At 70.8% G+C, this 115343-nt stretch carries 101 protein-coding genes and 1 tRNA gene (1 of these 102 running past the window's edge); 9 read left to right on the top strand and 93 right to left on the bottom strand.

The features are described from left to right. From ITJ56_RS08570 to polA, 7 genes are all read right to left on the bottom strand, one after another. Positions 1-782, bottom strand: the 5' portion of a protein-coding gene (locus ITJ56_RS08570; RefSeq protein ID WP_194629687.1) for an acyltransferase. The gene continues 499 nt to the left of window position 1, outside the view; 782 of the gene's 1281 nt are visible here — the first part of the coding sequence; its start codon is at positions 780-782; its stop codon lies beyond the left edge, outside the window. Beyond that, positions 779-2275, bottom strand: a complete 1497-nt coding sequence (locus tag ITJ56_RS08565; RefSeq protein WP_194629685.1) for a class I adenylate-forming enzyme family protein — start codon at positions 2273-2275, stop codon at positions 779-781. Before ITJ56_RS08565 ends, ITJ56_RS08570 begins: the two co-directional genes overlap by 4 nt. A gap of 22 nt (positions 2276-2297) precedes the next feature. Continuing rightward, on the bottom strand, positions 2298-3395 hold the full coding sequence (locus tag ITJ56_RS08560) for a BPSS1187 family protein (protein ID WP_194629684.1): 1098 nt from the start codon (positions 3393-3395) through the stop codon (positions 2298-2300). Next, a complete protein-coding gene (gene coaE / locus ITJ56_RS08555) occupies positions 3392-3994 on the bottom strand; it encodes a dephospho-CoA kinase (RefSeq protein WP_194629682.1) in 603 nt (200 codons plus the stop codon). Before coaE ends, ITJ56_RS08560 begins: the two co-directional genes overlap by 4 nt. A gap of 92 nt (positions 3995-4086) precedes the next feature. Next, a complete protein-coding gene (gene rpsA / locus ITJ56_RS08550) occupies positions 4087-5556 on the bottom strand; it encodes a 30S ribosomal protein S1 (protein WP_194629680.1) in 1470 nt (489 codons plus the stop codon). Positions 5557-5715: 159 nt separating this feature from the next. Continuing rightward, a complete protein-coding gene (locus tag ITJ56_RS08545) occupies positions 5716-7395 on the bottom strand; it encodes a DUF885 domain-containing protein (RefSeq protein WP_194629678.1) in 1680 nt (559 codons plus the stop codon). 40 nt (positions 7396-7435) lie between these two features. Beyond that, positions 7436-10105, bottom strand: a complete 2670-nt coding sequence (polA, locus tag ITJ56_RS08540) for a DNA polymerase I (protein WP_194629676.1) — start codon at positions 10103-10105, stop codon at positions 7436-7438. A gap of 101 nt (positions 10106-10206) precedes the next feature. On the opposite strand from polA, the gene ITJ56_RS08535 reads away from it, so the two are divergent. After that, positions 10207-10575: a PaaI family thioesterase gene (locus ITJ56_RS08535; RefSeq protein WP_194629898.1), complete on the top strand. Its 369-nt coding sequence runs from the start codon at positions 10207-10209 to the stop codon at positions 10573-10575. A 16-nt stretch (positions 10576-10591) separates the two neighbouring features. Here the strand turns inward: ITJ56_RS08535 and ITJ56_RS08530 are convergent, their stop codons facing one another. From ITJ56_RS08530 to ITJ56_RS08505, 6 genes are all read right to left on the bottom strand, one after another. Then, entirely contained in the window at positions 10592-11062 is a 471-nt protein-coding gene (locus ITJ56_RS08530) for a GNAT family N-acetyltransferase (protein WP_194629674.1), read from the bottom strand. 110 nt (positions 11063-11172) lie between these two features. Next, positions 11173-11778, bottom strand: a complete 606-nt coding sequence (locus ITJ56_RS08525) for an ANTAR domain-containing response regulator (protein ID WP_017887240.1) — start codon at positions 11776-11778, stop codon at positions 11173-11175. A gap of 72 nt (positions 11779-11850) precedes the next feature. Further along, positions 11851-11935, bottom strand: a tRNA-Leu gene (locus ITJ56_RS08520). 55 nt (positions 11936-11990) lie between these two features. After that, positions 11991-13163, bottom strand: coding sequence for a GAF domain-containing protein (locus ITJ56_RS08515; protein ID WP_194629672.1), 1173 nt, complete (start codon positions 13161-13163; stop codon positions 11991-11993). A 53-nt stretch (positions 13164-13216) separates the two neighbouring features. Then, complete coding sequence (locus ITJ56_RS08510; protein ID WP_194629671.1) at positions 13217-13615, bottom strand: DUF779 domain-containing protein; 399 nt, start codon at positions 13613-13615, stop codon at positions 13217-13219. Beyond that, positions 13615-15156, bottom strand: coding sequence for an aldehyde dehydrogenase family protein (locus tag ITJ56_RS08505; RefSeq protein ID WP_194629669.1), 1542 nt, complete (start codon positions 15154-15156; stop codon positions 13615-13617). The genes ITJ56_RS08510 and ITJ56_RS08505 overlap by 1 nt, the downstream gene beginning before the upstream one ends. Positions 15157-15306: 150 nt before the next feature. On the opposite strand from ITJ56_RS08505, the gene ITJ56_RS08500 reads away from it, so the two are divergent. Further along, positions 15307-15846, top strand: a complete 540-nt coding sequence (locus ITJ56_RS08500; protein WP_194629667.1) for an HdeD family acid-resistance protein — start codon at positions 15307-15309, stop codon at positions 15844-15846. Here ITJ56_RS08500 and ITJ56_RS08495 read toward each other — a convergent pair. The 18 genes from ITJ56_RS08495 to ITJ56_RS08410 all read right to left on the bottom strand — a co-directional run bounded on the left by ITJ56_RS08495 (position 15843) and on the right by ITJ56_RS08410 (position 37058). Then, a complete protein-coding gene (locus ITJ56_RS08495) occupies positions 15843-16937 on the bottom strand; it encodes a VIT1/CCC1 transporter family protein (protein ID WP_194629665.1) in 1095 nt (364 codons plus the stop codon). The genes ITJ56_RS08500 and ITJ56_RS08495 overlap by 4 nt on opposite strands. Positions 16938-17066: 129 nt before the next feature. Then, the gene (gene pyk / locus ITJ56_RS08490; RefSeq protein ID WP_194629663.1) at positions 17067-18512 is read right to left on the bottom strand and encodes a pyruvate kinase; all 1446 of its coding nucleotides are present in this window, start codon (positions 18510-18512) and stop codon (positions 17067-17069) included. A gap of 143 nt (positions 18513-18655) precedes the next feature. Then, complete coding sequence (locus tag ITJ56_RS08485) at positions 18656-20113, bottom strand: glutamate synthase subunit beta (protein WP_194629661.1); 1458 nt, start codon at positions 20111-20113, stop codon at positions 18656-18658. After that, complete coding sequence (gltB, locus tag ITJ56_RS08480; RefSeq protein ID WP_416354762.1) at positions 20106-24713, bottom strand: glutamate synthase large subunit; 4608 nt, start codon at positions 24711-24713, stop codon at positions 20106-20108. Before gltB ends, ITJ56_RS08485 begins: the two co-directional genes overlap by 8 nt. Positions 24714-24934: 221 nt before the next feature. Next, a complete protein-coding gene (gene lgt / locus ITJ56_RS08475) occupies positions 24935-25921 on the bottom strand; it encodes a prolipoprotein diacylglyceryl transferase (RefSeq protein WP_194629659.1) in 987 nt (328 codons plus the stop codon). A 96-nt stretch (positions 25922-26017) separates the two neighbouring features. Continuing rightward, complete coding sequence (gene trpA / locus ITJ56_RS08470) at positions 26018-26812, bottom strand: tryptophan synthase subunit alpha (protein WP_194629657.1); 795 nt, start codon at positions 26810-26812, stop codon at positions 26018-26020. Then, complete coding sequence (trpB, locus tag ITJ56_RS08465) at positions 26809-28023, bottom strand: tryptophan synthase subunit beta (protein WP_194629655.1); 1215 nt, start codon at positions 28021-28023, stop codon at positions 26809-26811. The genes trpA and trpB overlap by 4 nt, the downstream gene beginning before the upstream one ends. Before the next feature lie 96 nt (positions 28024-28119). Beyond that, positions 28120-28905: an indole-3-glycerol phosphate synthase TrpC gene (gene trpC, locus ITJ56_RS08460; protein ID WP_194629888.1), complete on the bottom strand. Its 786-nt coding sequence runs from the start codon at positions 28903-28905 to the stop codon at positions 28120-28122. 17 nt (positions 28906-28922) lie between these two features. After that, the gene (locus ITJ56_RS08455) at positions 28923-29162 is read right to left on the bottom strand and encodes an HGxxPAAW family protein (protein WP_194629653.1); all 240 of its coding nucleotides are present in this window, start codon (positions 29160-29162) and stop codon (positions 28923-28925) included. Next, positions 29159-29857, bottom strand: a complete 699-nt coding sequence (locus ITJ56_RS08450; RefSeq protein WP_194629651.1) for a Trp biosynthesis-associated membrane protein — start codon at positions 29855-29857, stop codon at positions 29159-29161. Before ITJ56_RS08450 ends, ITJ56_RS08455 begins: the two co-directional genes overlap by 4 nt. Further along, on the bottom strand, positions 29854-31398 hold the full coding sequence (locus tag ITJ56_RS08445; RefSeq protein WP_194629649.1) for an anthranilate synthase component I: 1545 nt from the start codon (positions 31396-31398) through the stop codon (positions 29854-29856). Before ITJ56_RS08445 ends, ITJ56_RS08450 begins: the two co-directional genes overlap by 4 nt. Then, complete coding sequence (gene hisI / locus ITJ56_RS08440; protein ID WP_194629647.1) at positions 31395-31793, bottom strand: phosphoribosyl-AMP cyclohydrolase; 399 nt, start codon at positions 31791-31793, stop codon at positions 31395-31397. The genes ITJ56_RS08445 and hisI overlap by 4 nt, the downstream gene beginning before the upstream one ends. A 25-nt stretch (positions 31794-31818) precedes the next feature. Further along, complete coding sequence (gene hisF, locus ITJ56_RS08435; RefSeq protein ID WP_194629645.1) at positions 31819-32616, bottom strand: imidazole glycerol phosphate synthase subunit HisF; 798 nt, start codon at positions 32614-32616, stop codon at positions 31819-31821. Continuing rightward, entirely contained in the window at positions 32613-33452 is an 840-nt protein-coding gene (gene hisG / locus ITJ56_RS08430) for an ATP phosphoribosyltransferase (RefSeq protein ID WP_194629643.1), read from the bottom strand. The genes hisF and hisG overlap by 4 nt, the downstream gene beginning before the upstream one ends. Before the next feature lie 69 nt (positions 33453-33521). Further along, positions 33522-33785 (bottom strand): phosphoribosyl-ATP diphosphatase, encoded by a 264-nt coding sequence (locus ITJ56_RS08425; protein WP_194629641.1) that lies wholly within the window; start codon positions 33783-33785, stop codon positions 33522-33524. Between the two features lie 59 nt (positions 33786-33844). After that, positions 33845-34504, bottom strand: a complete 660-nt coding sequence (rpe, locus tag ITJ56_RS08420; RefSeq protein WP_194629640.1) for a ribulose-phosphate 3-epimerase — start codon at positions 34502-34504, stop codon at positions 33845-33847. Between the two features lie 35 nt (positions 34505-34539). Beyond that, the gene (locus tag ITJ56_RS08415) at positions 34540-36126 is read right to left on the bottom strand and encodes an RsmB/NOP family class I SAM-dependent RNA methyltransferase (RefSeq protein WP_228517378.1); all 1587 of its coding nucleotides are present in this window, start codon (positions 36124-36126) and stop codon (positions 34540-34542) included. Next, positions 36123-37058, bottom strand: a complete 936-nt coding sequence (locus tag ITJ56_RS08410) for a methionyl-tRNA formyltransferase (RefSeq protein WP_194629638.1) — start codon at positions 37056-37058, stop codon at positions 36123-36125. Before ITJ56_RS08410 ends, ITJ56_RS08415 begins: the two co-directional genes overlap by 4 nt. 134 nt (positions 37059-37192) lie before the next feature. Here ITJ56_RS08410 and ITJ56_RS08405 point away from each other — a divergent pair, with 134 nt between their 5' ends. Further along, on the top strand, positions 37193-37525 hold the full coding sequence (locus tag ITJ56_RS08405) for a hypothetical protein (protein WP_194629636.1): 333 nt from the start codon (positions 37193-37195) through the stop codon (positions 37523-37525). Continuing rightward, a complete protein-coding gene (locus ITJ56_RS08400; RefSeq protein WP_194629634.1) occupies positions 37522-37977 on the top strand; it encodes a DUF4383 domain-containing protein in 456 nt (151 codons plus the stop codon). The genes ITJ56_RS08405 and ITJ56_RS08400 overlap by 4 nt, the downstream gene beginning before the upstream one ends. Before the next feature lie 93 nt (positions 37978-38070). On the opposite strand, the gene ITJ56_RS08395 is transcribed toward ITJ56_RS08400, so the two are convergent. From ITJ56_RS08395 to ITJ56_RS08285, 23 genes are all read right to left on the bottom strand, one after another. After that, entirely contained in the window at positions 38071-40053 is a 1983-nt protein-coding gene (locus ITJ56_RS08395) for a primosomal protein N' (protein ID WP_194629632.1), read from the bottom strand. A gap of 8 nt (positions 40054-40061) precedes the next feature. Then, complete coding sequence (gene metK, locus ITJ56_RS08390) at positions 40062-41273, bottom strand: methionine adenosyltransferase (protein ID WP_194629630.1); 1212 nt, start codon at positions 41271-41273, stop codon at positions 40062-40064. A 5-nt stretch (positions 41274-41278) separates the two neighbouring features. Then, complete coding sequence (rpoZ, locus tag ITJ56_RS08385) at positions 41279-41542, bottom strand: DNA-directed RNA polymerase subunit omega (protein WP_114849971.1); 264 nt, start codon at positions 41540-41542, stop codon at positions 41279-41281. Positions 41543-41569: 27 nt separating this feature from the next. After that, the gene (gmk, locus tag ITJ56_RS08380) at positions 41570-42493 is read right to left on the bottom strand and encodes a guanylate kinase (protein WP_323749760.1); all 924 of its coding nucleotides are present in this window, start codon (positions 42491-42493) and stop codon (positions 41570-41572) included. Next, positions 42490-43365, bottom strand: a complete 876-nt coding sequence (gene pyrF, locus ITJ56_RS08375; RefSeq protein ID WP_416354765.1) for an orotidine-5'-phosphate decarboxylase — start codon at positions 43363-43365, stop codon at positions 42490-42492. Before pyrF ends, gmk begins: the two co-directional genes overlap by 4 nt. Positions 43366-43385: 20 nt before the next feature. Beyond that, on the bottom strand, positions 43386-46679 hold the full coding sequence (gene carB, locus ITJ56_RS08370; protein ID WP_194629626.1) for a carbamoyl-phosphate synthase large subunit: 3294 nt from the start codon (positions 46677-46679) through the stop codon (positions 43386-43388). Then, positions 46679-47923: a glutamine-hydrolyzing carbamoyl-phosphate synthase small subunit gene (carA, locus tag ITJ56_RS08365; protein WP_194629618.1), complete on the bottom strand. Its 1245-nt coding sequence runs from the start codon at positions 47921-47923 to the stop codon at positions 46679-46681. Before carA ends, carB begins: the two co-directional genes overlap by 1 nt. Then, the gene (locus tag ITJ56_RS08360; protein WP_194629608.1) at positions 47920-48483 is read right to left on the bottom strand and encodes a hypothetical protein; all 564 of its coding nucleotides are present in this window, start codon (positions 48481-48483) and stop codon (positions 47920-47922) included. Before ITJ56_RS08360 ends, carA begins: the two co-directional genes overlap by 4 nt. Then, a complete protein-coding gene (locus ITJ56_RS08355) occupies positions 48480-49838 on the bottom strand; it encodes a dihydroorotase (protein ID WP_194629606.1) in 1359 nt (452 codons plus the stop codon). Before ITJ56_RS08355 ends, ITJ56_RS08360 begins: the two co-directional genes overlap by 4 nt. Next, complete coding sequence (locus ITJ56_RS08350; protein ID WP_194629882.1) at positions 49835-50809, bottom strand: aspartate carbamoyltransferase catalytic subunit; 975 nt, start codon at positions 50807-50809, stop codon at positions 49835-49837. The genes ITJ56_RS08355 and ITJ56_RS08350 overlap by 4 nt, the downstream gene beginning before the upstream one ends. Then, positions 50809-51408 carry a bifunctional pyr operon transcriptional regulator/uracil phosphoribosyltransferase PyrR gene (gene pyrR, locus ITJ56_RS08345; protein WP_228517377.1) on the bottom strand — a complete coding sequence of 200 codons (600 nt, stop codon included), beginning with the start codon at positions 51406-51408 and terminating at the stop codon, positions 50809-50811. Before pyrR ends, ITJ56_RS08350 begins: the two co-directional genes overlap by 1 nt. Positions 51409-51432: 24 nt before the next feature. Beyond that, on the bottom strand, positions 51433-51885 hold the full coding sequence (gene nusB, locus ITJ56_RS08340; RefSeq protein ID WP_194629602.1) for a transcription antitermination factor NusB: 453 nt from the start codon (positions 51883-51885) through the stop codon (positions 51433-51435). 11 nt (positions 51886-51896) lie between these two features. Continuing rightward, positions 51897-52460: an elongation factor P gene (efp, locus tag ITJ56_RS08335; protein ID WP_022906721.1), complete on the bottom strand. Its 564-nt coding sequence runs from the start codon at positions 52458-52460 to the stop codon at positions 51897-51899. Positions 52461-52596: 136 nt separating this feature from the next. Then, positions 52597-54288 (bottom strand): ABC1 kinase family protein, encoded by a 1692-nt coding sequence (locus tag ITJ56_RS08330; protein WP_194629600.1) that lies wholly within the window; start codon positions 54286-54288, stop codon positions 52597-52599. Positions 54289-54507: 219 nt separating this feature from the next. Beyond that, positions 54508-55605 carry a 3-dehydroquinate synthase gene (gene aroB, locus ITJ56_RS08325; RefSeq protein WP_194629598.1) on the bottom strand — a complete coding sequence of 366 codons (1098 nt, stop codon included), beginning with the start codon at positions 55603-55605 and terminating at the stop codon, positions 54508-54510. After that, positions 55602-56258, bottom strand: a complete 657-nt coding sequence (locus ITJ56_RS08320; protein ID WP_323749758.1) for a shikimate kinase — start codon at positions 56256-56258, stop codon at positions 55602-55604. Before ITJ56_RS08320 ends, aroB begins: the two co-directional genes overlap by 4 nt. Next, on the bottom strand, positions 56255-57475 hold the full coding sequence (aroC, locus tag ITJ56_RS08315; protein WP_194629597.1) for a chorismate synthase: 1221 nt from the start codon (positions 57473-57475) through the stop codon (positions 56255-56257). The genes ITJ56_RS08320 and aroC overlap by 4 nt, the downstream gene beginning before the upstream one ends. A gap of 42 nt (positions 57476-57517) precedes the next feature. Further along, on the bottom strand, positions 57518-59056 hold the full coding sequence (gene mltG / locus ITJ56_RS08310; protein ID WP_228517376.1) for an endolytic transglycosylase MltG: 1539 nt from the start codon (positions 59054-59056) through the stop codon (positions 57518-57520). 92 nt (positions 59057-59148) lie between these two features. Then, positions 59149-59601 carry a Holliday junction resolvase RuvX gene (ruvX, locus tag ITJ56_RS08305; protein ID WP_194629879.1) on the bottom strand — a complete coding sequence of 151 codons (453 nt, stop codon included), beginning with the start codon at positions 59599-59601 and terminating at the stop codon, positions 59149-59151. Next, on the bottom strand, positions 59601-62258 hold the full coding sequence (alaS, locus tag ITJ56_RS08300; protein WP_194629591.1) for an alanine--tRNA ligase: 2658 nt from the start codon (positions 62256-62258) through the stop codon (positions 59601-59603). Before alaS ends, ruvX begins: the two co-directional genes overlap by 1 nt. A 60-nt stretch (positions 62259-62318) precedes the next feature. After that, positions 62319-62501, bottom strand: a complete 183-nt coding sequence (locus ITJ56_RS08295) for a hypothetical protein (RefSeq protein WP_194629589.1) — start codon at positions 62499-62501, stop codon at positions 62319-62321. Positions 62502-62624: 123 nt separating this feature from the next. Then, positions 62625-63254 (bottom strand): 30S ribosomal protein S4, encoded by a 630-nt coding sequence (gene rpsD / locus ITJ56_RS08290; protein ID WP_194629587.1) that lies wholly within the window; start codon positions 63252-63254, stop codon positions 62625-62627. 246 nt (positions 63255-63500) lie between these two features. Continuing rightward, positions 63501-64853: a replication-associated recombination protein A gene (locus ITJ56_RS08285; RefSeq protein ID WP_194629877.1), complete on the bottom strand. Its 1353-nt coding sequence runs from the start codon at positions 64851-64853 to the stop codon at positions 63501-63503. Between the two features lie 128 nt (positions 64854-64981). On the opposite strand from ITJ56_RS08285, the gene ITJ56_RS08280 reads away from it, so the two are divergent. Beyond that, positions 64982-65800, top strand: coding sequence for a peptidylprolyl isomerase (locus ITJ56_RS08280; protein ID WP_194629577.1), 819 nt, complete (start codon positions 64982-64984; stop codon positions 65798-65800). A 113-nt stretch (positions 65801-65913) separates the two neighbouring features. Further along, entirely contained in the window at positions 65914-67146 is a 1233-nt protein-coding gene (locus ITJ56_RS08275) for a DUF349 domain-containing protein (RefSeq protein ID WP_194629575.1), read from the top strand. A gap of 103 nt (positions 67147-67249) precedes the next feature. Here ITJ56_RS08275 and ITJ56_RS08270 read toward each other — a convergent pair whose 3' ends face one another. The 5 genes from ITJ56_RS08270 to ITJ56_RS08250 are packed head-to-tail and all read right to left on the bottom strand — an operon-like array spanning position 67250 to position 70509. Beyond that, positions 67250-68212 (bottom strand): bifunctional riboflavin kinase/FAD synthetase, encoded by a 963-nt coding sequence (locus ITJ56_RS08270; RefSeq protein ID WP_194629573.1) that lies wholly within the window; start codon positions 68210-68212, stop codon positions 67250-67252. Between the two features lie 8 nt (positions 68213-68220). Further along, entirely contained in the window at positions 68221-68670 is a 450-nt protein-coding gene (locus tag ITJ56_RS08265) for a hypothetical protein (protein WP_194629571.1), read from the bottom strand. Positions 68671-68715: 45 nt separating this feature from the next. Beyond that, a complete protein-coding gene (locus ITJ56_RS08260) occupies positions 68716-69081 on the bottom strand; it encodes a hypothetical protein (protein WP_194629569.1) in 366 nt (121 codons plus the stop codon). Continuing rightward, on the bottom strand, positions 69078-70040 hold the full coding sequence (gene truB, locus ITJ56_RS08255) for a tRNA pseudouridine(55) synthase TruB (RefSeq protein ID WP_194629567.1): 963 nt from the start codon (positions 70038-70040) through the stop codon (positions 69078-69080). The genes ITJ56_RS08260 and truB overlap by 4 nt, the downstream gene beginning before the upstream one ends. Before the next feature lie 22 nt (positions 70041-70062). After that, entirely contained in the window at positions 70063-70509 is a 447-nt protein-coding gene (locus ITJ56_RS08250) for a hypothetical protein (protein WP_194629565.1), read from the bottom strand. A gap of 118 nt (positions 70510-70627) precedes the next feature. Between ITJ56_RS08250 and ITJ56_RS08245 the strand changes: the two genes are divergently transcribed. Then, entirely contained in the window at positions 70628-71482 is an 855-nt protein-coding gene (locus ITJ56_RS08245; protein ID WP_194629875.1) for an A/G-specific adenine glycosylase, read from the top strand. On the opposite strand, the gene rbfA is transcribed toward ITJ56_RS08245, so the two are convergent. The 12 genes from rbfA to ITJ56_RS08185 form a co-directional block, all read right to left on the bottom strand. Next, positions 71479-71955, bottom strand: a complete 477-nt coding sequence (rbfA, locus tag ITJ56_RS08240; protein ID WP_194629563.1) for a 30S ribosome-binding factor RbfA — start codon at positions 71953-71955, stop codon at positions 71479-71481. The genes ITJ56_RS08245 and rbfA overlap by 4 nt on opposite strands. 113 nt (positions 71956-72068) lie before the next feature. Then, the gene (gene infB / locus ITJ56_RS08235; RefSeq protein ID WP_194629561.1) at positions 72069-74939 is read right to left on the bottom strand and encodes a translation initiation factor IF-2; all 2871 of its coding nucleotides are present in this window, start codon (positions 74937-74939) and stop codon (positions 72069-72071) included. 74 nt (positions 74940-75013) lie between these two features. Further along, a complete protein-coding gene (locus tag ITJ56_RS08230; protein ID WP_194629559.1) occupies positions 75014-75325 on the bottom strand; it encodes a DUF448 domain-containing protein in 312 nt (103 codons plus the stop codon). Positions 75326-75393: 68 nt separating this feature from the next. Beyond that, complete coding sequence (gene nusA / locus ITJ56_RS08225; protein ID WP_194629557.1) at positions 75394-76389, bottom strand: transcription termination factor NusA; 996 nt, start codon at positions 76387-76389, stop codon at positions 75394-75396. Between the two features lie 143 nt (positions 76390-76532). Then, entirely contained in the window at positions 76533-78284 is a 1752-nt protein-coding gene (locus tag ITJ56_RS08220; RefSeq protein WP_194629555.1) for a proline--tRNA ligase, read from the bottom strand. 196 nt (positions 78285-78480) lie between these two features. Then, the gene (gene ispG / locus ITJ56_RS08215; protein ID WP_194629553.1) at positions 78481-79635 is read right to left on the bottom strand and encodes a flavodoxin-dependent (E)-4-hydroxy-3-methylbut-2-enyl-diphosphate synthase; all 1155 of its coding nucleotides are present in this window, start codon (positions 79633-79635) and stop codon (positions 78481-78483) included. 57 nt (positions 79636-79692) lie between these two features. Continuing rightward, positions 79693-80253 (bottom strand): cysteine hydrolase family protein, encoded by a 561-nt coding sequence (locus ITJ56_RS08210; RefSeq protein ID WP_194629551.1) that lies wholly within the window; start codon positions 80251-80253, stop codon positions 79693-79695. Continuing rightward, complete coding sequence (locus ITJ56_RS08205; protein ID WP_194629549.1) at positions 80250-81728, bottom strand: purine-cytosine permease family protein; 1479 nt, start codon at positions 81726-81728, stop codon at positions 80250-80252. Before ITJ56_RS08205 ends, ITJ56_RS08210 begins: the two co-directional genes overlap by 4 nt. Before the next feature lie 26 nt (positions 81729-81754). Then, on the bottom strand, positions 81755-83089 hold the full coding sequence (locus tag ITJ56_RS08200; RefSeq protein ID WP_194629547.1) for a M50 family metallopeptidase: 1335 nt from the start codon (positions 83087-83089) through the stop codon (positions 81755-81757). Positions 83090-83209: 120 nt separating this feature from the next. After that, positions 83210-84292, bottom strand: a complete 1083-nt coding sequence (locus tag ITJ56_RS08195) for a 1-deoxy-D-xylulose-5-phosphate reductoisomerase (RefSeq protein WP_194629545.1) — start codon at positions 84290-84292, stop codon at positions 83210-83212. A 2-nt stretch (positions 84293-84294) separates the two neighbouring features. Then, complete coding sequence (locus tag ITJ56_RS18925; RefSeq protein ID WP_194629543.1) at positions 84295-85266, bottom strand: FKBP-type peptidyl-prolyl cis-trans isomerase; 972 nt, start codon at positions 85264-85266, stop codon at positions 84295-84297. Positions 85267-85272: 6 nt separating this feature from the next. Further along, positions 85273-85842: an OsmC family protein gene (locus ITJ56_RS08185; RefSeq protein ID WP_228517372.1), complete on the bottom strand. Its 570-nt coding sequence runs from the start codon at positions 85840-85842 to the stop codon at positions 85273-85275. A gap of 6 nt (positions 85843-85848) precedes the next feature. On the opposite strand from ITJ56_RS08185, the gene ITJ56_RS08180 reads away from it, so the two are divergent. Next, the gene (locus ITJ56_RS08180) at positions 85849-86841 is read left to right on the top strand and encodes an asparaginase (RefSeq protein ID WP_194629541.1); all 993 of its coding nucleotides are present in this window, start codon (positions 85849-85851) and stop codon (positions 86839-86841) included. Position 86842: 1 nt separating this feature from the next. On the opposite strand, the gene ITJ56_RS08175 is transcribed toward ITJ56_RS08180, so the two are convergent. From ITJ56_RS08175 to ITJ56_RS08070, 22 genes are all read right to left on the bottom strand, one after another. Further along, positions 86843-87589: a hypothetical protein gene (locus ITJ56_RS08175; protein WP_194629539.1), complete on the bottom strand. Its 747-nt coding sequence runs from the start codon at positions 87587-87589 to the stop codon at positions 86843-86845. Between the two features lie 79 nt (positions 87590-87668). After that, positions 87669-89648, bottom strand: a complete 1980-nt coding sequence (locus tag ITJ56_RS08170; protein WP_323749757.1) for a zinc-ribbon domain-containing protein — start codon at positions 89646-89648, stop codon at positions 87669-87671. Continuing rightward, positions 89645-92104, bottom strand: coding sequence for a DUF3488 domain-containing protein (locus tag ITJ56_RS08165; protein WP_194629535.1), 2460 nt, complete (start codon positions 92102-92104; stop codon positions 89645-89647). The genes ITJ56_RS08170 and ITJ56_RS08165 overlap by 4 nt, the downstream gene beginning before the upstream one ends. Further along, positions 92101-93414, bottom strand: coding sequence for a DUF58 domain-containing protein (locus ITJ56_RS08160; RefSeq protein ID WP_228517371.1), 1314 nt, complete (start codon positions 93412-93414; stop codon positions 92101-92103). The genes ITJ56_RS08165 and ITJ56_RS08160 overlap by 4 nt, the downstream gene beginning before the upstream one ends. A 98-nt stretch (positions 93415-93512) precedes the next feature. Further along, the gene (locus ITJ56_RS08155; RefSeq protein WP_194629531.1) at positions 93513-94484 is read right to left on the bottom strand and encodes an AAA family ATPase; all 972 of its coding nucleotides are present in this window, start codon (positions 94482-94484) and stop codon (positions 93513-93515) included. Positions 94485-94536: 52 nt separating this feature from the next. Further along, the gene (locus ITJ56_RS08150) at positions 94537-100407 is read right to left on the bottom strand and encodes an Ig-like domain-containing protein (RefSeq protein ID WP_194629529.1); all 5871 of its coding nucleotides are present in this window, start codon (positions 100405-100407) and stop codon (positions 94537-94539) included. Continuing rightward, positions 100404-101816 carry a serine/threonine-protein kinase gene (locus ITJ56_RS08145; RefSeq protein WP_194629527.1) on the bottom strand — a complete coding sequence of 471 codons (1413 nt, stop codon included), beginning with the start codon at positions 101814-101816 and terminating at the stop codon, positions 100404-100406. The genes ITJ56_RS08150 and ITJ56_RS08145 overlap by 4 nt, the downstream gene beginning before the upstream one ends. 130 nt (positions 101817-101946) lie before the next feature. Next, entirely contained in the window at positions 101947-102768 is an 822-nt protein-coding gene (locus ITJ56_RS08140) for a PP2C family protein-serine/threonine phosphatase (RefSeq protein WP_323749756.1), read from the bottom strand. A 3-nt stretch (positions 102769-102771) separates the two neighbouring features. Beyond that, entirely contained in the window at positions 102772-103620 is an 849-nt protein-coding gene (locus ITJ56_RS08135; protein WP_194629525.1) for an FHA domain-containing protein, read from the bottom strand. A gap of 55 nt (positions 103621-103675) precedes the next feature. Further along, entirely contained in the window at positions 103676-104233 is a 558-nt protein-coding gene (locus tag ITJ56_RS08130) for a hypothetical protein (RefSeq protein WP_194629523.1), read from the bottom strand. Positions 104234-104341: 108 nt separating this feature from the next. Next, the gene (locus ITJ56_RS08125; protein ID WP_228517391.1) at positions 104342-105094 is read right to left on the bottom strand and encodes a YaaA family protein; all 753 of its coding nucleotides are present in this window, start codon (positions 105092-105094) and stop codon (positions 104342-104344) included. Between the two features lie 14 nt (positions 105095-105108). Beyond that, positions 105109-105372, bottom strand: coding sequence for a F0F1 ATP synthase subunit epsilon (locus ITJ56_RS08120; protein ID WP_194629521.1), 264 nt, complete (start codon positions 105370-105372; stop codon positions 105109-105111). A 1-nt stretch (position 105373) separates the two neighbouring features. After that, the gene (gene atpD, locus ITJ56_RS08115; RefSeq protein WP_017885744.1) at positions 105374-106828 is read right to left on the bottom strand and encodes a F0F1 ATP synthase subunit beta; all 1455 of its coding nucleotides are present in this window, start codon (positions 106826-106828) and stop codon (positions 105374-105376) included. A 47-nt stretch (positions 106829-106875) separates the two neighbouring features. Beyond that, a complete protein-coding gene (locus ITJ56_RS08110) occupies positions 106876-107778 on the bottom strand; it encodes a F0F1 ATP synthase subunit gamma (RefSeq protein ID WP_194629519.1) in 903 nt (300 codons plus the stop codon). Then, complete coding sequence (gene atpA / locus ITJ56_RS08105; protein ID WP_194629517.1) at positions 107779-109407, bottom strand: F0F1 ATP synthase subunit alpha; 1629 nt, start codon at positions 109405-109407, stop codon at positions 107779-107781. Between the two features lie 108 nt (positions 109408-109515). Next, entirely contained in the window at positions 109516-110310 is a 795-nt protein-coding gene (locus ITJ56_RS08100; RefSeq protein WP_194629515.1) for a F0F1 ATP synthase subunit delta, read from the bottom strand. 2 nt (positions 110311-110312) lie between these two features. Next, a complete protein-coding gene (locus ITJ56_RS08095; protein ID WP_194629513.1) occupies positions 110313-110867 on the bottom strand; it encodes a F0F1 ATP synthase subunit B in 555 nt (184 codons plus the stop codon). 9 nt (positions 110868-110876) lie between these two features. Further along, a complete protein-coding gene (gene atpE, locus ITJ56_RS08090; RefSeq protein WP_017885749.1) occupies positions 110877-111119 on the bottom strand; it encodes an ATP synthase F0 subunit C in 243 nt (80 codons plus the stop codon). Between the two features lie 61 nt (positions 111120-111180). Beyond that, positions 111181-112041, bottom strand: a complete 861-nt coding sequence (gene atpB / locus ITJ56_RS08085) for a F0F1 ATP synthase subunit A (RefSeq protein WP_323749755.1) — start codon at positions 112039-112041, stop codon at positions 111181-111183. Positions 112042-112148: 107 nt separating this feature from the next. Further along, the gene (locus ITJ56_RS08080; RefSeq protein ID WP_323749754.1) at positions 112149-112640 is read right to left on the bottom strand and encodes a hypothetical protein; all 492 of its coding nucleotides are present in this window, start codon (positions 112638-112640) and stop codon (positions 112149-112151) included. Continuing rightward, a complete protein-coding gene (locus tag ITJ56_RS08075; protein ID WP_194629511.1) occupies positions 112637-113863 on the bottom strand; it encodes an MraY family glycosyltransferase in 1227 nt (408 codons plus the stop codon). The genes ITJ56_RS08080 and ITJ56_RS08075 overlap by 4 nt, the downstream gene beginning before the upstream one ends. Next, on the bottom strand, positions 113860-114534 hold the full coding sequence (locus ITJ56_RS08070) for an L-threonylcarbamoyladenylate synthase (protein WP_194629509.1): 675 nt from the start codon (positions 114532-114534) through the stop codon (positions 113860-113862). The genes ITJ56_RS08075 and ITJ56_RS08070 overlap by 4 nt, the downstream gene beginning before the upstream one ends. Before the next feature lie 37 nt (positions 114535-114571). Here ITJ56_RS08070 and ITJ56_RS18920 point away from each other — a divergent pair, with 37 nt between their 5' ends. After that, complete coding sequence (locus tag ITJ56_RS18920) at positions 114572-115225, top strand: HAD family hydrolase (RefSeq protein WP_194629507.1); 654 nt, start codon at positions 114572-114574, stop codon at positions 115223-115225. Positions 115226-115343: the final 118 nt, after the last annotated feature.

Below are 115343 nucleotides of genomic sequence, written 5' to 3'. Positions count from 1 at the left end.
GCGACCTGCACCGCCCACACGCCGAGGGTCAGCCCGCCGACACCGGCGAAGGCCCACAGCACGGCGCGACGGTGCACACGGATGAAGCGGAGGAAGGCGTCCGCGTGGTCGGCGGCGATCGCCCCCGAGACGATGAAGAACACGTACGAGAAGAAGAACTGCTTCTGGTAGCCGTGCATCCAGGCGTCGCTCGACGGGAAGTACTTGTACCCGGCGAAGACCACGAGCTGCACCAGCAGCGCCACCACGAGCGTGGCGACGTGGTGGCCGCGCGTCCGACGCACCAGCCAGACGATGACCGGCAGCAGGAGGTACACCTGCATCGTCACGAGCAGGAAGTACAGGTGGTACCACGAGGTGCCGGTGACGATGCCCTCGGCCGTGGTGCGGACCAGGTCGGGGACGTCACCACGGCGCGTCGAACTGAGCAGCCAGCTCGAGCCGACGTACACGAACGACCAGGCCAGGTACGGCACGCCGACGAGCAGGAACCGTTTCGGCCAGAACTGCGCCATCGGACGCGGCCGCAGCGTGTAGCTGTACACCAGCACGAACGCCGTCAGCGAGAAGAACACCAGCCGGGTGAAGTGCAGCAGGCCGAGCAGCGCGTTCAGCCCGACGTCGTCGGTGGCCACGGTGTGGCTCGTGGTGTGCACGCCGATGACGCACGCGAAGGTCAGGATCCGGAGGACGTCGACCTCGTACAGGTGCCGCGGCTTGCCCTCCGCCGTGCGGGTCGGGGTCCGGGTCCCGGGCTCGGTCGCCGCTGACGGCACGCTCACGACGGCTGCGCCATCGTCCGCACCTTCGCCCGCTGGACCTTGCCGGTCGGCGCGCGCGGCAGGTCGGGCACGACGATGACCTCGACGGGGCGGCGGAACCGGGTCAGGTGCGCCTCGGCACGTGCGACGAGGTCAGCGGCAAGCGCGGAGGAGTCGACCGGCTCGTCGGGCTGCGGGATCACGTAGGCGATCGGTACGGCGCCGAGCACGTCGTCGGGGCGGCCGACGACGACCGCCTCGAGCACCCGCGGGTCGCCGAGCAGGACGTCCTCGACCTCTGACGGGTACACCTTCTCGCCGCCGCGGTTGATCACGTCGTCGGAGCGTCCGGCCAGCGAGACCCAGCCATCGGCGGCGACCGAGCCGACGTCGCCCGTGTGCAACCAGCCGTGGGCGTCGAAACGCTCGGCGGCCCGGCCTCCGAGGTACCCCCGCACGATGCCCGGACCGCGCACCCACAGCGCACCGATCTCATCAGCGGGCAGCACGGAGCCGTCCTCACCACGGACCTGCACCTCGGAGCCCACGGGAACGCCCACGGTCCCCGGCCGGGCAGGGACATCGAGCGGCGTCGCGGTGATCTGCGACGCTCCCTCGGTCATGCCCCAGCTGACCACGAGCGCCACGTCGCCCAGGGCGGCGCGCACCGGGTCCGGCAGCGGGGCGGAGGCGCTCCGGACGAACCGCAGGGTCGGCGGGAACTCGAGGGGTCCGGTCTTCGCGAGCACGGCGAGGACCGCGGGGACGGCGTTCAGCCACGTGATGCTCCGCTGGGCGAGCAGTTCCCAGAACCCGGTGCGGCGGAAGCGCCGGTCGAGCACGAGCGTCGCGCCCGCGACCAGGGTGGCGAGCAGCCCGACGACCTCGGCGTTGACGTGGAACAGTGGCAGCGAGTTGAACCCGCGGTCCTCTGCCGTCAGCCGGTTGTGCCGGGCGACGGCCCGGGCGACGAAGAGCAGCTGCGTCTCCGGCAGCTCGACTCCCTTCGGCGTGCCGGTCGAACCCGAGGTGAAGAGCACGACGGAACCCTCGCCCGGCGCGTGTGGGCTCTCGGGGGGCAGGTCGCCGTCGCGGACACGGACCGGGAGGAACGTGGCCGGGTCGATCCCGCTGGCGGGTGCCCCGGGGACGGTCGCGTCCACCACACGGTCCGAGACCACCATGGACGCTCCACCGATCAAGTCGGCGAGACGACCGGGCTCGGTCGGCGGTTGCCCGGTGTCGACGGGGATCGCCCGACGGCCGGAGGCGACCGCGCTGAGGTGGACGACCGCGAACGCGAGCGGATCCCCGACGTCGACCAGGACGGCACCGGACGGCGCGACGCCGATCGCGTCGAAGGTGCGCGACCAGGCCGTCACAGCGTCGTCGAGCATGCGGAAGGTGAGGACGCGCTCGGAGCGGGCGTCCTCCAGGTAGTGGCGCTCGCCGCCGTCGGCCGCACGGGCCCGGATGAGCGAGCGCAGATCAGGTTCATCGCGAACGGGCTGCACGCAGTGAGGCTATTGCGCGTCCCTATGAGCCGTCGGAGGGAACGGCCGGATCGATCGGGAAACGATGCAGCATCCACTCCCAGAGCGGGAGCATGCGTGGTTCACCGTCACGCCCCATCGGGGTCGCGTCCTTGATGATCGCGGAGTGCGCGTTGCCGTCCCCGCCGATGTCGGTGCGGATCGCGTGCGGGTCGGCGCCGGCGAGCGGTGGCGCCGTGTCCGTCTCGAATGGTCCGTCCACGCCGTTCAACCCGAGCACATCCCAGGACCCGGTGATCCGGGGCCCGAAGGTGTCCCGGACGTCGTCGATCGCGTACATGCGGTCCACTGGTGTCTTGCCCGGTCGGTCCATCCACGCCGCGTGTGCCGGCCCGCGGGACTCGACGGGCGACGAGAACATCAGCGCTCCGCGGACGGATCGGATGTGGGCGATGTACGCAGCCTCACCACCGCCCTGGGAGTGTCCAGCGACGACGATGTCCTGCCAGACGATGTCGTCGTCGCCCTGCACGAACCGGCCCCAACCGCCATCGGGGTCGTGGTCGGCGAGGTAGGCGACGGCGTCCCGGAAGCGCGAGACGATGGAGCCCGCCGGGCTGACCGCACTGAACTCCGAGGGGCGGGTGCCGTCGAACCGGTTCCGCTGCACCATGCCGTAGCACCGAGCGTTCGCCTCGCAGGTGCCGGACAGGGTACGCCCGAGGTTCCAGTAGTCGAGCCCGAGCACGTGGTAGCCGTCAGCGAGGGCGGCTTCGAGGAACCGCTCGTACTCGGCCGGCCGGGAGCGGGTCGCCGGCAGGAACAACAGCAGCGGGCCGTCGGTCGAGGTCCGGGCGGCGAAGTCGTCGCGGTTCGGGGTGAGCCGCTCGCCGTTCACGGTGCCGAGGCGGAAGCGGTGGAACTCGCCCTCGGGGCCGTACTCGTCGCCCGAGGCCGGCTCGTCGACGACGGGGCCGTCCCCGGCGGCGGGTCGGCCGTCAGCGTCGGGTTCGGCATGCACCGCCACCCGGCCCTTGTCCGCGACACGCTGGGCGCCGAGGACGTTGGCCGCGACGAGGCTCCCCGCGCCGATCGCGACGAGCACGATCGCGGCGAGGAGCAGCAGCAGGCGGTGCCTCATGCCGTGATCCGCGACCACACCTGGTCGGCGGACCGGATCGTCTGCTCGAGCGTGCCCGTGGCATCCACCACGTGGTCGGCGAGGGCCAGCCGGTCGGCGTCGCTCGCCTGCGCGGCGACGCGGCGCTCCGCCTCGTCCCGCGGCATCCCGCGGTGCGCCACGAGCCGTTCGACGCGCTGCGCAGCGGGTGCATCGACCACGACAACCGCATCGAACCGCAGTGGCCGCGAGCCCCTCGCCTCGGCGAGCAGCGGCACGTCGTAGACGACGACCGAGTCGGGCCCTGCGGCCTCGGCGTCGTCGAAGGCCTGCTGGGCGAGACGCCAGACTTCCGGGTGGGTGATGCCCTCGAGGTCCCTGCGCGCCGCCGGGTCCGCGAACACGATCGCGCCGAGAGCCGGGCGGTCGAGGGAGCCGTCCGGTGCGATGACGGTCGGGCCGAACCGCGAGGCGACCTGCGCGAGCCCTGCGCTGCCCGGCGCGACGGCGTCCCGTGCGAGCTGGTCAGCGTCGACGATGACCGCGCCGTGCTCCGCCCAGCGTCGGGAGACCGTCGACTTGCCCGCCGCGATGCCGCCCGTGAGTCCGATGATTTGCACGGCAACAGGGTAACGACCCACACCGCCGAGAACGCCGGAAGCCCGGCACCCTGTCAGGGGCGCCGGGCTTCCGGTCTGGACGACTCGCTCGATCAGTTGGTCGAGCTGAGCTTCTCGCGGAGTGCTGCGAGCGACGCGTCGTCGGCCAGGGGGCTCGCGCCACCGGTCTCGCCGGCGAAGGACGCCGACGTCGAGGAGGACGCGCTGGCCGGGAGGTCGAAGCCGCCCTGCGCCTCGTCGGCGATGGTCTTCGCAACCTGCGCCTTGTGGGCTTCCCAACGCGCCTGGGCGGCCGCGTACTGGCCCTCCCACTCGGTGCGCTGGGTGTCGTAGCCCTCGAGCCACTCGTTCGTCTCCGGGTCGAAGCCGTCGGGGTACTTGTAGTCACCCTTCTCGTCGTACTCGGTCGGCATGCCGTAGAGCGCCGGGTCGAACTCGTCGCTCTCCGGGTCCACGCCCTCGTTCGCCTGCTTGAGGCTGAGCGAGATGCGGCGACGGTCGAGGTCGATGTCGATGATCTTGACGAAGACCTCGTCGTTGACCGAGACGACCTGCTCGGCGAGCTCGACGTGCTTGTTCGAGAGCTCCGAGATGTGCACGAGGCCCTCGATGCCGTCGGCAACGCGGACGAAGGCACCGAACGGCACGAGCTTCGTGACCTTGCCCGGTGCGATCTGACCGATCGCGTGGGTGCGGGCGAAGACCTGCCACGGGTCCTCCTGCGTCGCCTTGAGCGAGAGCGACACACGCTCGCGGTCCAGGTCGACCTCGAGGATCTCGACGGTGACTTCCTGACCGACCTCGACGACCTCGCTGGCGTGCTCGATGTGCTTCCAGCTGAGCTCGGAGACGTGGACGAGACCGTCGACGCCACCGAGGTCCACGAACGCACCGAAGTTGACGATCGAGGAGACGATGCCCTTGCGGACCTGGCCCTTGTGGAGGTTGTTGAGGAACGTCGTCCGGGACTCGGACTGCGTCTGCTCGAGGAGCGCACGGCGCGACAGGACCACGTTGTTGCGGTTCTTGTCGAGCTCGAGGATCTTGGCCTCGATCTCCTGGCCGAGGTACGGCGTGAGGTCGCGGACACGACGGAGCTCGATGAGCGAAGCGGGGAGGAAGCCGCGGAGGCCGATGTCGACGATGAGGCCGCCCTTGACGACCTCGATGACCGTCCCGGTCACGACGCCGTCGGACTCCTTGATCTTCTCGACGTCGCCCCACGCACGCTCGTACTGCGCGCGCTTCTTGGACAGGATGAGGCGACCTTCCTTGTCCTCCTTCTGGAGAACCAGGGCTTCGACCTCGTCGCCGACCTCGACGACCTCGTTGGGGTCGACGTCGTGCTTGATCGAGAGCTCGCGCGAGGGGATGACGCCCTCGGTCTTGTAACCGACGTCGAGGAGGACCTCGTCGCGGTCGATCTTCACGACGGTGCCGGAGATGAGATCACCGTCGTTGAAGAACTTCAGGGTCTTCTCGACCTCGGCCAGGAAGTCATCAGCCGAACCGATGTCGTTGATGGCGACCTGCTTAGGAGCCTTGGTCGTAGTGGTTGTCATGTAGAGATTGCTCCGAACGGACATGAGTCGGGCCGTGGTGTGCAGGGACTCTGGCCCCCGTGGTGCACCGCCATGGCGATTGATTGAGTGGCGCGGATTGCGCCGCACAAGTCTAACCGCACCGGCGGAGGCCTCACAACCGGGCGTGTCGACGGCGCGTCATCCGACGAGCGCGGTCCGCAGGGTGTCGAGGCCGATGCTGCCGAGCGCGAGCGCACGGTGGTGGAACGCCTTCAGGTCGAAGTCCGAGCCTTCGCGCGCAGCGACCTCGTCGCGGATCGACTCCCACACACGCTGGCCGACCTTGTACGACGGCGCCTGCCCCGGCCACCCGAAGTAGCGTGCCACTTCGAAACGGACGAACGCCGGGTCCATGTTGACGTTCTTCCCCATGAAGTCGAGGGCGTACTCCCATGTCCAGCCGCCGCCGTCGGGGTTCGTCTTCTGCAGGTGCACGCCGATGTCGAGCACCACGCGGGCCGCACGCATCCGCTGGCCGTCGAGCATGCCGAGCCGGTCGCCGTCGTCGTCCAGGAACCCGAGCTGCTCCATCAGGCGCTCGGCGTAGAGCGCCCACCCCTCGACGTGCCCGGAGGACCCGGACAGCTGCCGACGCCAGGTGTTCAGCTCGCCGCGGTTGTAGACCCCCTGGCTGATCTGCAGATGGTGTCCGGGGACGCCCTCGTGGTACACCGTGGTCTTCTCGCGCCAGGTCCCGAACTCGGTCACGCCCTCGGGGACCGACCACCACATCCGGCCGGCGCGTGAGAAGTCGTCCGAGGGGCCGCTGTAGTAGATCCCGCCCTCCTGGGTGGGCGCGATCCGACACTCCAGGCGACGGATGGGCTCCGGGATGTCGAAGTAGGTCCCGGCCATCGCGGCGATCGACGCGTCGCTCGTCTCCTGCATCCACCGCTGCAGCGCGTCCGTTCCGTGCAGGATCCGGGACGGGTCGGTGTCGAGCACCTCGATCGCCCGGGCGACGCTCGCGCCGGACTCGATGCGGTCGGCGATGCGCTCCTGCTCGTCCCGCATGCGCGCGAGTTCCTCGAGGCCCCACTCGTACGTCTCGTCGAGGTCGACGACCGCACCGAGGAACCGGCGCGAGTGCAGCTCGTAGGCTTCGCGACCGACCGCGTCGACCGGGGTGGCGAGCGGCAGCAGCTCGTGCTCCAGGAACTGCCCGAGGGAGCGGTACGCGGCCGAGGCGACCTGGGCTCCGCGGGTGAGCTCGGCGCGGAGCGTGTCCGGCACCGGCGAACCGTCGTCGAACGCGGCACCTTCGGCGAGGCGTGCGAAGAAGCCGTCCTCGGCACCGTTCCGGGCTGCCTGCTCGGCGACCAGGGCGACCTGGCGCTTGGCCGGGGTGACGTCTTCGCGGGTGCCCTCGAGCAGGGTCTCGCGGATGCCCTCGAGTGCGTCCGGCAGCGCGTGCAGGCGGCTCGCGATGTCCTGCCAGTCGCCCTCGGTGGCGGTCGGCATGAGGTCGAGGATCTCGCGCACGGACTGCGCCGGGCTCGCGATGACGTTGAGGTCGCGGAGGTGCAGCTTGCGGTCGTACGACTCCTGCACCAGGTCGAGCTCGGCACCGAGGTCGGCCTTCGTCACCTGGTCCACGGAGTCGACGGCCGGAGCGGCGTCCAGCGCACGCTTCGCGGCACGCGCGGCGTCGGCCAACGCTGCGGCGCCGGCGGGCGAGGTGTCGCCGTACTCCCCGGTGCGGCCCGGGACACCGATGTACGTGGCGGTCGTCGGGTCGAGGTCGACGAGGGTGGTCACCCAGTCCTCCGCGACACGGTCGACGGCGGACGGCTGGCGGACGGGACGCGCTTCGCTCATGCCCCGACCCTACCGACCCGCGGGTCGGCAGCGAACCCGGTCAGTGGGCGGCGCTCTCCCAGTTCGGACCCACGCCGACCGAGACGTCGAGCGGGACGCTCAGCTCGGCGGCGCTGCCCATGCGGTCCCGCAGGATCTCCTCGACGCGCTCCTGCTCACCCGGTGCGACCTCGAGGATGAGCTCGTCGTGCACCTGGAGCAGCAGGTGTGACTGCAGCTCGCCCTCTCGCAGGTCGTCGGCGACGCCGAGCATCGCGATCTTGATGATGTCGGCCGCCGAACCCTGGATCGGGGCGTTCAGCGCCGCCCGCTCGGCGTTCTCACGCAGGACCCGGTTCGGGCTCTTCAGGTCAGGGAACGGCCGACGACGACCGAAGATCGTCTCGGTGTAGCCGTCCTCGCGCGCCTGCTCGACCACGTTGCGCAGGTAGTCGCGCACCGCACCGAAGCGGGCGAAGTACTCGGTCATCAGCGTGCGGGCCTCGGACTGCTCGATCCGGAGCTGCTTCGACAGCCCGAAGGCGCTGAGTCCGTAGGCCAGACCGTAGGACATCGCCTTGACCTTGGTACGCATCTCGTTGGACACGTCGGCCGGTTCGACGCCGAAGACGCGCGCGCCGACGAAGCGGTGCAGGTCCTCGCCCTCGTTGAAGGCCTGGATGAGACCGGGATCGCCAGACAGGTGCGCCATGATGCGCATCTCGATCTGCGAGTAGTCGGCGGTGACGAGCGTCGTGTACGGCTCGGCGACCGCGAACGCTGAGCGGATGCGACGGCCGACGGCGGTCTTCACCGGGATGTTCTGCAGGTTCGGGTCCGTCGACGAGACGCGTCCGGTGCTCGTGCCGGTCTGTTCGTAGCGGGTGTGGATGCGCCCGTCGACGACGGCCGCATCGAGGGTGTCGACGATCTGGCGGAGCTTCGTGGCGTCGCGGTGCTGCAGCAGGAGCCCGAGGAACGGATGCGGGTGCTGCTCCTGCAGGTCGACGAGGCTCGCGGCGTCGGTCGAGAACCCGGTCTTCGTCTTGCGGGTCTTCGGCATCGCGAGCTCGGTGAACAGGACCTCCTGCAGCTGCTTGGGCGAGCCGAGGTTCACCTCGTGCCCGATCTCCGCGAAGGCCTGCTGCGCGAGCTCGGCCGCACGCTCCCCCAGTTCCTTCGACAGGCCGGTGAGCACCGGTCGGTCGATGCCGACACCGATGGTCTCCATGCCGGCGAGCACCGACACCAGCGGCAGCTCGATGTCGTCGAGGACCTGCAGCGAGGACGCGTCGATCCGAGCACGGAGGGCAGTGGTCACCCGCAGTACGAACCACGCGTGCACGCCGACGTTGACCGGATCGGTCTCGGGCACGAGCTGGTTCGGGTCGGCGGTCGGCAGCTCTTCGCCGAGCTCCTGGTAGACGAGGTCGGACAGGGGCTGGCCCTGCTTGCCGGGCTGCGCGAGCCACCCCATGATCCGGGCGTCACCGGCGATGCCGTTCACGGCGAAGCCCGCGGTACCGAGCGCCTTGATCGCGGCCTTGGCGTCATGGAAGTGCTTCGGGGCGTCAGAGGCGAACCAGGCGGAGAGCTGCTCGTAGTCCTTCGCACCGCTACCGCCTGGAACCAGGACGGCGTCGTCGTGGGTCGCGATGCCGATCGCGCTGAGGCGGCCGTCGATGACCTCGACCGCGACGCCGTAGCCGTTCGCCGCCTCGGTCGCGTTGCGGCGCTCGAGCCAGTAGCCGAGCTCTTCGTCGATGAGGGTCTTCACCGGCGGCGGGGTCGGCGCCCCGTCGCTCACCGTGCCCTCGGCAGTGGTCTCCGAGCCGTCGCCGGAACCGGCGACCTTGAAGACGCGGTCGAGCAGCGTGCGGAACTGCAGCTTGGCGAAGAGCTCGCGCACCGCGCTCTCGTCGACGGGACGGAGCGCGACGTCGGCCGGACCGACGGGCAGCTCGACGTCGGTGACGAGGCGGTTGAGCTTGCGGTTGCGGATGGCCCGGTCCCGCTGCTCACGCAGGTTGTTGCCGACGACGCCCTTGATCTCGTCGGCGTGCTCGAGGACGCCGTCGAGGGAACCGTACTGCGTGACCCACTTGACCGCGGTCTTCTCGCCGACCTTGTCGATGCCGATCAGGTTGTCGCTGGTCTCGCCGACCAGCGCCGCGATGTCCGGGTACTGGTGCGGCTCGATGCCGTACCGCTCGTACACCTTGTCGCGGTCGTAGCGGGTGAGCTCGGAGACGCCGCGCACCGACGGGTAGAGCAGCGTGACGTCGTCGTTGACGAGCTGGATCGAGTCGCGGTCACCCGAGACCACGTAGACCTGGAAGCCCTGGTCGGCACCCTGCTTCGACAGGGTGGCGAGGATGTCGTCGGCCTCGTAGTCCTCCTTCGTCACCGTCGTGATGCCCATCGCCTCGAGCGCCTGCTGCAGCAGCGGGATCTGGCCCTTGAACTCGGCCGGGGTCTCGGAGCGGGTGCCCTTGTACGCCTCGTACTCACGCGTGCGGAACGAGAACCGGGAGATGTCGAACGCCACCGCCAGGTGCGTGGGCTTCTCGCGCTGCAGGAGCATCAGCAGCATCGAGATGAAGCCGTGGATCGCGTTGGTGTGCTGCCCCTCGCGGTTCACGAAGCTGTCGACCGGCAGCGCGTAGAAGGCCCGGAAGGCGAGCGAGTGGCCGTCGATGACCATGAGGGTAGGCTTTGCGGAGTCCGACACCCGGACAGCCTACCGACGCCCGCTGACACGGAAGGTGGACGCAGACCGTGACCGACGACACCACCTCGACCACGATCGATCCCCGCCTCGACGAACGCGGCATGGGCGAGCTGGCCGAGAAGATGGGCATGGTCATCACCGAGCTCTCGGCCGAACGAGCGGTCGGTTCCATCCCGGTCGAGGGCAATCGTCAGCCGGTCGGCCTGCTGCACGGGGGCGCCTACGTCGTCCTGGCGGAGAGCCTCGGATCGATGGCAGCGAACGTCCACGCCGGGCCCGGCCGCTACGCCGTCGGCATCGAACTGAACGCCTCGCACTCCCGCAGCGCGACGAGCGGGAGCGTCACGGGCACGTGCACCGCGATCCACCTCGGCGGCACGCTCACCACGCACGAGGTCGTCCTCACCGACGACCAGGGGCGCCGCTGCTCCACCGTGCGCATCACGAACATGATCCGCGAGCGTCGCTGACCGACCGACGGACCGCTCAGTCCTCGGGCGGACGCTGCAGGAGCAGGCGCGCGTCGCCGAACCCGAGCCGTCGGTAGAGCCGCTCGCCGTCCACGCTCGAGTGCACCGACGTGCGCTCCACGCCCAGCTCATCCGCGATGTCGAGCAGTGCCGTGACCAGCCGCGCCGCGACGCCCGCGCCGCGCAGGTCGGGGTGCACGTAGACCGTCTGCAACTCGGCGGCGAACCGGCTGCCGGGGACGTGTGGCGCCGGCGGTCGCGGGTTGACCGCGAGCCAGGCCATGCCGAGCACGACGCCGTCCCGCTCGGCGACGACGCACCGGTGCGACTCCTGGTGGTCGACCGCGAAGTCCGACATCGCCCGGCAGTACTCGTCGGGTGTCTGGACCGGCACGCGGCCGTCCTCCTCGACGCTCCACCGCCACCGCAGGTCGGCCACGGCCGGCATGTCGTCAGGCCGGGAGACCCGGATCACCACGTCGTCCATCGCTCCACCCTGCCAGGTGGTCGCGCCACACGGTAACGGACCCGGGGACGCAGGAACGCCGCCGGACCCAGGGGTCCGACGGCGTTCCGTGAGCGACGATGTGCGCTGGACTACTTCTTGGCGCTGAGCTGCTCGATGATCGCCTTCGCGACGTCGTGCATGGTCAGGCGGCGGTCCATCGAGGCCTTCTGGATCCAGCGGAACGCCTCGGGCTCGGTCAGGCCCATCTTCTCGTTCAGCAGGCCCTTGGCACGGTCGACGAGCTTGCGGGTCTCGAAGCGCTCGACCAGGTCGGCGACCTCGGCCTCGAGCGTGATGATCTGCTGGTACCGCGAGAGGGCGATCTCGATCGCGGGGAGCAGGTCGTTGGGGGTGAAGGGCTTGACCACGTAGGCCAGGGCACCGGCCTCGGTCGCGCGCTCGACGAGGTCCTTCTGGCTGAACGCGGTCAGCAGGACGACGGGCGCGATGTGGTTCTTGGACAGCTTCTCGGCTGCGGAGATGCCGTCGAGCTGGGGCATCTTGACGTCCATCACGACGAGGTCGGGGCGGAGGTCGGTCGCGAGCTGGACGGCGGTTTCGCCGTCACCGGCTTCGCCGACCACGTCGAACCCGTTGTCGCGGAGGATCTCCACGATGTCGAGGCGGATGAGCGACTCGTCCTCGGCGACGACGACGCGACGGGGTGCTGGTGCTGTTGCTTCTGTGTCACTCACGGACGAAAGCCTACTAGACGACGGAAGTGCCGTATCCCAGACCACGCAGATCGATCAGTCGGATGAGCAGCTTGGTACGAGTGGCGGGACTTGAACCCGCACGCCGTGAGGCAGAGCATTTTGAGTGCCCCGTGTCTGCCGATTCCACCACACTCGCGAGGAGGCCAACACTACCAGCCCGGCCCGCGCCTCCCGGCCGCTCGTCGCCCGTCTCAGCAGCCCTCGAGCGCCTCGATCGCCGTCACGAGACCGGCCCGTCGCGGCGACCGCCGCGGCAGCACCGTGAGCAGCGCGCGGAGCACCCGCGGGTCCGCGGCACCGTCCGGCGTCCGCGCCCACGCGAGCAGCGCGTCGACGCCGCCGTCGGCGACGACCGACTCGCGGAACCGCAGCCGCACCAGGTCTCGGACGGCGTCCACGCCGGGTGCCGCGGACGCCGGCAGCACCGGTCCGGCGTACCGGTCGACGGCCTGGAGGCGCGCTCCGCGTTCGAGCGCGGACAGCACGCCGTCGACGTCGGTCCGCAACCCGACCACCCGGTACGGCCGTGATGTGACGGTCACGCCCGGCGCGTTCGGCGCGAGCACCCGGCGCAGCCGGACCACCTCGGCGCGCAGGGTCACCACGGCGCCCGGGTCGCCGTAGACGGCCGCGGCGAGGTCGGATGCCGCGAGGCCACCGGGGTGGGCGGCGAGGACCACGAGCAACTCGGAGTGCCGGGCGGACAACCGCACGCGGCGGTCCGCGACCCGGAGCACCGCGGTGTCCGTCCCGAGCACGGTGAGTTCGGCCACCGGGGCACCGGACGCCCGCGGGGACGGGGCACGGGCGGCGCCGAGGGCGATCTGCGCCTCGGCCGCGGCGACGGTGGCGGCGAGGAGCGAGAGCGTGTGCCGCTCGACCGCCCGTTCGTCCCCGGTCAGGTCGAGGACGCCGACGGTGGTGCCGGCGGTGTCGTGCACGGGGACCGCCGTGCACGACCACGGCTTCACCGCGTTGGCGTAGTGCTCGTCCGAGCGGATCTGCACGGGGCGGTCGAGGCGCAGGGCGGTGCCGGGGGCGCTGGTGCCGACGCGGTCCTCGGCCCAGTCGGCGCCGGGGACGAAGCCCATGTCCTCGGCGGCGCGACGGGCCGAGCGGGCGCCGTCGACCCAGACGAGCCGGCCGGCGGCGTCCCCGACGGCGACGACGCACCCGGCCGAGCGGGAGTCGTCGAGCAGCAGCCGGCGGACCACCGGCAGCAGGGTGGCGAGGGGGCCGTCGTGCCGCACGGCGTCGAGTTCGTCGTCGCCGAGGGCGAGGACCGGGGCGGCGTCGGGGTCGACCCCGGCGGACCGCTGCCACGACGCGGCGACGAGCGGGCGGAGCCGACCGGGTGCGCGCATGCGTCCTCCGATCGACCCCACCCGCCGCACCGTCGCGGACGAGTGCGGCCAGCCTACGTCCGGGACACCCGCGGGACCAGGCCGAGCTCGGCGAGCTCGGCGTCGTCGAACATCCGGGAGCGGGTGAGGAACCGCTTGCCCTCGGGGACCTCGACCGAGAACCCGCCGCCCCGGCCGTCGACCACGTCGATCGTCAGGTGCGTGTACTTCCAGTACTCGAACTGCGACACCGACATGTAGACCTCGACCGGGTCGAGGCCGTCCACCTGCAGCGCACCGAGCAGGACGTCCCCGGGGCCGGTCCGGAACATGCCGACGGGGAAGCACATCGGGCTCGAGCCGTCACAGCAGCCGCCCGACTGGTGGAACATGAGCGGGCCGTGCCGGGTGGTGAGGGTCCGCAGGAGCTCCCCCGCCGCCGGCGTGACCGCGACGCGGGCCGGTTGCGTCATCAGAAGAAGCCCATCGGGCCGTCCGCGTAGGACACGAGCAGGTTCTTCGTCTGCTGGTAGTGGTCGAGCATCATCTTGTGGTTCTCCCGCCCGATGCCGGACTGCTTGTACCCGCCGAAAGCCGCGCCCGCCGGGTACTGGTGGTAGGTGTTCGACCACACGCGGCCCGCCTGGATGTCGCGGCCAGCGCGGTACAGCGTCGTCGCGTCACGACTCCACACGCCCGCCCCGAGCCCGTACAGGGTGTCGTTGGCGGTGGCGATGGCGTCGTCGTAGCCGCTGAACGACGTCAGGGCGAGGACGGGCCCGAAGATCTCCTCCTGGAAGATCCGCATCGAGTTGTCGCCCTCGAACACCGTCGGGGTGACGTAGTAGCCGCCGGAGAGCTCGCCGCCCAGGTCGGCGCGCTCTCCACCGGTCAGGAGCTTCGCGCCCTCTTGCTTGCCGATGTCGATGTAGCTCAGGATCTTCTCGAGCTGGTCGTTCGACGCCTGGGCGCCGATCATCGTCGACAGGTCGAGCGGGTGCCCCTGCTTGACGGCGCGGACGCGTTCCAGGCCGTCGGCGACGAACCCGTCGTAGATCTCCGCGGCCACGAGCGCCCGGGACGGACACGTGCAGACCTCGCCCTGGTTGAGGTTGAAGAACGTGAAGCCCTCGAGCGCCTTGTCGTAGAAGGAGTCCTTCTCGGCGGCCACGTCCGGGAAGAACACGTTCGGGCTCTTGCCGCCGAGTTCGAGGGTCACCGGGATGAGGCTCTGCGAGGCGTACTGCATGATGAGACGGCCCGTGGTTGTCTCACCGGTGAACGCGATCTTCCGGATGTCCGGGTGCTGGGCGAGCGGGGCACCGACCTCGATACCGAACCCGTTCACCACGTTGAGCACACCGGCGGGCAGCAGGTCGCGGATGAGTTCGACGAGCACGTGGATGGACGCCGGGGTCTGCTCCGCCGGCTTGAGGACCACGCAGTTGCCCGCGGCGAGGGCCGGCGCGAGCTTCCACACGGCCATCAGGATCGGGAAGTTCCAGGGGATGATCTGCCCGACGACGCCCAGCGGTTCGTGGAAGTGGTAGGCCACGGTGTCGTGGTCGATCTCCCCCGCCGACCCCTCCTGCGCGCGGATCGCCCCGGCGAAGTAGCGGAAGTGGTCGATCGCGAGGGGGATGTCGGCACCGAGCGTCTCGCGGATCGGCTTGCCGTTCTCCCACGTCTCCGCGACCGCGAGCATCTCGAGGTGCTCCTCCATGCGGTCGGCGATCTTGTTGAGGACGATCGCGCGTTCGGCCGCGCTGGTCTTCCCCCACGACGGGAACGCCTTCCACGCCGCCGCGACCGCACGGTCCACGTCGGTGGAGTCCCCGCGGGCGACCTCGGTGAAGACCCGGCCGGTGACCGGGGTGGGGTTCTCGAAGTACTGCCCGCTCGCCGACGGGACGTACTCACCGCCGATGAAGTGGTCGTACCGCGGTCGGTACTCGACCAGGGAGCCGGGCTCGCCGGGTGCGGCGTAGCTAGTGGGCGAGGGTGCGATGGTCATGGTGGTGCCCTTTCGACGACGCTGTCGGGGCGCACGGTCCGCGCGCCTGCTGCGCACCGTACGACCACGGGGGTTGCATGTCGTTGCACGGTGCCGCTGCCCGACGGGTAGCGTGCTGGGCACCAGCCGTGGCGATCAGGAGGAGTGCTCGTGGATTCTCGTGCCGTCCGGACCTTCCGGGTGTTCGTCGTCGTGACGGCGGTCGTCGCCATCGTGCTCGGGGTCGTCGCCATCGTGTGGCCCCGCCCGTCGCTCGTGCTCGTGGCGCTGCTGTTCGGCGTCTACCTCGTCGTCGCCGGTGCCCTGCGGGTCTTCGCCGCGGTGCGGGGGCACGGCACGCCGAAGGTCTGGCGCTGGACCTCCGGCGTCGTCGGGGTGCTCGTCACCGTCGCGGGGCTGGTCACGCTGATCGACCCCGCCGTCCCGCTGATCGTCTACGCCGTGCTCGCGGGCATCGGTTTCCTGATAGAGGGGGTCGCGGCGATCGTCGGCGGGTTCGTCGGGCACCCCGGTTCGTCTCGCGTTCCGACCGTCGTCAGTGGCGTGCTGTCGATCATCGGCGGCGTCATCGTCCTGGTCGCACCCGGGTTGGCGCTGACCGTGTTCATGGTGTTCGCGGGGATCGCGCTGATCACCGTCGGCGCTGCGGCACTGCTGCTGCTGCCGCCCCGCGCCGCGGTTCGCCGCTAGGCGGTGCCTGTCCCGAACAGCAGCCCGAGCGCATAGGTCACGGCCGCGGCGCCGAGTCCTATGGCGAGCTGCCGGAACGCCCGTCTGCCCGGCGACGCTCCGCTGAGCACGCCGACGACCGCTCCGGTACCGAGGAGCGCGATGCCGACGAGCGCACCCGCGACCGCGATCGCCGCCCATCCCTGCATGCCGAACAGGAACGGCAGCACCGGGATGATCGCACCCGAGGCGAAGAAGCAGAAACTCGACACGGCCGCACTCAGACCGGTACCGACTGCCTCGTGGTCGCCACCGACCGGCGTCGACCCGGTGGCCGGCCGACGCTCGCCGATCCCGGTCAGCACCTCGGCCGCGTGCACCGTCGCCTCGGTCTCGGCCATGCCCCGCGCCCGGTAGACGAGGGCGAGTTCGTTGACGTCGACGTCGAGGTCGGACACCGCCTGCCGCGCCTCGGGGTGCGGTGCCGACGCCTCGAGCAGTTCGCGCTGGGAGCGGACGGACACGTACTCGCCCGCACCCATCGACAACGCCCCGGCGAGCAGACCGGCGATGCCGCTGAGCAGCACGAAGTGGCGGTCCGCTCCGGAGGCACTGATGCCGATGATGAGCGCGAGGTTCGACACCAGGCCGTCGTTCGCACCGAACACCGCCGCCCGGAACGTGCCGGACAGGCGCATCCGGCCGCGGTTCGCGAGCCCCCGCACGACCTCGCCGTGGATGCGTTCGTCGGCGGCCATCCGCGCGGTCGCATCGGCGTCGTCGGCGTAGGGCGAGCGGTCCTCGGCTCGCTGCATGAGCGCGAGGACGAAGACCGACCCGAAGCGCTTCGCCAGCGCGGCGAGCACCCGCGTCCGCAGGCTCCCCCGCAGCGGGCGCCCGACGTCGTCGCCCAGCAGGTCGAGCCAGTGCTGTTCGTGTCGCCCCTCGGCCTCGGCCAGCGCTGTGAGGATCGCGCGCTCCTCGCCGGACCGGCGAGCGGCCAGGTTGCGGTACACCGCCGCCTCGGCGCGTTCGTCGGCCAGGTACCGGCGCCAGCGGCGGACGTCGGCGCGCGGCGCCGGGGTGTCGGATCGGAGGCTCACAGCGACCATCCTGCCGCGTGCGGCCGACGTGCGGTCACCGCCAGGGCCCGTGGGACGCGGCAGGGCGCGGACCGGTGGCCGTCGACGCTGCTGCGCCGTGCCTCCCGTCCGCGCCCTGGTGGGGACGGATCCTGCGGATCAGTCCCGGACGTACGCCGGAGCGGCCTCGGCGTGGGCGTCGCCCACCCGGTGCACGCGGAGGTCGTTCGTCGAGCCCTCGATCCCGGGAGGGGAACCGGCCGTCACGATGACGCGGTCGCCGGGGGCGGCCAGGCCGTTCTCGAGGAGGACGTCGTCGACCTGCGAGAAGAGCTCGTCGGTGTGGGTCTTCCGCTCCACGAGGAACGAGCGGACGCCCCAGGTCAACGCCATACGACGACGCGTGGCCTCGTTCGGGGTGAAGGCGATGATCGGGAGGCCGTGGCGCAGACGCGACATGCGGCGGGCCGAGTCGCCGGACTCGGTGAAGACGCAGAGATACGACGCCTCGGTGAACTCCGCGATCTCGACGGCGGCGAGGGTGATGGCGCCGCCGAGGGTGCGCGGCTTCGTGCCGAGCGGCGCGATGCGTTCGAGGCCGTGGTCCTCGGTGGACTCGACGATGCGGGCCATCGTGCGAACGGTCTGCACCGGGTACTCCCCGACGCTCGTCTCGCCGGACAGCATCACCGCGTCGGCACCGTCGAGGACGGCGTTCGCGACGTCAGAGGTCTCCGCGCGGGTCGGGATCGGCGACGAGATCATCGACTCGAGCATCTGCGTCGCGACGATCACCGGCTTCGCCATACGGCGGGACAGCTCGACGGCGCGCTTCTGCACGATCGGGACCGCCTCGAGCGGGAGCTCGACGCCGAGGTCACCACGGGCGACCATGATGCTGTCGAACGCGTCGATGATCTCCTCGAGCGCGTCGACGGCCTGCGGCTTCTCCACCTTGGCGATGACCGGGAGGCGCTTGCCCTCCTCGTCCATGATCTCGTGCGCGCGGTCGACGTCGCTGGCGTTGCGCACGAACGACAGGGCGATGAGGTCGGCACCCTGGCGGATCGCCCAGCGCAGGTCGGCCTCGTCCTTCTCGCTCAGCGCGGGGACGTTGACGGCGACGCCGGGCAGGTTGATCCCCTTGTTGTTCGACACCGTGCCGGCGACGACGACCTCCGTGCGCACGCGCACGCCGTCGGTGTCGAGGACACGCAGCCGCACCCGGCCGTCATCGATGAGCAGCGGGTCGCCGGGCTTGACGTCCTGCGGCAGGCCCTTGAACGTCGTGCCGCAGATCTCCTTCGAGCCGGGGACGTCCTCGGTCGTGATGGTGAAGACGTCTCCCACGGCCAGGTCGTGGGGGCCGTCGGCGAACTTGGCCAGTCGGATCTTCGGACCCTGCAGGTCGACGAGGATCGCGACGGGCTTGCCGAGCTCTTCGGCCGCACGGCGCACGTTGACGTAGTTGGCCTCGTGGACGCTGTAGTCACCGTGGCTGAGGTTGAGTCGGGCGACGTCGACGCCCGCCTGGATGATCTCCTTGACGGTCTCGTAGTCCGACGTTGCCGGTCCGAGCGTCGAAACGATCTTTGCGCGTCTCAATGGATTCCTTCGTGGTGGTGGATGGAGCTTGGGTTTCCGCGCCGTGGGGCCGCGCGGAACGAAGCGAGGCCACCAGCACCCTACCGAGTGCTGGTGGCCTCACGCTCACGGAGAGGTGAGCATCTGGTGGTGGCGGTCCGACATCAGATCGAGATCGCGCGGTCGGTCGCCTTGACCGGTGCCGGCAGGATCGTCGAGCCCTCCAGGTACTCGTCGACCTGGGCGGCCGCGGCGCGGCCCTCGGCGATCGCCCACACGATGAGCGACTGCCCGCGACCCGCGTCACCGGCGACGAACACGCCGGCCTCGTTGGTCGCGTAGTCGGCACGACGGTCGAGCGCTCCGGACCCCGTGGTGGGCAGGCCGAGCTGCGGCTCGATGGTGTCCGACTCGGGACCGGTGAAGCCCATCGCGATGAGGACCAGGTCGGCCGGGATCTCCCGCTCGCTGCCGGCCTTCGGCACGCGCCGGCCGTCGATGTACTCGGTCTCGGCGACCCGCAGCGCACGGACCTCGCCGGCGTCGTTGGACAGGAACTCGACGGTCGAGGCCAGGAAGTGCCGCTCACCGCCTTCCTCGTGGGCGCTGGTGATCTCGAACACCGTCGGGAACATCGGCCACGGCTGGTCGGACGGACGCTCGAGCGGCGGCTGCTTGCCGATCGCCAGGTTCGTCACGCTCAGCGCACCCTGGCGGTGGGCCGTGCCGATGCAGTCCGCACCGGTGTCCCCGCCGCCGATGACGACGACGTGCTTGCCCTCGGCGGTCACCTGGTTGTCGACCGTGGTGCCGGCGTTCGCCTTGTTCTGCTGGACGAGGTAGTCCATCGCGAAGTGCACGCCCTCGAGGTCACGACCCGGGATCGGCAGATCGCGCGGCACCGTGGCCCCGGTGGCGACCACGACCGCGTCGTAGCGCGACTTCAGGTCGTCCCAGGTGATGTCCTTGCCGATCTCGACGCCGGCACGGAACCGGGTGCCCTCGGCCTGCATCTGGGCGAGGCGCAGATCGATCTGGCGCTTCTCCATCTTGAAGTCCGGGATCCCGTAGCGGAGCAGACCACCGATGCGGTCGTCGCGCTCGTAGACGGCGACCGTGTGGCCGGCACGCGTGAGCTGCTGCGCGGCGGCGAGGCCGGCGGGGCCGGAGCCGACGACCGCCACGGTCTTGCCGGTGAGTCGCTCGGGCGGGTGCGGGGTGACCCAGCCGTTCTGGAACGCCTGGTCGATGATCGAGACCTCGACCTGCTTGATCGTCACCGGGGGCTGGTTGATGCCCAGCACGCAGGACGACTCGCACGGCGCCGGGCAGAGGCGACCGGTGAACTCCGGGAAGTTGTTGGTGGCGTGCAGCCGCTCGATGGCCTGACGGCCCTCGCCTCGCCACATCAGGTCGTTCCACTCGGGGATCAGGTTGCCGAGGGGGCAACCCTGGTGGCAGAACGGCACGCCGCAGTCCATGCAGCGGCCGGCCTGGCGCTTGAGGGCGCCGGACTCCTGCTGCTCGTAGACCTCTTTCCAGTCCATGAGCCGCACGGGTACGGGCCGACGGGGCGGTAGTTCTCGTTCCTGGACCTTCAGGAACCCCTTGGGGTCAGCCACCTGCGGTCACCTCCATGATCCTGTTCCACACGATGTCGCCATCGGGGTCGAGCCCCTCGTCGAGGGCCTGTCTGCGGGTCTCGAGCACCGCCGCGTAGTCGCGCGGCAGCACCTTGACGAAGTCGCTCAGGTCCCCGGACTCGAGCAGGTCGGACGCGAGCGTCGAACCGGTCTCGTCGGCGTGCCGGGTGAGCAGGTCCCTGACGATCTCGACGTCGGCGCTGTCGAGCGTCTCGAGCCGGAGTTCGCCGGACGCGAGCGCATCGGTGTTCACGTGCTCCTCGCGCAGTCCGCGGACGTACGCGGTACCGCCGGACATGCCGGCCCCGAGGTTCCGTCCGGTCTCGCCGAGGATGAGCGCGAGGCCACCCGTCATGTACTCGAGCGCGTGGTCGCCCACGCCCTCGACCACCGCGGTGGCGCCGGAGTTGCGGACCAGGAAGCGCTCGCCCACGATCCCGCGGATGAACATGCTGCCCTGGGTCGCGCCGTACCCGATGACGTTGCCGGCGATGACGTTCTCGGCCGGGTCGAAGCCCGACCCGGCGTCCGGTCGCACGACGATCTGGCCGCCTGACAGCCCCTTGCCGACGTAGTCGTTGCTGTCACCCACCAGCCGCAGCGTGATGCCGGCCGGCAGGAACGCACCGAGCGACTGCCCGGCGGACCCGCGCAGCGTGATGTCGATCGAGCCGGTGGGCAGCCCGTGCTCGCCGTGGCGCAGGGTCACCTGGTGCCCGAGCATCGTGCCGACGGCGCGTTCGGTGTTCCGGATCGGCAGGTCCAGCGCGATCGAGCCGCCGTGGTCGAGCACGTCGGCGGTCTGCTGGATGAGCCGGACGTCGAAGTGCTGGTCGAGCTCGTGGTCCTGCTCGCGGTGGTGCCGACGGGGTTCGGCGTCGTCGAAGTGCGGTCCGGTGAGCACCGGCGCCAGGTCGAGCCCCGACGCCTTCCAGTGCTCGACCGCCCGGTCGACGTCGAGCACACCGGTCTGGCCGATGGCCTCGTCGAGGCTGCGGAAGCCGAGCTCGGCGAGGAGCTCGCGGACCTCCTGCGCGATGAACTCGAAGAAGTTCACGACGAACTCGGGCTTGCCCGAGAAACGCTTGCGGAGCTCCGGGTTCTGCGTCGCGACACCGACGGGGCACGTGTCCAGGTGGCACACGCGCATCATGATGCAGCCCTCGACGATGAGCGGCGCCGTCGCGAAGCCGTACTCCTCCGCCCCGAGCAGGGCCGCCACGACGACGTCGCGGCCGGTCTTCATCTGCCCGTCCACCTGCACGACCACACGGTCGCGCATGCCGTTGAGCATGAGCGTCTGCTGCGTCTCGGCGAGGCCGATCTCCCACGGGGTGCCGGCGTGCTTGAGCGAGTTCAGCGGACTGGCTCCGGTACCACCGTCGTGCCCGGACACGAGCACGACGTCGGCCAGTGCCTTCGTCACGCCGGCCGCGACCGCGCCGATGCCGGACTGGCTGACGAGCTTCACGTGGACGCGGGCGGCCGGGTTGGCTCGCTTGACGTCGAAGATCAGCTGCTTGAGGTCCTCGATGGAGTAGATGTCGTGGTGCGGCGGCGGCGAGATGAGCCCCACGCCGGCGGTGGCGTGCCGGGTCCGGGCGACCCAGGGGTAGACCTTCTGCGGGGGCAGCTGACCGCCCTCGCCCGGCTTCGCACCCTGCGCCATCTTCAGCTGGATGTCGGTGGCGTGCGTCAGGTACATGCTCGTCACCCCGAACCGACCCGACGCGACCTGCTTGATCGCGCTGCGGCGCTCGGGGTCGAGCAGCCGGTCGACGTCCTCGCCGCCCTCACCCGTGTTCGACCGGCCGCCGAGGCGGTTCATCGCGATGGCGAGGGTCTCGTGCGCCTCTTTCGAGATCGAGCCGTAGGACATCGCACCCGTGTTGAACCGCTTGACGATCGACTCGATGGACTCGACCTCGTCCAGCGCGACGGGCTTCCGCACGCCGTGCTTGAAGCGGAAGAGCCCGCGGAGCGTCATGAGCTGCTCGGCCTGGTCGTCCACCGCGCTGGAGTACTCGCGGAAGATGTCGTACCGGCGGGCACGGGTGGCGTGCTGCAGGCGGAAGACCGTGTCGGGGTTGAAGAGGTGCGGCGGCCCCTGGCGGCGCCACTGGTACTCACCTCCGGTCTGCAGTCGCTCGTGCGAGAGCACGGCGCCGTCCTGGGGGTAGGCCTGCGCGTGCCGCTCCGCGTTCTCCTTGGCGATCACGTCGATGTCCACGCCGCCGAGGATCGACGACGTGCCGGTGAAGTACTTGTCGACGAACTCCTGGCTGAGTCCGACCGCCTCGAACGCCTGGGCGCCCGCGTAGCTGGACACCGTCGAGATGCCCATCTTCGACATGATCTTCAGCACGCCCTTGCCGAGCGCCTTGATGACGTTCTTGACGGCCTGCTCGGGGGTGATGCCCGTGATCATGCCGGCCCGGACCAGGTTCTCGCAGGTCTCCATGGCGAGGTACGGGTTGATCGCCGAGGCGCCGTAGCCGATGAGCGTCGCCACGTGGTGGACCTCGCGCACGTCACCGGCCTCGACGATGAGCCCGACCTTCATGCGCTGCTCGGTGCGGATGAGGTGGTGGTGCACCGCGGCCAGCAGGAGCAGGCTCGGGACGGGTGCCTGCTCGGCGTTGCCGTCACGGTCCGACAGCACGATGAACTGCTTGCCGGACTCGATCGCAGCGTCGACCTCGTCGCACACCGCAGCGATGCGCTTCTGCATCGCCTTCTTGCCGGCGTCGACGCGGTACAGACCCTTGATCGTGACCGTCAGGTGCCGACCGGACTCGGTCTCGAAGTGCTGGACCTTCGCCAACTGGTCGTTGTCGATGACGGGGAAGTCGAGCGTGATCTGCTTCGCGTGCTCCGGACCGGCCGAGAGCAGGTTGCGCTCCGGGCCGAGTCCCAAGCCCATCGAGGTGATGACCTGCTCGCGGATGGAGTCGAGCGGCGGATTCGTCACCTGCGCGAACTGCTGTGTGAAGTAGTCGAACAGCAGGCGCGGCCGGTCCGACAGCACCGCGATCGGCGTGTCGGATCCCATCGCGCCGAGCGGCTCCGCACCGGCCTGAGCCATCGGACGAAGCAGGATCCGCACTTCTTCCTCGGTGTACCCGAACGCACGCTGGCGCCGGGTCACCGAGGCCGGGGTGTGCACGATGTGCTCGCGGTCGGGCAGGTCGTTCAGGTTGATGCGGCCGCTGTCGAGCCACTCGCCCCACGGGCCCGACGTCGCCAGCTCGCGCTTGACCTCGTCGTCCTCGATGATCCGTCCGGCCACGGTGTCCACCAGGAACATCCTGCCGGGACGCAGGCGCCCCTTGCGGACGACCTTGGCGGCGGGCACGTCGATCACGCCCGTCTCCGAGCCCATCACGATGAGGCCGTCGTCGGTGACGAGGAAGCGCCCGGGGCGCAGGCCGTTGCGGTCGAGCGTCGCACCGACGAGCGAGCCGTCGGTGAAGGTGATCGCGGCGGGGCCGTCCCACGGCTCCATGAGCATCGAGTGGTACTCGTAGAACGCCCGGAGGTCCGGGTCCATCCCGACCTGGTTCTCCCAGGCCTCCGGCACCATCATCGAAACCGCGTGCGGCAGCGTCCGGCCGGTGAGCGTCAGCAGCTCGAGGACCTCGTCGAAGGACGCCGAGTCGCTCGCACCCGGGCTGACGATCGGCAGCAGCGGCCCCATGTCGCCGAGCAGTTCGCTCTCGAGCTGCGACTGCCGAGCGCGCATCCAGTTCCGGTTGCCGCGGACGGTGTTGATCTCGCCGTTGTGCGCGATGGTCCGGAAGGGCTGCGCGAGCGGCCACGAGGGGAACGTGTTCGTCGAGTAGCGCGAGTGCACGATCGCCATCTTCGAAGCGAAGCGCTCGTCGCTGAGGTCGGGGTAGAACGGCTCGAGCTGCAGCGTCGTGACCATGCCCTTGTAGACCATGGTGCGGCTCGACAGCGACACGAAGTACAGGTCGTTGTCGTGCTCGGCGCGCTTGCGCAGGCGGAACGCCTGACGGTCGAGGGCGATGCCGCTCCACGAGGCGCCGTGCACGTCGTGGCGGATCGATGCGACGAAGAGCTGCTCGAACGCGGGCATGGCCGCACGGGCCAGGGTGCCGAGGACCTCGGGGCGCACCGGGACCTCGCGCCACCCGAGGACCTTGAGTCCCTCTTCACGCGCGAGCCGCTCGACGGCGCCCTTCACCGCGTGCCGCGCGTCCTCGGCGAGGGGCAGGTAGGCGGTCCCGACCGCGTACTCCCCCGCTGCGGGCAGGTCGAACGGGACGACCGCACGCAGGAACTCGTCCGGCACCTGGCACAGGATGCCGGCGCCGTCCCCGGTGCCGGCATCGGAACCCACGGCACCGCGGTGCTCGAGGTTCCGGAGCGCACCGAGGGCCGCGTCGACGATGTCGTGACCGGGGGTCCCGCGAAGCGTCGCGACCATCGCGAGCCCGCAGGCGTCCTTCTCGTTCGCCGGGTCGTACATGCCCGTGGCGTCCGGGATCGCCGAGAACCGGCGGTGCGGCGGCACGAGCGACGTCGGTGCCGAGGGCTGGAGTGGCTGAGGCGCCATGGGGGAACCGTCCTCACGAGGAAGTGGAACAGGGACAGCGATGGCCCGGTGGTGCGTTCCGCCCGAGCGGGCGGACTGGTGCCCGTGCCCGCCGTCAGTGAGTTGCCCTGCCGGCTGGCGAGGTTGCTCGGACCCGCTTGTGGCGGCGTCCGTCTGGTGCTGCTGCTGGTACTGCTGCTGCGGTGACCGGTGGCCGTCGGAGCAGTGGCTCCGCGACGTGATCAGCGAGTGGTCGTGACCCGATCGTCGCTCGAGACGCCGGTTGCCGCGTCGTCATCGTGCTCCGAGAAGGTGTCGTCCGAGTCTACAACGGACCTCGGACGCGGCTCGCGACCGGGCAGGTACGGGCTCGGTTCCTTGCCGGTGTGCCGTCGGCTCTGCACGACGAAGATCAGGATGCCGATCACGATCGCCGCGAGGGCAGCCCAGACGTTCGTCCGGACACCGAAGAAGGTCTCGCTGGTGTCGACGCGGATCGATTCGAGGACCGACCGACCGACGCCGTACCAGATCAGGTACAGGCCGAGGACCTTGCCCCACTGCAGGGTGAACCTCCGCGCGAGGAACAGGATGACGACGACGCCGAGGACGTTCCAGATGATCTCGTAGAGGAAGGTCGGGTGGAACAGCGTCCCCTCGGGCAGGCCCTTCGGGAACGCCGCGTTGCTCGAGTCGATCTCGAGCCCCCACGGCAAGCTCGTCGGCATGCCGAAGAGCTCCTGGTTGAAGTAGTTGCCGAGTCGGCCGAACGCCTGCGCGAGCAGGACCCCGGGCACGACGGCGTCGATGAACGACGTGAAGCGCAGGCCGACCTGCCGACACCCGATCCACGCACCGACCGAGCCGAGGATCAACGCGCCGAAGATCGCTAGGCCCCCCTCCCAGATGTACAGGAAGGACCACGGGTCGATACCGGGGCCGAAGTAGTCGGACACATGGGTGAACACGTGGAAGAGCCGACCGCCGATGATGCCGGCGGGCACGGCCCAGATCGCGATGTCGATGATGATCCAGCGCTCGACACCGCGGGCGTTCAGCCGGTTGTTCGCAAGCACGACCGCGGCGATGATCCCGATCAGGATGCAGATCGCGTAGGCGTGGATGCGGAAGTCGAGGGGCAGCGACCAACCGAACGCGTTGCGTAGCCAGGCGGTGAGGTCGAAGTACTGCCAGGCGGTGCTCGGGCTCGGGATGCTCAGGAGGGCCATGGAGGTACGGTCGCCTTTCGGAACTGACGGGGCGCGGCCGACGTGGCGTCGGCCTCGCTCACTGTAGCGCGGGTCGCGGACCCGACATGAACTGGACTAGCGGCGACGGGCGCCGGTGGCGAGGTCGGCGGCACGATCGGCGACGCCCTGCACACCGAGGTCGGCCAGCGCCCGGACGAACGCGGAGCCGACGATGGCACCGTCTGCGTACTCCAGGACCTCGCTGACCTGCTCGGCCGTGGAGATGCCGAGCCCGACACAGGTGCGCTCGACACCGGCCTCGCGGAGTCGGGAGACCACGGTGCGCGCGGCCACGTCGACCCCGGCGCGCGCCCCCGTCACCCCCATGGTCGAGACGGCGTAGACGAATCCGCGGCTCCGTTCGACCGCCTGGCGCATCCGCTCGTCCGAGGACGACGGCGCGGCGAGGAACACCCGGTCGAGACCGGTGCGCTCAGACGCTGCCGTCCACTCCGCGGCCTCGTCGGGGATGAGGTCCGGGGTGATCAAGCCAGCGGCGCCGGCGGCGACGAGGTCGTCGGCGAACCGCTCCACGCCGTAGCGCAGCACCGGGTTCCAGTAGGTCATCACGAGCACCGGCACCGCGGCCCGCTCGGTGATCTGGTGAACGGCGTCGAAGACCTGCGCGACGCGGAACCCGTTGGCCAGGCTCTCCTCCGCCGCACGCTGGATGACGGGCCCGTCCATCACGGGATCGGAGTACGGCAGACCGAGCTCGATGACGTCGACGCCGTTCTCGGCGAGGGCGACGGCGGCGTCGACGCTGGTCTGCAGGTTCGGGTACCCCGCGGGCAGGTACCCGACCACGGCACCGGCGCGCTCGGCGTTGGCGGTGTCGATCGTCGTTGCGACGGTCCGGTTCGTGGTCACAGCTGCACCGCGTTCTCGTCGAGGATGCCGAAGTAGCGACTGGCGGACGCCACGTCCTTGTCACCTCGGCCGGACAGGTTGACGAGCACGACGCCCTCGGGGCCGAGCTCCTTGCCGAGCTTCATCGCACCGGCGAGCGCGTGCGAGGACTCGATCGCCGGGATGATGCCCTCGGTCTGGCTCAGCAGACGGAACGCCTCCATCGCCTCGGTGTCGGTGATCGGCTCGTACTTCGCGCGGCCGATCGACGCCAGGTACGCGTGCTCCGGGCCGACGCTCGGGTAGTCGAGCCCGGCGGAGATGCTGTGGCTCTCGATGGTCTGGCCGTCCTCGTCCTGCATCAGGTACGACTTGGTGCCCTGCAGGACGCCCTCGCGGCCCAGGGTGATGCTCGCGGCGTGGCGACCGGTCTCGACGCCGTCACCGCCGGCCTCGAAACCGTGCAGGGCGACGGACTCGTCGTCGAGGAACGCCTCGAAGATGCCCATCGCGTTCGAACCACCACCGACGCAGGCGGCGACGGCATCGGGCAGACGGCCGACCCGGTCGAGGACCTGTTGCCTGGCCTCTTCACCGATCACCTTGTGGAACTCGCGGACCATCTCCGGGAACGGGTGCGGACCGGCGACCGTGCCGAGCAGGTAGTGCGTCGACTCCACGTTGGCCACCCAGTCGCGCAGGGCGTCGTTGATGGCGTCCTTCAGGGTGCGTGAACCGGTCTCGACCGGGATCACCTCGGCGCCGAGCAGACGCATCCTGGCGACGTTCAGTGCCTGCCGCTCGGTGTCCACGGCGCCCATGTAGACGACGCAGTCCATGCCGAACAGCGCCGCGGCGGTCGCGGTGGCGACACCGTGCTGTCCGGCCCCGGTCTCGGCGATGAGGCGGGTCTTGCCGAGGCGCCGGGCGACCAGCGCCTGCCCCAGGACGTTGTTGATCTTGTGCGACCCGGTGTGGTTCAGGTCCTCGCGCTTGAGGATCACCCGGGCGCCACCGGCGTGCTTCGCGAACCGCGGCACCTCGGTGATGATCGACGGGCGCCCGGTGTAGTCGCGCTGCAGCTCATCCAGTTCCGCTCGGAACGCCGGGTCCGCCCAGGCCGCACGGAACGCTGCCTCGAGCTCGTCGAGCGCGAGGACGAGGGACTCGGGGACGAACCGTCCGCCGAAGTCACCGAAGTAGGGGCCGTGCAGGTCGCGGAGTGAGGTCACGATGTGTCTCCCGGGACGAGTCCGACAAGCCCGCTGGGGCCACGTCGGACGGTGGAACGTGCGGCCGCGGTCGGCGGCCTCGATGCGATGGGTCGGTCAGGCGCGGTCGGCGGCGTCGATGAAGGACGCGAGCGTGGCCGCGGGGTCGGCACCCGTCACGAGCGCCTCGCCGACCAGGACGACGTCGGCACCCGCTGCACGGTAGTGCGCGACGTCCTCGGGCCCGGAGACCGCGGACTCGGCAACGCGCACCACCCCGTCGGGGATGCGGTCGGCCAGCGACCCGAACAGGTCGCGGTCCAGCGAGAAGTCGGTGAGGTCGCGGGCATTGACACCGAGGATGCGTGCGCCGGCGTCGAGACCGCGGGCGACCTCGTCAGCCGAGTGCGCCTCGACCAGCACGCGCATGCCGAGTTCCTCGGCGAGCGTGTGCAGCTCCACCAGACGGGCCTGCTCGAGGGCAGCCACGATCAACAGGACGACGTCGGCGCCGGACGCGCGCGCCTCGATCACCTGGTACGGGTCGGCGATGAAGTCCTTGCGGAGCACGGGGATCCCGACGCGGGCCTTCACGGCCTCGAGGTCGGCGAGGCTGCCGAGGAACTTGCGCCCCTCGGTCAGGACGCTGATCGTCGAGGCGCCACCCCGCTCGTAGTCGGCAGCGAGGCCGGCGGGGTCCGCGATGGCGGCCATCGAGCCGCGGGACGGGCTGGCCCGTTTCACCTCGGCGATGATCTTCACCCGGTCGCCGGCGCTCAGGAACGCGAGCGCGTCGAGCGGCGACGCCACCCGGTCGAGGTCGCGTTCGACATCCGAGTACGGACGGTCGATGCGACGGGCAACAGCGTCCTCGAGTGCGCCCGCGACGAGGGTCTCGAGCACGTTCGGCATCGTGCCCCCTACTCGGAGTGGTGCTTGGGGACGAACTTCGGCCCGTCGACGCCGTAACCGGCCTTCTTCATCACACCACCGACGATGAGGCCGATGAGGACGACGACAGCGGAGGCCCAGACGCCCCACGGCTGGCCGAACCAGAAGAACAGCGTGCCTGCCGCGAATCCGATCAACATGATCACGACGGCGGTCCAGGCGGCCGGCGAGTGGCCTTCGCCGAGTTCTGCGGGCTCAGTGTTGCTCACGGTGCTCCTCGTTCTGCTCCGGCGTCGTCGGTCGAGCGACGCCCTGTCGATCCTACCGTGTCGTCACCCGGCGTCCCCGCGCCCGCACCGTCCTCGGTGGTCGGGTCCACACCGGCGCTCAGGTCATCCCAGTCCACGACGGCATCGCGCTGGACGGGCGCTGCGGCACGCGCCGCGGCGGCGGCCCCGGCGGTGGCGGCACCGTACTTCCGGCTCGGGCCGGGCCAGGCGCGCTGGACCACGATGACCACGACACCCAGCAGCACGGCGAGCACACCGCCCGCGATGCCGACCGCGGGCCACGGGGTCACGGTCACGGTCGACACCACGCCGCGCACCGCGCCGAGATCGCTCACGCCGGCGACCTCGCCCACGGCACCGCGGGCGGCAGCGATCGGGTCGCCGAGCGCGGTGATCCCGCTGACCGCCACGCCGAGGCCGAGCAGGATCTCGACGCCGGCGAGCACGACGCGCAGTACGCGGCCGGCGATCGTCATCGCCAGGAAGAGCGCCAGGCTCGCGATCGCCAGCGCGGTGTACTGGGGCACGACCGATGCGCCGTCGGCGGCGAGCGTCGACGTGACGGCGGCACCGGCGTGCAGGCGCACCGTGAACCAGGTCTGGGTCCACGCGAGCATGATCACGCCGGCCACCAGGAGCCCGGCGACGACGACGATCGGGCGGGACCGCTTCACGAGCGGACCTCGCGCATCCGGTTCGCCGTGGCCACCGCGCGGAGCGGGGCGGCCGCCTTGTTGACCGCCTCGATGTGCTCCGTCTCCGGGTCGGAGTCGGCGACGAGGCCGGCACCGGCCTGCACGCGGGCCACGCCGTCCTTGATCAGGGCGGTGCGGATCGCGATGGCGAGGTCGGCGTCACCGGCGAAGTCGAAGTACCCGACGACGCCCGCGTAGGCGCCGCGCTGCGCCGGCTCGAGCTCGTCGATGATCTCGAGCGCCCGAGGCTTCGGCGCGCCGGACAGCGTCCCCGCCGGGAACGTCGCACGGAACACGTCGATCGCCGAGGCCTCCGGACGCACGCGGCCCTCGACGCTCGACACCAGGTGCATGATGTGGCTGAACCGCTCGACGGTCATGAACTCGGTGACGCCGACTGTGCCGGGCTCGCACACCTTCTGCAGGTCGTTGCGGGCGAGGTCGACGAGCATCAGGTGCTCGGCGCGCTCCTTCGGGTCGCCGAGCAGGTCCTCACCGAACCGGACGTCCTCCTCCGGCGTCGCACCGCGAGGCCGCGACCCGGCGATCGGGTGTGTGATGGCCCGGCCGCCCTGCACCTTGACCAGCGCCTCGGGTGAGGCACCGACGATCCAGAAGCGCGCGTCGGCGGTGTCCGCGAGGGCCAGGAAGTACATGTACGGGCTGGGATTGAGCGTCCGGAGCACCCGGTAGACGTCGAGCGGATCGGCCGTGACCTCGTGGTCGAAGCGCTGCGAGATCACCACCTGGAACACGTCACCGTCGCGGATGAAGCCCTTCGAGCGGTCCACGGCGGCCATGTAGTCGGTCGGGGTCGTGCGGTGGGTCGGTGTCGGTTCGGCGATCTCGAACGCCTCGGCGACGGTCGCGACGCTCGGCTGCACCAGGTCGCCCTGCATGCGGTCGAGGCGCTGCTGCGCGTCGGCCCACAGGGCATCCGCGTCGTCGGCCCCGTCGTTCAGGACGCTCGCGACGAGCAGCACGAGCCCGGTGCGGTGGTCCAGGGCGGCGAGTTCGGACACGAAGGACAGGGCCTGACCGGGCACCTCGAAGTCGGCCGGCGGCACGTTCGGCAGGTGCTCGAGCTGTCGGACGGCCTCCCAGCCGATGAACCCGACCGTGCCGCCGACCAGCGGCGGTGATCCGGGTACCCGGGGCGTCGCCCAGCGCTCGTGCAGCCGCGCCAGGACCTCGAGCGGCTCGCCGTCGAGCGAACCGACGGCACGCGCTGCGTCGATGCCGGTGTCGATCCAGGCTGCGCGGTCGCCTTCCTGGGTCAGGACGCCGAAGCTCCGCACGCCGACGAACGACCAGCGCGACCACAGGCCACCCTGGCCGGCGGACTCGAGCAGGAAGGATCCCGGGCGACCATCGGCGAGCTTGCGGTAGACACCGACGGGCGTCTCGCTGTCGCCGTAGAGGGCCCGCACCACGGGGACGACGCGATGGTCCGACAGCAGGGCGTCGAACTCCGGTCGGGAGGTCGTGTGCGGCGTCTCGGCGATCGTCGCGGTGGTCATCGGGTCAGCTCCACTGCCGACCCGGTCGGCGCGGACGCCGTCGCCGGCGCGAGCGGGTCGACGTCGAAGCACCGGTGCGCCCCGGTGTGGCACGCGGCCCCGACCTGCTGCACCGTCACGAGGAGCGTGTCGTCGTCACAGTCGAGCGCCGCGCCGCGCACGTACTGGGCGTGCCCCGAGGTGTCGCCCTTCCGCCAGTACTCGTTCCGCGATCGCGACCAGAAGGTGACGCGCCCCTCGGTGAGGGTGCGGCGGAGGGCTTCCCGATCCATGTACCCGAGCATGAGGACGTCCTTCGACGATTCCTCCTGCACGATGGCGGGGAGCAGGCCGTCCGCACCGAAGCGTGCGCGGTCGAGGACCGCCTCGGTGTCGGTGCTGGTGCTGTCGGTCATGAGACTCCTAGCCTACGGCGGCTGATCAGCGGACGGCGTGCCCGGTCGCGCGGAGCGCGTCCTTGACGTCCCCCACGGTCATCTCGCCCCGGTGGAAGACGCTGGCGGCGAGCACCGCGTCCGCTCCTGCGTCGACGGCCGGGGCGAAGTGCTCGACCCGACCCGCGCCTCCCGATGCGATGACGGGGACCGACGAGACGGCCCGCACCGCCGCCACGAGTTCGAGGTCGAACCCGTTCTTCGTGCCGTCGGCGTCGATCGAGTTGACCAGCAGCTCCCCCGCGCCGCGCTCGACCGCTTCACGGGCCCAGGCGATCGCGTCGAGGTCGGACTCGGTCCGACCGCCGTGGGTGGTGACCACGAACCCCGAGGGCATCCGGTCGGACCGCTTGACGTCGAGCGACAGCACGACCGCCTGCGCACCGAAGCGGTCGGCGATCTCGCCGACGAGTTCGTGCCGCGCGATGGCGGCACTGTTCACGCCGATCTTGTCCGCGCCGCACTGCTGCAGGCGAGAGACGTCGTCGACCGAGCGGACGCCGCCGCCGACGGTGAGCGGGATGAAGACCTGCTCCGCCGTCCGGGTCACCGTGTCGTACATCGTCGCGCGGTTCTCGACCGTCGCACCGACGTCGAGGAAGGTCAGTTCGTCGGCACCCTGCGCGTAGTACTCCGCAGCGAGTTCGACGGGGTCGCCGGCGTCCTGCAGGTCGAGGAAGTTGACGCCCTTGACGACCCGACCAGCCTTGACGTCGAGGCACGGGATGACGCGCACCGAAACACCGCCGGTCGTGGCGGGGCCGGCGGTCGACGCCGTGGTCACAGGCGCGCGGCGTGGATCGGGCTGACCAGGATCGCCCGGGCGCCGAGGTCGTAGAGCGCGTCCATGATGAGGTTCGCGTCGTCGCGCGGGATCATCACGCGGACCGCGGACCAGTCGCGGCCGTGCAGCGGCGAGACGGTCGGGGACTCGATGCCGGACGCCACCGCCGTGGCCTGCTCGAGCAGGGCGGTCGGGATGTCGTAGTCGAGCATCACGTAGCCGCGGGCGACGAGCACGCCCTGCAGCCGGCGCCGGAGGACGTCGATGCCGGGGATGGTCTCGTCGGTCGAGACGAGCACCGCGGTCGACTCGAGGATCACGGGACCGAAGATCTCGAGCCCGGCCTGGCGGAGCGTGCTGCCGGTGGAGACGACGTCGGCCACGGCGTCGGCGACCCCGAGGCGCACGGCGCTCTCGACGGCGCCGTCGAGCTTCACGAGTGTCGCCGTCACGCCGTGCTCGGCGAGGAAGGCACCGACGAGTCCGGGGTAGCTCGTCGCCACCCGCACCCCGTGCAGGTCCTGCAGGGCACCGAAGCGTCCGGGTGTCCCGGCGAAGCGGAAGGTGGAGTCGGCGAAGCCGAGCGCGTCGACCTCGTGCGCCTCGGACCCGGAGTCGAGCAACAGGTCGCGGCCGGTGACGCCGACGTCGAGTGCGCCGGACCCCACGTAGGTGGCGATGTCCCGCGGGCGGAGGAAGAAGAACTCGACGCCGTTGCGCTCGTCGAGCAGGTGGAGCGCCTTCGGGTCGCGGCGGCCGGCGTACCCGGCCTCGCGCAGCATGTCGGACGCGGTCTCGGACAGGGAGCCCTTGTTGGGCACAGCGATGCGCAGCATCAGGGGGTCTGCTTTCTGGTCGGGATGTGACAGTTCGAGGTCGTTGCTCGGGCTGGGCCCGGGCGCGTCCTACAGATGTCGCCAGATGTCCGCCGGGGACAGGCCCTTCGCGACCATGAGGACCTGGAGGTGGTAGATCAACTGCGAGATCTCCTCCGAGGTGCGCTCGTCACCCTCGTACTCGGCCGCCATCCAGACCTCGGCGGCCTCTTCCACGATCTTCTTGCCGATCTGATGCACGCCGGCGTCCAGTTCGGCGACGGTGCCGGAGCCCTCGGGGCGCATGCGCGCCTTCTCGGTGAGCTCCTGGAACAGGGCGTCGAACGTCTTCACGCCGACCAGGCTACCGGTCTCCGCCGACGCCGCCGACGTACCGTCCGGACGGGGAGCGCTCACGAGCGTGCCGCTGCGGCTGCTTCGCGCAGGTCGGCGATGCGCGCGGCGGGTTCGCCGCCGTACACAGCGGACCCCGCGACGAGCGTGTCCGCGCCGCTCCGGACGGCCTCGGGCACGGTGTCCACCGAGATGCCGCCGTCGACCTCGAGCCAGACGTCGAGTCCGGAGGCGTCCACCGCGGCACGGGCGTCGACGAGCTTCGGCATCACGCACCGCATGAACGACTGGCCGCCGAACCCGGGTTCGACCGTCATGAGCAGGATCATGTCGTAGGCGTCGAGGTGGTGCAACACCTGGGTGATCGGGGTGCCGGGCTTCACGGCCACCGCGGCGCGCGCACCGTTCGACCGGATCGCGGCGGCGGTGGCCACCGGGTCGTCGGCGGCCTCGAAGTGGAAGGTGACGCTCGACGCACCGGTCTCGGCGTACTTCGGCGCCTCGGTGTCGGCGTTCGTGATCATCAGGTGCACGTCGAGCGGCACCGGCGACACCTGCTGCAGACGCTGCACGATCGGCAGCCCGAGCGTGAGGTTCGGCACGAAGTGGTTGTCCATCACGTCGACGTGCACCAGGTCAGCGGTCTCGATGCGCTGGAGTTCGCGCTCGAGGTTCGCGAAGTCGGCGGACAGGATGCTCGGCGAGATGCGGATCGTCACCGGGCAAGCCTACCGGCGTGCGGCGGGCGCGGACCTCAGTCGACGCGACGGAACAGCGCGATGAACATCGCGTCCGTCCCCACGCGGTGGGGCCACAGCTGCGCGGTGGCACCGTCCGCGATCTGCGGGTCGCGCGCCGCGACCCCGCGGACGACGCTCGCCGTGTCGAGCTGCTCGAGCAGGTCCCCGTGACGGCGCATGAGAGCGTCGACCTGCCCGCGCGTCTCGGCGAGGTGCGGCGAGCACGTCACGTACGCCAGGGTCCCGCCCGGTGCGAGCACCCGCAGGGCCGCGTCGAGCAGTTCGGCCTGCAGCGCCGCGAGCTCCTGCACGTCCTCGGGGACCTTCCGCCACCGAGCCTCGGGCCGACGACGCAGGGCACCGAGGCCGGTGCAGGGTGCGTCGAGCAGGATCCGGTCGAAGGTCATCCCGGTGCCGTCGCGTCCGTACCGACGTGCGTCGCCCTCGACGACACGGACGTGGTCGCCGAACACCCCGAGGGCGTTCCGGACGAGGCCGGCCCGCGCCGGCACGAGCTCGTTCGCGACGAGGGTCGCCCCGCCCTGCTGTGCCTCGGCGGCGAGCAGCGCCGCCTTGCCCCCGGGTCCGGCGCACATGTCGAGCCACCGCTCCCCCTCGCGCACGGCCGACGACCGGCTGAGCGCCAGTGCGGCGAGCTGCGACCCCTCGTCCTGCACGCGCAGGCGTCCGGCGGCGACACCCGGCACGCGCCCGGGGTCACCGGAGATGCCCCGGATCCCGACGGGTGACACCGGCAGGGCGTCAGCCGCCGGTCGGTGGTCGGCAGACCGGACGGGAGGCACGGTGCCGGTCGCGCCGTCGGCCTCCGGTTCGTCGTCGGCGGGCACCAGGGCCGCGGGCACGTCCGACGCGCCGGTCGCGTCGACGAAGGCGTTCGCCTCATCGGTGTCCTCGGTGTCCTCCGTGTCGGGCGCCGTGCTCGCGGTCGCGGTGGCGATGTCCTCGTCGGTGGCGAGTCCGGGGAGCGCGGCGAGCTGCACCCGGGGTGCGGCGTTGTCGGCGGCGAGCAGGGCGGCGAGCTCGTCGCGGGAGCGTTCGGCGGCCAGGGCGTCGCGGAGCGCGGAGACGACCCAGACCGGGTGCGACCACCGGGTGGCGAGCAGGGCGTCCCCGGCTCGGCCCTCGGTGATCAGGGCGTCCCACTCCTCGTCGGTGCGAGCGGCGATCTTGCGCATCACGGCGTTCACGAACCCGGTCGCGCGACGGGCACCCACCTGTCGGGCGAGCTCGACCGTGGCGTCGACGGCGGCGTGCGTCGGTGTGCGCATGGCCAGCAGCTGGTGCGCACCGAGACGCATCACGTCGAGGACGTCCGCCTCGATGTTCTCGGCCCGGCGACCGGACGCCAGCGCGATGATCACGTCGTACCGACCGAGCATCCGGATCGACCCGTAGGTGAGCTCCGTCGCGAACCCGGCGTCACGGGCAGTGAGCCCGGCTCGGCGGATGCGTGTCGGCAGCAGCAGGTTCGCGTACGCGTCGTCGACCTGCACGGCGCGGAGCACATCGAACGCGACACGTCGGGCATTCGCGGGTCGCGGGCCTCGGCGGGCTCCATTGGCGGCGTTCTGGGGGCTCATGCGAGGACCTTCCCGTCCAGTTCACCGAGGCCCCGGGCCCAGGCGGCGGCGTCCATCGCCTTCTTGCCCGCTGGCTGCACCTCGAGCAGCACGAGCGGGCTGTCGGCGGTCCCGACCAGCAGCCGACCGCCGTGGAGCGCGAGCGCACCCGGCGCGAGCGACGGGGCGGGGTCCCCCGTGCCTCCCGGCTCGAGCGTGCTGCGGAGCAGCTTCACGCGGGTCTCGCCCAGGTGCGCGTACGCGCCGGGCTCAGGCGTGACGCCGCGCAGGTGGGCGTGCACGACCGCGGCGGGTGCGGCGAAGTCGATGCGGCCGTCGTCGATGGTGAGCTTCGGTGCGAGCGTCGGCTCGCCCGACTGCGCGGTCGCGACGGCGGTGCCGGCCGCGATGCCGTCCACCACGTCGGCGACGACGTCCGCGCCGACCTCGGCCATCGCGGCGAGGACCTCGCCGGCAGTCGCCTCGGAGTCGATGTCGAACGGGTGAGCGGTGAACACAGGACCGGCGTCGAGCGCCTCGACGAGCTGGAAGACCGTCGCCGCGGTCCGGGCGTCCCCCACCATCACGGCGCGCTGCACGGGCGCCGCACCGCGGTAGGCCGGCAGGTCGGAGAAGTGCAGGTTGATCCAGCCGTGCCGCGGGGCGTCCAGCGCCGGCCGACGGAGCAGCGCCCCGTACGCGACGATGACGCCGAGGTCGACGTCGAGCGCGGCGATCCGGGCGGTGACGGCATCGTCGACGCGGGCCGTCTCGATGACCGGCAGCCCGAGCTCGGCGGCCGCCTGCGCGACGGGGGTCGGCGTCAGGACGCGCTTGCGGCCCTGCGGTGTGGCCGGTCGGGTCAGGACCGCCGCGATCTCGTGCTCGGACGCCACCAGACGGCGGAGGGTGGGGACGGCCGCAGCGGGGCTGCCGGCGACGACGAGACGCATGGGTTCGATCCTCCCACGTCGGCGGGTCCCCGACGGTCGACCGACATGTCCGGAGCACGCGGAGCGGACGGGCACCCTGTGGAACGGCAGAGCGTGGGCTGCGTACGGTCTGCCGCATCGACGGAAGGAGCACCATGACCGACCGAGAACTCCCGATCCCGGACTTCGACCACGTCCCGCTCGGCAACCTGAGCGAGCACCTGACCGCGCTCGACCGCGAGCAGCTCGGCGTGCTGCTCGAGCACGAGACCGAGCACGGCGGCCGTCTCCCGGTCCTCGAGCGGATCCGACACCGGATCGAGGCCCTCGACGGTGGAGCGGAACCGACCGGTTCCGTCCCGGAGCACCTGCCCGAAGTGTCCGCGGGGGCGCCGTCCCCCTCGGTCGTCACACCGGCGACCGCCGGACCGAAGATCAACCCGCCCTCGCACGGCACGCCCACCAATCCCGTCCAGGAGACACCATGAGCGACGTCACCACCTCCACCAACCGCTACGCGGGTTCGTCCGTCCAGAAGGCCGCCCTCGTGGTCGGCATCGTGTTCCTGCTCGTCGGGATCGCTGGGTTCATCCCCGGGATCACCACGGGCGACCTGGCGGGTGCCGGGCACGAGTCGATGGGCATGCTGCTCGGCATCTTCCAGGTGTCGGTGCTGCACAACATCGTGCACCTGCTGTTCGGCATCGTCGGGCTGCTCGCCGCCACGCGGGCCTCGGGTTCGCGGATGTACCTCGTGATCGGCGGGATCGTCTACTTCGTCCTGTGGATCTACGGCCTGTTCACCGCCGGCCACAGCTCCGGAGCGAACTTCGTCCCGCTCAACAACGCCGACAACTGGCTGCACCTGGTGCTCGCGATCGGCATGGTCGCCCTCGGCGTCGTGCTGCCGCGCGAGCGTCGCCGGGCCGTGAACGCCTGATCGGTCGCACGCAAGACGCAGGACGACACCGCCGACGTCCGACGACGTCGGCGGTGTCGTCCTGCGTGGGCGGCACCTGCGCGACCGATCGGGTCAGACCTCGGAGAACGGCTCCGCGTCGTCCAGCCGCACCCGCAGCGTCGGAGCGGCCCGCCGCCGGTTGCCGCCCTTGAGCACCCGCCGGGTCGACGAGCGCCGGATGACCTCGGCCTTGAGCGTCGCCGCGACCTCGGCACCGTGCGCGTACGGGAACCGCACGATCGCCCGTACCGTTCCGGGAAGGGCCTCGTCCTCCACGGGCACCGGGCCGAGCACCGGACCGACGACCGCGTCGCCGAGCGCATCGACCGCTGCCGTGACGGCCTCGTCGGTGCCGGTCATCGTCGCGACTCGCACCGCCGGCGGGAAGTGCAGCTCGCGGCGGTCGGTGAGCTCGTCGTGCGCCGGGCCGTCGAGCCGCCAGAGCGCCATCGCCGAAGCCAGCCGCCCGCCGATCCCGACGAGGTACACCTCGGCGCCGGGGGCCGACTTCGCCGCCGCGTTCGTCCAGAAGCGCAGGACGTCCTCCTGCACGCGCAGCCCTTCGCGGGCGAGCATCTTCTCGCCATCGAGCAACAGCACGCAGGCGTAGCCCCCGGGGACCGACGGCTCTGCACCGCGAGTGGCGACCACGACCGAGGGCTTCGCTGGAACCTCGTCCAGCGGACGGGACCCGTCGGCGACGACGATCCGGGTGCCGGGGAACGCCCGCCCGAGTTCGTCGGCCGTGCGCTGAGCCCCCTGCCCGACCGGCTTGACGGTGCCGTTGCCGCACGTCGGGCACCGGAACCCGACGGCCAGCGCGCCGCAGAACCGGCACTGGGGCGTGGCGCCACGGTGCGGGCTGCCGAGCGGTCCGCCGCAGACCCGGCAGTGCGCACGTTCCCCGCACTCGGCGCAGACCAGCCCGGTGCCGAAGCCCGGGCTCGCGACCTGCACGAGCACCGGACCGTGCTGGCTGGCCTCCCGCGCCGCACGCCACGCCGAGCTCGGGATCCGGGCCTGTGCGGCGAACCCCTCGGCACCGGTCTGCTGCACGGTGGGGATGACCTTCGGGGTCTTCACGCGGTAGGGCACGACGTCCTGCAGCCAGTGCAGCTCGACCAGGCGCTGCACGTCGGTGCTGCGGGCGTGCGAGACGAACAGCAGCGCCGCACCGGACTGGGCGGCCCGCACCAGGGCGACGTCGCGCGTGTGCACGTAGGGCGCCCGCTGCTCGATGAACGAGGCGTCGCCGTCGTCCCACATCGCGATCAGGCCGAGTTCGGTTGCCGGGGCGTACACCGCCGTGCGGTTGCCGATCGCCACCACCGCGTGGGTGCGGGCCTGCAGCAGGGCCTTCGCGCGCTGCCCGTTCGTCTGCTTGGCGTCGAACCGCACCACCCGTTCCGGCGGCAGCACGGCGAGCAGGGCACGCTCGAGGTCGATGACGTCGCGGAAGTCCGGCACGGCGATCACGGCGGACTGCTCGGCCGCCAGCGTGTGCGCGGCGGCCTGGGCGAGCGTCGCGGCCCACCCCGGCACCCAGACCGGCTCGTCCGCGTCGCGCAGCGCCACGGGCCGGGGCACGGCGGCGACCGCGGCCCGACCGTGCTCCGTCACAACGGCCTCCAGGACGCCGTCGGCGTAGCCGGTGACGGGCGGAGCGGTCACGGCCGGGGGCGACCACGCGGTGTCGCGGGCGAGCCAGGCCTTCTCGGCGCGCACCTGACGCGGCGGGACGGCCAGGCGCAGGACGTCGGAGGCGACGCCGGCGGCCCGGTCGGCGACGGCGCGCGCGAGGGTCCAGATCTCCGGCGCCAGGACGGGCACCGGCGACAGCACGGCCTCGATCTGGCTCAACTCACCGGGGTACTCACCTTCGGTGACGATCTCGACGACGTAGCCGTCGGACATCCGGGCACCGGTGCGCAGCGGCACCTTGACGCGGACCCCCGCAACGCAGTCGTCCTCGAGCTCGGCCGGCACCCGGTAGTCGAACAGACGGTCCAACTGCGGGAGCGGCGAGTCGAGGACGACACGCGCGACGGTGGTCACGCGGTGCTTCAGACGGTCGCGTCGACGAGTCCTGCGGCAGCGCGGAGTTCCTCGACACGGTCGAGCTGCTCCCACGTGAACCCGGGGAGTTCACGGCCGAAGTGCCCGTAGGTCGCGGTCTGCGCGTAGATCGGCCGGAGCAGGTCGAGGTCGCGGATGATCGCGGCCGGACGCAGGTCGAACACCTGGCGGATGGCCGCCTCGATCGTGACGTCGTCGACGTGCCCGGTGCCGAAGGTCTCGACGTAGAGCCCGACCGGCTTCGCGCGGCCGATCGCGTAGGCGACCTGGACCTCGAGGCGGTCGGCGAGCCCCGCGGCGACCGCGTTCTTCGCGACCCAGCGCAGGGCGTAGGCGGCCGAGCGGTCGACCTTGGACGGGTCCTTGCCGCTGAACGCACCGCCGCCGTGGCGGGAGGCCCCACCGTAGGTGTCGACGATGACCTTGCGGCCCGTGAGTCCGGCGTCGCCCTGGGGCCCGCCGATCTCGAAGCGACCGGTCGGGTTCACGATGACGTCGACGTGCGACGAGTCGAGGTCGACCAGGTCGAGCACCGGACGGATGACGTGCTCGGTGATCGCCGCGGTGAGCTCAGCGAGCGTGACGCTCGGCGAGTGCTGCGTCGAGAGCACGACGGTCTCGACGGTCTTCGGCACGACACCGTCGTACCCGATCGTCACCTGGGTCTTGCCGTCCGGGCGCAGGAACGACAGCTCGCCGGACTTCCGCACGGCAGCCAGGCGCTCGGCCAGGCGGTGCGCCAGCCAGATCGCGACGGGCATGTACTCGGGGGTCTCGTTCGTCGCGAAGCCGAACATGATGCCCTGGTCGCCGGCGCCCTGGCGGTCGAGCGGGTCGACCGCGCCGGAGCGGGAGTCGAGCGACTCGTCGACGCCCTGTGCGATGTCCGGGGACTGGGCACCGATCGACACCTCGACACCGCAGGTGTGGCCGTCGAAGGAGACGTCGGAGGAGTTGTAGCCGATGCCCGTGATGACATCACGGACGAGCTTCGGGATCTCGACGTAGCCCGAGGTCGTGACCTCGCCCGCGACGTGCACGAGCCCGGTCGTGACCATGGTCTCGACGGCGACGCGCGCGTTCGGGTCGACCGTCAGCAGCGCGTCGAGGATGCTGTCCGAGATCTGGTCGCAGATCTTGTCGGGGTGCCCCTCGGTCACCGACTCGGACGTGAAGAGGCGCAGTGCAGCTCCAGTCACCGGGATCAGTCGGAGGGCTGCTGCTGCTTGGTGACGGTCAGCTTGTCCTCGTTGATCTCGTGGAGCGCGACCGACAGCGGCTTGTCGTCGATCGTCGAGTCGACGAGCGGACCGACGTTGTCGAAGAGCGAGCCCTCGTGCAGGTCGGCGTAGTAGTCGTTGATCTGGCGGGCGCGCTTCGATGCGAAGATGACCAGCGCGTACTTCGACTCGACCTTGCTGAGCAGGTCGTCGATGGGCGGGTCGATGATGCCCTGGGGGTTGGCCATGGTGTCTCCTCGTCGTCGGTGCACCCGTCAGGGCGCAGAGAACAAGTCTACGACCTCGCGTGCCGCCGTGCCGACATCGGAGTTCACGATCCGCACGTCGAACTCCTCCTGCGCCGCGAGTTCGATCTTCGCGGTCTCGAGCCGACGCGCCTGTTCCTCGGCCGATTCGGTGCCGCGGCCGATGAGCCGGCGCACCAGTTCCTCCCACGTCGGGGGCAGCAGGAACACGAGTACCGCCTCGGGCATGGCGTCGCGGACCTGCCGGGCACCCTGCAGGTCGATCTCGAGCATGACCTTCTCGCCGGCGTCGAGCGCGCGGTCGATCGGCGGGCGCGGGGTGCCGTAGCGGTACGAGTTGTGGACGGTCGCCCACTCGAGCAGCTCACGATCGCGGATCATGCGGTCGAACTCGTCGTCGTCCACGAAGTAGTAGTGCACGCCGTCGACCTCACCGGGGCGGGGCTTCCGCGTGGTGGCCGAGACGCTGAGGTTCACGTCCGGGTAGTGCTGTCGGATGTGCGCGCTCACGGTGCCCTTGCCGACCGCGGTGGGACCGGCGAGCACGACGAGCTTCGAGCTGCCGCGCTTGCGGCCACGGGCGGCGAGCCAGTCCGCCAGGGCGGTCCGCTGGCGGGTACCGAGTCCGCCCAGGCGCTTCGACGGCGCGATGCGCAGCGTCCCCATGATCGCCTCGGCCCGCGCCGGACCGATGCCGGGCAGGCTGACGAGCAGGTCACGGACGCGCAGCGAGCGTTCGGCGGACGTCGTCTCGACCAGCGAGTCGTCCCACGCGGCGCGTGCGACGTCGAGTGCGGACCGCTCCCCCGAGGCGATCGTGGCCTTCACCGCGGCCCTGGCGCGTCGTGCGGCCACCGCGGCCTTCGCCGCAGCGACGCGGTCGACCTCCGGCGGGGTGCGGTGGGCGGGCAGGTCGTCGCGGTCGTCGGTCACGCGGACGCCCCCAGTGCGGTGCGGATGCGGTCGGCACGGTCGGCCACGAGCGCCCGGGCCCCGTCCGGACCGCCGGTCAGCAGGCCGCGCGACTCGCTCACGAGCACCTGCTCGGCACGGGTGCGGTACAGCGCACGGAGGTCCTCGATCCGGGCACCCTGGGCACCGAAACCCGGTGCGAGGACCGGTGCCGTGCCGATCGCGTCCGCATCGATGCCGAAGTCGTCGAGATGAAGGGTCGCGCCGAGCACGAGCCCGACGTCACCCAGGGCCTGATCGCCCACGGACCGGTTGTCGTCTGCCACGTCCAAGACGATACCGGCCGCGACCGTCCGGCCGGTACGCGGGCCCTCCGCCAGCACGGCGGTCTGCAGCACCCGGGCCTCGGGGTTGCTCGTCGCGGCGAGCACGAAGACGCCGGCACCGTTCCGGCGCGCGACGTCGATCGTGCCCCGGAGCGAGCCGTACCCGAGGTACGGCGACACGGTCATGGCGTCGGCCGCGAACGGCCCGTCACGGTCCAGCCACGCGAGCGCGTAGTCGTCACCGGTGGTCCCGATGTCGCCCCGCTTCGCGTCGGCGACGACCAGGAGGCCCGCATCGCGTGCCCGACGGATCGTCGCGTCGAGCGCACGGTAGCCCGCCACCCCAGCCGCCTCGAAGAAGGCGACCTGCGGCTTCACGATCGCCGCACGGCCGGCGGCCGCGTCGACCAGGGTCGCGCCGAACGCGGTGAGCCCCCGCTCGTCGCGGGCGAGCCCCCACGCCGCCAGGGTGGCGGCGTGGGGGTCGATGCCGACGCAGAGCGGTGAACGCTCGCGCATCGCGGACGCGAGCCGGTCGCCGAAGGAGGCCGGGCCTCCTGAGCGGATCGTGCCCACGCTGGCACCCGTCACCAGGTCGCGCGCTCGCGCGCGTAGTCCTGCAGGCTGCGGACGTTGAGCGGCGTGCCGATCGTCTCGATCGCCGCGACCGCCGCACCGATCTGGGCGATCGTCGTGAAGAGCGGCTTGTCCGCGGCGACGGTGGCCGCCCGGATCTCGTACCCGTCCGCACGCCCGGCGGCACCCGACGGCGTGTTGATGACGATGTCGACCTCGCCCGTGGCCAGCAGGTCGACGACGCTCTCGCCGCCCTGGCTGTACTTGCCGACGATCCCGACCTCGATGCCGTTCCGGCGGAGGATCTCCGCCGTGCCCTCGGTCGCGATGATCGTGAAGCCGAGCTGCTGCAGGCGGTGCACCGGCAGCACGATCGCGCGCTTGTCGGTGTCGGCGACGCTCACGAAGACCGTGCCACTGGTCGGCAGGCCGCCGTACGCCGCGTCCTGCGACTTGAGGAACGCCCGCGGGAAGTCGCGGTCGATGCCCATGACCTCGCCCGTGGAGCGCATCTCGGGGCTGAGCACCGAGTCGACGACCTGCCCCTCGCGGGTGCGGAACCGACGGAAGGGCAGCACGGCCTCCTTGACGGCGACCGGCGACTGCGACGGCACGAAGGCGCCGTCGCGCTCGGGCAGCATGCCCTCGGCCACGAGTTCGTCGACCGTGGTGCCGGTCATGATGCGGGACGCGGCCTTTGCCAGCGGGATGCCGAGGGCCTTCGAGACGAACGGGACCGTGCGGCTGGCACGGGGATTCGCCTCGAGGACGTAGAGCACGCCGGCGCCGATGGCGAACTGGACGTTGAGCAGGCCCCGCACCCCGATGCCGCGGGCGATCTTCCCGGTGGCGTCGACCACGCCCTGGATCTCGGCGCGGCCGAGACCGACCGGGGGCAGGGTGCAGGCGGAGTCACCGGAGTGGATGCCGGCCTCCTCAAGGTGCTCCATGATCCCGCCGATGTAGAGCCGCTCCCCGTCGAAGAGGGCGTCGACGTCGATCTCCACCGCGTCGTCCAGGAACCGGTCGACGAGCAGCGGGAGCTCCGGGCCGATGATCGCCTGGTCGGCCATCCGGTCGAAGTAGTCGGCGAGCGAGGGCGAGTCGTACAGGATCTCCATGCCGCGGCCGCCGAGCACGAAGGACGGTCGGACGAGGACGGGGTAGCCGATCTCCTCGGCCACGGCGGTCGCGCTCGCCAGGTCGTGGGCCGTGCCGTTCCGCGGCGCCAGGAGCCCCGCGGCGTCGAGGATGGCGGAGAACTGCCCGCGCTCCTCGGCGGAGTCGATCGCCGAGGGGCTGGTGCCGAGGATCGGGATCCCGGCGGCCTCGAGCGGCTTCGCCAGGCCCAGGGCGGTCTGGCCGCCGAGCTGCACGACGACCCCGACGAGCTCGCCGGACGCCGCCTCGGCCTCGATGACCTCGAGGACGTCCTCGGCGGTCAGCGGCTCGAAGTACAGGCGGTCCGAGGTGTCGTAGTCGGTCGACACGGTCTCGGGGTTGCAGTTGATCATGATCGTCTCGAACCCGGCGTCGCCGAGCGCGAAGGACGCGTGCACGCACGAGTAGTCGAACTCGACCCCCTGGCCGATGCGGTTCGGCCCGGACCCGAGGATGACGACCTTCCTGCGGTCGCTCGGGGCGACCTCGGTCTCGGTGTCGTACGACGAGTAGTGGTACGGCGTCATGGCCGGGAACTCGCCGGCGCAGGTGTCGACCGTCTTGAAGACGGGCCGGATGCCCTGGGCGTGCCGCTCGTCACGGACCTGCTGCTCGGAGACCGGCGCCGCGTCCGTGCTGCGCAGGCTCGCGATCTGGGTGTCGCTGAAGCCGTGCTCCTTCGCCCAGCGCAGGGTGTCCGCGTCGAGGGACTCGGCCGCCCGGACCTCGTCCGCGACCTCGTTGATGAGCACGATCTGGTCGATGAACCAGGGGTCGATCTTCGTCGCCTCGAAGACCTCCGCCGCGGTGGCGCCGGCGACCAGGGCCTGCTGCACCGTCACGATGCGACCGTCGGTCGGGATGGACGACTTCGCCAGCAGGGCGTCCTTGTCGAGCTCCGATGCCGGGATGTCCCAGTGGAAGCTCGACCCGCGCTTCTCGAGCGAGCGCAGGGACTTCTGCAGCGCCGTGGCGTAGTTGCGGCCGATGGCCATCGCCTCGCCGACGCTCTTCATCGTCGTGGTCAGGGTCGCGTCGGCCGCCGGGAACTTCTCGAAGGCGAACCGCGGGGTCTTCACGACGACGTAGTCGAGCGTCGGCTCGAAGCTCGCCGGCGTGACCTTCGTGATGTCGTTCTGGATCTCGTCCAGGCGGTAGCCGATGGCGAGCTTCGCGGCGATCTTCGCGATCGGGAAGCCCGTGGCCTTCGATGCCAGGGCGGACGAGCGGGAGACGCGCGGGTTCATCTCGATGACGATCAGGCGGCCGTTCGACGGGTCGACGGCGAACTGGATGTTGCAGCCACCGGTGTCGACGCCGACGCGACGGATGATGTCGATGCCGATGTTCCGCATGTTCTGGTACTCGCGGTCGGTCAGGGTCAGCGCGGGCGCGACCGTGATCGAGTCACCGGTGTGCACGCCGACCGGGTCGACGTTCTCGATGGAGCAGATGACGACGGTGTTGTCGTAGTTGTCGCGCATCAGCTCGAGCTCGTACTCCTTCCAGCCGAGGATGGACTCCTCGAGCAGGACCTCGGTCGTCGGGCTGGATTGCAGCCCGTCGCCGACGAAGCGGACGAGCTCGGCCTCGTTGTACGCGAAGCCCGAGCCGAGGCCGCCCATCGTGAAGGACGGGCGGACGACCAGCGGGTAGCCGAGGTCCTTCGCGAACTCCTTCGCCTCTTCCAACGTGTGCGCGATGTGACTGCGGGCGACGTCGGCGCCCGACTCGAGCACGAGCTCCTTGAAGAGCTGGCGGTCCTCGCCACGTTGGATCGCGTCGACCTTCGCACCGATGAGCTCGACGCCGTGCTTCGCGAGGATGCCGGCCTCGTCGAGCGCGATGGCCGCGTTCAGGGCGGTCTGGCCACCGAGGGTCGGCAGGACGGCGTCCGGCCGCTCGATCCGGATGATCTCCTCGAGCGAGGCGTTCGTGATCGGCTCGATGTACGTCGCGTCCGCGAAGTCGGGGTCGGTCATGATCGTCGCCGGGTTCGGGTTGACCAGGATCACCCGGACGCCCTCGGCGCGGAGGACGCGGCACGCCTGGGTGCCGGAGTAGTCGAACTCGGCGGCCTGCCCGATGACGATCGGGCCGGAACCGATGACGAGGACGGAGTTGATGTCTGCGCGCTTGGGCATCAGTTCGCTTCCTTGGTGATGTCTGCTGCGGCCGGGTCGACGACACGTGTGGCGTCGGCGGTCACGTCTGCTGCGGGGGTCGTGGCGTCGGCAGTGGCCGCGTCGAGCGGCTCCCCGTCCCGACGCTCGCGCACCATGTCCGCGAACCGGTCGAAGAGGTACATGCTGTCGTGCGGACCGGCGGCGGCCTCGGGGTGGTACTGCACGCTGAACGCCGGCACGTCGAGCGCGCGGAGGCCCTCGACGACGTCGTCGTTCAGCGAGTAGTGCGAGACCTCGACCCGACCGAAGCCGGCCGGGGACTCGAGGACCTCGCCGAGGGCCGCGTCGACTGCGAAGCCGTGGTTCTGGCTGGTGATCTCGACCTTGCCGGTGACCGTGTCCAGCACCGGCTGGTTGATGCCCCGGTGGCCGAAGGGCAGCTTGTAGGTGCCGAAGCCGAGCGCGCGGCCGAGCAGCTGGTTGCCGAAGCAGATGCCGAAGAACGGGCGGCCGGTGCGCAGGCTGTCCTGCAGCAGTTCCACCTGGGCGTCCGACGCGGCGGGGTCGCCGGGGCCGTTCGAGTAGAACAGGGCATCCGGGTCGAGCGCCGACAGCTCTGCGGCGGAGATGTCCTGCGGCACGACGTGCACCTCGAACCCGCGCTGGGCGAGGTACCGGGTGGTCGACGCCTTCACACCGAGGTCGAGCACGGCCAGCGTGCCGATCTGCTCGCCGACGGCGGGGACGACGTAGGTCTCCGGGGTGGACACGACCGCCGAGAAGCTCGCGCCGGCCATCGTGGCCTGTGACCGGACGGCGTCCAGCTGCTCCGACTCCGACAGCGCCGCCTCGGCACCGCTGAAGACGCCGCCCTTCATGGCGCCGGCGTCGCGGATGCGGCGGGTGAGGGCGCGGGTGTCGATCCCGGAGATGCCGACGATGCCGTCACGCACCAGGTGATCGTCGAGCGACGCGTTGGCGCGGTGGTTCGACACCACGCGGCTGGGATCGCGCACCACGTACCCGGCGACCCAGATGCGACGGGACTCGGGGTCCTCGTCGTTGACGCCGGTGTTGCCGATGTGCGGCGCGGTCTGCACCACGATCTGGCCGGCGTAGGAGGGGTCGGTCAGCGTCTCCTGGTAGCCGGTCATGCCGGTCGCGAAGACGACCTCGCCGAGCGTGCGCCCCCGGGCGCCGTAGGCCCAGCCGTCGTACCGGGTGCCGTCTTCGAGGACCAGGACGGCCCGTTCGCGTGTCATGCTTTCTTCCCTTCGCCCGCGGTTCGCGGAGCATCGGCCACAGTCGCCTGCGGCCCGGTCTCGGTCAGTGCCTGCAGGGCGTGCAGCGCGGCTGCGTCACCCTCCGGGAACCGGAAGTACGTGTCGAGGTCCGTCGCACCTGCGGCGCCGGTCGCCGTCCATCGCAGACGGACCAGTCCCCCGGGCTCGACCACGCGGTCGATCGCCCACGTCGAGCGGTCGGCACCGCGGACCGCAGCCCGTGCGATCCAGCGGTCGTCCGCCCCGGCCAGTCGCAGGACCACACCGGCCTCGTGGACGGTCACGCCGCCCCGACCGCGGAAGCCGAGGCCGCCGGCGGTGATGCGTTCGAGCGGCTGGTCGGCGCGGGTCGTCGCGACGGTGAACCCGTCCCACGACCCGACAGCCGGTGGCAGGTCGGCCGGGACACTGACGGGAGGCACGGCCTCGGCCTGTCTCCTGGTCCGCGTCCGCCAGGTGCGCGCCATCGCGACGAACAGCCCGGCGACCGCGAGCAGGATGACCCCGCCGAGGAGCCACCGCTGCGCGTCGCCGCTCACGCGCGCGCTCCCGACCGGAGCGCCGCGGCGTGCGCGGCGACCGTGTCGGCGTCGACGAGCTGGCCGTCGAGTACCGTCGCCGAGCCCTGGTGGAACGTCGCGACGACTCGGCCGGGCAGGGTCATGCCGAGGTACGGCGAGTTCTGGGACTGCCCGGCGAGGTCGGTCACTGCGAACTCGCGGCTGGCCGACGGGTCGTAGAGCGTGATCTCGGCGGGCGCCCCCTCGGCGAGGCGCTGGCCGTGGCCCTCCACCTGGCCGATGCGCGCCGGTGCCTCGGAGAGCACCCGGGCGACGTCGGACCAGTCGAGCCGGCCGTCGTCGACCACGGCGGCCTGCACGACGCTGAGCGCGGACTCGAGCCCGACCATGCCGTTCGCCGCGGCGGGCCACTCGCAGCACTTCGCCTCGGCGGTGTGCGGTGCGTGGTCGGTCGCGACGATGTCGATGGTGCCGTCGGCCAGGGCCGCGCGGAGCGCCTCGACGTCCTCGTTCGCGCGGAGCGGTGGGTTCACCTTGTAGCGGGCGTCGTAGCCGGGGGCACCGTCACGGCCGGCGATGAGGTCCTCGGTGAGCACGAGGTGGTGCGGGGTGACCTCGGCGGTGACGTCGATGCCGCGGGACTTCGCCCACCGGATCACCTCGACGCTGCCGGCCGTCGACACGTGGCAGACGTGCAGGCGTGCTCCGACGTGGTCGGCGAGCAGGACGTCCCGGGCGATGATCGCCTCCTCCGCGACGGCCGGCCAGCCGGCGAGGCCGAGTTCGGAGGACAGCCGGCCCTCGTTCATCTGCGCGCCGATGGTCAGCCGAGGCTCCTGGGCATGCTGCGCGAGCACCCCGCCGAAGCCCTTGATGTACTCGAGCGCGCGGCGCATGAGCAGCGGGTCGGCCACGCAGGAGCCGTCGTCCGAGAAGACCCGGACCTTCGCCCGCGACGTCGCCATCGCCCCGATCTCGGACAGGTGCGTGCCCTGCAGCCCCTGGGACACGGCGCCGATCGGGCGGACCGTGACGTAGCCGGCGTCGTCGCCGAGGGCCTGGACCTGCTCGACGACCCCGGCGGTGTCGGCGACGGGGCTCGAGTTCGCCATCGCGTTGACGGCGGTGAAGCCGCCCGCGGCCGCGGCGCGCGAACCGGTGAGGACCGTCTCGGACTCCTCGTGTCCGGGCTCGCGCAGGTGGGTGTGGAGGTCCACGAGACCGGGCAGGGCGATGAGGCCGTCCGCGTCGACGACCGTGGCACCGGCCGTGTCGAGACCGGAGCCGATCGCGCTGATGCGCCGTCCCTCCAGGCGGATGTCGGCACGCGAGCCGTCGACCAGCTGCGCGCCGCGGATCAGGTGAGCGGTCATGCGACGGTCTCCTTCGCTTCGGTGCCGTTGACGGCACTGCCCGTCAGGGCGAGGTACAGGACTGCCATCCGCACCGACACGCCGTTCTCGACCTGCTCGACGACGGTCGAGCGCGGGTCGTCGGCGGCGACGCCGGCGATCTCGAGCCCGCGGTTCATCGGCCCCGGGTGCATGATCAGCGTGCGCTCGGGCAGCCGCCCGAAGCGCGCTGCCGTCAGGCCCCAGTGCCGGGTGTACTCGCGCGGGTTCGGGAAGAACGCGTCGTTCATCCGCTCCTGCTGGATCCGGAGCGTCATGACGACGTCCGGGTCCTCGGCCAGGGCGGCGTCGAGGTCGTGGTGCACGGCAGCACCGAACGGCGTCGTCGTCGCGGGCAGCAGGGTCGGCGGGGCGGCGAAGGTCACGGCGGCCCCGAGGGTACGGAGCAGCCAGGCGTTCGACCGGGCGACGCGGCTGTGCAGCACGTCGCCGATGATCAGCACCCGCACGCCGTCGAGTCCCTGACCGCGGGAGCCGGCACCGTGCAGTCGGCGGCGCATGGTGAAGGCGTCGAGCAGCGCCTGCGTCGGGTGCTCGTGGGTGCCGTCACCGGCGTTGACGACGGGCACGTCGATCCAGTCGGCGTCGGCGAGCACCCGCGGCGCACCGGACGCGCCGTGGCGCAGCACGATGCCGTCGATGCCCATCGCGCCGAGCGTCTGCACCGTGTCCTTCAGGGATTCACCCTTCGAGACGCTCGAGCCCTTCGCGGCGAAGTTCAGGACGTCGGCCGACAGGCGCTTCGCGGCTGCCTCGAACGAGATGCGCGTGCGCGTGGAGTCCTCGAAGAACAGGTTCACGACGGTCTTGCCCCGCAGCGCCGGGAGCTTCCGGACCTCGCGCGTGTTCACCTCGGACATCTCCTCGGCCACGTCGAGGATGTGGACGGCCTGGTCTCGGGACAGGTCGGCGGTGGAGAGCAGGTGCCGCATCACGCCACCCCCTGCTCGATGAAGACGGTGTCGTCGCCGTCGGTCTCCGCCAGGTGCAGCGTGACGCGCTCGTCGGAGGCAGTCGGCAGGTTCTTGCCGACGTGGTCCGCGCGGATCGGCAGCTCGCGGTGCCCGCGGTCGACCAGCACGGCGAGCCGCACGGCACGCGGCCGACCGATCCCCTGCAGGGCGTCGAGCGCGGCACGGACGGTGCGGCCGGAGTACAGCACGTCGTCGACGAGCACGACGACCTTGCCGTCGATGCCCGCGGCTGGGATCACGGTGCGGTGCGGAGCGCGGCCGATGCCGTGACCGAGGTCGTCGCGGTGCATGGTGACGTCGAGCGTGCCGACACGCTCGGTGCCGATGCCCCCGCGGGCCGACGCCCAGTCGGGCTCGATGTCGGCGAGGATCCGACCGAGGCGCTCTCCGAGGACGGCGCCCCGCGTCGGGATGCCGAGGAGCACGAGGTCCGAGCCGCCGTGGTTGGCCTCGAGGATCTCGTGCGCGATGCGTGTCAGGGCACGCGTGATGTCGGGCTGTTGCAGGACCGTTCTGGTTCCCACGTCGACCCCCTTCCCCGCCTCACTGGACGGCATTAAAGGATGCTGACGTGGTCAACCCTACCGGGACTCCTGGTCTCCTGCGACCGTCCGACCGGACGGTGCACGACCGCCGGCGACGGCTCCGAGCACGCCGTTGACGAACCCGGCGGAGTCGTCCGTCGACAGCGACTGGGCGAGCTCGACGGCCTCGGCGATCGCGACGGCGTCGGGCACCTCCGGGTTGAACCGGAGCTCCCACACGCCCATGCGCAGGATGCAGCGGTCGAGGACCGGCATCCGCGGGATCGACCACCCCTGGGCGTGGTCGACGATGACGGCATCGATCTCGTGGCGCGCCTCGTCGACGCCCGTGACGATCTGCCGCGCGTAGTCCCAGCTGGAGGCGCGCTCCGGCTGGTCCAGGTGGCGGACGGTCTCGGTGGCGAGGACGTCCGCGATCGGCAGCTCACGGACCTCGGCCACGTACAGCATGTCGAGGGCGCGCTTGCGGGCCTTCGAACGAGCACTCATACGGTCGGCGCCTAGGAGTTGACGCGGCCGAGGAAGCTGCCGTCGCGTGTGTCGATCTTCACCGTGGTGCCGCTCTCCAGGTACAACGGGACCTGGATGCGGTGGCCGGTCGCGATGATCGTCGCGTCCTTCGTGCCACCGGAGGAACGGTCGCCCTGCAGGCCCGGCTCGGTCTCGACCTCGGTCACGATCGACGTCGGGAGCTCGACGTAGAGCGGGTTGCCCTCGTTCATCGCGATGGTGACCATCGCGGACTCGAGCAGGTAGTTCTTCGCGTCCCCGACGACCGTCGCCGAGACCGGGATCTGGTCGTAGGTGTCCGTGTCCATGAACACGTAGGAGTCGCCGTCCTCGTAGAGGAACTGGTAGTCGCGACGGTCGACGGTCGCCGTGTCGATCTTCGCGCCAGCGTTGAACGTGCGGTCGACGACCTTGCCCGAGACGACGTTCTTCAGCTTCGTGCGGACGAACGCGCCGCCCTTGCCCGGCTTGACGTGCTGGAACTCGACGACCGACCACAGCTGGCCGTCGATGATGAGAACGGCGCCGTTCTTGATGTCTGTGGTACTGGCCATGAGTCGTCGGTGTCCCGTTCGGTCGTGTTGTGAAGTGTCCTCGGACCGCGGACGGCCCCGGACGAGTGTAGCGGACGCGCGCGCCGCGCCCGCAGCGCGGGCAGCACGTCCCGCCCCCGTCCGCGGCGTGCGGTGCTCAACGGCGCCGTCGAGCCCGCCAGGCGTCGATCGCCGCCCAGGCGAGCAACACCACCGCCGCACTCCCGAGCAGAGCTCCGGCCGCCCCGGTGGACAGGGTCGCCGTGGGGCGAGCGGGCAGCGCCAGGTAGACGATCGCCAGAATCCCAGCGCCGGCGCCGAGCAGCACGAGCAGGATCCGCCGGATCAGCCCGGACACGAGGTCGCGGTCGCGACTGTCCGCGAAGAGCCGGACGTTGACCGTGAACCGGCCGGTCTCGATCGCCTCACCGATGCGGTCCACGCGGCGCGGCAGCCGTCGTGCTGCGGACACGACGCCGAGGAGCTCCTTCGCCGCGAGGTCCCGCAGCTTGCCCGGGCGCAGCTGGTCGGCGATCTGCTCACGGGCGAGCCCGCGGGACTCCTCGAGCAGGTCGAACGACGGGGCCAGCGTGCGGAGCGTGCCCTCGAAGATCGCAAGGGCGCGGGCCGCTGCGACGAAGTCCGGCGGCGCCTTCAGTCGGTACCGGCCGAACACCTCGACGGCGTCGTCCACCGTCTCGACACCGATGCGAGCACCGGGGCCGAGCTCGTCCGCGACGAAGCGTGCGATGTCCCGACGGAAGTCGGGCTCGTCGTGCGCATCGCGCACGGGTGCCATCCGGAGGACCGCATCGGCGATCCGGGAGGTGTCGTCCTGCAGGTAGGCGGCCAGCAGGTCCTGGACGGTGTCCCGGAGACCCGGGTCGAGCCTCCCGACCGACCCGAAGTCGATCAACGCGGGCCGACCGTCGGGCAGCACCAGCACGTTCCCCGGGTGCAGGTCCGCGTGGTACAGGCCGTCGAAGACGACCTGGCGCAGGAACGCGCGGAGGACCGTGCGCATCGGCCCGTCCAGGTCACGCTCGGAACGCTCGGCGTGGATCGCGCTGAGCGTGTCGCCCTCCAGGAACTCCATCACGAGCACCCGCCGCCCGGACAGGTCGGGGTAGGGATCGGGGAAGCGGACCTCGTCGGGCCGGGCGCTGCGGGCCTGGGCCGCGCGTAGCGCCGTGAGGTTGCGGAGCTCGGAGACGAAGTCGACCTGGCGGACCAGGTCGTCCGCGTACTGGGCGGCGACGTCCTGCACGCCGACCTGTCGCGCCTCGGTGGACCAGCGGGCCATGAACCGGACGACCCGCAGGGCGATGTCGACGTCACGGCGCACCGCGGCGTCGATCCCCGGTCGCTGCACCTTGACGGCGACCGCGGTGCCGTCGGGCAGCCGCGCACGGTGTACCTGCGCGATCGAGGCCGCGGCGACGGGCACCGGGTCGAACGCCGCGAAGACGTGGCCGACGGGTGCGCCGAGCTCCTGCTCGAGCAGGGCGCGCACCGCGTCAGCGGGGGCAGCGGTCACATTGCGCTGCAGGTGCGCGAGGCCCTCGGTCCACTCCTCGGGCAGCAGGTCGTCACGCGTGGACAGCAGCTGCCCCATCTTCACGAAGCCGCCGCCCGCTTCCTCGAGCGCACGACGGAGGTGCTCGGCCTGGCTGCGGCGTAGGTCGGCCGTGGCCGGGTCGTGCGAGAGGTCGAGGCGTCGGAAGGGCACGAGGTGGTGCCGACGGGCGATCGACAGGAGTTCGGTGAAACGGCGTCCCCGGGAGCGCAGTGTGCCGGTGTCGGCGTCGCGCGGTCCGGAGAGGTCGCTCAGTCGGGGTGGGGTGGGCACGTTCGTCAGTCTGCTCCCCGGGGCTGGGTCCGCCACGTGCCGGTGGGTCAGCGCCTGAACGTTCCGTGAGCAGAGATGGTCGACTCCGCCCGGCGTTTCCGACCATTTCTGCTCACCATCGGAAGGCCGACGGGCGTCACCGGCCGGGAGGCACGGGGCTGCGTTCCGCAGAGCGCGTGCCCCCGCCAGACGGCGGGTTCACCGCCACGGGCCGCCTGGCTAGACGCCGACCTCCTGGTAGGCGGTGAAGAGCAGGTGGTCCTCCGGGCCCTCGAGCACGACGGGCTTGCCGACGCCGTCGAGGATGATGAACCGCAGCATGCCGGCCCGCGCCTTCTTGTCGCGCCGCATGGTCGCGAGCAGCCCCTGCCACCGCCCGACGCCGTACGTGGTCGGCAGCTCGAGCGACTCGAGGATCGCGCGGTGGCGGTCGACCGTGGCATCGTCCAGGTGCCCGGTCAGACGCGCGAGCTCGGCCGCGAACACCATGCCCACCGACACCGCCGCGCCGTGGCGCCACTGGTACCGCTCGGCGTGCTCGATGGCGTGCCCGAGGGTGTGCCCGTAGTTGAGGATCTCGCGCCAGCCCTGCTCGGTGAAGTCGTCCGAGACGACCTCGGCCTTCAGCGCGATGGCGAGTTCGACCACACGCCGGAACTCGGGGGACGTCGGGTCGGTCACCCGGTCGACGTCGGCCTCGACGATGTCCAGGATCTCCGGCACGGCGATGAACCCGGCCTTCACGATCTCCGCGAAGCCGGTCAGGATCTCGTTGCGGGGCAGCGTCCGGGCGAGGTCGAGGTCCACGACGACCGCGCGGGGGGCGAAGAAGGTGCCGACGAGGTTCTTGCCCTCGTTCGTGTTGATGGCCGTCTTGCCGCCGACGCTCGCGTCCACCATGCCGAGCACGCTCGTCGGAACGGCGACGTACGACACACCGCGCAACCACGTGGCGGCGACGAACCCGGCCAGGTCGGTGACGGCGCCACCGCCGAGGCCGATGACGGCGTCGGTGCGGGTGAAGTCGGCCTGGCCCATGATCTGCCAGCAGAACGCGGCGACCTCGACGCGCTTGGCGCCCTCGGCGTCCGGGACCTCGGCGATCAGAGCCTCGAGCCCGGCGTCGACCAGGAGCGCACGGAGCTCGTTCGCCCGTGCGCCGAGCGTCGGCGCGTGCACGATCAGGACCTTGGCGACGCGCGGGCCCAGGATCGCGGGGAGGGCACCGAGCAGGTCGGTGCCGACGGCCACGGTGTAGCCGTCGGCACCGCCGACGCGGATCTCGGTGGTCCCGGCGGGCAGGGTCGACTCGGTCACGGTGCTCCTTCGGTGCTGGTGCTGCTGCTGGCGTCGGTGCGCTGCGCGTCGGTGCGCTGCGCGTCGGTGCGCTGCGCGTCGGTGCGCTGCGCGTCGGTGCGCTGCGCGTCGGTGCGCTGGGCGTCACTGCTCTGGGCGTCACTGCGCAGCCACGTGACGACCTCGTCGACGACGCGGGACATCGGCCGCCGCGACGTGTCGACCACCAGGTGGGCGAGTTCGGCGTAGGTGGCTGCTCGCTCGTCCGCGATCGTGCGCCAGGCGTCGATGCCGCCGTTGGCAAGCAACGGCCGGTCGGACCCGGCGATGCGGTCGGCGACCGCCTCGGGCGAGACGGTGAGCAGGACGATCCTCGCCCCCGCCAGCGCCTGCCGAGTGTCCGGGTGGGTGACCGCTCCCCCGCCGACGGCGATGACGCCCCCGGTGGTCAGCGCCGCCCGGACCGCCTCGGCCTCGAGCGCCCGGAACGCGGGTTCACCACGGCCGGCGAAGATGCCGGGGATCGGCCCGTGCTCGCGCACGATGACCCGGTCGGTGTCGGTGAACGGCAGGCCGAGGGCCTTCGCCACCCGCTTGCCGACGCTCGACTTGCCGGCGCCCATCGGTCCGATCACGACGACGGGCGCATCGGTGCTCCGGACGTCGGTGTTCACAGGGCGGTGGTGGTCGCCGACGGCTCGGTCCGACGCGTGCGCAGGGTCTCCGGGATCGCGGCGAGGTAGGCGTCGAGGTTGCGCTTGGTCTCGACCACGTTGTCGCCGCCGAACTTCTCGAGCACCGCGTCGGCGAGCACCAGGGCGACCATGGCCTCGGCCACGACCCCGGCCGCCGGCACGGCGCAGACGTCGGAGCGCTGGTGGTGGGCCGCGGCGTCCTCACCCGACACGACGTCGACGGTGTGCAGGGCGTGCGGGATGGTGGCGATCGGCTTCATGCCGGCGCGGACGCGGAGCACGGTGCCGGTGGACATGCCACCCTCGGTACCGCCTGCGCGGTCGCTCGTGCGGTAGATCTCGCCGTCCTCGCGGTACAGCTCGTCGTGCGCCGCGGACCCGCGACGACCGGCGGTCGCGAAGCCGTCACCGACCTCGACGCCCTTGATCGCCTGGATTCCCATGATCGCCGCAGCGAGGCGGGCGTCGAGGCGGCGATCCCAGTGGACGTGCGAGCCGAGCCCCGGCGGGACGCCGTAGAACAGCACCTCGACGACACCGCCGAGGGTGTCGCCGTCCTTCTTCGCGGCCTCGACCTCGGTCACCATGCGCGCGGACGTCGCGGCGTCGAAGCAGCGCAGCTGGTCCTCGTCGAGGCGGTCCACGTCGTCGGGTAGCGGCAGCGCTGTGCCGTCCGGCACACGGACCGTCCCGACCTGCAGCGTGTGCGCGACCGAGCGGATGCCGAGCTCGGCGAGGAACGACTTGGCGACGGCGCCGAGGGCGACCCGCGCAGCGGTCTCACGGGCGCTCGCCCGCTCGAGTACCGGCCGGGCCTCGTCGAAGCCGTACTTCTGCATGCCGACGAGGTCGGCGTGGCCCGGACGCGGACGCGTGAGCGGGGCGCTCCGGCCGCGGGACATCTCCGTCGACTCGACGGGCTCGGGGCTCATGACCTCGACCCACTTCGGCCACTCGGTGTTGCCGATGCGGATCGCGATGGGGCTGCCGAGGGAGTAGCCGTGCCGGACGCCGCCTGACACGTGCAGCTCGTCCTGCTCGAACTTCATCCGTGACCCGCGACCGTAGCCGAGCTTGCGGCGCGCGAGATCGGTGCGGATGGACTCGAACGACACCGGGACACCCGCGGGCAGGCCCTCGAGCATCGCGATCAGTTCGGGTCCGTGGGACTCACCAGCAGTCAACCAACGAAGCATGCCGCAATCCTCCCACAGCGTTCGTCCGTGCGACGTCGTCGCCTACTGGTAGTCGGGGTGTGCCCGCAGCCAGGCCTGGAACTGCTCGACGGCGACGAGGTGCTGGTCGTACGTGTCCGAGAACACCGTCTCGCCGGTCTCGAGGTCGACCGTCACGAAGTACAGCCACTCGCCCGTGGCCGGGGCCGTCACCGCCTTGATCGCGATGTCCCCCGGGTTCGAGATCGGCGCCGGCGGCAGCCCCTCGTGCACGTAGGTGTTGTACTCGTTCGACGCGTCCGCGCGCTCGGCGTCGGTCGTGGTCACCGTGTGCGTGTTGCCCGTGCCGTACGCCACAGTGGCGTCGGACTGCAGCTTCATGCCCTGGTCGAGGCGGTTCTGGAACACGCGGGCGACCTTCGGGTAGTCGGCCGCGAGACCGGCTTCCTTCTGCACGAGGGACGCGAACACGATGGTGCGCTCCTGGTCGGCCTCCTTCACGCCGGCCGCCGCCAGGTGCTCCTTCATGGTGTCGACCATGGACCCGAAGTACTGCTCTGCTGTCCAGCCCGGGTTGATCGGGTAGGTCGCGGGGAACAACCAGCCCTCGAGGCTCGTCACACCGGACGGCAGGTCGTAGGCCGAGAGGTCCTCCGCTGCCGCCGCGACCTCCTTCTTCGTCAGCCCTGCCTTCGAGACCATGCCGGCCTCGATGTCGGCCAGTGCTGTGCCCTCGGGGATGACGATCGAGGCCTGCACCCGGTTGTCCTCGTCCTGCAGTGCGGTCAGGGCGGACTTGGAGCTCATCTGCTTCTTCAGGGCGTACGAACCGGGCTGGAACTGCACGTCGGGCGAGGCGAGCAGGAGCTTGTAGAACACCTTCGAGTCCTTGACGACGCCGCTGCGCTGCAGCGTCGCGGCGACGTCCTCGCCGATGTCGCCCTGCTTGATGGTGACGGTCACCTTGCTGGTGCCGCTACCCGTGTAGTCATCGGGCTCCTGCGAGCCGCTGACCGAAGCGACGATCTGCTGGATCTTGGGTGCGGCGAACGTGTACGCGCCGACGCCGGCTGCGAGGACGACGGCGACGATGACGACGCCCGCCACGAGCGGCCCGCGGCGACGCCTCGGTCGCGGTTCGCGCGGCGGCCTGGAGGCGCGTCCGCCCCCGCCTCGACTCCCGCGTCCGCCGCCTCCCGCGGCGCCACCACCACTGGTACGGTCGGCGTCAGCGGTTCCGTCCGACGCGTGTTCGGCGAGGGACGGCGCGGACGGGACCTCGCCGGTGAGCAGTGCTGCCACCTCGGGGTGCAGTTCCTCCGGAGGCGTGGCGACGGGTGCGTGGGCGGGCGAGGTCGGGTGCTCGTCGTCGACGCGCTCGACCACGGGGTCGGCCGGCGGGCCGTCGGTGGCGGCGCGTCGGGCACGCTCGGTCTCGAGCGCGCGGGCCTCGCGCCGAGACATCGGCGGGGCTGGCGGCGGGGTCACCGGACCCGTGTCGCCGCGGTCATCGGAACCTGCCGCGCGGTCGGAAGTCGCCTTCCGCCGCTCGGCGTCGCTGCCGGGCGCGATGATCGCGTTCCAGTCCAGATCGTCTGCCAACGGTCCTCGGTCTCTCGGTCGGGAACTCCACCTGGGCACCGTCGTCCTCGGGGACGAACGAGAGCACCCATGTGACGAAACGGGCAGCCCTGTCAGGGAAGCGTGGCGCCCGGAGGGGCACCGGCACTGCGCTCGTGGTCGAGCGCGTGTTGCAGAATGATAACAGCGGCCGCTTGGTCGATCACGGCCCGCGAGTTCTTCGTGTTCCTGCCCGCCTGGTGCAGGCCGCGCTGGGCCGTCACCGTCGACAGGCGTTCGTCGACCAGCCGCACCGGGCGCTGCTCGGCGATCCGCGCCGCGAACTCCCGTGCGTCCGCGGTCGACAGGGTGTCCCCGCCCGACATCGAGAGCGGCAGACCGACGACGACCTCGAGCGCGTCGTACTCGTCCGCGAGCTCGAGGATCCGCCGCACATCGGTCGCGTCGTCGCGTCGGACCGTCTCGACGGGCGTCGCCAGCAGCCCGTCACGATCACACACCGCGACCCCGATCCGGGCACGCCCGACGTCGACGCCGAGCCGCCGCCCGGACCGGATCCCCACGATCAGCCCGCAAGCCGTGCGGTCACGGCACGCAGCGCCGCCGGGAGCGCGGCCGCGTCGGTCCCGCCGCCCTGCGCCAGGTCCGGCTTGCCGCCCCCACCGCCGCCGAGGACACCGGCGGCCTCCTTGGCGAGGGGGCCCGCCTGCACGCCCGCGGCACGCGCTGCGTCGTTGGTGGCGACGATCACGATCGGCTTCTCGTTGACCACGGCGCCGAGCACGACGACGGCAGCGCCGTCACCGAGCTGGCCGCGCACACCGGTCGCGAGCGACCGCAGGTCGTCGCCGGACTGCAGCCCCTCGACCGTCTCGGCGACGACGGTGGTCGCCCCGACGGTCGTCGCGGTCCGGGCGATCACCGGGACACGCTGCTGCAGGTTGGCCGACTCGTACTCGGCGAGCTTCTTCTGGGCGGTACGGAGGTCCTCCATGAGGGTCTGCACGCGCGTCGGCAGGTCGGCACGGGGCGCCTTCAACGCGCTCGACAGCTGCGACACGATCGTGCGCTCGACGGCGAGGTCGCGGAACCCCTCGAGCCCGACGAGCGCCTCGACGCGTCGATTGGTCGAGCCGACACTCGACTCCCCCACCAGGTTGACGAGCCCGATCTGTGCGCTGGACGCGACGTGCGTGCCCCCGCAGAGCTCGCGGGACCACGGGCCGCCGATGTCGACCATGCGGACCTCCGCGCCGTACTTCTCGCCGAACAGGGCCTGCGCGCCGAGCGCCTTCGCCTCGTCGATGGGCAGGATGCGGGTCGTGACGTCGAGGTCGGTGCGGATCGCGGTGTTCACCACCTCCTCGATCTCGGAGCGGGTCTCGAGCGAGACCGGCTGCGACCACGAGAAGTCGAGGCGCATGTAGCCGGACTTGTTGTACGAACCGGCCTGCAGGGCGTCCGGGCCGAGGATGTCGCGGAGCGCCGCGTTCACCAGGTGCGTCGCGGAGTGGGCCTGGGTCGCGCCGCGGCGGTAGTCGGCGTCGACGACGGTGCTCGCCGGGTCCCCCACCCCGACCTCACCGGAGCGGACCTGCACGGTGTGGCTCCACAGTCCGGAGACAGGGCGCTGGACGTCGAGGACCTCGAGGTCGAAGCCGTTGCCGACGATGGAACCCTGGTCGGCATCCTGACCACCGGACTCCGCGTACAGGGAGGTCTCACCGAGGATCACCTCGGCGATGTCACCCGCGACCGCGCGGTCCACGCTGACGCCGTCGACGATGATGCCGAGCACCCGCGTCTCGGCCTCGAGCGCGTCGTAGCCGAGGAACACCGTCTCGCCCTTCGCGCGGAAGGCACTGTAGACGCTCAGGTCGGCGATCGCGGTCTTCTTGCTCTTCGCGTCGGCCTTCGCCCGCGCACGCTGCTCGGACATCAGGGTCTCGAAGGCGGTCCGGTCGACGTGCACGCCGGCCTCCTCCGCCATCTCCATCGTCAGGTCGATGGGGAACCCGAAAGTGTCGTGCAGCAGGAACGCCGTGTCGCCACCGATCGAGGGCGCACCGTCCTGCTTGGCGCGCTCGACCGCGACGTCGAGGATCGTCGTGCCCTGCGCGAGGGTGCGGAGGAAGGTCTCCTCTTCCGCGTAGGCGATGCGCGAGATGCGGTCGTAGTCGGACGCCACTTCGGGGTAGGCGTCCCGCATCGCGTCACGAGACGCCGGGAACAGCTCCGGGAACGTGGCGGCCTCGACGCCGAGCAGCCGCATCGCACGGACCGTGCGGCGGAGCAGGCGGCGGAGGATGTACCCACGGCCCTCGTTCGACGGGCTCACGCCGTCGGCGATGAGCATGAGCGAGGACCGCACGTGGTCGGCGATGACACGCATGCGGACGTCGTCCTCGTGCACCGCTCCGTAGCGGCGTCCGGAGACCTCGGCCGCGCGGTCGAGGACCGGGCGGACCTGGTCGATCTCGTACATGTTGTCGACGCCCTGTTTGATGAAGGCGACGCGCTCGAGCCCCATGCCGGTGTCGATGTTCTTGTTCGGAAGCTCGCCGGTGATCTCGAAGTCGTACTTCGAGCGGACGTCGGCGATCTGGTACTGCATGAACACCAGGTTCCAGATCTCGACGTACCGGTCGTCGTCCGTCGCCGGGCCGCCGTCGATGCCGTACTCGGGGCCGCGGTCGAAGAAGATCTCCGAGCACGGGCCGGCCGGACCGGGCTGTCCCGTCGACCAGTAGTTCGTGTCCTTGCCGAGGCGCTGGATCCGCTCGTCCGGCAGCGAGGAGTGCTGCTTCCAGAAGGCGATCGCTTCGTCGTCCTCCTCGTACACCGTGACCCAGAGGTCGTCGGGCGAGAACCCGAGGCCACCGTCGGACTCCGGCTTCGTGAGGAACTCCCAGGCGAACTGGATCGCCTGCTCCTTGAAGTAGTCGCCGAACGAGAAGTTCCCGTTCATCTGGAAGAACGTGCCGTGCCGCGGGGTCTTGCCGACCTCTTCGATGTCATTCGTGCGGATGCACTTCTGCACGCTCGTCGCGCGGGGGAACGGCGCCGGGATGAGCCCGGTCAGGTACGGGATGAACGGCACCATGCCGGCGACCGTGAAGAGGAGCGACGGGTCGTCGGAGACGAGGGACGCGGACGGGACGACGGTGTGGCCGCGGTCACCGAAGTACTGGAGCCAACGGCGGCGGATCTCTGCGGTCTGCATGGTGCTTCCTGGGTTCAGGTCGGGGGTGGAGGAGAGTCGTGACGGCGCGGGCCGGAATGCTCAGACGTCGGTGCGGAGCTCGGCTTCGCGGGACCGGTAGCCGTCGGCGACGGCACCCGTGAAGGCCTTCGTCATGGCGTTCACGTCGGCGAAGAGCCCAGCGCCACCCGAGGTCTGGGCGACCTGGTGCGCGACGGCGAACCCGATGGCGATGCCGACGACGACGAAGAACAGCTGCTTCACGGTGCCTCTCCCTCTGTGCACCCGGGCGGTGCATGCCCGGACAAGCTTAGCCGCCGGTGCCGGAACGCCGAACGGCGGGTCGCCCTCGAGAGGACGACCCGCCGTTCGGGTGCGATCAGTGGATCAGCGAGCTGCGTAGTACTCGACGACGAGCTGCACTTCACAGGTCACGGGGACCTCGGCGCGCTTCGGGCGACGCACGAGGCGGGCCTGGAGCTTCTCGATCTCGACCTCGAGGTAGCCCGGGACCTTCGGAAGGACTTCCTGGTGGCCACCGGCAGCGGCGACCTGGAAGGGCTCGAGCGACTCGGAGCGCTGCTTGACGTGGATCAGCTGGCCCTCCTTGACGCGGAAGGAGGGGCGGTCGACGAGCTTGCCGTCCACCAGGATGTGGCGGTGCACGATCAACTGACGAGCCTGCGCGGTGGTGCGGGCGAAGCCGGCACGCACGATGAGGGCGTCGAGGCGCTGCTCGAGGAGCTCGACCAGGTTCTCACCGGTCAGGCCCTTCGTCTTGCGGGCCTCTTCGAAGACGATGCGGAGCTGCTTCTCGCGGATGCCGTACTGGGCGCGCAGACGCTGCTTCTCTCGGAGGCGGACGGCGTAGTCGCTGTCCGCACGACGGCGCGTACGGCCGTGCTCACCGGGCCCGTAGGGGCGCTTCTCGAGGTAACGGGCCGCCTTCGGCGTCAGCGGGATGCCGAGCGCGCGCGACAGGCGGGTCTTGCTGCGGGTGCGTGACTTGGTAGACACAGGGTCCTTTTCTCTGTACTGAACTGAACTGATCGACGGCCACCGCACGCGCACGTGCGATCGAACCCGACGAAGGGATCCAGAGGGATGAGCCTGTGGGATCGGACGGCTACAGTCCGAACCTCTGTCCCCGTGGGGCCGGTCTGTTCGACCGGCCTGCACTCTGTCCTCGACGCAGCCGCACGCGAGGACCAGGACGTAGGCCCGTCAACGATAGCAGCATCGGAGCCGGCGCAGAAGCACCGACTAGTGTCCGCGCGTGATCTTCCGGAGCCGCTCGAGCCGCGGTCCGACCTCGCGCTCGTACCCGTTGGTCGTCGGCGTGTAGTACTCGGTGCCCTCGAGGGCGTCCGGCAGGTACTGCTGCTCGGCGACCCCGTGCTCGGCGTCGTGTGAGTAGACGTACCCCTTGCCGTGGCCGAGGCGCTTCGCCCCGGCGTAGTGCGCGTCGCGCAGGTGCATCGGGACGGTGCCCATCCGTCCCGCCTTGACGTCCGCCATGGCCTGGTTCACGCCGTTGTAGGCGGCGTTCGACTTCGGGGCGGTCGCCAGGTACACGACGGCCTCGGCCAGGGGGATGCGGCCTTCGGGCATGCCGATGAGCTGCACGGCCTGGGCCGCGGCGACGGCGATGGGCAGCGCCTGCGGATCGGCCATGCCGATGTCCTCGGCCGCGGAGATGATGATGCGCCGTGCGATGAACCGCGAGTCCTCGCCGGCCTCGATCATGCGGGCGAGGTAGTGGAGCGCTGCGTCGACGTCACTCCCCCGCACCGACTTGATGAAGGCGCTGATGACGTCGTAGTGCTCGTCGCCCTGTCGGTCGTACCGGAGCAGGGCGCGGTCGACGGCAGCCGCGACCGTGTCGGCGTCGACGACGGGGACGGTCTCGTCGTCGTCCTCCTGCGCAGCGGCAGCCGACGCCGCCGCGGCCTCGAGCGCGGTGAGCGCTCGTCGGGCGTCACCGGAGGCGAGCCGGATGATCGCGCTGCGGGCCTCGTCGCCGAGGACCACGGCGCCACCGAGTCCCCGTGGGTCCTCGACCGCACGGTCGACGAGCATGCCGAGGTCGGGATCGGTCAGTGGCTTGAGCGTGAGGAGCAGCGAGCGGGACAGCAGTGGGGAGATGACGGAGAACGACGGGTTCTCCGTGGTGGCCGCGATCAGGATCACCCAGCCGTTCTCGACGCCGGGCAGCAGGGCGTCCTGCTGGGCCTTGCTGAAGCGGTGGATCTCGTCGAGGAACAGCACCGTTGTCGAGCCGTAGAGGTCGCGGTGGGTCAGGGCCTTCTCCATGACCTCGCGCACGTCCTTGACACCAGCCGTCACCGCGGACAGTTCGACGAACTCGCGCCCCGACTGACGGGCGATCGCCTGCGCCAGCGTTGTCTTCCCGGTGCCGGGCGGCCCCCAGAGGATGACCGACACGCCGCCGGGGTTCTCGCGGGTACCCGTAGCGAGCTGCACGAGTGGTGAACCGCGGCCGAGCAGGTGCTGCTGTCCGGCTACCTCGTCGAGGCTGGTGGGGCGCATCCGGACGGCGAGCGGGACGGAACCCTGCGCGAGACCGGCGCGACCACCCGTGGTGGGTGCGTGCATGCCCGAACGGTCCGCTGCCATGCGCCAATCGTAGGCCGGTCCACCGACAGGGCCGTTCCTCCCGGCTGGTGGGGGCGACCGTTCGGCTACGCTCGTTGCACACTGCGACGAGAGGGCAGACCAGCACCGTGGCACCGAAGAACCCAGCGCGTGACAACCGCGAGGCGCGCGAGCGCCTCCGCCTGTACCAGGCCCGCAAGGGCCTCCACGAGCGGCAGCGTCGCCGTCGCGTGCGGGACAACCTGGTCGGCGCCGGCGCCCTGGTCCTCGTCGCGGCCCTCGCCACCGGATCGCAGCTCGCGTTCGCCGGATCGCAGGGGTCCGACGCTTCAGGCCCGAGCGCCTCCGCCTCCGCCTCGGCGACCGCCACCCCGTCGGCCAGTGCCACGGCCGGGAACACCGGTGACGTGCCGAGCAAGTCGATCGCGAAGAAGTCGACCTGGACCGGCACCCTGACGCTCAACAAGACCATCGACCTCGGCATCGAACTGGACGGCGCGAAGGCCCCCCAAGCCGCGAGTGTCGAGATCTCCCTCATCCGCGACCAGTTCTACAACGGGACCACCTGCCACCGGCTCGCGGACAGCGACGGCCTGAAGTTCCTGCAGTGCGGCTCGGCGAACGGCGACGGCACGGGGGATGCCGGGTTCGAGTACGGCCCGCTCGAGAACGTGCCGAGCGACGGCGTCTACGACGAGGGCACCATCGCGATCGCCCGCTCGTCGTCCCCGTACTCGCAGTCGACCCAGTTCTTCATCGTCTACGGCGACACCACACTCGACTCGTCCACCGGCGGCTACACGGTGGTGGGCAAGGTCACGAGCGGCCTGTCCGAGCTGGAGTCGAAGATCGCCACGAAGGGCATCTCGTCGCCGGGCGAGGACGGCACGGGTGAACCGAAGGTGGCGACGAAGATCACCGGCGCGACCATCGAGCAGGAGAAGTAGTCCACAACCCGTGACACCGGTCGGGCGGCGGAGCCCGTCCGTGCAATAGGCTGACGACCTGACCGTGCCGACGGTGACGTCGGCGATGCACGACCACGATCGAGGCGAGACCTGTGGGACCTGACGAAGCAACGACCTGGGGGCGGGTCGACGAGAACGGCACCGTGTACGTCCGGTACGAAGAGACCGAACGTGCTGTCGGTGAGTACCCGGACGCCACCCCCGAAGAAGCCCTCGCCTACTTCGCTCGGAAGTACGCCGATCTCGAGGGGCAGGTGAAGATCGCCGAGCAGCGCGTCCAGCGCAGTGCGTCGGCGAACGACGTCGCCCGGACGGTCGAGCACCTGACGGCCCTGGTGGCCGACGCTCGAGTGGTCGGCGACATCAAGTCGCTCGAGACCCGCGTGGGCGTGCTCGCCGAACAGCTCGGATCACTCACCAAGGAGCAGGCCGAGCAGGCGCAGCAGGCCCTGAACGACGCGCTCGCACACCGCACCGCCCTGGTGGAAGAGGCCGAGGCACTCGCCTCGGTCGACCCTGCACGGGCGCAGTGGAAGCAGATCACGGCCCAGCTCGACGACGTGTTCGCGCGTTGGCAGCAGCACCAGCACGACGGGCCCCGGATCCCCAAGAACGAGGCGAACGAGCTCTGGAAGCGGTTCCGCGCGGCGCGCTCCACCGTCGACCAGCACCGTCGCGCCTTCTACTCCGAACTCGACGCGCAGCACCGCGACGCCCGCACCCGCAAGCAGGAGCTCGTGGCGCAGGCCGAGGCCCTCGCGCCGCGCGGCTCCGACGCGATCCCGGACTACCGGCAACTGCTGGACGACTGGAAGAACGCCGGCCGTGCGGGCAAGCGACACGACGACGCGCTCTGGGCTCGGTTTAAGGCCGCCGGCGACGTGCTGTTCGAGCAGCGCCACGCCGAGAGCGCAGCCGAGGACGAAGAGTTCTCCGGCAACCTCGAGGCCAAGCAGGCGCTCCTGACCGAGGCCGAGCCGCTGCTCAAGGCGACCGACCGGGTCGCCGCGCGCAAGACCCTGACCGGCATCCAGCGCCGCTGGGACGAGATCGGCAAGGTGCCCCGCGGTGACGTCCGTCGCATCGAGGACCGCCTGCGTGCGATCGAGGACCACGTCCGTGGCCTCGAGGACGCGCATTGGAAGGAGTCCAACCCGGAGCGCAAGGCCCGGCAGAACGGCCTTGCGAGCCAGCTGGAGGACGCAATCGGCAAGCTCCAGTCCGAGCTCGCGGCGGCCCAGGCCACCGGTGACGCCCGGAAGATCAAGGACGCGCAGGAAGCCCTCGACGCGCGCAAGATCTGGCTCGACGCACTCGGCGGCTGACACCACCGGACACACGACACCCCCGCGACCGACCACGTCACGGGGGTGTCGTCGTCCGGGTCCACGGCCGCCGCTGTGGGAGCGACCGCGGGTGCTGCCCGGCTCAGACCGGAGCGGGCAGCCCGAGCAGCAGTCGGATGTCGAGGTCGTCCTGGCGCATCTGTGCCGCGAGCTCGTCCATCGACGAGAACTTGACCATCCCGCGCACGTAGGACACGAAGAGCACCGAGATCCGGTCGCCGTACAGGTCGATGTCGACGTCGAGCAGGTGCGCCTCGATCTGCTTCGCCGGGACCCCCTCGAACGTCGGGTTGTTACCGACGGACACCGCGGCCGGGTACACCGTGCCGTCGTGCAGCACCCGCGCGGCGTAGACACCGTCGGCCGGCACGAAGCCCTCGCACGACGGGTCGAGGTTCGCCGTCGGGTACCCCATGGCGCGCCCGCGCTGGTTGCCGTGCACGACGGTGCTGCGGACGGCGTGCTCCCTGCCGAGCAGACGTGCGGCCTCGGCCACCCGGCCCTGTCCCAGCAGCTCGCGGATCCAGGTCGACGACACCCGGCGCCCACCGTCGGGCCGGACGTCATCGACGAGGTCGACGTCGTCGATGAGCTCGACGGTGAAGCCGTGCTGCTCCCCCAGGGTCCGCAGCAGCGGGACATCACCGGCGCCCTTCGCGCCGAAGCGGAAGTCGCTGCCGACGAAGACCAGACGTGCGTGCAGTGTGTCGACGAGGATCTCGGACACGAAGGCCTCTGGCGACTTCGACTGCAGTTCCTCGTCGAAGCGGAGCAACAGGGTGGCGTCGACCCCGGCATCCTCGAGGAGCTCGCGGCGCTGAGCGGTGCTCGTCAACGCCGGCGGCACGTGCTGCGGGTCGATGACGTTCAACGGGTGCCGGTCGAACGTGACGACGGTGGCGACGAGGCCCTGCTCGCGGGCGGCGCGCTCGAGGTGCGCGATCACCGCGCGGTGCCCGACGTGGACGCCGTCGAACTTGCCGATGGTGACGGCACTGGGTCCGAAGCCCTCTGCCACGTCGGCGGTGTCCTCGTAGAACTGCACGGTCGCTCCTACTCGCTCGTCGCGGCGCTGGTCGACAAGGGGGTCGCCGGTTCGACGACCGCGGCCCGGTGGTGTTTGCGGAGCCACCAGAGTCCGGCTATCGGCAGCACGAGCGGCGCGAAGGCGTACCCCATGCCGTAGTACGACCAGATGGTGTCGTCCGGGAACAGCTGCCGGTCGAACAGCGACAAGGTGCCGATGACGAGCACACCGGTCATCTCGAACGCGATGGTGACGCAGGCGACGCGGTACCAGAACCGTCCGGGGACGATCAGGGCGATCATCGCGACGATGTAGACGACGGCCGCGACCGCGCTGAGCGTGTACGCGAACGGTGCGAAGGAGAACTTCTCGATGATCTGGACGACGCTCCGACCCGTCGCCGCGAGCGCGAGGATGCCGTAGACGGCGATGAGGACGCGGCCGATGCCGGTCGCGAGTGAGGATCTGGTCGCCATTGCACCGATTCTACCGACGCGCGACGCCCGCCATGACCTCCGGCGTCAGTTCAGCGCGAACCAGATCTGGTACATCCGGTAGACCATCACGGCGACGGTGAACGCACCGGCGCCGAGCACCACGGTGCTCCACTTCGTACGGTCGATGAGCGCCCAGACCACGGCCGCGGGCGGCACGAGCAGCACCGACACGGCGTACACCCCGAACTCCAGCGCGTTGCCGAACGGCGGGCTGCCCGTCAGCGGCATCACGATCGAGATCACGCCCTGCACCAGCAGGAGCAGCTCGACGAGCACGAGCGCTCCGACGGTGTAGTCGTTCGGCTTCCAGCCGATGAACCCGACGACGACGGCGAACAGTCCCACCACGACCGCGACCGCCAGCTGCAGCCACATGAACCACTCGATCACGGGCGCGGACCCGTCTGCGAGGAGGCCGACGCGCCGGGTGGCGGGAAGTTGGTCATGACCCGCAGCAGCCCGCGCCGGACGGACACGAGCCCCACCAGCCGGTCGTCGTCAGCGGCGACGGCCGCCACCGGCTCGTCCGAGTCCGGGTGCTGCGCGGCGACCCGCTTGCCGTCGGTCAGGTCCTTCGCCGCGGCGGCGTCGAGCGTGACCGACGAGAACAGCCGACGTGCGATGTCCGCCGGGCGGGCGAGGGCGGCCCGGACGTCGACTGCGTCGTCCTCGAGGTCGATGGCGTGCTGCACGTCGAAGGGGCCGACCCGGGTGCGCCGGAGCGCGACGAGGTGGGCACCCGTGCCGAGGGTCGCCCCGACGTCACGGGCGAGCGCGCGCACGTAGGTGCCGGACGAGCAGGTCACGACGACCTCGATGTCCACGACGGTGACCCCGGTCCCCGCGACCTCGACCGTGTGGTCAGTCCGGCCCGCGACGTCGAACTGCGAGATCGTGACCGTGCGCGACGTGAGTTCGACGGACTCGCCCTTCCGTGCCAGGTCGTAGGCGCGACGACCACCGACCTTGATCGCGCTGACCGTCGAGGGGACCTGGTCGATCACGCCTCGCTGCAGCGCGACGGCGCGTTCGATCGCGTCGTCGGAGACGTCGGCGGTGGCGACTCCCGCGGCGGCCGTCGGCGCGCCGTCCGCGTCGTCGGAGTCGGTCGACACGCCGAGGCGGATGGTCGCCGTGTAGGTCTTGTCGAGCCCCACCAGGTGCGTGAGCAGCCGGGTCGAGGGGCCGATGCCGAGCACCAGCAGACCGGTCGCCATCGGGTCGAGTGTGCCCGCGTGGCCGACCTTCTTCAGGCCGAGCCGACGACGGGCGATGGCGACCACCCGGTGGCTGGAGATCCCCTGCGGTTTGTCGACGAGGAGGATGCCATCCGGCGCGGTTTCGAGCATCAGAGGAGATTACCAGCGCCGGTCAGCAGGCGTCGTTCCACTCGCGCCGGGGATGATCTGGGTCGGTGACGTCGAGGACCGCGGACGCGGCGATCTTGACGTCGGCGCGGCGTGCGAGCCGCCCGGCCTCCTGCTCCACCCACAGCGACCAGCGCCACAGCGTGCGGACGCCGGGGGCGAGCACACCGTGACCGTGCACCACGAGCACACCGTCACCGGCTCCGGTGGTCCGGAAGGGCGCGACCAGGTCGGCGCGCAGGGTGTCCTGGTCGGTGGACGGTGCCGCCGCGGCCATCGCCGGGACACCGTGCTGCTCGAACCCGGTGACGAGCGCCGCAGCCACGCGCTCGAGGTCGGTGCCGTCCTGGCCGTCGACGCCGATGACAGTGCGGTTCGTGCCTGCCTGTGCGATCGCCTCTGCAGCGATCGCGGCCATCGTGTCGGTCTCTTCGGGTGCCCAGCGTGCCATACGTCCACCGTAGGCTGTCGTGGTGAACGCGAGCAGTGCCTCCCGTCCGATCGTGGACAACATCGCCGGCGCGACCGGTCCCGACCTCGCAGCCCCGGTTCCCGACGTCGCCACGCCGTTGCTCGCCTGGTTCCGTCAGGAGGCCCGCGACCTGCCGTGGCGACGCCCAGGCTTCCCAGCGTGGGGAACGCTGGTCAGCGAGATCATGCTGCAGCAGACGCAGGTCGCGCGCGTGATCCCCCGCCTGGAGGCCTGGCTCACCCGGTGGCCGACCCCTGCGGACCTCGCAGCCGCACCCCCGGCGGACGCGGTCCGTGCCTGGGACCGGCTCGGGTACCCGAGACGCGCGCTCGCGCTCCACGCGGCGGCGACCGCGATCGCGAGCGAGCACGGCAACGTCGTCCCCCGTGACGTCGACGCACTGCTCGCGCTGCCCGGTGTCGGGGACTACACCGCGCGGGCGGTCGCGGTCTTCGCGTACGGCGACCGACACCCCGTGGTGGACGTCAACGTGCGCCGCGTGCTGGCCCGATCGGTCCTCGGACAGGGCGAGCCCGGACCGGCGAAAGCGAAGCAGGACCTCCCGCTCATGGAGTCGGTGCTGCCGGCGGACCGCGACGACGCCGCCGCCACGAACGCAGCGGTGATGGAGCTCGGGGCGCTGGTCTGCGTCGCACGTGCCCCCGCCTGCTATGCCTGCCCCATCGCCGACCGCTGCGCATGGCGTGCGGCGGGCTACCCCGAGCACGACGGCCCACGGGCCCCTCGGCAGGCGAAGTTCACCGGCAGCGACCGCCAGGTGCGCGGGCTGATCATGGCCGAGCTGCGGGCGAGTGACGTGCCCGTTGCACGCTCCGAGATCGAGCCGGTGTGGGCGGACGCCGAGCAGCGGGACCGGGCGCTCGCGTCGCTCCTGCGCGACGGACTGGCCGTCGGGGACGACGCGAGCGGCTACCGGCTCCCCGAGGCCTAGCCGCGGGGGTCGGCCTCGTCGTCGCCCGAGTCCTCGTCCTCGTCCTCGTCCTCGTCCTCGTCCCGCTTGTACGGGTCGGCATCGCCGGCGTACGTGGCGCCGGCGGACGCGGCACGGACCTGATCGTCACGGAGCTGCGCCTGCACGAGCAGGTCCTCCATGTGTGCCGAGGTCTCCGGCAGGGCGTCGGCGATGAACTCGAGCGACGGCGTGAGCCGGGCGGTGATGTTCTTGCCGACCTCGGTGCGGAGCAAGCCGGTCGCGGCCTTGAGCGCCGCTGCGGACTCGGCGCGCTCCTCGTCCGTGCCGTAGACGGTGTAGAAGATCGATGCGTGCTGCAGGTCTCCGGTCACGCGGACGTCGGTGATGGTGACGAACCCGAGTCGCGGATCCCGCAGACCCTTGTCGAGACGGCGTGCGACGACTTCCTTGATGCGGTCCGCCATCTTGCGTGCGCGCTGCGGATCGGCCATGGGTGCCTCCTGAGGCAGTGGTGGGACGCGTCCCACCGGTGGTTCTGCGTTGGAAAAGGGGTCGGGCCCCGGCCTCCCGCGTGGGGAGGCCGGGGCCCAGGGTAGTCACGCGATCAGTCGCGCGGCTTCTCGACGAGTTCGGTCGTCTCGACCTCGTCGCCGATCTGGATGTCGTTGAACTTGCCCAGACCGATACCGGCTTCGAAGTCCGTGCGGACCTCGGTCACGTCGTCCTTGAAGCGACGCAGCGACTCGATGGCCAGGCCATCGGCGATCACCACACCCTCGCGGATGACGCGCGCCTTGGCGTTGCGCGTGATCGTGCCGGAGCGGACGATGACACCCGCGATGTTGCCGAACTTCGAGGAACGGAACACCTCGCGGATCTCGGCGACGCCCGACTGGACCTCTTCGTACTCGGGCTTGAGCATGCCCTTGAGGGACTGCTCGATGTCGTCGAGTGCGTTGTAGATGACCGAGTAGAAGCGCACGTCGATGCCTTCGCGCGCCGCACGCTCACGGGCCTTGACGTCCGGACGGACGTTGAAGCCGATGACGATCGCGTTGTCGATCGTGGCGAGGTCGATGTCCGACTCCGTGATCGCACCGACACCGCGGTGCAGGATGCGGAGCTGGACGCTGTCGTCGACCTCGATGTCCAGGAGCGACTGCTCGAGTGCCTCGACGGCACCGGAGACGTCACCCTTGATGATGAGGTTGAGCGATTCGACCTTGCCCTCTTCGAGCGCACGGGTGAAGTCCTCGAGCGAGATGCGCTTGCGCGACTTCGCCAGCAGGGCGTTGCGCTCTGCCGCTTCACGCTTCTCGGCGATCTGACGAGCCGTGCGGTCCTCTTCAGTGACGAGGAAGGTGTCACCGGCACGGGGCACCGAGGAGAGACCCTGCACCTGGACCGGGCGGCTCGGCGTCGCGGCCTTGACCGCGACCGCGTTCTCGTCCGTCATCGCACGGACACGGCCGTAGGCCGTCCCCGCCACGATGGCGTCACCGATGTGGAGCGTGCCGGACTGGATCAGGACGGTGGCGACTGCACCGCGACCCTTGTCGAGCCGGGCTTCGATCGCCACACCACGTGCGTCCTTGTCGGGGTTCGCACGCAGGTCGAGACCGGCGTCCGCGGTGAGCAGCACGGCGTCCAGGAGCTCCTGGATGCCGATGTTCTGCCGCGCCGAGACGTCGACGAACATGACGTCGCCGCCGTACTCCTCGGCCACCAGGTTGTACTCGGTGAGCTGCTGGCGGACCTTGGCGGGGTTCGCGCCTTCCTTGTCGATCTTGTTGACCGCGACGACGATCGGCACGCCGGCCGACTGCGCGTGGTTCAGTGCCTCGATCGTCTGGGGCATGATGCCGTCGTCCGCCGCGACCACGAGGATCGCGATGTCCGTCACCTGTGCACCGCGGGCACGCATGGCCGTGAAGGCCTCGTGACCCGGGGTGTCGATGAAGGTGATCGGACGGTCGATGCCCTCGTGCTGCGCGACGATCTGGTACGCACCGATGTGCTGGGTGATGCCGCCGGCTTCGCCCTCGACGACCTTCGAGTTCCGGATCGCGTCGAGAAGACGGGTCTTGCCGTGGTCGACGTGACCCATGACGGTGACGACCGGAGGACGCTGCTGCAGGACGGAGTCGTCCTCGTCGGCGTACTCGGCGTCGATGTCGATGTCGAAGCCCTCGAGGAGCTCCTTGTCCTCGTCCTCCGGCGAGACGATCTGGATCTTGTAACCCAACTCGTCACCGAGGACCTCGAACGTCGCCTCGTCCAGCGACTCGGTCGCGGTCGCCATCTCACCGAGGTGGAACAGCACCGTCACCAGGTTGCCGGGCATGGCGTCGATCTTGTCCGCGAAGTCCGAGATGCTCGCACCGCGTCGGAGTCGGACGACCGTGTTGCCGTCGCCACGAGGGACCTGCACGCCACCGAGCGACGGCGCCTGCCGCATCTCGTACTCGGCGCGCTTCGTCCGCTTCGACTTGCGGGCACGGCTCTTGCCGCCACCGCGACCGAACGCACCGGCGGTACCACCACCGGGACCACGACCACGGCCGCCGCCACCGGTGGGACGCGGTCCGCTGAAGGCCGGACGCGGGAAGCCGCCACCGGCACCACCACCGGCACCCGGACGGGCACCGGGACCGCCACGGCCGCCGCCACCCTGACCCGGGCGCTGCCCGAAGCCGTTCGGACGGTTGGCCTGACCGGGACCACCCGGACGCGGAGCACCCGGACGGGGTGTCCCCGGACGCGGGGGCTGCGGACGCGGGATACCGCCAGGACCGGCAGCGCCAGCGGCGGGACGCTGTCCCATGCCCTGGTTGGACGAGTACGGGTTGTTCCCGGGGCGAGGCGGGCGCGAGCCCATGCCCTGGTTCGACGAGTACGGGTTGTTGCCCGGACGCGCACCGGGCTTGGGGCCGCCCGGCTTGGGACCGGCGGCGGGGGGCTTCGGGCTGCTGCCCGGCTTCACCGCGTCGGACTTCGGTGCCGCGTCGGCGGGCCCGTCCGCCTGCTGCGCGGCAGCCTGCTGCTCAGCGGCCTGCTGCTCGGCGGCCTGCTTCTCAGCACGCGCCTTCTGTGCGGCCTCGGCCTCGGCCTGTCGCTGCGCGACGGACTTCGGTGCGACCGGAGCCGGTACGTCGGCAGCGGGTGCTGCCGGGGCCTCGGGCTCCGGAGCGGGTGCCGGACGAACCGGACCGGGGCGTGGGCCACCGGGCTTGGGTGCACCGGACTTCGGCGCGCTGGCCTTGGCCGGTGCACTCGGCGCGGACGCCGAGGCAGCGGGCTTCGCCGCGGGGACGCCGTCCGCCTGCAGTGCGGCACGGAGCTTCCGTGCAACGGGGGGCTCGATGCTCGAGCTGGCACCCCGGACGAACTCTCCGAGCTCCTTGAGCTTTTCGAGTGCGGTCTTGCTGTCGACGCCGAGTTCGCTTGCGATCTCGTGTACGCGTGGTTTTGCCACTGTTCTCCTTCACGGGTCCCACCCCGTGAAGGGGCAGGACTCAATGGATGACGGGTCTCACTTCGAGCCGCTCATCAGTTGTCCATAAGCCGTTCAGCCTGTTCTGTCATGTCCGGGCGCTCGGTCGGCTCCTGTGGGAGACCGACGATGTGGTCGAGCACCGCGGACGTGTCGGGATCGCGATCCAACCGGAGCGCACGGCGGAAAGCCCTGCGCTTGACGGCCAGATCGTAGGCATCGACGGTCGGTGTGAGCCATGCCCCCCGGCCCGGCATGACTGCCTTCGGATCCGCCACAACACGGCCATCGCGCAAGGCGACGACTCGGAGGAGGGAGGATCGGGAAGCGCGACGGCGACTGCCGATGCACGTTCTGACGGAGACCACTCTACTCCTTGCCTCGGACGTTGCGCGATCCGGCGCGCCCTCGCGGGCACGCCGGGGGCGAAATGGTCCTAGTCCTCGCCGTCCAGGATGGAGTCCGGCTGGATGTCGATACGGGCTCCGGTGAGCTTTGCAGCGAGGCGGGCGTTCTGCCCCTCCTTGCCGATCGCGAGCGACAGCTGGTAGTCCGGCACGAGTGCACGGACGGCCTTCGTCGAAGCGTCGAGCACGAAGGCGCTCGTCACCTTCGCCGGCGACAGGGCGCTCGCGACGAACGATGCCAGGTCGGACGAGTAGTCGACGATGTCGATCTTCTCGGCACCGAGTTCGTTGGTCACGGACCGGACGCGTGCGCCGAGCTCGCCGATGCAGGCGCCCTTCGCGTTGACACCGGGCTCGTTCGCCTTGACCGCGATCTTCGTGCGGTGCCCGGCCTCGCGGGCGAGCGACGTGATCTCGACGACACCGGACGCGATCTCCGGGACCTCGAGCGCGAAGAGCTTCCGGACCAGGCCCGGGTGTGTGCGCGAGACGGTGATCTGCGGGCCCTTGTTGCCGCGGCCGACGCTCGTCACGTAGACGCGGATGCGGGAGCCGTGCGTGTAGGACTCCCCCGGGACCTGCTCTTCCGGCGGCAGGATCGCCTCGACGGTGCCGAGGTCGACCATCACCATGCGCGGGTTCGGGCCCTGCTGGACCACGCCGGCCACGATGTCGCCCTCCTTGCCGCGGAACTCGCCGAGGATCTTGTCGTCGCCGATGTCCCGTAGGCGCTGGTTGATGACCTGCTTCGCCGCGAAGGCTGCGATGCGCCCGAAGTCGCTCGGCTGGTCGACGGCTTCACCGACGACGGTGCCCTCGTCGTCGAGCTCGGGGACGTAGACGCTGACCTCGCCGGACTTGCGATCGAGCTCCACGCGGGACTGCGCGTGTGCCGGCTCGCCGTTCTCCTCGGCGTGCTTCTGGTAGGCGGTCAGGATGGCAGATTCGATGATCTGGACCAGTTCGTCGAACGGGATCTCCCGCTCGCGCTCCATGAGTCGCAGGACTGCGAGATCGATCTTCACCGAGGTGCCTCCGTATTCAGATGAGTCGCTCCTGCGTGTGGAACTGCGCAGAAGTCGGCCACAAGCGTACCTCAGAACCAGGAGACGTACGGGAGGCCCGTGGCGGCGTCGCCACGGGCCTCCCGTCCGTCGGGTGGTCGCGCCTAGATCGCGCGGACCGCGTCGAGCAGCTCGGCCACGGGCACGTCGCGGCGATCACCGGTCGCACGGTTCCACAGCTCGACGACACCGTCGGCCGCGCCGCGGCCGGCGACGACCACGATCGGCATGCCGAGGAGCTCGGCGTCGCGGAGCTTCACGCCGGGCGAGACCTTCGGACGGTCGTCGTAGAGGACGTCGAACCGCTCACCCTCGAGCTCGGCGACGATCGAGGTCGCGAGGTCGTAGGCGGTGTCGTCCCTGCCAGTCGCGACCACGTGCACGTCGAACGGGGCGACGTTCTTCGGCCAGGCCAGACCCTTCTCGTCGTTGTGCGCCTCGGCCAGGATCGCCAGGATGCGCGTCACACCGATGCCGTAGGAGCCCATCGTGACGGTGGCGAGCTTGCCGTTCTCGTCCTGCACCTTGAGCCCCAGGGCCTCGGCGTACTTGCGGCCGAGCTGGAAGACGTGCCCGATCTCCATGCCACGAGCGGTCTCGAGGGGGCCGGAGCCGTCGGGCGACGGGTCACCGGCACGGACGTCGGAGACCTCGGCGACACCGTCGGCCACGAAGTCGCGACCGGCGACGAGGCCGGAGACGTGCACCCCGCGCTCGTTCGCGCCGGTGATCCAGCTCGTGCCGTCGACGACACGGGGGTCGACGAAGTAGCGGATGCCGGTGGTGCTGTCGGCGCCGAGGACCTGCGGGCCGATGTAGCCCTTGACCAGACCGCGGTGCTTCTTGAAGTCGTCGTCGCCGGCGGCCTCGACCCCGGCCGGGGCGAACGCCACCTCGGCGCGCTTCAGGTCGACGTCGCGGTCACCGGGCAACCCGACGACCACGATCTCGCGCGTGCCGTCCAGGTGGGTGAGCGCGAGCACGACGTTCTTCAGCGTGTCGGCCGCGGTCCACGGGGCGCCGTCGCGCGGAGCGACCTCGTTCGCGTGGGCGACGAGCGTGTCGATGGTCGGAGTGTTCGACGCGGGCAGCAGAACGGGCTCCGGCTGACCCTCGATCGTTACGGACGCGGGCACCGGCGTGACGTAGGCCTCGACGTTCGCCGCGTAGCCGCCGGCGCTGCGGACGAAGGTGTCCTCACCGACGCCGATCGGGTGCAGGAACTCCTCGGACTTGGAGCCGCCCATCGCACCGGCGTCGGCCTTGACGATCACGTACTCGAGGCCGAGGCGGGCGAAGATCTTCTCGTACGCATCACGCATGACCCGGTAGCTGCGCTCGAGCCCCTCGTCGGTGAGGTCGAACGAGTACGCGTCCTTCATGGTGAACTCACGGCCCCGCAGGAGGCCGGCACGGGGACGGGCCTCGTCGCGGTACTTGTCCTGGATCTGGAACAGCGTGACCGGCAGGTCCTTGTACGACGAGTACAGGTCCTTCACCAGGAGGGCGAACATCTCCTCGTGCGTGGGCGCGAGCAGGTAGTCCGAGCCCTTGCGGTCCTGCAGACGGAACATACCGTCGCCGTACTCGGTCCAGCGGTTCGTCGCCTCGTACGGCTCACGGGGCAGGAGCGCCGGCAGCAGGACCTCCTGCGCGCCGGCGGCGACCATCTCGTCGCGGATGATCGCCTCGATCTTGCCGCGCACCCGGAGCCCGAGCGGCAGCCACGCGAAGATCCCCGGGGACTGGCGACGAACGTACCCGGCGCGGACGAGCAACCTGTGGCTCGTCACCTCGGCGTCGGAGGGGTCGTCGCGGAGCGTACGGAGGAACAGATGCGAAAGCCGTGTGACCACGGGGCAAGCCTAGTGGCGGTGCCGGGCCCGGTGCGTGCGGCCCCTCGCACCGGGCGAGGTCCGGGTGCACGGGTGCCCCCGCACCGTGCGAGGTCCGCGCGGGCCGCGGCCGAACGGTGCGAGGTTGCGTACTCCGTGCGAGGTGCGAAGCCCCGCACGGAGTACGGAACCTCGCACCACGAGCGAAAACCCGGCGCTAGACCGTCGTGACGACTTCGGGCTTGCCGGTCGCCGCAGCGGGGCCCATCTCGTCGGCGATGCGGTTCGCCTCGTCGATGAGCGTCTGGACGATCTCGGCCTCGGCCACGGTCTTGACGACCTGACCCTTGACGAAGATCTGTCCCTTGCCGTTGCCGGACGCGACGCCGAGGTCGGCCTCGCGCGCTTCGCCCGGACCGTTCACGACGCAGCCCATGACGGCGACGCGGAGCGGGACGGTCATGCCCTCGAGCCCCTTGGTGACGTCGTTCGCGAGCTGGTAGACGTCGACCTGCGCGCGGCCACAGCTCGGGCAGGAGACGATCTCGAGCTTGCGCTCGCGCAGGTTCAGCGACTGCAGGATCTGCAGGCCGACCTTCACCTCTTGCGCGGGCGGGGCGGAGAGGGACACGCGGATCGTGTCGCCGATGCCCTCGGCCAGCAGGATCCCGAAGGCCGTGGCGCTCTTGATTGTTCCCTGGAACTCCGGTCCGGCCTCGGTGACGCCGAGGTGCAGGGGCCAGTCACCGGCCGCGGCGAGCTGACGGTAGGCCTTCACCATGATGATCGGGTCGTTGTGCTTCACCGAGATCTTGAAGTCGTGGAAGTCGTGCTCCTCGAACAGGGAGGCTTCCCACACGGCGGACTCGACGAGTGCCTCGGGCGTGGCCTTGCCGTACTTCTGCAGCAGGCTCGGCTCGAGCGAACCCGCGTTCACGCCGATGCGCAGCGAGACGCCGGCGTCCTTCGCGGCCTTGGCGATGGCGCCGACCTGGTCATCGAACTTGCGGATGTTGCCCGGGTTCACGCGGACGGCGGCGCAGCCCGCGTCGATCGCCTGGAACACGTACTTGGGCTGGAAGTGGATGTCGGCGATGACCGGGATCTGCGACTTCTTCGCGATGATCGCCAGTGCGTCTGCGTCGTCCTGCGTGGGGACGGCGACCCGGACGATGTCGCAGCCGGAGGCCGTGAGCTCGGCGATCTGCTGCAGGGTCGCGTTGATGTTCGTCGTCTGCGTCGTGGTCATCGACTGGACCGACACCGGGGCGTCACCGCCCACGAGCACCTTGCCGACCCGGATCTGCCGCGACCTGCGGCGGGGGGCGAGGGTTTCGGGGGACTTGGGCATACCGAGGTTCACAGCGGGCACGTGAGCACTCTACGCGCTCGGTCCGACCGTGCCGGCCCCGCCAGCAGCAGGTGTCCTTCAGACCTCCCCGACGGTGCCGACGACCGTGATGAGCGGCGCGTAGAGGCGCATCACCGCGAGCGCCCGTTCGTGGTCCTCGTCGCTCCCCGCGGCGCAGGCGTCCGCCACGACGGTCACGTGGGCGCCGGCGTCCGCCGCCGCCAGCGCGGTCGACAGGACACAGCAGTCGGTGGACACGCCCGTCAGCACCAGGCGCGGGTGGTCGCCGACGACGGCCTGGAGGCTCGTCCCCCACTTGCCGAAGGTCGGCTCGGCCACGACGGGGTCGTTCCGATCCGCCGCGGCCGATGCGAAGGGCTCGGTCAGCGCGTAGAGGGGGTCCTCGTCGGACACCAGGGCGAAGGGCCAGTCGCGGTAGTAGGGCACCCATGCACCCTCAGGACGGTCCGGAGCGACGAAGCGGGTGAACACCGTGCGACCGGTGAACCGTGGCAGCAGCCGCTCGATGCCGGCACCAGCGTGGTCGTAGCGGGGCGCCGACCACGGGCTCTCCCCCGTGAACACCTGCTGCATGTCGATGACGACGAGCCAGGATCCGTCGGAGAGCCCGGTGCTCATCGCACGTCGTCCGGAACGCCCAGCGCCTCTTGGCGGCGCACCGACCGGCGTGCGAAGAGCAGCGTGCCGAGGAACCCGACGACGAGCGCGACGAGGACGCCGAGGTTGGCGTAGGCCCACGGCCCCGTGCGGCCGCCGAGGCCGAACGGCTCGAGCAGGTAGCCCTGCCAGTTGAGCCAGGCCGGCACCCCGTAGGTGTTCGTGACCAGCCCCCAGCCGAGCACGGTGCCGAGCACGACGAGCGCGATCGCCAGCCACCGGACGTCGCCGTAGCGGCCCCGTCGGTCATCGAGCTCGGCCTCCGCGTACGCCGCGCGACGGAGCACGACGTCGGCGACGAAGACACCGGCCCAGGCTGCGATCGGCACCCCCAGGGTGATGAGGAACGCCTGGAACGGTCCGACGAAGCTCGTCGAGAAGAAGGCGATGTAGACGGCGCCGGCGACCATGAACACGCCGTCGACCCCGGCCGCCACCGGGCGTGGGATCCTCACGCCGACGCTGAGCAGTGCGAGCCCGGACGAGTAGATGTCCAGCACCGCCCCGCCGACGAGCCCGAGGATCGCGACGATCGCGAACGGGATGAGGAACCAGACCGGCAGCAGGGTCGTCAACGCGCCGACGGGGTCGGCGGCGATCGCCCGGTGCAGATCGGGCGAGGACCCTGCGAGCATGACGCCGATCACCACGAGGATCGCGGGCGCGAGCGCCCCGCTGAACGTCGTCCAGCCGACGACGCCGCGGGTCGAGGCGCTCCGCGGCAGGTACCGCGAGTAGTCGGCCGCCGCGTTCACCCAGCCGAGGCCGAACCCGGTCATCACGAGCACGAGCGCGCCGGTGACGCTCTGGGCACTGCCGGACGGCAGGGCCCCGAGCGCCGCGAAGTCGATCGTGGGCGCTGCGAGCACGATGTAGACGACGGTCAGCACGGCCGTGACGACGGTGATCACGGCCTGCAGGCGCATGATGACGTCGAAGCCGGCGACCCCGGCACCGATGACGAGCGCCGCGACCACGAGGAGGGCGACGAGCTTGGTGACCGCGCCGCCGTCCCAGCCGAGCTCGGTGAAGACCGTCGAGGTCGCCAGGACGGCGGCCGCGGCCAGGGAGGTCTCCCACCCGACGGTGAGGATCCAGCTGAGGAACGAGGGCAGCCGGTTGCCGCGGACCCCGAAGGCCGCACGACTCAACACCATCGTCGGAGCCGATCCGCGCTTGCCCGCGATCGCCACGATGCCGCACAGCAGGAACGAGAACGCGACCCCGACGACCGAGACGATCGTCGCCTGGGCCAGCGAGATGCCGAAGTCGAGGACGAACGAGCCGTAGCTCAGGCCGAGGACGGAGATGTTGGCGGCGAACCACGGCCAGAACAGTCCCCGCGGGGTGCCCTTCCGATCGGCCTCGGCGATGACGTCGAGACCCTGGCGTTCGACGGCGCGAACCTCGGGTGGGTTCGTGGCGGCTGTGCTCATGGGCTGAGCGTAGTGGCTCGGCAGCCCTACCCGAAGAGGTTCACGGGGCGAACTATGTCGGCGTAGATGAGCAGGGCGCTCATGCCCGCCAGCAGCACCACGACCACCATCGTCAGGGGCATCGTCTTCGCCAGGTCGATCGGCCCCGGGTCCGTCTTGCCGACGAGCGTGAAGGAGCGTCGCTTGATCGCCTCCCACAGCGCACCGGCGATGTGCCCACCGTCGAGCGGCAGCAGCGGCACCATGTTCAGCACGAACAGGCCGATGTTCAGCGAGGCGAGGAGCCCGAGGATCGTGTACGCCTTGTCGACCACGGGGACACCGCTCATCGACGAGACCTCACCGATGGCACGGCCCACGCCGACCACCGACACGGGGCTGTCCTGCGACCGCTCCTGCGCGCCGAACGCCGCGTTCCACACCGCGACCAGCCGCTGCGGCAGGTCCATGATCAGGTGCGCCGAGGCCGCGATCTGGGCGCCGGTGGCCGGCAGGACCTCGGCCGGCGACTGCCGCACCAGGGACTGCCCGATGCTGACGCCCACGACGCCGACCCGCTGGGTCTTCGTCGTGCCGTCGTCGTTCGTGACGACCTTCCCCTCGGCGTCGTACACGTCACGGGTGGCGGTCGTCGGGGTGATCTCGAGCGTCTTCTCCGCACCGTCGCGCTCGACCACGACGGTGACCTGCTCGCCGGCGGAGCGCTGGAAGACCTCGGAGACCCGCGCGATGGTCGGGTCCTGCTCACCGTTCACCGCGAGCACGACGTCGCCGGACTCGATGCCGGCCTGCTTCGCCGGGGAGACCGCGTCCCCCGGAACGCACTCGGTCGTCTTGCTGGTGGGCAGCACGCAGTCGACGCTCGAGGTGAAGGTCGTGGTCGGCGCCCCGAAGCCGCAGAGCAGGACGCCGAAGAGCACGATCCCGATGACCAGGTTCATGGCCGGACCGGCGACCATGACGATGATGCGCTTCCAGGGGGTCAGCCGGTAGAAGGCCCGAGAATCATCGCCGCCGGAGTCCGCGATCTGCTCGGCGCTGGCCTGGCGGGCGTCCTGCACGAACGCGCCGTACATGCCGGTGTTCGTGATCGCGCTCGCACGACCGGAAGCGCGCGGCTTCAGCATGCCGACCATCGAGATGTAGCCGCCGAGCAGGATCGGGCGAACGCCGTACTCGGTCTCGCCCCGCCTGAACGACCAGATCGCCTTACCGAAGCCCAGCGAGTACTGCGTCACCTTGACGTTGAAGAGCTTCGCGAAGGACAGGTGTCCCAGCTCGTGGAGTCCGATCGAGACCAGCAGGCCGATGATGAAGACGACCACGCCGAGGATGAAGAGCAGGACGGATTCGACGGTCACCGGGAAAGGGTACGGGACTGATCCCATGACGGAGCCGAGCGCCGTCTGAGAAGTGATCCGGGCCTCTCCCCACCGGCACGACCGTCCCGCCGCTGGTGCGGCCGGGAGGCGCGACTCGCGTCAGCGGGACAGCGCGCGGTCCGCCGCGGCGCGGGCCCAGCGCTCCGCCGCCAGCACGCCGTCGAGTGACGGCTCCCCCGCCGTGTGCTCCTCGACGATGCGCTCGACGGTGTCGACGATGTCGAGGAACCCGATGGCACCCGCGTGGAACGCGGCGACGGCCTGCTCGTTCGCGGCGTTGAACACGGCTGGAAACGTGCCACCGAGCTCGCCGACGCGCTTCGCGAGCGTCACGGCACCGAAGGCCTCCTGGTCGAGCGGCTCGAAGGTCCACGTGCTCGCGGCCGTCCAGTCGAGCGGGACACCGACGCCGGGTACACGGTCCGGCCACGACAGACCGAGTGCGATCGGCAGCCGCATGTCCGGTGGTGAGGCCTGGGCGACGGTGGAGCCGTCGACGAACTCGACCATCGAGTGCACGATCGACTGCGCGTGCACCGTGACCTCGATGCGGCCGTAGGGCACGCCGAACAGCAGGTGGGCCTCGATGACCTCGAGACCCTTGTTGACGAGGGTCGCGGAGTTCGTCGTGACGACGAGCCCCATGTCCCAGGTGGGGTGCGCCAGCGCCTCGGCCGGCGTGACGTCGCGGAGCTGCGCGCGGGTGCGGCCGCGGAAGGGTCCGCCGCTCGCGGTCAGGACGAGCCGCTGCACCTCGGTGTCGGCACCGGAGCGGAGCGCCTGCGCGATCGCGGAGTGCTCGCTGTCCACCGGCACGATCTGCCCCGGCGCTGCGGCCTGCTGCACCAGCGAGCCGCCGACGATCAGGCTCTCCTTGTTCGCGAGCGCCAGGGTCGCGCCGCTCTCGAGCGCGGCGAGGGTCGGGCCCAGCCCGACGGAGCCGGTGATGCCGTTCAGGACGACGTCGGCCGCGACGCTCCGGACGAGGTGCTCGGAGTCCGTCGCGCCGAACGCCGTGTCACGGACACCGAAACGCGCTGCCTGCTCGGCGACGAGTTCGCGGTTGCTGCCGGCGGTGAGGCCGACGACCTCGAAACGATCGGGGTTACGGGCGACGACGTCGAGCGCCTGGGTGCCGATCGAGCCGGTGCTGCCCAGGACGACGATGCGCCTGCGGGTCATGGTCAGCCCTTGGCGAGGATGTCGACGACGAAGACCAGCGTGGCGTTCTTCGGGATGCCGGACCCCTCCTGCGGGTTGGCGCCGTAGGCGTCCTCCGGGGTGGCGACGATGAGCACCTGCGACCCGACCTTCTGACCGACCAGTCCGGTGACGAAGCCCTTGATGAGCGCGCTCTCGGAGACGGTGAAGGTCGTCGGTGCGCCCTTCGACCACGAGGAGTCGAACTCCTTGCCGGTGTCGTAGACGACGCCCTTGTACTGCACGAGTGCCGTGTCACCGTCGGCGATGTCTGCGCCGTCGCCCTGCTTGAGGACCTCGACGGTCGTCTTCGTCGGCGCCTTCACGCCCTTGGGGACGGAGATCTCCGGCTCGCCGGAGGCCTTGTCCTTGACGGTGGGCAGCCCCGGGTCCTGGTCCTGCGGGGTGCCGTTCGCCTTCGTCGGGGTCTGCGCGACGATGTCCGCGACGACGACGATCTCGCCGCCGGTGTTGAAGCCGAGGGCAGAGGACTGCCCGACCGCGGCGACCCGGTCCCCGACCGTCGAGCAGGCGAGGAGCGCGCCGAAGCCGGACCCGCCGACCGAGAGCACCTGCGGGTTTCCCTCGTCGAAGCCGACGGTGCCGAGCTTCTTGGCGTCGGAGGCTTCGTACACGCTGTAGGAAACCTGCGCGTAATCGCCCTCGTCGAGCGCGGCACCCTTGCCCTTGACGAGCCGGGTGGCCTGTGGGGTCTTCGCTGAGAGGCCCGACGTGAACTTCACGGTCGGCGCCTTCGCGCCACCGAACGACCCGGTCGCCTCGATGGCGTCGGACGACTTGCCCGGGTCCGGGCAGGACGTGATCGCGGAGGCCGTGGCGCTGGCGGACGGGGACGGCGACGCCGAGGACCCGTTCGAGCCGGAGCCGGAGCAGGCGGCGAGTCCCAGCACGACGGCGGGGACGATGGCGATCGGGAGCAGGCGGAGACGCTTCACGGGACCCTAGTCTGCCTCACGCGTCGAAGAGTCCCCTGCCAATGACGCAGCCTGGACGACGAGGTGCGGTTCGTGGTGCACCGGGAACGCGACCGACCGCGCGATGAAACAGAGCTGGTTGGCGGTCACGTGCGCGGCTTCGGCGTCGGCGACCCGGTCGGCTTCGAGGATCGTCACGACGGGGTGCAGGGTCGCCCCGGTGAGCTCACCGGAGCCGTCGCGGTTCAGGCGGAGCGAGGCGGTGGCGGTGTCCCGGTAGTCGACGACGGTGAACCCCTGGGTGACGGCGACGTGCAGGTAGCTGAGCATGTGGCACTGGGCCAGTGCGGCGACGACGAGTTCCTCGGGGTTCCACCGGTCGCGGTCACCGCGGAACGACGGGTCGGCGGAGCCGGGGACGTCGGGCTTGCCGGTCGCCGAGACCACGTGCTCGCGGCCGTAGTCGCGGTACCCGGACGTGCCGGTCCCGCGGTCGCCGGTCCAGCTGACGGAGACCTCGTAGGAGTGGTCGTTCACGGTTCGGCCCTTCTCGTCGGCGTCGGTCCGGCCGTGGCGGGTGTCCGCCTTGGCTAGCATGGCGGCATGACGGTGAGCCCCGAAGTCCGCACTGATCGCCATCCTCTCACCGCCGACGGGTCCGTCGAACTGGCGGTTCTCGAACGCTCAGGGTTCGACGAGAGCCGGCACGTCGGAGCCGGCGTGGTCGTCGACGCCGCCGGCACCGTCATCGACTCGGTCGGCGACGGCACCGCCAGCATCTACCCGCGCTCGACGATGAAGCCGTTCCAGGCGCTGGCGGTCCGGGGTGCCGGTGCGCTGTTCTCCGACGAGGAGCTCGTCCTCACCACTGCGAGCCACGCCGGCACCGCAGCACACCAGGCCCTCGCCCTGCACATGCTCGAGTCGTTCGACCACGTCGAGGCCGACCTCGGCTGCCCGCCCGACATGCCCTTCGACCGCGGCACCGCCCGAACGATGGACGGTCCCCGCCGTCTGGCGATGAACTGCTCCGGGAAGCACGCCGGCATGCTCGCGGCCTGCCGGGTGAACGGGTGGGACGCTGCGACCTACCTCGACATCGAGCACCCGTTGCAGCGGCGGGTGCGCTCCGTGGTCGAGGAGTACACCCACGAGACCGTCGACCTGGTCGGCACCGACGGCTGCGGGGCCCCGGTGTTCCCGTTGACGCTGACCGGACTCGCGCGCGGCTTCGCGGGTGTCGTCGCCCGCGGCGACGACGACTCCGCTGCCCTGACGGACGCGGTCCTCGCCCACCCTTGGGCGATCGACGGCGTCGGACGGGCGAACACCGTGACGATCGAGCGGCTGCAGGTGCTGGCGAAGCTCGGCGCCGAGGGCGTCATGGTGATGGGGCTGCCCGGGGGCGCGGCGGTCGCGGTGAAGGTGCTCGACGGGTCGCAGCGCGCCGGTACCCTCGCGGCGCTCGCGCTGCTCGAGCGGAACGGGCTGGTCGAGGCCGCCGGCATGGCGGATGTGCTCGCAGCGATCGGCGAGCAGGTGCTCGGCGGGGGCGTGCCCGTCGGCGCCGTGCGCGTCGGTGCCGGACTGCGCTGACCTACCCGACCCCGGGATCGGCTGACAGGAGCGGGAGCACCGGGCGCACCTCCGTGCTGTGCTGCTCGTCCGGGCAGCGCACGGAACAGCCGTAGCGGGAGACCTCGACGGCCACGTCCCACCGCCGTGGCAGCGATCCGAGTCCGGCGACGAGCACCACGGTGCCGACCGCTCGGCCCTGGGCGTCCAGGCGGGCGAGGACCGCGGTGTGGTCCGGGAGGCCGAGCGCGTCGCCGTCTCCCCCGGGACCGTCGCCGGCGTCGACGTCGCACCGGGGCCCGGAGGCGGTGACGCTCCGGATGTCGTCGTCGGCTGCCGCACCGGCTCGGACCTGCTCGGCGATCGCGCGGAACACCGCGTCCGCGAGCACCCCGGCGCCGACCACCACCACGTGCGATGCCGCTGCGACGGCGACCGCAGGACCGTCCGGTCGATGGCCGAGGACGAGCGAGCCGCCTGCCGTTCCCCGGTCGGGCGGACGGTCGTCCTCGGACGCAACGGAGAGCCCGGACCCGACGTCGAGCTCGGGGCCGGGGTCTGGCGCTGGCGCTGGCGGTCCGGCGACGACCACGACATCGGACGGGCCCGGCCGTGGCGACCGGTGGAGCACGACGTCGACGATCGCACAGCACGCCGCCGCACCGATCAGGACCGCCCGCCGACCAGCGTCGACCGGCGACAGGACGCCGACCAGGAGCAGCGCGACCGCCGCACCCACGACGAGACAGCGAGCAGTGAACGGGGACACGCTCCCATCGCAGCAGGTCCCGCACGACGGCTGGCGGCCCGAGCGGCATCTGTGGAGAAGTCGCCGGACCGGCCGGCGGTCACTGGACCAGGAAGAACTGCTCGCCGATGTCGACGCGGGCGCCACGCTCGACGCGGTACCGGCGCCCGGGCTCGCAGCGACGGATCGAGCCGTCGATGTGTCGTACGACCGTACCGTTGCCGGAGAACCGGTCGGAGACCCAGAGGTCGTCGCCGTCACGCCCCATCTCGAGGTGCGTCTTCGACACCGACTTGCCCGGGTCGTGGACGGTCAGCAGGTCGTCGTACCGCTCTCCTGGCTGGGGACGCGGCAGGCGGCCGAGGAGCCCGGTCCCGTGCACCCCGAACCGCTCGCCGGTGCTGAAGTGCAAGACGAACGGTGCTCGGGTCGGGGTCTTCGCGACGATGCGGGTCTCGTCGACGTCCTCGTCGAGTTCATCCGAGTGGGCATCGGAGTCGAACTCGGTGTCCGACACGGTGCGGTCCTCGGGCGGGAGCGGCAGAGCGGCACCGTGCACCCCCGGGATCGGGGGCAGCGGCGCAGCGAGGGGCGCACCGGCCGTGGTCGCGGACGGCGCGGAGGACGGCACGGTGGCGGACCCGGGAACCGGCGGGACCGGGGTGCCCGTGGTGCTCGGGGCGACGGAGGAGTCGCTCGGTGTCTCGAGCCCGGACACGGGGGCCGCGTGCGCGCCACGGGGCCGCCGACCTGGGTCGGACCGCTCGACCTCCGCACGCTCCGACTCGTCGTCGGGCAGGTTCTGGTCGTCAGTCCCTGTCTCGTCGGACGGGATCTCGTCGTCCGGTCCGCCGGCGGTGGCAGGCTCGGCCACGCCCGCCCGGGGTGCTCCCTCGGCGTCGACCGCTTCAGTTGCGGTGGCCTCGTCGCTGCCGCCGGAGTCCTCTGCTGCCCAGTCGGGTCGCGTCATCGGCAGCGGCATGACCGGCCCGGTGAAGGCCGCCGTCACGGCAGGACGGACCGCCCCGCACTCACTGCAGAAGATGTCGTCGGGCTCGAGCCGGTTGCCGCAGACGTGGCAGATCGTCGTCGCGTGCATGCCCGGGGTGACGAGCGGTGCGGGGCGCGACGGACGGCGGTCGACCAGCGGCTCGACGACGGCGGTGTCCCCCGGCTGCGGCGGCGAGACGACGGGCGGCTGCTCGTCCTCTGGCGTCAGGGCAACAGCGGCGTCACCGCTGACGTCGTCACGAGCGCGGTCGTCAGCGGTGGGGGCGGTCCGGCCGTGGGCGTCGATCCGCGGTCCGCCCGGCACCGGGGGCACGACGGGCTCGGAGGGTGCTTCGGGAGCAGCAGCACCGCCACGCCCGACCCACCAGGACGGCCCGACCGGGGCCGCAGTGGGCGCGGTCGCCGCCGGCGGTGCCCAGATCGGCACCACCGGTTCAGCGGCTTCGACGGGTTCAGCGAACTCGGCGACGGCGGGCTGTTCGGCGACCGGCTCGGCCGGGCGTGCCTCCTGGTCGTCGACGGGTTCGGCGGGCGCGTCAGACGTTGCGCGCCGGGGCGGCTCGACGGGGTCGGCGGGGTCGGCTGGCCTCCGGTGCACCGGGACGAGACGCGTGCGCTCGGGGTCGTCCGCGGCGGAGGGATCGTCGGGCTCCGACCGGAAGGCGTCCGGGTGGAGCGTCGGCTGCTCCTCGGACTGCGCAGGAGCACCGGACCAGTCCTCGAACCCGGACCCGGCTCCGTGCACGTGCGACGGGGCCTCTCGAGGGGCGAAGTCGCTCGGGCGCTGCACCGGGACCGACGCGGGCGGTTCCGCCCCGCGGCGATCGGCACCGGTGAGCCAGGCGCGGGTGGCTGGGTCGAGCGTGGATTCGGGCAGCCAGGCGTCGGACGCGGGATCGGAGCGCCGGCCGTGCGCGTCCGGCTGTTGCAGGGGCGGCGGCGGTGCCTGCTCGACGGGGGGCTGCGCGACCGGGCGACGGTTCGCCGCGGCGGTGACCGCGCGTCCGCACTCACCGCAGAAGATCGCCCCGTCCGGGAGCATCGATCCGCAGTGTTCGCATCTGATCACGGGGTGCCTCTGTCCTCACTCGGCCGTCCACGACGCTCGTCCGGCCTCCGATCATCGTAGTCGTCGCGTCCCGACGCACCCTGGTCGTCGGGTCCGCGGCGAGGTCGAGGGGGCCGCAGCGACCGGAGCGAGACGGCTGTCCGGAAGCGTTCTCGACGCGTCCGACCGGTGCGGAGTGAGCCGATCGCGTCGTCGGTCGCGGACCACATCCGGTCGGCCGTCGCCCGGTCGGAGTCACTCGGTCCGAAGACCGCGCGGTCGGCCAGGGCGGCCAGACCGGTGCCGCCGTCCCCGGGGGCCCCGACGACCGCTTCGCGCCGGGTGGCAGACCGAGCGACGTCGTGACCGCGATCGAGCAGCGCGTCGCGGTACTCGTCCCACGCACCGACGATGCGGCCGCGCGGGCTCGTCGCGTTCCGGCGCCTCCGCCGCCGCAGGCGCTTCAGCAGCACGACCACCGCGAACGGCAGGAGGACGAGGGCGAGGAACCCGAGCGTCCCGAACGCCCACGGCAGCACCGCGAGCAGGATCTGCAGCCACAGCGGCTGCACGGGCGGCGTGTTCCGGTCGCTCTCGGGCGGCGCCTGCTGGTCCTGGTCCTGCTGGTCGGCGGGAGGCGGCGGCACGACTGTCTCCGGTCGGGTCACCGGCTGCGGGGTCTGCTGCTGCTCGTTCGGGATCTCGCGCACCGTCGGGTTCGGGTTGAGCATCACCCACCCCCACTGCGCGGTGTCGACCTCGATGCGAGCCGTGACGTCCGAGCCGCGGAAGGTGGTCAGATCGCCGCGCTGCGCAGTTCCGGTGGTACCCGAGTCACCACCCGCGGTGAAGCCCATCACCACCCGGGCCGGGAACCCGAGCTCGTCCGCCATCAGTGCTGCGGCGGCGGCGTACTGCTCCTGGTCACCGATCATGAGCGGCGCGGTCAGGAGTTCCTGGATGCGGTCGGCACCGTGCCCCGATCGGCTCACCCGGTCGTCGCCGACACCGTGGCTCACGTACCCCGTGCGCGTGAGCGACCGGAGCGCCGCGAGCAGCTTCGCACCGGGCGAGGACTCGTTCGCCGTCGTGGCCTCCACCGTCTCGCGCACTGCGTCGGGGACGTCCCTGGCCGTCGGGACCGTCGCGTCCCCCGGTCGCGCGGCGGCGAGCTCGCGCTCCGACGGCTGGTCCGGGATGACGGCGGTCAGGTCGTAGGACGTCCCGTCCTCGACCCCGCCCACGACCGCCCCGGTGCGCGTGGAACCGTTGTAGAAGAAGGCGCCACGCTCCTCATCGGCGCCTGGACCGGTGAACTCGACGCGCTCCAGGTCACCGACGGTCGGCAGCCAGACCCCGCGGTAGCCGTCGACCGCGACGCGGACCTCCACGGTGGTGCCCTCGACACCACGCACGTCGACGGACGTCGGCACGCGCTCGAACGTGCCCGACCCGGACGACCCGTCGGCGCCCCCGACGCGGTAGACCACGCCGTCGTACGTGTCGAGGGTCGCGATGCGGACGAACCCGTCCTCCGGCAGACCGGTCACGCGGAGCTGCGGCGAGTCCGCAGCCGTCGACTCCTCGTAGGCGCGGAACCCGCTGAGCGGGCTGACGTGGTCGCGCGGGTCGAAGGGCTTGACGACGTCGGTGCGGGCGACGGTGCGCTCCACCGAGGGCGGTGCGACCAGACCCAACCCGGTCGCGACGACCGCCGCCGCGACGATGGTGCCCGTCCCGACGAGCGCGGGGCGCACGATCGAGCGCACGACCGGCACGCGCGATCCGATGGTGGCCGCCACGGCGACCGCGCGACGGACGTGCCGCACGGTCAGCGCCCAGACCAGCGCGATGCCGACCAGGACGACGGCCGTCAGGACGGACGTGTCCAGCCGGCTCGGCCCGACGACCACGCCGACCGCGAACAGCACCAGTGCCGGGATGCTCGCGAGCTCCTGCCTGGAGGCGCGGGTGGCCACGCTCACGGCCGTCACCGTGGCCACCAGGAGCATCACGAAGTAGGGCACGAGAAGCGCCTCGTAGGAACCCACCGGCAGGCTGATGGTCACCAGCTGCTTCCAGCCCAGCGCCACGCCGGCGAAGAGGTCGAGGAGGCCGCGCCCGGTGGGCAGCAGCCCGTCGGCCTGGCCCGGTACGGCCGCCGGGACACCGACGAGGGTGAAGGCCGCGATCGTCGCGATCGCGACGACGGCCATCGGCAGCCGCAGCAGGGTGCCGAGCAGGGCGACGACGGTACCGAGCACGACGGCCGTGACCGCGGCGACGATCATGGCGTCGTCACGGTAAACCGGCCACCAGGACGTGCTCGCCACCGCCAGCAGGAGCCAGACGACCAGGGTGCCACCGGCCAGACGGAACGGGACGAGTCGTCGCGCATCCCTCCGGGCGGATCGTCTGGTCGACCGCCGCGCCCGGTCCGCCGGAGCCGACGGGGTGGTCACCGGTGCCGCGCTCACGCTGTCGACGCCGATCGGTGCAGCGCGTGCCGGAGGTCGTCCAGGTAGCCGATGGTGACCACGGTGAGGCCGGCGACCCGGAGGAATCGCGGCTGGGCATCGGGTTCGCAGATCACCGCGACGACCTCGACGCCGACGGGGAAACGGGTGGCGGCCAGACGGAGCGCGGGCAGGCCGACCGTCGACCCGACCACGAGGAACGCGACCGAGATGCCCTCGGTGTCACTGCCGACGATGCGGGACACCTCGGCGATCGGCAGGCAGGCATCTGCCAACCCGACCGAGGCGAAGTCGTCGAGCAGACGCGTCGGCGTGACGGTGGGCAGCCTGCGCACCGCGTAGACGGCACGCTTCGCGAACTCCGGCGTGCGCTGCGAGACGGCAACGGAGACCTCGCGGCCGTCGCGGACCGCCCGTGCTCCGAGCGACGCGGCGGTGCTCACCGCGAGCTCGAACTCCTCGTCGTCCCCGAACTCCCCGCGCGCGATGCCCAGGACGACGACGAGGTGCGAGCGGCGGGTGTCCTCGAACTGCCGGACCATGAGCGCGCCGGACTTGGCGGTCGATTTCCAGTGGATGGTGCGGGGGTCATCGCCCGGCATGTACTCACGGATCGCGTGGAAGGCGATGTCCGCTGGGGACAGGTCGGTGGTGGCCTGGCCCTCGAGGTCGCGCACCAGACCGGTGCTCGTCGACGGGATGGCGATGGTGCGGGGGTGCACGATGACCTGCTCACGGGTGGTCCAGACGAGCTCGCGTCGGACGAGCCCAACCGGGTCGGCACGGACGCTGGTGACCGGCCCGACGTCGAGGACGCCGCGGCGGAGCGTCGGGACGGGGACCTGCCGCTCGAAGGTCGCGTTCGGCCCGATCGCGGGGATGGCGACGTCGACGAGCCCCGTGCCGACGGGCACCTCGACGGTGGTCGGGACCGACGGCAGACGCGTCGGGTTCTCCGCGGTGATCACCACACCGGCGTCGTCGCCGACCGCGACGCGGTGCTGCGGCAGGCGCATGCGGATCGCCAGGCGCGAGCGGCCGATGAGCGCGACGGCCGCGACGACGGCGAGCACCGCACCGGCGAAGCCGACGACGACGACCTCACGCAGCCCGAACCGGTAGCCGGCCACGAACGCGACGAGCGTGAGCGCGGCGACCGTCCAGCCGAGCCCGGTGACGACGGACGAGACCTCGGCCCAGGCACGCAGGACGAGCCTCCAGGCCGCTGCCCACAGCCGGACGATCCCGATGACCGCCTCGGCGGCGACACCGTCACGGTCACCGACGATCCGGGTCCGGACGTTGGTCATGCCGGTGACCGTCCCCGTGCGCTCGTAGGCGGTCGTGCCACGACGCGACCGCGTCGAGGTCGGGCGGCGCGAGCGCGTGGAGACGGGCCGGCGGTCCGTCACGTCGTGACTCGGTCGGCGGGCGGCGGGGTCTCCACCAGGAGCTGCGCGATGACGCTCGGCGCGCTCACGCCGTCGAACTCGGCCTCGGCGTCGAGCACCAGGCGGTGTGCGAGGACCGGCACCGCGAGTGCCTTGACGTCGTCCGGGGTGACGTAGTGCCGACCGGACAGGGCAGCGAGGACGCGTGCGGCCCGGATCAGGCCCATCGCGCCACGGACGCTGACGCCGAGGCGGACCTCGCTGGCGGAACGGGTGGCGTCGACCAGACGAGCGACGTAGTCGGCGATCACGGCGTCGACGTGCACCGTCCGGGCCAGGGCGGCCATCTCGGTGATCGTCGCGGCGGGCACGACGCTCGCCAGCGGCACCGAAGCCGACGGGGCCGACGAGGTCTCGAGGATCTTCACCGTGGCGGCGTGGTCCGGGTACCCGATGGAGGTCTTCATGAGGAAGCGGTCGAGCTGTGCCTCGGGCAGTCGGTACGTGCCGGCCTGCTCGATCGGGTTCTGCGTCGCGATGACCATGAACGGCGCGGCGAGACGGTGGTTGACGCCGTCGACCGTGATCGCGGACTCCTCCATCGCCTCGAGCAGGGCGGACTGGGTCTTCGGGCTCGCGCGGTTGATCTCGTCGGCGAGCACGATGTTCGCGAAGACTGGGCCGCGGTGGAAGTCGAACTCCTGGGTGCGCTGGTCGTAGACGCTGATGCCGGTGATGTCGCCGGGCAGCAGGTCGGGCGTGAACTGGATGCGGTTCGTCGACCCCTGGACGCTCTGCGCCATCGCACGCGCCAGGCTCGTCTTGCCCGTGCCGGGGACGTCCTCGAGCAACAGGTGGCCCTCGCTGAGCATCGCCGTCACCGCCAGGCGGATCACGAACGTCTTCCCGAGGAGCACCTGCTCGACGTTGGTCACGATGCGGCCGGCGACGTCGGCGAACCAGGTGGCCTGCTCCGGGGTCATGCTCATGCGGTGTGGTCCTTCGGTCGTGGCGGGAGGGGCGGCGTCGGGCGGGCCTGGGTCAGCCGGCTGGCGCCGGTTCCGGGTCGGGTTGCTCCGGCGCGGGGTCCGGCACGGGCGCTGCCTCGATCGTGGCGCTCGGCGGGTTCGGGTCCTCGTGCCCGTCGACGATCGCCGCGACGTAGACGTACCGGGTGAGGGGTGAGTCTTCGACGGTCGGCAGCGCTTCCGGCGCGTAGACCGTGCCCTGACCGCAGAGCTGGTAGTAGCGCGAGCCACAGAACACGACGCGGTAGCCGGAGGGCTGGAGCCCCGCGTTCTGCGGAGCAGAAGCCACGGTCACCTGGGCACCGGCGGTCATCGACTCGGGGAGCGAGGCCCGGGTCTGCACCGGGCGGAGTCCGCCGACGGTGGTCCCGTCACCACAGAAGTTCGCGGTGTCGTCCGCACAGGCGACCACGGTCACGCTCACCGTCGAGCCGAATGCGGCGCCGGTGACCCACGACCCGTTCCCGCCGAACGACACGAAGCCACCGCCGTTGACGGAGTACGCGAAGTGGTCGATCGACCCGTTCGGGCTCGGCTGTGCGCGCGGGTCGCGGATCCGGATGGCGTAGGTGCCGTCGTCGTCGCTCAACCGTTCGATGCCGATGTCCGCCGACGCCGTACCCGGAGCGGCGTACCCCTGCACGGAAGCCGCTCGGCTCGGGGTGCAGAACAGGCCGTTGTCGGCCAGCGCGACGTACTGGAAGTTGCCGTTGGAGTTCAGCGTGTCGGTGGCGCTGCTGCCGTCCCACTTCTTGTCGGACCCGTTGGTGGAGCACCCGCTCGGGATGTTCACACCGGGCGGGTAGCGCACGATGGTGAGCGTCCGGCCTCCCCCGGCCCAGTCGCTCTCGGTGGCGCTCAGTGCCACCGTCGTGCGCCCCGGCGACGCGTCGCGTGACGCGTTCAGGGTCGGCACAGCCGGCGTGCCGACCGCAGCACCGGTCGCGGAACCGGAGTTCCACTGCACCACGGTGGCGTTCCGATCGGCATCGTTCCGCGCCGAGACGGTGACCCTGTACTGAGCGGCGCTCTGGGCACCGGTGAACGAGGTGTTCGTGGCGGTGCCGGTGTTCCGGGTGGTGGACAGCCCGGGGCCCTCGATGCTGACGATGTAGTCGTCGACCGCACTGCCGTTGTTCGGCGCGGCGACCTTGTTCCACCGCACGTCGAGCTGGTTCGGCGTGGACTTGCTCGGCGTGACGGTGATGCCCTTCGGCGGTGCCGGCACGAAGTCGGCGCTCATCGGGCCGGAACGCGCCGAGGGCTTCGAGTCACCGATGGCGTTGGTGGCCACCACCTGGAACCGGTAGGACGCCGTGGGGTCGAGCCCCGTGATCGTGCACACCGTCGCGGTGCCGCAGTTCTTCGAGACGCCGTTGGTCCCCACGACGCGGTACCCGGTGATCGGGGAGTTGTTGCCCTGCGGCGTCGGCCACGTGAGCGTCACCTGTCCGCCGTCGTACGAGCCCGTCCGGGTCGGCGCACCGGGAGCGTCCGGGACGTCCTGGACGGAGATCGTCACGTCGCCCCAGACGTACCGGTCCGGGTCGTTCGTGGCGTCGGCGACCTGGTACTGCAGGTGGGCGTCGCCGGGCTTCGCGCCGTCCGCCACACGGACCTGCAGGCGCGACCGGTCGCCGCTGGGTGTCACGGTGACGCCGCTCGGCAGGCCCCCGGAGAGGCCACGGATGTTCACGACGCGCAGTCGCTCACCCGGGAACGGGTTCGTCGGCTGGTCGTTGGTGAGGACGTCGATGGTGGTCGTCGCCCCGCGCTTCGTGACCGACCGGTCCGCGCCCGGCTGGACGACGGGTCTGGTGGACGCGACGACGCCCACGGTGACCGTGCCGGCGCGACCTGCGTTGGCCTCGTCCGCGACACCGATCCCGATCGACGCCGAGGTGTTCTTCTTCGCGGTGTCGGCGACGGTGATCGTCAGCTGCTGCTTCGCGATCGTGGCGGTGGTCCCCGCGGCGGGGCGCCCGACGACCGAGTACCGCAGCTCGGGCAGGTCCTTCGGGTACGGGTAGTCGGTGAGCTTCGTCAGGTCGATCTTGCGCGTCTCGCCCGGCTGCATCTCGACCGACGACCCCGTGAACGCCGGCGGCTGGTTGGACCGGGGCGTCACGGTGATGGGGAGCACGAGCGTGGCGACGCGTCCCTCGCCACCGTTCGCCGCCGAACCGTCGGTGACCTCGAACGAGATGGAGGCCTTGCCGTAGTAGAGCTTCGAGGAGGTGAACTGCAGCGTCGACGAGTCCACCACCAGGCTCCGCCCGTTGGCGTGGGTGGCCTTGACCGTGCCGCGGTCGGTGATCTTCGCGGTCTCGCCGTTGGCCGTGACGACGAAGTCCTCGAGCGGGATCCGGACCGTCGCCTCGCTCTTCACCGTGACGGCCCCGGCGCTGCGGTTGATCTGCGGCAGCGCGTCGTCGAACCCGGGCACGTTGACGAAGCCGTAGGAGACGATGTCCGGATGGTCGACGCGGGCGACCGAGAACGGGATCACCTGGGACTCGTCTGTCAGGCGGACCGTGATCCGGCCGTCGTCGGTGGTCCGTGCGGTGTCGCCGTAGCCGGGGACGACACCGACCCGCAGGTCCGCGGCGGTGCCCTCGGCGAAGAAGACGTTGTCGAGCACGTCGACCGTCACGCTCTGCCGGTGCAGGATGTCCTGCAGGTCGAGCGTGGTGTCGTCGACCTCCGGTCGGAGCGGCTGGGCGTCCTCGTCGACGGTGACGGTGAGGAACGCGGTGCTCGATCCCCCGCTGGTGTTCGCCACCGTGTAGAGCACGGCGAAGTCACCCGTCTTCGCGGACTTCGGCGGGGTCACCCGGATCTGCTGCTTCCGCAGGATCTTCGCGGTGACGTCCTCGGCCGTGGGCTCGGCCCGCGAGACGGTGAGCTGCCCGCCCTCCGGGTCGGAGTCGTTCTGCAGCACGCGGACGGTCACCGAGCCATCGGGACGGATCGTGACGTGGTCGGCCTCGGCCACGGGGTTGGACGCCTGCTCGGCGCGGGGCGCGATGCCGACACGGATCGTCCCGGTCGCGCGGGCACCGAGGGCGTCCACCACCGTGTAGGTGAACTCGTCCGTCCCGGCTGAGTAGTCACCGGCCTCGTAGGTCAGCGCATCGCCCGCGACGTCCGTCACGGAGCCCTTGTCGGGGTTCGACCCGACACCGACCAGCTGCACGGAGTCGCCGTCCGGGTCGATGCTGTTCAGGGGCACGACCACGCGCACCGAGGAGCCGGCGACGACGCGCGCGGTGACCGTCTGCGGGACGGGCGGGTTGTTCGTGGCGGCGTCCCGCTCCCGCACGGAGATCGACACGGCCGCATCGGCGTACTGTCCGTCGGGCCCCGCGACGCGGTAGACCGCGGTGTAGTTGCCCGGGGTCTTCGGCGCGAGGTAGCGCAGGTGGTCGCCGGAGACGAACAGCAGTCCGCCGTCGCCGGGCACGTTCTGCACCAGCTCCGGCTGCAGCGTCAGCGGCTCGCCCTCGGGCTGGGTGTCGTTGTCGAGCACGTCGATGTTCGCGACGTCCCCGACGCGCACGGTGGTGGTGTCGGGCTGCGCGACCGGCGGCTGGATGCGATCGGGCTCGGGGATCTCGACCACCGTGATGGTGCCGGGGGACGATGCCAAGCCGTTGGTCTCGGTGTACCCGAACGACACCGGGCGGTCGAGCGGTGCCGTCAGGGTGACGCGGACCGTGTGCTGGTCGAGGATGTTCGCCTGCACCCCGCTGCCGCGCACAGGTCCGTCGAGCGCGGTGACGAGGAGCACCCCACCCGCGGGGTCGATGTCGGTCGCCGTGACGTCGGTGTCCTTCGTCGACAGGGTGTTGACGAACACCGTCTTGGGCGTGGTGATCGGCGCCGTGGAGGCGTCCGGCGGAGCGAGGACGGTCACCCGGACCGTCCCACTGGAGGTCTTGACGCCGTCGGTGACCGTGTACTCGAGCTGGTGGTCCCCAGCGCGCTCACCCTGCACCCGGAACGTACCGGCGTCGTAGCTCGGCGTGACGGTCAGGCCGGACGGCGACGACACGCTCGTCAGGGTCACCGTGCCGTTGCCACCGCGGACGTGGTCGAGCGGCTCGACCGTGAAGGCCTTGCCGGCGTAACCCGAGACCGGGAACGGGTCGGCGCGGAGCGGCACGGCGCCCTGCTCCGCCACCCGGACGGTCACCCCGCCCCGGCCTTCGGCACGACCGTCGCTCACGACCAACTGCGCCGAACGCTCCCCTGTCCGTCCGCTGTCCGCGCGGAAGTCGAGGAGCCCGTCCGGTGTGGTCGACACGCGGTCGCCGTTGGACGCCGTCGCCGACTCCAGGTAGACCGGGTCGCCGTCGGGGTCCACCCAGTCGCCGAGCACATTCGTCACCAGGTGCCCGTTCTGGACGACGTCGGCCGAGGTGTCCCGGACCTGCCGTGGGGCGTCGTTCTCGGTGTCCGGGCGCACGGTGATCCGGACCGTCGCGGTGTCGGACCCGCTGTTGCCGTCGGTGATCGTGTACTGGAACGCGACGGTGCCGGTCGCGCGGGACGACAGCGTGACCTGCAACCGCTGGCCGTCACCGACGATCGCGACGCGGCCGGCGGACTTCGAGATGGCGCCGACCTCGCTCACGATGATCGGGTCACCGTTCGGGTCGTAGTCGTTGAGCAGGACCGGGAGGCTCGTCGTGCGTCCCGGACGAGCGCCCAGTTCGTCGTCGACCGCCACGGGCGGCTGTTGGTCCTTGTCGACCTCGGGATCGTCGTCGGAGACCTGTTCCTGCTGCTTCTCGTCGTCCTGCTCGACGAGGTCGGCCCAGTTGTCGATGAGCTGGCCGCTCCGGTCGATGGCCCAGGAGCGTCCGCTCCGCGGATCGTTCGCGACGACGGTCTGGCCGTTGTGCAGGATCTGCAGCTCACTGGTGCCACCGGTGCTCGCGAGCCGCTGGAGCGCGCTGCCGTCACAGGTGTCGATCGCCTGGCCGCCAGCCCACGCCGCGTAGGTGCAGGAGCCGTCGACGTAGGGCCGCGCCGCACGTCCGGAGACCTGCAGCGCAGTGGCGTCCACGGAGCCCGACGCAGTCACCCGGACCAGACCGGCCGTGCCCGCGACGGTGACCTGCGAGGAGGCGTCCGACGAACGCTGCAACGCCGGCGAGGAACCGAGACGGTCGCCGAGCTCGACCGTGTGACCGTCGATCGACAGGACGCCGTCCGTGCGGTCGAGCACGGCGAGGTGACCGTCGAAGGTCGCGACCTGGAAGTCGTCGCCGCGGTCCATGTCGACCTTCCAGCGCTGGTCGACCGTCAGGGTCGCTCCGACGTCGACGAGCGATGCGGTGCCGGTCTTCGCCGAGTACACGGCGACGTGGTCGTCGGAGGCGTCGAACACGGTGTCGGCGCCCAGCGTCAGGTCGGCCTTGGTCGAGGCGTCGAAGTCAGCCAGGTCGCTCGCGGGCGTCGCCCAGAGTTCTCCGGTGTCCTGGTTGCCGATCACCGCGGTGTCGCCGGGGAAGAAGACGTGCGGAGTCCCGGCCGGCAGGGTGACGGCGTCGCCGACGGTGGCGTCGGCGACGTCGACCTCGGCGACCGTGCCCTTCGTCTCGTCGACGCTGTAGACGGTCGAACCTCGCTGCAGCACGGAGAGGTCGTCGCTCGCGGTCTCGACCGCGGTGTTGAGCTGGAGGACGCCGGTGTTCGCGCGGCCGATCGCGCCGTACTCGGTCGAGGGCACCCAGACGGTTCCGTCACCGAGGTCGACGCGCTGCGTGTGGTAGCCGTTCGACACGATCGCCGTGGTCGCGACGACCGCGGCGACGAGCACGGACGCACCCGTCGTGACAGCGGCGGACCGGTGCTTGGCGAGGAAGGCGCGGATCACCCGGCGGCCCCGATCGTGGCACACTTCTCCGCGCTCGCGGCACCGGTCTTGCCGTCGCGGTTCACGGCGACGGCGATGCACTCCTCGTCACCGCGCTGCCCGGAGACGACGAAGGTCGCACCCGTCTGCTGGCTGGAGGAGCCGTTGGAGGAGATGACGTAGGTGTCCCCGCTCCGGAGGCCCGGATCCGTCCAGCTGAACGACACCGACTCGGCGGCGGGCTCGGCACGGACCTCGGCGACGACCGGGATGGCACCGGAACCGAGCCGGCCCAGCACGAGGACGGTCGCGATCGCGAGGGCAGCGACCACCACGACGGCGAGGGAGGTCGCCCAGACGAGTGTTGAACGGGTGCGACGCCGAGCGCGCGTCACGGAGCCGGTCCGGTGCAGCGTTCCGACACTCTCTGACCCGCCCGCCACGACCCCGCCCTGCACGGCACGACGGGTGCGTCGACGTCCACCGACGCGCGTGGGTGGCTGGAGCTCGCGTACCACGGTCTGGTCGCCGTGCGGCGTTGGCGTGGAGATCGCCCAGGGCTCCACCGCGACGTCGGCTGCCGTCTGCGGGATGCCGAGCTCGGCCTCGACCTGCTGGAACCCCCGGACGAGCTCGATCACGGTCGCCGGGCGTGCCTGCGGCTTGCGGGACAGCGCCGTGGCGAGCAGCCGCTCGAGCGAGGGCGGCACGTCGGTCCGGCCGGTGGGCTTCACGCCGCCCTTGTCGATCCGGTGCATCAGGTCGCTCGCGCCGTTCTTGCCCCCGCGGACCTCGAACGGACTGCGTCCGGCGAGCAGGGAGTAGACGGTCGCCGCGAGCGAGTAGACCTCGGACTGGATCGTGCCGCGGGACTCGTCGATCAGGACCTCGGGCGCCGACCAGGGGATGGACATGCCGATCGGCTCGTCCGGGTCGGTGCCCCCGATGGTCGCGGCGATCCCGAAGTCGGAGAGCACCGGGTTGCCGTAGGCCGTGAGCAGGATGTTCGACGGCTTGATGTCGCGGTGCAGCACGCCCTCGCGGTGCGCGGTCTCGAGCGCGGACCCGATGCGGATGCCGATGGACAGCACCTCGGAGACGGGGACGGGTTCGCGGCGGTAGCGCTCGCTCAGTGACGAGGAGCACAGCTCCATCACGAGGTACGGGCGGCCGTCTGCTGCGACGCTCGCCTGGAACACGGTCAGGATCGAGGGGTGTGTGCTCAGGCGGGCCATCAGGTTCGCCTCGGCCTGGAACATCTGCCGGACCCGGTCGTCGACGACCTCGTCGAGGAGCACCTTCACCGCGACCTGGCGGCGGGGCATGTCCTGCTCGTAGAGGAAGACGTCGGCGAACCCGCCGGAGCCGAGGACGTGCACGGGGCTGAAGCCGCCGATCACGGGCGGGTCGGACGGCAGGCGTCGCGCCATGATCCCCTCCTCCCGCGGCCGAGCGGCCAGCTCTCTCGACGTGGCCCTGTCATTGTACGAAGCGTGGGTGACCGTCATTCCGCACCCCGTTCACCACGGAACAGGTGCGCTCCCCCAGTTCAGGGGGTGGTCAGTGGCGAGGCAGCGTGTCCTCGAGGTCGCCGTCGTCCGGTGCTGCGTCCACCTGGAGCACGACCACGGTGACGTTGTCCCGGCCACCGGCGACGACCGCGTCGCCGACCAGGCGGTCCGCGAGTTCCTGAGCTCCCGGCTCCACGGCAGCGATCCGGGCGATTCCGGCGTCACCGAGTTCCTTCGTCAGGCCGTCCGAGCACACGATGTACCGGTCACCGGCCCGCAGCGGGAGGGTCCACCAGTCCGGTGCCGGGGGCTCACCGAAGCCGACCGCACGGGTGATCACGTTGCTGTCCGGGTGCTGTTCGGCGTCCTCGGCCCGCAGGAGTCCCGCGTCCACCATCTCCTGGACGACCGAGTGGTCGACGGTGACGCGGCGGAGCACGCCGTCCTCGATCCGGTACGTGCGCGAGTCCCCGACGTTGAAGACGAGCGCAGCGGGCTGTCCGAGTGATGCGACGAGCGCGATGCCCGTGACGGTGGTGCCAGCACCGATGGCGTTGCCGCCGGCAGCGCGCTCGATGTCGGCGGTCGCGAGCAGCAGCGCGCGCTGGATCCCCTGGCGGGTGGTGAAGGGCTCCGGGGTCACCTGCTCGAGGCGGCGCACCACGGCGTCGCTCGCGCGGTCCCCCGCGAGGTGTCCCCCCATGCCGTCCGCGACGACGAAGAACGGTGCCCCCACGATGTAGCTGTCCTCGTTGTGGTCACGCCGACGACCGACGTCGGTCGCGGCTCCCCACGAGAGCATCAGGGTGGCGCCGTCGGCACCGGGGACGTCGATGGCATGCGCAGTGGCTGCTCGGCCGAGTTCGGTCACGTGTCAGGATCGCTCTCTGGTGGGTCGGGGCGTGCCGTGTGCTGTCTGGTCGGAGGGCCACGGGGGAACCGGAGGGAGCCCCTCTTCCGTCGGTGCGACCCGGAGGTACGGCGAGAGGACCTCGATGGCGTTCCCGTCACCGATCTCGACTACCGTACCCGTCAGCGCGACGATCGCCGCACCCGACGCCATGCGGTACGGCGGTGCACCGGCCGGCCGGACGACCGTCCCGTTCGTTGACCGGAGGTCCTGCACGACGACGGCTTCGCCCTCGGCGTGCAGGTGCACGTGCGACGACGACACCTGTCCGTACACCGACCGCACCGTGACGAGCTCCGGCGCCGGATCGCGCGTGATCCGCGGCAGCGACGGCCGTCGCCCGATGATCACCGGGTGGTCGAGCCGGAAGGTGCGGTCGCCGATCCGGATCGACGGCACACGAGCGGAGGGGGTCGCCGGGACCGGCGGGATGGTGGGGACGGACGGGAGGCCCGGGGCGGCCCCGAGGGGCGTGCTCGGACCGACGGCGGGTCGCGCGGGTGCCCGGACGACGGTGTCCTCCGGCTCGTTGGCGTCGGCTGTTGCGGCCTCGGCCAGGACTCCGTCCGACCCGGACGACCGGCGGACCGGGTGGGTCGCGGGGGTCCGACGCGGCCGGATGATCGTGTCACCGAGGACGTCGTCGGCAGCGGCGGCGTCGAGTGCGTCGGCGTGCTCCGGGGGCTCGTGCGCTGCCGTTCCGGCGCCCGTCCCGCGGATGACGGTGTCTCCGAGGGCGCCGCCCGGGCTGTTGCGCGACAGCGTTCGTCGGGGTCGCCGGATGACGGTGTCCTCGATGTCGTCGTCGCGCAACCGAAGCCCTCCCAGCGTGGTCTCCCCAACCGTAGACGATCGGGTCGGCCCCTCGTCATCGACGCTCCCACGACGGCCCACTGCCCGCCAGGACCGAGCGCAGGACGAGCCCGGCCAGCGGATCATCCGCTCGGGTCTCGAGGGCGTACCGAGCCCGGGTCTCCGCCCGCGCCCACGAGCCGAGCGCCCAGGCACACCACGCGCCGAGTGACAGTGCGCCGGCGGCACCGGATGCACCGTCGAATGAGCCGTCCTGCGATCGCCACACCTGCCATGCCTCGGCGCACCGGTCTCCGGCGACGCGCACGCGCACGCGGTCAGGGGCTGGACCGAAACCGTGCAGTGCGGGTGGCGTCGGGTCGGCGAACGGGTCGAACACGTGGATCGATCGCGGATCGGGCTGGTGACGCGCCGCGATGAAGGGGACCAGGGCCATCCGTGGCGCGAGTGCGCCACAGGCGGTGACGACCGCCGTGGCAGCCCCGCTTCGGAGCGGGGCGCTCCCGGGCGCGACGAGCGCTGCCGCCGCAGCGGGGAGGGTGACCGCCGCCGCGATCTCGCGAGGGAAACGGACTGCGGAGCCGGTTTCGGACTGTGCCGTGAGGGGGATCATGCACGCCATCGAAACGTGGTGCGGACCTCCAGACAGGGGTGCGGCGACCATCTGTGGACCGCCCTCGCCCCGTCCGACCCTGTGGAGGACAGGGCGGCGGGGCAACGATCAGACCGCGACCGGCGCCAGGCTCTCGGCGACGAGGTCCCACCCGCTGTCGCTGCGCTCGACGACCACACCGTGCTCGGCGGCCCAGCCGACGAGGTCGTCCATGGTGTCGATCGCTGCCCCGGTCCGGCCGAGCAAGGCGAGCAGGCGCCCCTTCGCCGTCTTGTTCCAGTGGTTGAGCGCCCGCCGACGGCCGTCGCCGTCGACGCTCACGACGCGTGGCGCGACCGCGTCGGCCACGGGTCCGAGCTGCCGGTACCCCTCCGACCGCAGATCGAGCACGAGGCCGTCGACGCGAGCGCGCAGCGCCTGTGTCGAGACCGCCGGCCAGTGCGACGCGAGACGAACCGTGCCGAGCCGCGAATCGTGCGACAGCCGGTACGCCGGGATCAGGTCACCCGCGCCGATCGGGCCGAACATGGCGGACTGGACGATCACGTGCTCCTCCCACCACGATGTGGTGGAGGCGTCCGCATCCCGTACCGCCAGCGCGTCGTAGAGGACGCCGGTGTACCGCTCGATGGCGGGCAACGTGCCCGAGGTGTCGAGCTCGAGGTTGCGCAGGCGCTCGGTTACCGACTTCGGGCCGAGCTTGAGAGCCGTCCTGGCCGAGGACTCCTCGGAACTGACGAAGCGGGCCGCGGTGATCACCGCGGCCCGCTCATCGGCCAGTTCCGGGAACGAGAGTGCACGCAGATCGAGCGTGCGGCTCGTGTCCCCGCCCTCCCGCTTCGTCTCCGAAGGCGGGAGCAGGACGGTCAGTCCGGTCAGGACGCCAGCGCGGCCTGCCGCGCGACGATCGTCACCGTGTCGTGCTCGACGGACAGGAAGCCGTCCTCGGCGTCGACCGCGACGGTCGACCCATCGGCCCGCGTGATGCGGACCTGACCCTGCGCCAGGATCGCGAGCATCGGCTCGTGTCCGGTGAGGATGCCGATCTGGCCCTCTGTCGTCCGTGCGATGACCATGGTGGTGTCGCCCGACCAGACCTCACGGTCAGCCGAGACGACGCTCACGGTGAGACCCGCCATCTCAGCGGTTCTCCTTCTGGATCTGAGCCCACTTCTCTTCCACGTCGTTGATGCCACCGACGTTGAAGAACGCCTGGGTCGCAACGTGGTCGAACTCGCCGTCGGCGATGGCGCGGAAGGACTCGATGGTGTCCTTGAGCGGCACCGTGGAGCCCTCGACACCGGTGAACTTCTTCGCCATGTAGGTGTTCTGCGAGAGGAACTGCTGGATTCGACGAGCGCGCTCGACCGTGATCTTGTCCTCTTCGGAGAGTTCGTCGACACCGAGGATGGCGATGATCTCCTGCAGTTCCTTGTTCTTCTGGAGGATCTGCTTGACGCGCGTTGCCGTCTCGTAGTGGTCGGCACCCAGGTACCGCGGGTCCATGATGCGCGACGTCGACGCCAGCGGGTCGATCGCGGGGTACAGACCCTGCGACGCGATCTCACGGGAGAGCTCGGTCGTCGCGTCGAGGTGCGCGAACGTGGTGGCCGGAGCCGGGTCGGTGTAGTCGTCAGCCGGCACGTAGATCGCCTGCAGCGAGGTGATCGAGTGACCACGCGTCGACGTGATGCGCTCCTGGAGCACACCCATCTCGTCGGCCAGGTTGGGCTGGTAGCCCACGGCGGACGGCATGCGGCCGAGCAGCGTGGAGACCTCGGAACCGGCCTGCGTGAAGCGGAAGATGTTGTCGATGAAGAGGAGCACGTCCTGCTTCTGGACATCGCGGAAGTACTCCGCCATCGTCAGCGCCGACAGGGCCACGCGCAGACGCGTTCCCGGCGGCTCGTCCATCTGGCCGAACACGAGGGCCGTCTTGTCGAAGACCCCCGCCTCTTCCATCTCACCGATGAGGTCGTTGCCCTCACGGGTGCGCTCACCGACACCGGCGAACACCGAGACACCACCGTGGTCCTGCGCAACGCGCTGGATCATCTCCTGGATGAGGACGGTCTTGCCGACGCCCGCACCACCGAAGAGGCCGATCTTGCCACCCTGCACGTAGGGGGTGAGGAGGTCGATGGACTTGATGCCGGTCTCGAACATCGAGGTCTTGGACTCGAGCTGGTCGAAGGCCGGAGCCTTGCGGTGGATCGGCCAGCGCTCGGTGATCTCGAGCTTCTCGTCCGTGTTGAGCACGTTGCCGAGGACGTCGAAGACCTTGCCCTTGGTGACGTCGCCGACAGGAACCGAGATCGGAGCGCCCGAGTCACGGACCTCCTGGCCACGGACCAGGCCGTCGGTCGGCTTCAGGGAGATGGCACGGACGAGGTCGTCGCCGAGGTGCTGCGCGACCTCGAGGCCGATCTCCTGCGACGAGTCACCGATGGTGATGGTCGTGAACAGGAGGTTGTACATCTCCGGGATTGCGTCGTGGGGGAACTCGATGTCGACGACGGGGCCCGTCACACGGGCGATCCGGCCGACACCGGGCGCCGACGACGTCTCGACCGCGGTGGTTGCGGTGTCGGTCATGGCTGGTGCCTTCCTGAGGGTGGGTATCTGTCCGCGAACGACGCGGACTACTTCTTCTTCGACGAGAGGGCGTCGGCGCCGCCGACGATCTCGGAGATCTGCTGGGTGATCTCCGCCTGACGCGCGTTGTTCGCGAGTCGGGTGAAGTCACGGATCAGCGAGTCGGCGTTGTCGCTGGCCGCCTTCATCGCCTTCTGCCGTGCAGCATGCTCGGAAGCAGCCGACTGCAGCATGGCGTTGAAGATGCGGCTCTCGATGTAGACCGGGAGCAGCGAGTCGAGCACCGCGTCGGCGTCCGGCTCGAACTCGTAGAGCGGCAGGGGCTCGTCGCCCACGGGCTCGTCGACACCGTCGACGACCTCGAGCGGGAGCAGGCGGACGACCTGCGGCTCCTGGGTCGCGAGGCTGATGAACCGGTTGAAGACGATGTGGATCTCGTCCACGCCACCGTCGGCCGTGTCCTGGAGGAACTTCGCCACGACGGCGTCGCCGATCTCCTTGGCCGTCGAGAACTCCGGCTGGTCGGTGTTGCCGACCCACTGCTGCTCCGACGGACGCTCGCGGAACGCGAAGTACCCGACGGACTTGCGGCCGACCAGGTAGTAGACGACGTCCTTGCCCTCGCTGCGGAGCAGGGAGGCGAGCTCCTCGCCCTGCTTGAGGACGTTCGTGCTGAACGCGCCGTTCAGGCCGCGGTCCGAGGTGAAGAGCACGACGGCCGCACGGGTCGACGACTCCGGCTCGGTGGTCAGCACGTGGTCGACGTTCGAGAACGTCGCCACGGCCGACACCGCGCGGGTCACGGCCCGCGAGTACGGACCAGACGCAGCCATGCGGGCCTGCGCCTTCTGGATCCGCGACGCCGAGATCAGCTCCATCGCGCGGGTGACCTTCTTCGTGGTCTTCGCCGACTTGATCCGCTGGCGGTAGACCCGGACCTGCGCTGCCATCTAACGACGACCCTTGACGATCTGCTCCTGGTCGACGTCCTCGGCGACAGCCGCGTCGAACTGCTCGGAGCCGAGGGTCTTGCCGTCGCTCGTCTGGAAGCTCTTCGTGAACTCGTCGATCTGCTTGTCCATCTCGGCGACGGTCTCGTCGCTGAGCTGGTTCGTCTCGCGCAGGGTCGTGAGGACGTCGGAGTTGCGACGCAGGTGGTCGAGCAGCTCGGACTCGAAGCGGAGCACGTCCGGCACCGGGACGGTGTCGAGCTTGCCGTTCGTGCCGGCCCAGATCGAGACCACCTGCTCCTCGACCGGGTACGGCGAGTACTGCGGCTGCTTGAGGAGCTCGGTCAGACGCGCACCGCGCTCCAGCTGACGACGCGACGCCTGGTCGAGGTCGGACGCGAACATCGCGAACGCCTCGAGCGAGCGGTACTGCGCCAGCTCGAGCTTCAGCGTGCCGGAGACCTTCTTGATCGACTTCACCTGGGCGTCACCACCGACACGGGACACCGAGATGCCCACGTCGACTGCCGGACGCTGGTTCGCGTTGAAGAGGTCCGACTGCAGGAAGATCTGGCCGTCGGTGATGGAGATGACGTTGGTCGGGATGTACGCCGAGACGTCGTTCGCCTTGGTCTCGATGATCGGGAGTCCCGTCATCGACCCGGCGCCGAGCTCGTCGGACAGCTTCGCGCAGCGCTCCAGCAGACGGGAGTGCAGGTAGAAGACGTCACCCGGGTAGGCCTCGCGGCCCGGCGGACGACGGAGGAGGAGGGACACGGCACGGTAGGCCTCGGCCTGCTTCGACAGGTCGTCGAAGATGATGAGGACGTGCTTGCCCTGGTACATCCAGTGCTGGCCGATGGCCGAACCGGTGTACGGAGCGAGGTACTTGAAGCCGGCCGGGTCGGATGCGGGAGCGGCGACGATGGTCGTGTACTCCATCGCACCGGCGTCCTCGAGCGCACCCTTGACGGAGGCGATCGTGGAGCCCTTCTGACCGATGGCGACGTAGATGCAGCGGACCTGCTTGTCCTCGTCGCCCGACTCCCAGTTGGCCTTCTGGTTGATGATCGTGTCGATCGCGATGGCCGTCTTGCCGGTCTGGCGGTCGCCGATGATCAGCTGACGCTGACCGCGGCCGACGGGGATCATCGCGTCGATGGCCTTGATGCCGGTCTGCAGCGGCTGGTGGACCGACTTGCGGGCCATGACGCCGGGGGCCTGGAGCTCGAGGGCACGACGGCCCTCGGCTGCGATCTCGCCGAGACCGTCGATGGGGGCGCCGAGCGGGTCGACGACGCGCCCGAGGAAGGCGTCGCCGACGGGGGCGGAGAGGACCTCACCCGTGCGGGTGACCTCCATGCCCTCTTCGATGCCGCCGAACTCGCCGAGCACGATGGCGCCGATCGAGTCTTCGTCGAGGTTCTGGGCGAGGCCGAGCGTGCCGTCCGCGAAGCGGATGAGCTCGTTCGCCATGACGCCGGGGAGACCCTCGACGTGGGCGATGCCGTCACCGGCGTCGGTGACGTGCCCGACCTCGGCCGTGGAGGCCTTCGTCGGCTCGTAGTTCGAGACGAAGTCCTTCAGGGCATCACGGATCTCATCGGGGCTGATGGTGATGTCTGCCATGGGATTTTCCTTGTGGTTTTCCGGGGCCCTTCGGCTCCGAGAGGGTGACGCTGCCGGACTCGGCAGTTCCCGTTGTGGACTTGGGGAGGAGCGGCTTCGACCGTACGCCTAGCCGGCGAGCTGGAGTCGGAGCTCCGAGAGTCGCGTGGACACGGTGCCGTCGATGACGTCGCCGCCGATCTGCACCCGGACCCCGCCGACGACCGTGGGGTCGACGACCTGGTTGATGCTGATGTCCTTGCCGTACCGCTCGGACAGACCGCGCGTGACGCGGGCCGACTGGGCGGCGGTCAGGGGAGTCGCCGTGACGACGGTCGCGACGAGCTTGCCGGCCTGCTCGGCCACGATGCGCGAGGCATCGCGGACGATCTCACCGATGCGGCGGCCGCGGGGCTGCTGCACCAGGGCCGACACGATCGTGATCGTCTGCTGCGATGCCTTGGCACCGAGCAGCCGCTCGACGAGCGCGCCCTTCTGCTCGGCGCTGCCGAGCTTCGTGCCGAGCGCGAGCTCGAGGCCGGCGTCCGAACGGACGGCGGTCTCGAAGGCGAACAGCTCCGACTCGATCGACGAGTCCGGACCTGCGGTGGCGGCGACGGCACGGATGCCCGCGTCCTCGATGCCCGCGAGCAGGTCCTGCTGCGACGACCAGCGCGAGCCGGCCACCGCGGTCAGGACCGCACGCGTCGCGTCCGACTGGCCGGCGAAGACGCGGTCGATGAGGACCTTCTTGCCCACCGGGTCGGCGGTCGGGTCGGACAGCAGCCCGAGCAGCTGCGGCGCACCGGCGATCGCACGCCCGGAGGCGAGGATCTCGGCACCCGCGGCCAGGCCGGCACTCGGACCGAGGTCCGAGAGCACCGCCCTGGTGGACGCGAGTGCTTCTCTGGTAGCGCTGCGCATGCTCAGTGCTCCCCCGTCTTCGTGGCCTGCGAGGCCTCGAGGTCGGCGAGGAAGCGGTCGACCACGGCGGTCGACTTGGCGTCGTCCTTGAGGGACTCACCGATCACACCGGACGCGAGGTCCAGCGCGAGGGTGCCGACCTCGGACCGGAGTGCCTGGACGGCGCTCTGGCGCTCGGCCTCGATCTGCGCCTGGGCGTTGGCCGTGATGCGTGCTGCATCGGCGGCCGCCTGCTCGCGGACCTCGTTGCCGATCGCCGTGGCGTCGGCGCGGGCCTGCTCACGGATGCGCGAAGCCTCGGCACGTGCGTCGGCGAGCTGCTTGTTGTACTCGTCGAGCGCAGCAGCGGCCTGCTCCTGAGCGGCCTCGGCCTTCTTGATGCCGCCCTCGATGGCCTCGGTGCGCTCATCGAGCATCTTCGTGATGCGCGGCGTGACGACACGCCACATCACCAGGAAGATGATGACGAAGGCAACCAGCGACCACACGATGTCGTACACCGGGGGGATCAGCGGATTGTGCGCTTCCTCCGCCGCGATGATGAGTGCATTCTGCATCAAGGAACCTTAGTTGGTGCCGGTGAAGATGAAGTACGTGGCGATACCGATGAAGGCCAGGGCCTCGGTGAAGGCGATACCGATGTACATGAGGGTCGTCAGGCGGCCCTGGAGCTCGGGCTGGCGAGCGACGGACTCGATCGTCTTGCCGACGACGATGCCGACGCCGATGGCCGGGCCGATCGCTGCGAGGCCGTAGCCAACCGTCGCGATGTTGCCGTTGATCTCCGCGAGAACGGTCGTTGCGTCCACGTGTTTTCCTTTCGAGGTGCGGGTCCGACGGTCGCCGGTCCCGTAGGGGGTCAGTGAGGAATCAGTGCTCGTCGGCCAGCGCCAGCTGGATGTAGACGGCGGTGAGGAGCATGAAGACGTAGGCCTGCAGCAGCGCGACGAGGATCTCGAAGAAGCTGAACGCGATGCCGAACGCGATGGTCCCGACGCCGAAGGCCTTGAAGCCGAGCGAAGCGTCGAAGAAGAAGAACTGCGTGGCCGAGAAGAACAGCACGAGGAGCAGGTGCCCCACGACCATGTTCATCAGGAGTCGCAGCGTCAGGGTCACCGGACGGAGCACGAAGGTCGAGACGAGCTCGATCGGCGTCACGATGATGTACAGGTACCACGGCACCCCGGGCGGGAAGAGCGAGTTCCGGAGGAACGTGCCCGGGTGCTTGCGGAGACCGGCGTAGATGAACGCGAGGTACGCGACGATCGCCAGGATCATCGGCATCGCGATGCGGCTGGTGCCGGCGAGGTTCATGCCCGGGATCAGACCGGTCAGGTTCATGAACAGCACGCCGAAGAAGATCGTCGCCAGGAGCGGCAGGAAACGCTTGCCGTCCTTCTCTCCGAGGTTGTCGAAGGTGTTGCGACGGACGACGTCGAACGCGTACTCGATGAACGCCTGACCGCGGTTCGGCACGAGCTTCAGTGCACGGGTGCCCACGAACGCGAACACCAGGAGCACGGCGACGGCGAAGAAGCGGATGAGGACGACCCGATCGATCTCGAACGGCGTCCCTGCCCACAGAAGAGCATCGGGGAAGAACTCGTTGATCGACGGACCATGGAACTCGGCGGCCTTGCTGCTCCCCGCCGCGACGGTGTCAACCGCAGCGGAGAGGGACAGGGGAAGAGCGTGGGATAGCAGCGCTGTCTCCTGTGTCGGCGCGCGCACATCATGGCACGCGATGGTGGACGTTGTGGAGGCTCGTCCGCCCCGAGCAAGAGGCTCCGGTAGCGGACTCCGAGAAGCCTATCAGGTGCGAGAGGCTTCCCGGCTTCTCAGATGCGGGGGGCCCGGTTCCCAGCGTCCGCGGAGTCGTCGTTGCCGTCGCCCGGCAGCCGGACACCGATCGGGATGCGGGCCTTGGCCACGGCGACGACGTCGATGACGAGCGAGCCGACGACCCCCGCGATGATCACGATCGCGAGCACCGGGAAGTCGACCCAGTCGCGGTCCCTGAGCAGGACCAGCAGCACGATGAAGACGATGAACTTGAGCAGCCAGGTGCCCATCACGATGCCGAAGAACGCCCCGGAGATCATCTGCCCCTTCGACACGCGCAGCGCGACGAGGACACTGACGGCGGTGAGGCCCAGGAACACGACGCTCAGCACGGCGCCGAGCAGCCCGCCGACCAGGCCGGGGCCGTCGGCCACGAGGAAGCCGATGAGTCCCCCCACGACGGCCAGGGCGACGGCGAGGACGGCTCCCCACGTGATGATGCGGCGGAACACCGGCCGGACGTGGTCGAGCGCGTTCGGTGCGGTCACGTGATGTCTCCTGGGATCGTGCGGTCGTTGGCGGCCCGGTCGAGCGGGTCGAGGCTGGCGTCCACCACGGCGGCGGAGCGGTTGGCGGTCTGGGCGGCGATCTCGGCGCGCTTCCGGCCGAGGGGCGCGAACGTGGCGACGGCGCACACCGTGAACCCGACGGACACGAACACGACGACCCAGTACCAGTCCACGAAGAGGAACAGCAGGCACCCGACGGCGACGGTCGCGGTCCACGCGTAGAAGATCAGCACGGCGTGGAAGTGCGAGTGCCCCATGTCGAGCAGGCGGTGGTGCAGGTGCTTCCGGTCGGCCGAGAACGGCGACTTCCCCGCACTGAGCCGGCGGGTCACCGCGAGCCCGAAGTCCAGGATCGGCACGATCAGGATCGCGAACGGCAGCAGGATCGGGATGAACGCCGGCAGCAGCGCCTGGCGTGTCTGGACCGCCGCCGGGTCGATGTTGCCCGTGACCGAGACCGCGCTCGTGGCCATCAGGAACCCGACGAGCAGTGCTCCGGCGTCACCCATGAAGAGCTTGGCGGGGTGCCAGTTCAGGATGAGGAAGCCGAAGCAAGCGCCGACCAGCACCGCGGTGAGCAGCGACGGCAGGTTGAAGAAGAACTCGGTCTGCACGACCACGCGGTTGATGAAGAACGTGTAGAGGAAGAACACGCCGCCAGCGATGATGGCGACCCCGGCGACCAGGCCGTCGAGCCCGTCGATGAAGTTCACCGCGTTCATCACGAGCACCACCGCCAGCACCGTGAAGATCAGGCTCATGTACGACGAGCCGACGCCCAGCGTGTTGCCGATGGGCAGCGAGACGATCGCCACGCCCTGCCAGGCGAGGATGCCCGCAGCGATGATCTGCCCCGCGAGTTTCGTCATCCAGTCGAGGTCCCAGATGTCGTCGGCGACGCCCAGCACCACGATGATCGTCGCTCCCCCGAGCACCGCGAGCACCCGCCCCGGTTCGGAGAACACCAGCCGGAAGTAGTCGGTCCCCGCGATGGAGGGGAACAGGAACCACGCCGCGAGCAGCGACACGATCACGCCGATGTACATCGCGATCCCGCCCAGGCGCGGCGTCGGCGTGCGGTGCACGTCCCGCTCACGGACCTGGGGGTACCACTTGTACTTGAGCCCGAGCTTCCAGACCACGACGCTCATGACGAAGCTCACGACCGCGGCGATGGCTCCCGCGAGCAGGTAGTACTTCATGTGACGAGGTCGGCTCCGACGACCCGGATGATCTCCTCGTCGGGGATCACCCCGTGCCGGACGATGCGGAGCTTCCCGCCCTCCGACAGCCCGGTCGCGTCGACGATCGTCGACCCGGTGCTGGCATCGAACCCCTCGTGCGCACCGATCGCGCCACCGTCGAGGTAGATCGCAACGCTGTCGCCGAGCATGCGTTCGGCGTCGTCGACGTCCATGGCGGCGGGGTCGCCGGTCGAGTTGGCCGATGACACCGCGAGCGGTCCCACCTCTTGCAGGAGCTCGAGCGCGATCCGCGAGTCGGGCATGCGCAGGGCGACCGTGCCCCGCGTCTCACCGAGGTCCCAGTCCAGCGACGGCTGGGCGCGCAGGATGACGGTCAGGCCGCCCGGCCAGAACTCGGCCACCAGGTCGCGCACCGGCTGCGGGACCTCGCTGGCGAGGGCGTCGAGCGTGGGCGGACCGGGGATGAGCACGGGCGGCGGCGACTGCCGGGTGCGCCCCTTCGCGTCGAGCAGCCGCTGCACGGCGGTCGCGCTGAAGGCGTCCGCGGCGAGGCCGTAGACGGTGTCGGTGGGGACGACGACGAGTTCTCCGCGTCCGAGGGCGGCACGTGCGAGCCGCATCCCGGTCAGGAGCCCGTCGGAGTCGGTGCAGTCGTATCGGGATGCCATGACTCGACGATGATAGTGCGACACAATGGTGGACATCGTGAACGAGACGCCCGCACCCCCGCTCCTGTTCCTCTTCGACATGGACGACGTCCTGGTCCGCTACGACTGGCAGGTGCGCATGGCCGCACTCTCCGAGTTCACCGGACACCCCTTCGAGGAGCTCCGCCGCCGGTGGTGGGACTGCGGCCATGAGATGCGCGCCGAGGCCGGCGGGTTCGCCGACGGCGACGAGTACCTCGCCGCGTTCGAGCGGGCGATGGAGTGCGACGTCCCCGAGGACACCTGGGCGCGCATCCGCGGTTCGGCCATGACGGAGCTGCCGGAGCGCATCGAGGCGGTCCGGATCGCGAGCGAGCACGGGCGTGTCGGCCTGCTCACGAACAACGGTCCACTGGCCGGCCGGTGGATCCACGAGTGGGCGCCGTCCCTGCCGGGCCTCTTCGGCGAACACCTCGACACGTCGAGCAACTTCGGTGCCAGGAAGCCCGAACCCGAGGTCTTCCAGCGCGCGATCGCCCACCACGGGGTCCCCGCGGAGCGCACCTTCTTCGCCGACGACATGCCCGAGAACATCGCGGGTGCGCGGAGCGTCGGCATCCACGCGGTCCTGGTCGAGCACGAAACCGACCTGCGCGAGCACGTCCGCGCCTTCGTCGCGGCGCAGCAGCAGACGGCGGCTCCGGTCGCGTAGACGCGTCACCGGCCTGGAGGCGCGGCTCGCCCCCGGCTAGCTGTGATGTCCAGGGAGGTTGTTGAGTCTGCTGATGGGTGGGGCTCCGATGGCGGAGTGGGTTCTGTGGTGATTGTAG

The sequence above is a fragment of the Curtobacterium sp. VKM Ac-1376 genome, assembly GCF_015351025.1.
Lineage (GTDB): Bacteria > Actinomycetota > Actinomycetes > Actinomycetales > Microbacteriaceae > Curtobacterium.
Note: the sequence above shows the minus strand (reverse complement) of the source record. Positions and strands in the feature narration are given on the sequence as shown.

What these genes read in the sequence shown, in the direction of transcription:
- ITJ56_RS08160 (WP_228517371.1), bottom strand. Translation starts at nt 93,414, where the DNA reads ATGACCAACGTCCGGACCCGGATCGTCGGTGACCGTGACGGTGTCGCC.
- rpoZ (WP_114849971.1), bottom strand. Translation starts at nt 41,542, where the DNA reads ATGGCCAACCCCCAGGGCATCATCGACCCGCCCATCGACGACCTGCTC.
- rpsA (WP_194629680.1), bottom strand. Translation starts at nt 5,556, where the DNA reads ATGACAACCACTACGACCAAGGCTCCTAAGCAGGTCGCCATCAACGAC.
- efp (WP_022906721.1), bottom strand. Translation starts at nt 52,460, where the DNA reads ATGGCCAGTACCACAGACATCAAGAACGGCGCCGTTCTCATCATCGAC.
- ITJ56_RS08410 (WP_194629638.1), bottom strand. Translation starts at nt 37,058, where the DNA reads ATGCGTCTCGTCGTCGCCGGCAGCCCCGCTGCGGCCGTCCCCACCCTC.
- ITJ56_RS08350 (WP_194629882.1), bottom strand. Translation starts at nt 50,809, where the DNA reads ATGCGGCACCTGCTCTCCACCGCCGACCTGTCCCGAGACCAGGCCGTC.
- ITJ56_RS08095 (WP_194629513.1), bottom strand. Translation starts at nt 110,867, where the DNA reads ATGCAGAATGCACTCATCATCGCGGCGGAGGAAGCGCACAATCCGCTG.
- truB (WP_194629567.1), bottom strand. Translation starts at nt 70,040, where the DNA reads ATGCTCGAAACCGCGCCGGATGGCATCCTCCTCGTCGACAAACCGCAG.
- ITJ56_RS08535 (WP_194629898.1), top strand. Translation starts at nt 10,207, where the DNA reads ATGGGCGAGCTGGCCGAGAAGATGGGCATGGTCATCACCGAGCTCTCG.
- carB (WP_194629626.1), bottom strand. Translation starts at nt 46,679, where the DNA reads ATGCCCAAGCGCGCAGACATCAACTCCGTCCTCGTCATCGGTTCCGGC.
- ITJ56_RS08445 (WP_194629649.1), bottom strand. Translation starts at nt 31,398, where the DNA reads ATGACCACCGCGACGATCGCCGAGACGCCGCACACGACCTCCCGACCG.
- ITJ56_RS08495 (WP_194629665.1), bottom strand. Translation starts at nt 16,937, where the DNA reads ATGGTCGCTGTGAGCCTCCGATCCGACACCCCGGCGCCGCGCGCCGAC.
- ITJ56_RS08100 (WP_194629515.1), bottom strand. Translation starts at nt 110,310, where the DNA reads ATGCGCAGCGCTACCAGAGAAGCACTCGCGTCCACCAGGGCGGTGCTC.
- ITJ56_RS08505 (WP_194629669.1), bottom strand. Translation starts at nt 15,156, where the DNA reads ATGACCATCGCACCCTCGCCCACTAGCTACGCCGCACCCGGCGAGCCC.
- ITJ56_RS08515 (WP_194629672.1), bottom strand. Translation starts at nt 13,163, where the DNA reads ATGCGCGCACCCGGTCGGCTCCGCCCGCTCGTCGCCGCGTCGTGGCAG.
- ITJ56_RS08205 (WP_194629549.1), bottom strand. Translation starts at nt 81,728, where the DNA reads ATGAGCACAGCCGCCACGAACCCACCCGAGGTTCGCGCCGTCGAACGC.
- ITJ56_RS08195 (WP_194629545.1), bottom strand. Translation starts at nt 84,292, where the DNA reads ATGACCCGCAGGCGCATCGTCGTCCTGGGCAGCACCGGCTCGATCGGC.
- lgt (WP_194629659.1), bottom strand. Translation starts at nt 25,921, where the DNA reads ATGGCCCTCCTGAGCATCCCGAGCCCGAGCACCGCCTGGCAGTACTTC.
- ITJ56_RS08210 (WP_194629551.1), bottom strand. Translation starts at nt 80,253, where the DNA reads ATGAGCACCGGGCTCTCCGACGGATCCTGGCTCGTCGTCATCGACATG.
- ITJ56_RS08545 (WP_194629678.1), bottom strand. Translation starts at nt 7,395, where the DNA reads ATGAGCGAAGCGCGTCCCGTCCGCCAGCCGTCCGCCGTCGACCGTGTC.
- atpA (WP_194629517.1), bottom strand. Translation starts at nt 109,407, where the DNA reads ATGGCAGACATCACCATCAGCCCCGATGAGATCCGTGATGCCCTGAAG.
- ITJ56_RS08265 (WP_194629571.1), bottom strand. Translation starts at nt 68,670, where the DNA reads ATGGCGACCAGATCCTCACTCGCGACCGGCATCGGCCGCGTCCTCATC.
- ITJ56_RS08530 (WP_194629674.1), bottom strand. Translation starts at nt 11,062, where the DNA reads ATGGACGACGTGGTGATCCGGGTCTCCCGGCCTGACGACATGCCGGCC.
- rbfA (WP_194629563.1), bottom strand. Translation starts at nt 71,955, where the DNA reads ATGGCCGATCCGCAGCGCGCACGCAAGATGGCGGACCGCATCAAGGAA.
- gltB (WP_416354762.1), bottom strand. Translation starts at nt 24,713, where the DNA reads ATGGCGCCTCAGCCACTCCAGCCCTCGGCACCGACGTCGCTCGTGCCG.
- nusB (WP_194629602.1), bottom strand. Translation starts at nt 51,885, where the DNA reads ATGAGTGCTCGTTCGAAGGCCCGCAAGCGCGCCCTCGACATGCTGTAC.
- ITJ56_RS08560 (WP_194629684.1), bottom strand. Translation starts at nt 3,395, where the DNA reads ATGAGGCACCGCCTGCTGCTGCTCCTCGCCGCGATCGTGCTCGTCGCG.
- ITJ56_RS08285 (WP_194629877.1), bottom strand. Translation starts at nt 64,853, where the DNA reads ATGCACGCACCCACCACGGGTGGTCGCGCCGGTCTCGCGCAGGGTTCC.
- ITJ56_RS08155 (WP_194629531.1), bottom strand. Translation starts at nt 94,484, where the DNA reads ATGAGCATGACCCCGGAGCAGGCCACCTGGTTCGCCGACGTCGCCGGC.
- ITJ56_RS08130 (WP_194629523.1), bottom strand. Translation starts at nt 104,233, where the DNA reads ATGATCCCCCTCACGGCACAGTCCGAAACCGGCTCCGCAGTCCGTTTC.
- aroC (WP_194629597.1), bottom strand. Translation starts at nt 57,475, where the DNA reads ATGCTTCGTTGGTTGACTGCTGGTGAGTCCCACGGACCCGAACTGATC.
- ITJ56_RS08075 (WP_194629511.1), bottom strand. Translation starts at nt 113,863, where the DNA reads ATGAAGTACTACCTGCTCGCGGGAGCCATCGCCGCGGTCGTGAGCTTC.
- ITJ56_RS08400 (WP_194629634.1), top strand. Translation starts at nt 37,522, where the DNA reads ATGAGCGACGTCACCACCTCCACCAACCGCTACGCGGGTTCGTCCGTC.
- pyrR (WP_228517377.1), bottom strand. Translation starts at nt 51,408, where the DNA reads ATGCCGTCCAGTGAGGCGGGGAAGGGGGTCGACGTGGGAACCAGAACG.
- atpD (WP_017885744.1), bottom strand. Translation starts at nt 106,828, where the DNA reads ATGACCGACACCGCAACCACCGCGGTCGAGACGTCGTCGGCGCCCGGT.
- ITJ56_RS08405 (WP_194629636.1), top strand. Translation starts at nt 37,193, where the DNA reads ATGACCGACCGAGAACTCCCGATCCCGGACTTCGACCACGTCCCGCTC.
- ITJ56_RS08185 (WP_228517372.1), bottom strand. Translation starts at nt 85,842, where the DNA reads ATGCTAGCCAAGGCGGACACCCGCCACGGCCGGACCGACGCCGACGAG.
- ITJ56_RS08110 (WP_194629519.1), bottom strand. Translation starts at nt 107,778, where the DNA reads ATGGCAGCGCAGGTCCGGGTCTACCGCCAGCGGATCAAGTCGGCGAAG.
- ITJ56_RS08180 (WP_194629541.1), top strand. Translation starts at nt 85,849, where the DNA reads ATGACGGTGAGCCCCGAAGTCCGCACTGATCGCCATCCTCTCACCGCC.
- hisG (WP_194629643.1), bottom strand. Translation starts at nt 33,452, where the DNA reads ATGCTGCGCATCGCTGTGCCCAACAAGGGCTCCCTGTCCGAGACCGCG.
- carA (WP_194629618.1), bottom strand. Translation starts at nt 47,923, where the DNA reads ATGACACGCGAACGGGCCGTCCTGGTCCTCGAAGACGGCACCCGGTAC.
- alaS (WP_194629591.1), bottom strand. Translation starts at nt 62,258, where the DNA reads ATGCAGACCGCAGAGATCCGCCGCCGTTGGCTCCAGTACTTCGGTGAC.
- ITJ56_RS08415 (WP_228517378.1), bottom strand. Translation starts at nt 36,126, where the DNA reads ATGAGCCCCCAGAACGCCGCCAATGGAGCCCGCCGAGGCCCGCGACCC.
- ITJ56_RS08355 (WP_194629606.1), bottom strand. Translation starts at nt 49,838, where the DNA reads ATGACCGCTCACCTGATCCGCGGCGCGCAGCTGGTCGACGGCTCGCGT.
- ITJ56_RS08070 (WP_194629509.1), bottom strand. Translation starts at nt 114,534, where the DNA reads ATGGCATCCCGATACGACTGCACCGACTCCGACGGGCTCCTGACCGGG.
- ITJ56_RS08250 (WP_194629565.1), bottom strand. Translation starts at nt 70,509, where the DNA reads ATGGCACGCTGGGCACCCGAAGAGACCGACACGATGGCCGCGATCGCT.
- ITJ56_RS08510 (WP_194629671.1), bottom strand. Translation starts at nt 13,615, where the DNA reads ATGACGCAACCGGCCCGCGTCGCGGTCACGCCGGCGGCGGGGGAGCTC.
- hisI (WP_194629647.1), bottom strand. Translation starts at nt 31,793, where the DNA reads ATGACCGACAGCACCAGCACCGACACCGAGGCGGTCCTCGACCGCGCA.
- ITJ56_RS08145 (WP_194629527.1), bottom strand. Translation starts at nt 101,816, where the DNA reads ATGGCGCGACGCCTGCCGTCCGACCCGCCCGTGATCGGCGGCTTCAGC.
- ITJ56_RS08120 (WP_194629521.1), bottom strand. Translation starts at nt 105,372, where the DNA reads ATGGCGGGTCTCACCGTGAGCGTCGTCTCGGCTGACCGTGAGGTCTGG.